A 111,677-nucleotide genomic window follows, 5' to 3' on the forward strand; every position below is an offset into this window, starting at 1 on the left:
ATCTCTCCTTTTGTGCGGGCCGAGACAAAAGCCATCGCCTTCACGCCGGGGCGCGGATATTCGATGATGCAGGCACGGTCGAACTTCTCCTCGCCCTGGCTGAAGACGGTCTCCGCGATCTGTTTGATGCCGGAATAGACCGAGCGCACCACCGGCATGCGATTGACGATCGCCTCGCCCAGACGCAACAGCGCACGGCCGAAGAAGCCCTTGGCAAACCAGCCGACGACCAGGGTGAACAGGAGGAAGATCAGAACCCCGATACCGCGCAGATTGACGCCGATATAATGTTCGGGGCGCAGCTCGTGGGGCACAAGCGGCAGCACCCAGCCATCGACCCAGCCCGCAACCGTCCAGATCAGCCATGCAGTCAGACCGATGGGCAGGATCACGACGAGCCCTGTCAGAAACGATGCCCGGATCGCGGCAAAGCGGCGGCGGGGCTTGGGTTTGGGCTCTGTGGGGGTCATGGAACGTCCTGCAAAATCACGAATCCCCCGAATGGTCCGGAGGACATCCACCCTAGATGGGAGAGCCCTCCGGTTTTAGCAATAAGGCCCTAGCGCAAGGCGGCCATTTCTTTCGCGATCTGCGAGGCAAGACGCGCATTGTTCAGCACCAGCTCGATATTGGCCTTGAGCGAGCGGCCCTCGGTCAGCTCGAAAATACGCTGCAGCAGGAAGGGCGTGACCGCCTTGGCGGTGATGCCCTGCGCCTGAGCCTCGGACAGTGCCTGCTCGACCACGGGCAGGATCACCTCGCGCGGGATCTCGGCGGCCTCGGGGATCGGATTGGCGACAAGCTGGCCGCCCTCGAGCCCGAGCGCCGCGCGCATGATCGCCGCCCTGGCGATCTCGGCAGCGCTATCGGCCCGCAGCGGTGCCGTCAGCCCGGAGCTGCGCGACCAGAAGGCCGGAAGCTCGTCCTGCCCATAGGCGAAGACCGGCACGCCATCGGTTTCCAGCACCTCGAAGGTCTTGGGCAGATCGAGGATCGCCTTGGCACCGGCGCAAACCACGGTCACGGCGGTCTGGCCCAGCTCCGCCAGATCGGCGGAAATGTCGAAGCTCTCCTCGGCCCCGCGATGCACGCCACCGATCCCGCCGGTGGCAAAGACCGAGATCCCCGCGCGTGCCGCGCAGATCATCGTGGCGGCCACCGTTGTGGCCCCATAGGCGCCGCGCGCAAGGCAGACGGCCATATCGGCGCGCGAGACCTTCATCACGCCCTCCGCCTTGGCCAGCTCGTCCAGCTCGGCATCGCTGAGCCCGATATGGATGCGTCCCTTCATCAGCGCGATCGTCGCGGGCACAGCCCCTTCGGCACGGATCGTATCCTCGACCTTGCGGGCAGTCTCCACATTCTGCGGGAAGGGCATGCCATGGGTAATGATGGTGGATTCGAGTGCCACTACGGGTTGGCCCGCATCGAGGGCAGCGCGCACTTCGGGGGTGAAGACAAGTAGATCGGTCATGTCGCAATATCTCCGGACACATAACGGGCCGCAGCCAAGAGCGCGCGCGACAAGGCGTCCTCGCGCGTCTGGCCGGCATATTCGGCCACCAGATGGGCGGCCATGAACGTATCACCCGCGCCTGTCACGCGGGTTACGAGAACTTCGGGCGGGCAGGCGGTCAGGATGCCTGCCTCCGACATATCGGCCGCATCCCTGCCACCATCGGTCACAAGTGCCCGCTTGGCGCCGCGTCTGGCCAGACCTTCAGCCGCCTCACGCGCCGAGCCGAACTCGGTCTGGCACAGGATGCCAGCTTCCTCGAGATTGACATAAAGCGTGGCTTTGGGGTGATTGAGAAGCGGCAGCAGACGCTCGGCCTTGCCCGGGCTGGCGGGCGCCACACGCAGATCGGCCTTGGCAAAGAGCGGCGAACGCGCGATCTGTGCCAGAAGATCTGTGGTCAGGTTGCCATCAAGCGCCACAGGCCCGCTCCATGGGGCCTCCGCGCTACCCAGACGGCCATCGGCCAGAGGTGCGAGGATCTTATCGCCCGCAGCCTCAAGCGAATGGGCATCCGCCAGCGCCGCGACCAGACCGGTCGCGCATTCGATGGCCATATAGCGGTCTGTCGGCAGATCTGCCGAGCGGTAGACATGGCGTGCGTCAATGCCAAGGCGCTCGGCCTGTGCCAGAAGTTCGACCCCCTGCGTGTCGCGGCCTACCGCCGAGAGAAGAACGGGTGTCATGCCAAAACGCGTCAGCGTCATGGCGATATTCATTGCAACCCCGCCCGGCAGGCGCGTAATGCGTCCGGGCTGGTCGGCCCCGAACCGCATCGGGGCAGGCGTTCGGCCAATGATGTCCCAAAGGACAGAGCCGATACAGAGGATCTGAGGCAAGTCGGTCATGCCTCCTATTGCCGCGGGTCTGGCGTCCGCGCAAGCAAAACCTGATCAGAAGGTCAAATCCAGCGATAGCCCGCAATCGAAACTTTCATAGTCATAGAGCGCGATATTGGATGCGCTGGTGGTATAGCCGCAACGGATCCGCGGAGAGCTGTCGCCGATACGGATATCGCGCAATGTGGCAAATACACTGATGCCCGCCACCTGATCCTTGCGCGGCTCTCCCATCAGCGGGAAATCGGCATCGTAAAAACGCCAGTCATAGCGCAACGACGCGCCGCCCGCGATCGACTGGCCAAGCGGGCGCGAGACCCCGAGCGTGAGGCCCGCACCGTCATAGCGGTGGTAATCGAGCCGGACATCGGACCGACTGATCCGCGCCCCATAGGACAGGCTGGCCCGACCCGCGCGATGCTGGAATGTGCTGCTCAGTTGATAGAACCGCCCATCATACCCGTCCTTGTCGAAATAATCGCGGTATTCGGCAAGGGCGGCACCGGTGACCATCGCGCGCTCGAGCGGCACGGCCTCGAGCATCCAGCGCTTATAGGCGCTGATCCCGTAGGCGCGATGGCCCGAGGTGTTCTCGTCGGCCCGCCCGTCATAGGCCCGATAGCGCGCAGAGGCGGTCAGCCCCCAGTCATCCCGTCCGGTCAGGTTTTCATAGGACAGCGCCAGCGAGGGCTGGAGAAACCGCAGCTGCCGCTGGCTATACCATTCTCCCGAGAGCGACGGGCGCAGATGCAGCCGGTGCCCAAGCGCGGGCTGGAGCACCCAATCACCTTCGAGCGAGGCTTCGGCCCCGATCCCTGATTCCTCCTCACCACCATTTGCAATCAGGAACGTCCCGAAATCGGTGATCAGATAGGTCTGCGAAGACGTGCGCGAGACGTTACTCGAGGGCAGAAGACCGCCCGAGAAGGAGAAGCGGAAAGGATGGGTGGCATCAAGCCGGCGCAGGGCCGCCAGATAGGGCGCACGATGCGTGCGCTCCCCCTGCAGGACATATTTCAGGATCGCCTCGCTGCGACGCGCTGATCCGATCTGCGCGAGAACGCGATCCAGCGCATGGGTTGCTGGCGTGTAATCGGGACGCTGTGCGGCAATATCACCGTAGATCCTCAGGGCCGAGAGGGGTTTTCCCTCGGCATCGAGACGGGTCGCCACGCCCATCCAGTCCGCGACGCTGCGTGTCTGCTCGGCGCGCAAGGGGCCAGCAGCAAGAAGAATGGCAAGAAGACATGCAGCGCCAAGCGCCGCACAGAGATAATGGAAAGAAGCACAAGAACGCATGGGGCCTCGAAATGCGAAAGATGCGCCGGTCTCCGGCGCATCCAGTCAGACAAAATCCAGATCCGCTCAATCCTCGCGCGCGTAGAATCCGCCGCTGCTCTCGAAGGTGCTCTCGTCATCGAAGGTGATGAGACCATCGACATCCCCGATCGCCATCAGCTCGTCATCCTGCTCGAAGACGCCACCCTCCATGACGAAATCGACCGTCCCGGAGCCCTCGCCATCGGACAGAGTGCCGGTCACCGAGGCATCGATCACCGCCGAGGAGATCGTGCCATCGACCGCAAGCATGCCATCTAGGTCGCTGTCCTTGCTGCTATATCCGTCATCGTCATTCGCCTCATAGAGCGCGAAATTCTGCGCGGTCCCCGATACGGTGCCGTTATCGAAATCGACATCCATCGACAGCTCGCCAAGGGCTTCGGTATAGCTGTCCTCGGTCTCGTCTACGCCAAAGCCCATATAGCCCGACATCGAGACCTCGCCCGTTGCATCGGTCGCCAGAGTGGCATCACCGCTCTCCAAGGCATCTTCGATAGCATTATATTGTGAAACAATATTATTAGCTTCGGCCAGAGACAGGCTCCCGCTGCCCCCGCCACTGCTGCCGCTGCTTCCACACGCAGCCAGCGTCGTGCAGGCCAGAAGGGCGATACCGGTCAATTGAATGCGCATTGTCATAATCCTTCAGAACATTCCCATGGCCATGCCATGCATTGAGTAACGCAATCTTGAGCCTTCGTGAGCAAGCTGTTCAACCTAGGAAAACTTATAGGTTGCCTTAAGGGTAGGCAGAATAATAACCTTCTTCAGCCAAGTGTTTTTATCGCCGTTCACGCGTTCTCCCGATCACACGCCAGTGTGTTCTGTTTTGATAAAAGAAAGCGGAGGCTTCTGGATGGATCTACCCAACCATCCCTCGTCTATTGTGCTGCAGCCACCATCCGGCGGACGCGAGTGCATTAGGCCGACCTCTCTGCGCCGCTTTCGGGGCGCTTATGTGAAGATCGACGCCGATGGCCAGATCCGCGCCTGTAGCGAGCCGGCCGCAGCATTGATCACCGCCGCATCGAGCCTTGGGGCCGATAAGGGCATCCTGACCTTCGCAGGCCCCATGCGGGAGACAATGCGCGCGGCATTACGCACGGAGAGCCCTGTTCCGGTCCGCATCGAGATCAGCGACCGAGCCCTCGGCACCATCGCCTGCCTCGTCTTCGCCCCGAAAGATGAGGCCCAAACACGGCTGATCCATTTCTGGGCGGCAAATCTCGCGCCCGAACCCAGTTACCGCCAGATCCTCAGCAAGCGCGAATTGCAGATCTTCCATCTGATCGCGGAAGGCCAACGCCGCGACCAGATCGCGCATCAGCTCGATATCTCGCTTGCGACCGTCGATCTGCATTCGAACGGGTTGCGCAAGAAACTCGGGGCGCGCACCTTGCCCGAGGCCGTTGCGCGCGGCTACGAGCTGGGCCTGCGCTAGCTCTCTGGACCGCCTGCCGGGAGCGTCGGCACCAAAAGCCCGAAGACTGCGCATATTTCACTTGTCATGGCAGCAGCCCCGATGTAAGAGGCCCGCACTTCACAGGCGAAGGCGGGCTTTTCGGGGGAGACATCCCTGAGGGTCCACCGGTTGGAGCCACCTAGCACGGTGGTTTTCAAAACCTTCGCCCAGGCGCAAACCGGAAAAGGAAAAGACCATGGCGCTTCCCGATTTCACCATGCGTCAGCTGCTCGAAGCTGGCGTTCACTTCGGTCACCAGACGCAACGCTGGAACCCGCAGATGCAACAATACATCTACGGCGACCGTAACGGCATCCACATCCTCGACCTGACCCAGACCGTCCCGATGCTGGACAAGGCTCTGCAAGTCGTGCGTGACACCGTTGCAAAAGGCGGCCGCGTTCTGTTCGTCGGCACCAAGCGTCAGGCTGCAAAGCCCGTTGCTGAAGCCGCTGAAAAATCGGCTCAATACTACATGAACCACCGCTGGCTCGGTGGCACGCTGACCAACTGGAAAACCGTTTCCCAGTCGATCTCGCGTATGAAAACCATCACCGAGAAGCTCGAAGCAGGCGCAGAAGGCCTGACCAAGAAAGAGCGCCTCGGCATGGAGCGTGACCACGAGAAGCTGACCGCTTCGCTCGGTGGTATCGCCGAAATGGGTGGCCTCCCGGACCTTCTGTTCGTCATCGACGTCAAGAAAGAAGATCTGGCCATCGCAGAAGCCAATAAACTGGGTATCCCGGTTGTGGCTGTTGTCGATACCAACTGCTCGCCCAAAGGCGTGGACTATGTGATCCCGGGCAACGACGACGCCGCACGCGCCATCTCGCTCTATTGCGATCTGGTCTCGCGCGCAGCGCTCGACGGCATGACCGCCCAAATGGGCGCAGCCGGCGTTGACCTCGGCGCTCTGGAAGACGCACCGGTTGAAGAAGCCGTCGAGGCTGAAGAAGCATAATCGCTTCACCGTCATCCCAATGACACGGGAGGGGACTAAGACCCCTCCCAATTACATTTGACAGGAGATCCGAGCATGGCGATCACCGCAGCAATGGTGAAAGAACTGCGCGAAAGCACCGGCGCAGGCATGATGGACGCGAAAAAAGCGCTGACCGAAACCGATGGCGATATGGAAGCAGCCGTAGACTGGCTGCGCACCAAAGGCCTCGCGAAAGCAGCGAAGAAATCCGGCCGTGTTGCAGCTGAAGGCCTCGTGGCCGTGGCTGTCGAAGGCGGCAAAGGTGTTGCTGTCGAAGTGAACTCGGAAACCGACTTCGTTGGTAAGAACGCCGAATTCCAAGGCATGGTCTCGAAGATCGCGACCGCTGCTCTGGGCGTGAACACCACCGAAGAGCTGAACAACGCACTCGTCGACGGCAAGCCGGTTTCGGAAGTCCTCACCGACGCGATCGCGAAAATCGGCGAGAACATGACCCTGCGCCGTATGGTTGCCGTGGAAGGCGAGACCGTTGTCTCCTATGTCCACAACGCCGCCGCAGAAGGCATGGGCAAGATCGGTGTTCTGGTTGCGCTGAAAGGTTCCAACGAGACCATCGGCAAGCAAATCGCGATGCATATCGCTGCGACCAACCCGGCCTCGCTGTCGGAAGCTGATCTCGATCCGGCAATCGTCGAGAAAGAGAAGCAGGTCCAGATCGATATCGCACGCGAGTCGGGCAAGCCCGAAGCCGTGATCGAGAAAATGATCGTTGGCCGGATGCAGAAGTTCCTGCAGGAAGTCACCCTTGTGAACCAAGCCTTCGTTATCAACCCCGATCTGACCGTTGGCCAGGCGGCCAAGGACGCAGGGGTCGAGATCGTTGCATTCGCCCGCGTTGAAGTCGGCGAAGGTATCGAGAAAGAAAAAGAAGATTTCGCTGCAGAAGTCGCCAAGACCGCTGCTGGCAACTGATCTTTCCGATCGGTATGTCTTTGAAGCGAGCGTCCGCAAGGGCGCTCGTTTTGCTTTGGAACGGGGGCAGGGCGGCCGGAGCCACATGGACTGCGGTTGGGACGCCGGCGGCGCTCTGAAGCTCCAACAGGTCGCGCAAATTAAAAAGGCCTGACATACGAAAATGCGTATGCCAGACCTAACCGGTAAACCGGACAGAACCTTGGATATAGCGGATAAATAATCGCCGACCCCCGATTCCATGTTCCTGGCCAAAGCCACCACTCACGGAACACGGATATTAAAACGTAAATTTACATAGTTTGAGAAGTAAGGAAATCCATACCTTGTGTGGCTTCCACAAATGTCGGAAGCTTGTGGTCAGGCTCTCGGACTGGAGTGATGCAACGGGTTTTCCAGAACAGGCTCCGGCGTAGGTTGGAAGATCTGGTTCATGACTGCAGCTTTGAGCACGGCTTGTGCAGTCGTCTCGACATTGAGAGCCTCGCGCGCCAGACGCAGGTGTTTCTCGATCGTGGTGCTGGTCAGCCCCATCAGCATCGCGACATCCATCACGGTCTTGCCATCAGCAATCCATTCCAGTGTTTCGCGTTGGCGCGGAGACAGGTGACGCTTCGGTGGAATATAGGGCAGGCCGGATAGCCGCATATGCATGAGCTGACAGGCCACCAGAAGGGTGCGCTGATGCTCGGCCCAGATTGCATCGACCTCGCACTGGGAAAGATCCCTGCGCGCGCATAGGCCGATACCGCCTCTGGCCCGCGAGGTCGATTGCTGGAAGCCGATCGAGATCCCTGCGGTGATACCGTAGCTGCGGTTCAGCTCGAGTACCTTGAGCGAGGCCGCATCGAGCATCCCCGATGCGAGCTTCTGACCGACAAGGCCCCAAGATTCCCAGCCCTCATTAGACCAGGCCCATTGCACCATCGGCGCGTTGATATAGAGCTTCCCGCCGATCAGAGCCTTGATATAGTCTTTATCATGGTTGGACAGGATCACCGTTTCATCGAGATCTAAAAGATTGGGGCGTGACTGGAACCGTGTATAGCCATAGAGCAGCCGATCGAAACCATACCCCTCCATGAACTGGCAATGATGCGCCCAGATCTCTTCAACCGATGTCAGGCTCAACAGTGTTTCGATATATTCAAGCATACGCCATTACCAAGAGTTCCATTAGGAAATACTCGGCAAGGGCGCTTAATATCAATACCTCAACAGCCGTTGACCTTTATCATAAATTGCGGAAGCAAAGCAAGCTTATGCTTTTTGTTCTGCATAGGCCGCCAAAAGGCCCGCCATAGGGCGGTGATCGTAACCTGCTTTTTCAGCAGCGGCGATGATCTCGGCCACATCCATCTTGCCAGCCTGCGCCATTGCCCAGAGATGCGAGCTGCGTGTGCCCGAACGGCAATAGGCAAAACAGGGCTTCTCCGCCACATCCAGACAGCCCTCGAACGCGCCAACCAGTTCGGGCGTCATATCGCCGGGATAGAAGGGAAGATAATGCGCCACCATCCCGTTTTCTTCCGCAGCTTTAGCAAAAACCTCATGCGAAAGCTCTGGCGGATTTTCCTCATCGGGACGGTTAATGATGAGGGTCTTGAACCCTTGCTCGGCCAGCAGAGCCACATCTTCAGGCATGATCTGCGGGGCCACGGCAAATTCGGGTGAAAGCGGACGGATATCCATTCTATACTCCTTTTCCGGCAAACCGGTTTTAGTCGGAGATCATAGAGCGCATAGGGCAGGGTGGCCGCAAGGGGCTAATGCTCAAGCCTGCGGCATTTCCTTCACGAAACATCCGACGAGGCCACCGAGCGCGCCAAAATCATCAAAGATTCGCCACGGAGCAAGCTCCTCGGCCGCGATCTTCCTGTATCCGCGGGTATAGAGCAGGAACGGAATTCCTGCCGCATGGGCGGCTTCTGCATCGACCTCCGAGTCGCCCACATAAAGACATGGCGCAGGGCCCATGCGGTCGCGTGCCGCCCAGAGCATCTCGGGGTCGGGTTTGCGCGTGGGCAGGCTGTCACCCGCTACAACCACGCTAAAAAACGCATCAATTCCAATATGTTGCAGAACTGTTCTAGCAGCATCCATCGGCTTGTTCGTGCAAAGCCCCAGCGCAACATTGCTTTCCTGCAGATCCTGCAGAGCCTCGATCACGCCGTCAAAGAGAAGATTTCCATGCTGCTGGCGCGCGTAACGCGCTGAAAAAGCGTTGGAAACCGAGATGAATTGCGCGGAAGACGTATCCATGCCGATCTGCCTGCCGACACAGTCCATGAGATGCGGGACACCACGGCCGATAAAGCCGCGCACCACATTCAGCGGCAATACGGGCAACCCGTGCAGGCTCAGTGCATGATTCAGCGCCAGCTGGATGGCCGCCGCGCTGTCAACGAGCGTCCCGTCGAGATCGAAGATCACGGAACATACCGATGTCATCGCGGCGGCCATAACCTTACTTCACACGCGCGGCTTCGGCGGCGGCGCGGATGGCAGCGATATTCGCTCCATAGGCCTCGGGCTGCTCGACCGAGCCACCTTTGAACACGGCCGAACCCGCGACCAGAACATCCGCGCCAGCCTCGGCCATCAGCGGTGCGGTCTCGGGTGTGATGCCGCCATCGATCTCGATATGGATCGGACGATCGCCGATCATCGCACGCAGCTTGCGGACCTTGTCGATCTGGCTATGGATGAATTTCTGTCCGCCGAAACCGGGGTTTACAGTCATCACGCAGATCAGATCGAGCTGGTCGAGAAGATAGTCGATCTGCTCGATACCGGTGCCGGGATTGAGCGCCAGACCGGCCTTGCAGCCAGCACCACGGATCGCTTGCAGCGTGCGGTGGATATGCGGACCGGCCTCGAGATGCGCCGTGATGACATCTGCGCCAGCATCGGCATAGGCGTCGATATACTGGTCGACCGGCGAGATCATCAGATGGACATCCATGACCGTCTTGATATGCGGACGGATCGCTTTGCACAGCGGCGGCCCGAAGGTCAGGTTGGGCACGAAATGACCGTCCATGACATCGACATGGACCCAATCGGCGCCCTGGGCCTCGATGGCCCGGATCTCGCGTCCGAAATCGGCGAAATCGGCAGAAAGAATAGAAGGCGCGATCTTAATGCTGCGATCAAAGCTCATTGCTTGGCGTCCTGCATGCTAAGGAGATTTGGCGTCCGTTTAGTCGCTCATCCGTGTCGGGTCCAGTCTACATTGCATAAAATAGGCACTGCTAATCGGATGAATGACACAATATTTTACATAATTCGCATTATTGGCACAAAATACGCATAGGAAGAATGCGAATTATGTATCGCATACTCCTATGTTTTTCAGTCACTTACGGCACTTAGTTCGCGTTTTTTTGACAGCTTACGCAGCCGCGCGATCAGTGCGGATGTGTCCCAGCGTCCGCCACCCATCGTCTGAACATCCTTGTAGAACTGGTCGACAAGCGCCGTCATCGGCAGCGGCGCCTTGATTTCCTCTGCCGTATTCAGACAGATATCGAGATCCTTGCGCATCCAGTCGACAGCGAAGCCGAACGCGTATTCGCCCTTGGCCATGGTCTCCGAACGGTTTGCCATCTGCCAGCTTCCGGCGGCACCCTGACTGATCACCTCGACCACATCGGTGATCGACAATCCCGCTTTCTCGGCAAAGAGCAGCGCCTCGGACAGCCCTTGGACCACGCCCGCAATCGCGATCTGGTTGGCGGATTTACACAGCTGACCTGCGCCGCTCTCGCCAAGTCTACGACAGATCTTGGCATAGGCATCAAGCACCGGCGCAACCTTATCGAACTGCTCTTGCGGCCCACCACACATGATCGACAGGACGCCGTTCTCCGCACCCGCCTGACCGCCCGAGATTGGCGCATCGACAAAGCCCAGACCTTTATCACTGGCGATCGCCGCAAGCTCGCGCGTGACCATCGCCGAAACGGTCGTGTGATCCACCAGGATCGCCCCCGAGGACATCCCCGAGAACGCGCCATCCCCACCGGCACAGACCATGCGCAGGTCATCGTCATTGCCGACACAGGTCATCACGATCTCGGCGTCTTTCACAGCCTCCGCGGGCGTTGTCCCGAAGGCCCCGCCATGTTCGGCAACCCAGGCCTCGGCCTTCGCGGTCGTGCGGTTATAAACAGTCACCTCATGGCCGGCATCCTTCAGATGCGCCGCCATCGGATAGCCCATCACCCCGAGCCCCAGAAAAGCGATTTTCGTCATCGGTAAACTCCCTCACAGTATTCGCACAGTATTGGCAATCTCGCGCAAACGCGCGTTGATCCTTTGTCATACCTGACTTACTAAGCCGCAACCCCCGCTGGTCAAATCCGGCGCAACTTTTGCAGACCCAACCGGAGCACTCATGTACTCACTTTTCCGCTGGATGGTGCGACTGACCAGTTTTGTCATTGTTTTAGTCGTTTTGGGCGCGGTCGGGATCTGGTATTTTGCCTCGCGCTCCCTGCCCGATTATAATGCAACCTATAAAGTCTCGGGGATCACCGCGCCGGTCGAAATCGTGCGCTCAACGGAAGATGTGCCGCATATCTTCGGCAAGACCGATCCTGATGTGTTCTTCGGTTTGGGCCTCGCCCATGCGCAGGATCGGCTATGGCAAATGGTGATGCTGCGCCGGACGGTTCAGGGGCGGCTTTCGGAGGTTTTCGGGCCGAGCACGGTAAAGACCGACGAGTTGATGCGGCGTCTGGGGCTCTATGATGCAGCTGTCGCCTCGGTCGATGCGCAGGATGCCCAGACCAGGGCCGCACTCGAGGCGTATGCAGCAGGCGTAAATCAATGGATCGCGCAGGTCAATAAGGGTGCCATGGGGCGTGGTGCGCCCGAATTCTTCCTCTTCGACAACTCGATCTCCTACTGGACGCCTGCGGACTCGCTGGCGATCCTAAAGCTGCTGGCCGTTGAGCAGAACAACCAGTTCACGCGTGAGGTGCTGCGCGCCCGTGTCTCGCTGCTCGATCCGTCCTGGGTTCGCGATCTGCTCCCCGATATGCCCGGAACACAAAGCAGCGCCCTGCCCGATTACCACACGCTCTTCCCCGATGTGCCCCGCGCCGTGCAACAGGAGGATGCGCCCGAGCCGCTCTCGCCATTTCCGGCAGCCGGTCTCGAGGCAGGCTCGAACGCCTGGGCCGCAGCGCCCGACCGTTCTGCCGCGGGCGGATCGCTTCTGGCCAATGACCCGCAGATGGGGCTGACGGCCCCCACGCTATGGTATCTGGCCCGGCTCCAGCTTGCCGGTGGCGGCGTGATCGGCGGCACCATTCCGGGCATTCCGCTCATCATCACAGGGCGTAACGAGCATATGGCATGGGGGGTCACTGGCGCCTATGTCGACGACATGGACCTTCATGTCGAGCAGGTAAACCCTGCCGATCGCGAAACCTACCGCACCCCCGATGGCTGGAAAAAATTCACTACCAAGCGCACGATCCTGAAGATCAAGGACAGCCAGCCCATCACCCTGACGCTCCGAGCGACCGATAATGGTCCGGTGCTGCCCGGCACCCATTTCGACCTCGGGACCGTGACGCCGAAGGGATCGGTGATGTCGGTCGACTGGACCGCCCTCGACCCGCATGACACCTCGATGAGTGCGGCGATGAAGCTGATGCGTGCGAGTGATGTCGAGAGCGCGATCAAGGCCGGTGAGGACTATATCACGCCCGCGCAGAACCTTGTGGTCGCCGACCAGAAAGAAGTCGGGCGGGTGCTGATCGGCGCGATCCCCAAGCGCGATCCGCAAAACCAGACCGAAGGCCGCATGCCCTCCGCGGGCTGGCTGCCGGAAAACCGCTGGTCGGGCCGCCTGCCCTATGCCGACAATCCGCGCGAGATCAATCCGGCCGATGGCGTCGTGATGAACACCAATAACAAGGTCACCGATGCTCAATTCCCCGCCAATGTCACCTTCGACTGGGGCGATAGCCAGCGTATCCAGCGTCTGACGAAACTGCTGAGCGACCGCGAAGTGCATTCGCGCGAGAGCTTCATGTCGGCCCAGCTCGACACCGTCAGCCCTGCGGCGCGCAACCTGCTGCCGCTGGTCGGGGCCGATCTGTGGTATACCGGCACACCTGCTCCCGATGGCACGCCCGAGCGCCTGCGCCAGCGCGCACTCGAGCTGCTGGCGGCATGGGATGGCGAGATGTCCGAGCATCTTCCCGAGCCACTGATCTATGCCGCGTGGATGCGCGAGCTGCAATCGCGGCTGATCCGCGACGAGCTGGGTCCACTGGCCGACAAGTTCACAGCCCTCGATCCGCTCTTTATCGAGCGCGTCTTCCGCAATAGTCAGGGCGCGGCGCACTGGTGCAATATCATCCAGTCGGGCACGCAGGAAACCTGTGCCCAGATCGCCAAAACCTCGCTTGATGCCGCCCTTCTTGACCTCAAGGAGAAATACGGCCCCAACATCGAAAGCTGGCGCTGGGGGGATGCGCATGAGGCGCATCAGGATCATCCGGTCCTGAAGAACATGCCCCTGATCGGCTGGTTCGCCAATATCCGGCAGTCCTCCTCGGGCGGTGATTTCACGCTGATGCGCGGCAAGACCATCGGCACGGGCCCCGAGCCCTATACCAATGTTCAGGCGGCAGGTTATCGCGGCGTCTATGATCTGGCCGATCCGGACAGCTCTGTCTTCATCACCGCAACCGGTCAGTCGGGCCATCCCTTCTCGCGCCACTATGACGACCTGTCGGAGTTGTGGCGGCGCGGGGAATATATCCCGATGTCGCTTGATCCGGCGCTTGCGCGAGCCGCTGCGGCAGGCATCACCAAATTGGTTCCCGCCAGCTGACATTGGATAAAAAAGGCGCGGCAAAATGCTTGCCGCGCCTTTTTGATGTTCTTGTATAACTGTGCGCTACAGGGCGTTGTAACGGCCCTTCTGCGAGCCTGTCCATTCGACCTGCAGCACCCAGCCTTCCTTGGTCTGGGCCTCTTCGCGGACAACATTTTCCGCATGCAGCCACGCATGACGGCGGCCTTCCGCGAATGGGAGAACGATTTCCTCGCTTATCCGCTCCTCGCCGAGCAGTTTCTCGATTAACAGAAGAAGTGCCTCAAACCCTTCGCCTGTCAGCGCCGAAATCGCGCAGACATCCTCACGGCGCTCGGCCTGCAGCGCCGTTGCGGCATGGGTCTCCTCGCTCAGAAGATCGAGTTTGTTCCAGACCTCGATGAACGGCACATCCTCGTCGACTTTGAGCTTCTCGAGAATGTCTTCCACATCCGCGGCTTGCGCGTCGCTCTGCGGATGCGAGATGTCACGCACATGCAAGATCAGATCTGCTTCGAGCACTTCTTCCAGCGTCGCACGGAAAGCGGCGACCAACTGGTGGGGCAACTCGGAAATAAATCCCACCGTATCCGACAGGATGACCTTGCGCCCGGAGGGCAGCGTCACCCCGCGCATCGTGGGATCGAGCGTGGCAAAGAGCATATCTTTTGCCAGCACATCCGCACCCGTTACCTTGTTGAAAAGGGTCGACTTTCCGGCGTTTGTATAGCCCACGAGCGCGATGATCGGAAATGGCACCTTGCGGCGTGAGGCCCGATGAAGCTCGCGGGTTTTGACAACCTTGGCCAACTGCCGGCGGATACGCACCATCTGCTCGTCAATCGCTCGACGGTCAGCTTCGATCTGTGTCTCGCCGGGACCACCGACGAACCCGAGCCCGCCACGCTGACGCTCGAGGTGGGTCCATGCCCGCACAAGCCGCGTCCGCTGATAGCTGAGCGCTGCGAGTTCAACCTGCAACACACCCTCACGGGTACGGGCGCGATCGGCAAAAATCTCGAGAATCAAACCGGTTCGGTCAAGAAGTTTAACCTTCCATTCCTTTTCGAGATTGCGCTGCTGGACCGGCGTCACCGGCCCATCTACCAGCACGAGATCGATCTCCAGATCGTGGAGCTTCTGCCCGAGCTCATCCATCTTGCCAGTGCCAAAAAGATGTCCGGCATGCGGCTTGGGCAAGCGGACGATTTCGGAACCGACCACATCGAGATCGGGCAAAGCGGCGGCCAGAGCCACCGCCTCTGCGAGCCCGTGCTCAGGCAAACGCATCCCGTCCCCGGTTTTGAGGTCAGGATGCAGCACATAGGCCCGCGTCAGGACCTTATCTTGGGAAATAGTATCGCTCAAATCGGACTCAGTCGTCGCCTTCATACAAGGAAATCGGCTGCCCCGGCATGATCGTCGAGATCGCATGCTTGTAGACAAGCTGGGATTGGCCGTCGCGGCGCAGAAGGACGCAGAAGTTATCGAACCAAGTAATAACCCCCTGCAGTTTCACACCATTGATCAAGAAGATCGTGACCGGGATTTTGGTCTTCCGGACATGGTTCAGAAACGCGTCCTGCAGGTTTTGTTTATCGGCAGCCATTTTATTTTGCCTTTTCTTTTAGCATTTCGGGGACGTTGGCTCGTCCCACTCTGGCCCGAGTATGCTCAAGTTAACGCGAGTTTCCACCCCAAATCGGCATCGACGCTGCATCGGTTGAAAAACGTGCCCATAAAGCACTCATTTTCGCCACAGCTCTGGATTGAACAGCGCGATAATCGCCAAAGTTTCAAGCCTTCCCAATACCATAGCCCCTGCAAGAATAGCTTTCGCGGCTGTGCTCAAATCCCCCCAAGCCAGCGGAAAATCCCCTGCGACTGCGGTCAGCGGGCCGGTATTGGACAATGCCGCGATCGTAAAGATCATGGCCGGATCGAAATCGAGGCCGGTATAGGAGATCGCGACCATGACCACGGCAATCGAGATCGCGAAGAGCATGAAGAAGATCCAGGCAACGAACGCGCCCTTGCGGCGCAATCTGCGCGCCGCCTGCCCGCCGCCGCCGACCGAGCTCGGATAAAGCAGCAGATCCAGTTCCCGCTCGCCATGGCGGATCAGGGCATAGACCCGCAGCAGACGCACTCCGCCCGCAGTTGTCGCGATGCCACCGCCAATGATGGCCAGCCCCGACAAAATGAGCCCGGGTGTGCCAAGTCCTGCCCAGGCGCGGGCATCTTCCCAACCGCTCGATTCAAATCCGGTCGTGGTCAGGAAGGAAAGCGTGGTAAACAGCCCCCCCCAAATGGTCCGGAGCACGACCAGAAGACCCGGATGGTTATCCGTATCCAGCGCGGCCATCCAGTGGCGGAAAAACAGCACCACGACGGTCAGAAAAACGATCATCGCCGCAAGTCGCAGTTCGGGATCGTCGCGCAACTGTTTGGTCGCACGCATTTCTCCATCCCCGGGCCAGAACCGGCGCGACAATGCGGGAAGGAAGAAGACGAAGATGATCACCTCGGTCAGCACCGAATTCTGCCCGGATGCCAAAGAACTGGTCGGGAGGATACCGGAGGTCGCCAACGTAGACATGGCGGCACAGAGCGCAATCAGATTATCTTCACCCGAGATACGAAGAAGAACCCATAACGCACCGGTAAGTCCGGCATAAACAGGAAGCAGCTGCAGTGCGAAATCCACTAGCCTGTCGCGCGAGACAACGCCGCGCTGGCTGCCGCGAAGGTTTACATCCTTCACCTCGCCACCAGGACCGCCAGCAAAGAAGATCTCGAAGCCGCCCACACGCAAGGGAGCGAGCACGGCGATGGTCATCACCAGCATGAAATAACCACCCGACCAGCCGACCATCGCGCGCCACAGATGTAGCGACGGAGGGAGCCTCGCCGGACTGTAGAGCGTGCCGCCCGTCGTCGTAAAGGCCGAGACCATTTCCCACCACGCGTTGAAGAGCGAGGTATCCCGCATCACCTCATGAAAGGGGATCGCGAGAATGAGCGGCATTACGGTAAACGCGCCAACCATGGTCAGAAGCGATGACCGCTCGCGAGGACCGCGTCGGTTTGCCACTGTTGCCAGAGACAACAGCATGAAAACAAAAAGAAGTAGCGTTCCGGTATAGAAGAACGGCCGCGCGACTTCGTGCTGGTGGAGCGTCAGCGCGTGCATTGCCGGCACATACATCATCAGGCCGGACACAGCGACCAGAATGACGAAAAGCGGCAGATTACGCAGATTGGACCGCATTGGCGGGTCCTCAGAAGTAATCGATGGAGACCTGCAACAGGCGCTCCACTTCGGCCACATCATCGGCCAACGCGAAGAGTACGATCACATCGCCTTCCTCAATCCGCGTATCGGCACGCGGGCGAACCACGACCTTTTCGCCCTTCTTCAGCCCCCCCATCAGCACGCCTTCGGGAAAATCGATATCTCTCAGCAGCTTCCCCGACAAAGGTGACGTGCCCAAAATCTGTGCTTCGATCACTTCCGCCTCGGCATCCCCGATCGAATAGATCTGGCGGACGCGGCCATGACGGATGTGGCGCAGGATGGACGATACGGTAGTGGCGCGCGGGTTGATCTGCGCATCAATCCCCAGCGGCTCCATCATCGGGATCAGTGTCGGGTCATTGACCAGCGTGATCGCCATCTTGCACCCGGCCTGCTTGGCACGCACCGCGACCAGAAGATTGGTTTTATCATCATCGGTTACGGCAAGAACTGCATCTGTCGAGGCAACATTGGCCTCCTCGAGCAGCTCCTGCGACATGCCATCACCATGCAGAACAATAGTGCGCTCGAGCGAATCCGCGGCTTTCTCGGCACGCTCGCGCGACATCTCGATAATCTTGGCGCGTGTCCGGTCGCTTCGCGCCTCCAGCTTCTTGGCCACTGCCAGACCGACATTCCCACCGCCAATGATCAGGATACGCTCCTGTTTATGGACGTTCTTGCCGAATATCTCGAGCGTGCGCGAAACATCGTCGCGATGCGAACAGATATAGATCTGATCGCCGGAAAACAGCTGGTCATTCGGTTCCGGCGCAAAAAGCCGACCTTCGCGGCGCACCCCCACAACGATGGCGCGCAACGTCGAGAAAAGATCGGTAAGCTGGCGCAGCGGCGTCGAAAGAACAGGGCAATCGTCATGCAATACGATCCCCATCAGCCGCAGCTCGTCCTCCATGAAACTCTCGGTATCAAAGGTCGCCGGTGCCAGAAGCCTGCGCAATGCCGCCTCGGCAACCTCGCGCTCGGGGCTGATGATCACATCGATCGGCAACTGGTCACGGCGGTAGATATCGCGATATTCGGGGTTGAGATAGCTCTGCGACCGCAGGCGGGCAATCTTGCGCGTGATCCCGAAGACCGATTGCGCCACCTGACAGGTCACCATATTGACCTCATCCGAATGGGTTGCGGCAATAATCAGGTCGCAATCGCGCGCACCAGCCGCCTCGAGAACGTCAGGATGCGAGGCAAACCCTACGGTGCCCTGCACATCCAGCATATCGGAGGCCCGCCGCACCAGTTCGGGATTGCTATCCACCACCGTCACGTCATTGCGCTCGCCCGACAGATGCCGCGCGATCTGCCAACCGACCTGACCGGCCCCACAAATAATCACCCTCATGCGACCCTCCGCAACTCGTTGGTCTCGGTTCTATGCGGCAGCGCGGCAAGGGTCAATCACCCCGACCTATCGCGCCCTATTCCGCATCTTCCTCGATCCGCGCCATCCGGCCACCGGACTTGATGCCGGTCACGACGCCGAGCGATTTCAGTTTACGGTGCAACGCCGAACGCTCCATGCCTACAAAATTCGCCGTGCGGGAAATATTGCCGCCAAACCGGTTGATCTGGGTCAGAAGATACTCGCGCTCGAACAGTTCGCGCGCCTCGCGCAACGGCAGTGTCGCCAGCTGGCCCGACAGCACGATGCGGCTCGATTCCGTCTCCACAGGCTGGTCACCCTGCAGCTCGCGCGCCTCGATCTCGCCCGTGCCATCGCCGAGGATCAGCAGTCGTTCGATCACATTGCGCAGCTGGCGGATATTACCCGGCCATTCCATCGTCTGCATCATCGCCAGCGCATCGCCCGACAATTTGCGCAGCGGCAGCCCCTGCGTCTCGTTGAACTGCACGAGGAAATACTCGGCCAGAAGCGCCAGATCCTCACGCCGGTCAGCGAGGCCGGGAACCGCGATCGGCACGACATTCAGGCGGTCATAGAGCTCCTGACGGAAGCGGCCCGAGGCGATCTCTACGGTGAGATCGCGTGTGGTGGAGCTGATCACGCGCAGATCCACCCGCACCTTATCGGCCCCGCCAACGCGCAGGAACTGCTGCTCGGTGAGGACACGCAGGATTTTCGACTGCGTGCCAAGCGGCATTTCCGCGACTTCGTCGAAATAGACAACGCCGCCATGCGCCTGTTCAAGCAGGCCTTTCTCGATCCCGCGCTCGGGCGTCTCGCGGCCAAACAAAACCTCTTCCATACGGTCAGGCTCGATGGAGGCCGAGTTGACGGTGATAAAAGGAGCGGTCGCACGGGTGGAGAGTTGATGGATATAGCGCGCAGCCGTCTCCTTGCCAGACCCCGGCTCCCCGGTCAGCATCACGCGACCATTGGATTTTGTAACCTTATCAAGCTGATCTCGGAGCTTCTTGAAAGCGGCACTCTCGCCCAGCATCTCGCCCGTCTGCATGTCGCGGCGCTTGAGCGTGGAATTCTCGCGGCGCAGCCTCGATGTTTCCATCGCGCGTGAAACAACTACCAACAACTGGTCGATATTGAAAGGTTTTTCGATGAAATCATAAGCACCCTGCTTGATCGCGGCCACAGCGATCTCGACATTGCCATGCCCCGAAATGATAATGATCGGAATATCGGGATTGTCCCGCTTCGTCGTCTTCAGAATATCGATCCCGTCCATCCGGCTATCCTTCAGCCAGATATCGAGGATCATGAGGGCCGGAGGCTCGGCATTGACGGCCTCCATACATTCATCGGAATTCGACGCCATCCGGGTCGAAAAGCCTTCGTCCTGAAGAATTTCGGAAATCAGTTCCCGAATATCCTTTTCGTCGTCGACAATCAGAATATCGCTCATGTCAGCTCACTATCCTTGATGGCGCGCACTGCCGCGTGGGCACGAGGCAGGCGGATTTCGGCAAGGGCGCCCGAATGGGCACCTGGGTGAAATGGCGGCGCATCCCGAAGCATCAAAGTGCCGCCATGCTCTTCGATGATTTTCTTTACAATAGAGAGCCCTAGCCCCGTTCCTTTGGAGCGGGTGGTTACATAGGGCTCGAACAGACGGGAGCGGTCTTCGGGCAAGCCCACCCCGTTATCCATGATCTGCAAGGTTATGAATTCCGGCTGAACACTCATGAGCACGCGAACCTCTGGTGCATAGCCCTCTTCCACGCCTTTTTCATAAAGCGTTTCAACCGCTTCTCCTGCATTCTTGATCAGGTTTGTCACCGCTTGCCCGATCATCGTCTGATCCAGCTCGACCAGAAGCGGACCATCGGGCAGCTCGGCACTCAGCTCTGCGCCGTGCAGCGCGCCTTCCTGAATGGTGATCGCATCCCGCAGAAGCGCCACCAAATCGACCTCACGGCGATCAGGCTCGGGCATCCGCGCGAATTTGGAAAACTCGTCAACAATACGACGCAAGTCATTGGTCTGACGGATGATCACACCAGTCAGCTGCTCCAGCGCGGGCTCGTCCTCACCCACATGCCTGCGGAACTTGCGCTTGATCCGTTCGGCCGATAGCTGGATCGGCGTCAGCGGATTCTTGATCTCGTGGGCGATCCGGCGGGCCACATCCCCCCATGCGGCCATACGCTGGGCCGAAACAAGCTCGGTGACATCCTCGAAGGCGATCACATAGCCCTCGCGCAGACCGTCCTCGCGTAGACGAAGTGCGACGCGGACCAGAAGACTCTCGAGTTTTCCGAAGCGAGATACCCGAACCTCCTCCTGCACCACATCCTGAACGGCACTATGCAAGCGTCTGAAAAGATCAGAGAATTCCGGAACAGCTTCGTCAATCATCCGCTGATGGTCGGCAAGGTTGTCCAGATCCAGAAGTTTCGCCGCAGAGCGGTTGATAAAATCGATCCGGCCCGCAGCATCAAGCCCGATTACCCCGGAGGTTACCGAGCCAAGAACGGAATCGAACAGGCGCCGCTGTTCCTCGGTCACCGAGTGACTGGCCATCAGCGCCACCCGCTGGTCTTTAAGCTGGCCCGTCATCTTGTTGAAACTACGCCCCAAAAGCGCGATCTCGTCATCGCCCTCGGCCTCGATTACCCGCGCATCAAGATCCCCGGCGCCGACCTTCTCGGCCGCGACCGCCATCCGACCGATGGGCAGCGAAAGCCGCTCGGCAAACCAGAGACCCAACCAGATCGCGGCCAGAATGAGGATGAGCGCAAATCCCATATAGACAAGCCCGAATTCGAACAGCACTCTGCCGCGCGTCGCCTCCAGCTGCTGATAGAGTGTCACTGTGGTGCGTGTGTCATCCAGAAGCGACAGGATCGATCCGTCCACCTTACGAGAGACATAAAGATATCTGTCAGCAAAGGCGTCCAACTGTTTGAGCGCGCGAAATTCATTATTGTCCCAGTCCTCGATCAGGACCGTCTGACCGGATTGCGCCTGCACGATCTTCTCCGGTGCGGGCTTTTCGAAATCAAAGAGATAACTACGGTCACCGCGCGCGATAATCTCGCCTGTCCCGTCGATCACATAGGCCTCTTTCAGACCTCTCTGGATACCGCTTTGACCCGCCACCAGCAGCTCGCGCAGCTCGCCATCCGACATGAAGGTCGCCGCTTGCCGCCGGATATTGAGGAACCCCGCCAGTGCGTCAGCATCTTCGGTGAGATCCCGTCGATGTTCGTTCTGATAGGCTTCGGCGGCCTGAAGCGAAGTGCCGACAACCTCCCGAACGCGGTCGGAGAACCATCCCTCCATCCCGATATTCACTGTCAAACCGGCAAACAGCGCCACAAGAACCGTAGGCACCAATGCGACAAAGGCGAAGATACCGGTCAGGCGCAGGGTCAGGCGTGATCCAACCGACCGCTTGCGCCTTGCGGCCACCATCTGTGCAAGTCGCGTAAGAATAAGGCCCGCCAAGCCCATGAAATAGATGAAATCAGCAAGAAGGATCAGCCGCAGCGAGCCGCTATCGCCCCCTTGCGCCAGAGGTCCCAGCACCACGAAAGTCGCAATCGCCAGAATGGGGCCGAGGATTACCAGCCCAAGCGTCATGGCATTTTGCACACGCCTCTGCCTGCGTAACCGGACAAACCGGTCCCACAATGCCCCGCGATGTCGATTGACCGTCTTCACTGCCGCCCCCGAGACTTCGGAAAAACCGGGCGGCCTACAATGGGCCTGCCTCTTGCTTTATGTTGCCATAATACATCAGCGCGGCAGGAGTGTCACGCTCATAAAGCCTCGGACATGCTAATTAAATCAATTCTTGGGCAAAAAGCCGCCCGAAACAGGTTCGGGCGGTGTCACTTTCAGGTCAGCTTACGGCGGCGCGTAACTTGGATGTCGAGATCGGTGATTTTCTTGCGCAGGGTATTGCGGTTGATCCCCAGCAGATCGGCGCAGCGGGCCTGATTGCCCCCTGTCGCATCGAGCGCAATCTCGATCAGCGGCGCTTCCATCTCCTTCAGGATCCGGTCATAGAGACCGGGCGCCGGAAGGTTGCCACCATGCAGATCAAAATAACGGCGCAGATGGCGCGCGATGGAGGCCGACAGCTTCTCGCCCTCTCCACCCGGGCGCAGCGGTTCGACCGCGGGTTGGTTGCCCAGAACGGCTTCGACCTCGTTGCGCGAAATCTCGTCCTCGGACGAAGTCACCACGAGACGGCGGATCGTGTTCTCGAGCTGGCGCACGTTACCCGGCCATGCATAGGCCCGCACGAGCGCCATGGCCTCGGTCGAGAAGAGGCGATGGCCGAGGCCTTCCGTCTCGGAACGCCCCAGAAAATGCTCGGCCAGAAGCGGAATATCCTCGACACGCTCTCGCAGCGGCGGCACCGCCAGCGTCACACCGCCCAAGCGGTAATAAAGATCCTGCCGGAACTTGTCGGCTTCCATCAGCGCGGCCAGATCGACCTGCGTCGTGGCCATGATACGCGGCGCCGGATCGGGAAGGCTATCGAGGAGGCGCACGATCTTCGCTTGGGTCTCATCGTCATAATCGCCCACCTCGTCAAAGACGAGGCTACCGCCTTTGGCGCGGCTGATCAGCGAGGACGCCCCTTCGGCCCCTTGCAGATCGGAGGCCTGAGCGACCACGAATGGCAGGGTGCGGCGATCGGAGAAATCATGAATAGCCCGCGCGATCAGCGATTTTCCGGTTCCGGATTCCCCAAGTATCAGCACCGGCAGATCGGCATTCATCACCCGTGCAACAAGCCGGTAAAGCGCCTGCATCGCCTGCGTGCGACCCACCAGCGGCAGATCGGATTGCGGTTCGCGGACCTCGATTTCGACCGGTTTGGGCGGCGAGACCTGCTGTTTTCGCTTCTGCTCCAAAGCCTTTTGGGCCCGCTTCATCAGATCGGGCAGATCGAAAGGCTTGGGCAGGTAGTCATAAGCATCCGCTTCGGCCGCCTGCACCGCCGTCATGATGGTGTTCTGCGCCGAGATCACGATCACCGGCATGCCCGGACGGTGCTCCGCGATCTTGGGGAGCTGTTGGAGACCATTGCCATCGGGCATCATCACATCGGAGATCACCAGATCGCCTTTGCCCTCTTCGACCCAGCGCATCAGCGTGGTCAGCGACGCGGTTGCGTGAACACGGCACCCCGCCCGCGTCAGGGCTTGGGTCAAAACAGTACGGATCGTGCGATCGTCATCAGCTACAAGGACTGTACCATCCATCGGGGCTACTCCTTTTATCGGGCGACTGGCAGAGAAATACGGAAAACGGTCCGACCGGGGACGGAATCGAGATTGATCCAGCCGTCATGGTCGGAAATAATTTTGGACACGAGCGCGAGGCCAAGCCCCGTGCCGTTCTCGCGCCCTGAAACGAAAGGCTCGAAAACATTAGCAGCGATATCGGCCGGAATGCCCGGACCGTCATCGATGATCTCGACCTGCAGGGGCAAAGCCTTCCCGCGGCCATCTGCCGTCCGGATGCGCAGCTTGTGCTCGTAAAAGGTCCGGATCGTGATTGTGCCTTCGGTTTTCGCGGCCTGGCTGGCATTTTTCAGAAGGTTCAGGAACACCTGCACCAACTGGTCGGCATCGCCCAGCGTCAACGGCAGCGACGGATCGTAATCGTCGCGGATCTCCATATGCCCGCCGAACCCGACCTCCGCCGATTTGCGTGCGCGGTCCAGCACATCATGGATGTTCACCGGCTTTTTCTCGGGCGGCCGGACATTGCCGAACTGCTCGACCTGCTCCAGAAGCTTTACCACACGCCGCGTCTCGTCGACGATGAGGTCGGTCAGTTCCAGATCCTCGCCGGTCAGTCCCATCGACAGCAGCTGGGCCGCCCCCGCGATACCGGCCAGCGGATTCTTGATCTCGTGGGCCAGCATCTCGGCCATACCGATCGCCGAGCGCGCGGCAGATTTGGCCATATTGGCACGGCCAAGACGGTCAGACAGCTCGCGCGGAGTAATCAGGAACAGGATCTGGTCGGGATCGGAGCCCAGCGTCGAGGTCTGCAGATTGCATTGCACCGGCGCTTTCTCTCCTGTCGTCACCTCGACATCATTGACGAAAACGGTGGTCTGACCAGCGCGGGTGCGGGCGAAGATCTCCTCGAGAGGCGCATTGATCGCCAGCCGCTCGGAGACCGATTTGCCCTGCATCGCGCGCGCCGAGAGGTTGAGAAACTGCTCGGCCGAAGGGTTCACCTCGCTCACACAATCGTCTCGGTCGATCAGAAGTGCCGGAATAGGCAGGGAATTCCAGATTACGCCGGGGGCAGGCAGTGTCACGCAGCCATCCTCTCACCAAAAGCGGCCAGAATCAGAGCGCGCGTGGCCTCCGGTGTCTGGGCCCGCACCATTTCGTCACGCAGCGGCGCACCGGCAGCCTCGGCATACCAGCCCAGATGCTTGCGTGCGAGCCGCAGGCCCAGCTCCGCGCCGTAAAACCTTAAAATCTCTTCGTAATGGCCAAGGATCATCTGGGCCAGATCCATCCCCTCCGGGATCGCAGGCGCAGGCGTGCCGTGGATCTCATGGGCAATCTGCGCCAAAAGCCATGGCCGCCCCTGAATACCGCGTCCGACCATCACCCCCGCAGCTCCGCTCTGTTCAAGCGCGGCGCGGGCGCTGGCTGCACTGGTGATATCGCCATTGGCAATCACCGGAATATCGACGGCCTCCACGACCTCGCGGATCGCGGCCCAATCGGCACTGCCCTTGTAGAACTGCATGCGTGTGCGGCCATGCACGACGATCATCTGGACGCCTGCAGCCTCGGCACGGCGCGCGATCTCGGCCGCATTGCGGCTGTCATCGCACCAGCCAAGGCGCATCTTCAGCGTGACCGGCACATCGACGGCGGCAACCACCGCCTCGATCAGCGTCAGCGCATGATCGGGGTTGCGCATCAGCGCCGAGCCCGACGCCCCGCCCGTCACCTTCTTCGCCGGACAGCCCATATTGATATCGATCACCCGCGCGCCCATTCCGGCGACCAGCTTGGCCGCCTCGCCCATAGGCTGCGCCTCGCGCCCCGCCAGCTGGACCGAGGAGGGCATATCGAGCGACATATCCGTGCGCGCCTTGGCCCGCACCGAGGGCTTGGCCGTCAGCATCTCGCCCGAGGCCACCATCTCGGACACAACGAGCCCCGCCCCAAAGCCCCCAACAAGGCTGCGGAACGGCTTATCCGTTATTCCGGCCATAGGTGCCAGTAGCACCGGCGGATCGATAGAGACATCTTGAAGCTGAATAGACACGGACCATCCCGAAATAACTCTGGTTTTCTGCTACCGCCTCATCGGCTGAATCACAAATCCTCTGAGGCGAATCTCCCGTTAAAAAGGCAGGAAAAATATGCACCTGCCTAATTATTATGCAAATATACGCGGAAATCGACCGCATTTCAATAAAAGCCTGTTGTGATTGCACAGAACTTCCGCATCGCCTAAGGCTTTGGCAAAGATTTCGACGTGCAAGAGGTTTCGATGTCGATCGCGATGATAATCGTCGCAGCTGGGCGTGGCACACGCGCCGGTGGCGAGGAGCCCAAACAGTGGCAGATGCTTGCCGGCCAACCCGTGCTGCGTCATACGATTGCAAGCTGCTATAAGGCGTTAGCCTCCGCCAATGCCGAATGTGCACGCGTCGTCGTGGTGCTGCATCCCGATGATATGGCGCGGGGGCTGGCACTAACCGGCGGAGCAGTTACGCTGGTTGCGGGCGGCAACACCCGTGATGCGTCTGTCCGAAACGCTTTGGAGGCCCTTGCCGACCAGAATATAAGCAAAGTGTTGATCCATGACGGAGCGCGCCCCTTGCTGCCCGCCGAGGTGCTGACAGGCGTTCTGCACGCACTCGACGGCCATCCTGCCGCAGCACCGGCCCTGCCCGTCACGGATGCACTCTGGACCGGCGCGGAGGATCTGGTCAGCGGCACCCGCGACCGCACGGGCCTCTACCGTGCGCAGACCCCGCAGGGGTTCCGCTTCGACGCCATCCTCGCCGCGCACCGCGCCCATGAGGGCCCTGCCGCCGATGATGTGGAGATTGCGCGCATGGCGGGGATGGACGTCGCGATCACGCTTGGGCATGAAGATAATCTCAAGATCACCTATCCCGCAGATTTCGCCCGCGCCGAGGCGATCCTGCGAGCAAGAAAGGATGCCGCAATGGATGTAAGACTGGGCAATGGCTATGATGTGCATGCTTTCACCGAGGGCGACCATGTGGTGCTGTGCGGCGTGAAGATTCCGCATTCCAAAGCGCTTTTAGGCCATTCGGATGCCGATGTGGGCATGCATGCGCTGACCGATGCGATCTATGGCGCTTTGGCGCAGGGCGATATCGGACGGCATTTCCCGCCCAGTGATCCGCAATGGAAGGGCGCGGCCAGCTGGATCTTCCTCGACCATGCCGCAAAACTCGCGCGCAAGATGGGCTACCGGATTGGTAATGCCGATGTCACCCTGATCTGCGAGCGCCCCAAGGTCGGGCCCCATGCGCCCGAGATGATGGCCGAGCTGGCGCGCATCATGGAGATCGAGCCGGACCGTGTATCGGTCAAGGCCACCACCTCCGAACGACTGGGCTTTACCGGCCGCGAGGAGGGCATCGCCTCCATCGCCACCGTCACCTTGATTGCCGAGTAAGCTCGCCGTCCTATCTGCGCCCCCAAGGAGACATCCATGCTGAATTTCATCAATACCTTCTTCTGGTCGGGCAAGCTGAAACCGGCCTCGGGCACTTGGGGGTCGCTTGCCGCGTTGATCGTCGGCTGGGCGATAGAGCATTGGCTGGGCTTCTGGCCGCTGGTTATTGCCTTTGTTCTGGCAACGGTAGTGGGGTTCATCACGGTCCCTGCCGAGCTGAAGGACCGCCCCTCCGATGATCCGTCCGAGATCGTGATCGACGAGGTCGCAGGGCTCTGGCTGGCCATGCTGTTCCCTGCAGTGGGCTTCTACATGCGCGATATGTCCATGGTCTGGCCGGGGCCTATCGCGGCCTTCCTGCTGTTCCGGCTCTTCGATATCTGGAAGCCGTCACTCGTGGGTTGGGCGGACCGTCTGCATACACCGCAGGGCGTGATGCTGGACGATCTGATCGCCGGCGTCTTTGCCGGCATCTGCACGATCATCCTCGCAGCCCTCTACCATATCCCCCTGATCCTGATGTCCTGAGCCGGAGGCCGCCATGTCCGATCTTGCCCCCCTCGTAATAGCCGCCGCCAAAGCCAGAGGCCTCATGATTGCCACAGCTGAAAGTTGCACAGGCGGCATGATCGCGGCGGCACTGACCGATATCGCAGGATCCTCTGCCGTGTTCGAGCGTGGCTTTGTCACCTATTCCAACGCGGCCAAGACCGAGATGCTGGGCGTGCCCGCAGAAACCATCGCCCAGTATGGTGCTGTCTCGGAAGAGGTCGCGTCGGCTATGGCCGCAGGCGCCCTCGCCCATAGCCGGGCAGCGATTGCCGTTTCGGTCACGGGCATCGCGGGTCCCGGAGGCTCCGAGCACAAACCCGAAGGCCGCGTCTGTTTCGGACTGGCCCGCACAGGGGCCCCGCCACAGACATGGACCTGCGAATACGGTGCAATCGGACGCGGACTTGTCCGCCACCACACCCGTGAACACGCCCTTTCTTTAATCCTGACGTCTGTTAAATAAGCATATTTATATTTTTATTTCGGCGCAAAATTGATCATGGAGCCGAAATTTATGCACAATATGTAATCTTTCTTCATAACGACTACATATTAACCGCCATTATTGGCGATTTGTCCCTTTACCGGTCTTCCATAGGATATATGCCGCCTCGGCGCGATCTTTCACGGAGGAAATCGGATGAGCGGAGCAGATACGGCATGGGTCATGGTTGCGACAGCCTTGGTCCTGTTCATGACATTACCAGGGCTTGCCCTGTTCTATGGCGGTCTTGTCAGGGCGCGAAACGTGCTCTCGGTATTCATGCAATGTTTTGCCGTTGCCTGTCTGATGAGCCTCCTTTGGCTGCTCTTCGGCTATTCGATGGCCTTCGGCAGCGGCGACGGTTTCTGGGGCGGTTTGGGCAAATTCGCCCTCATCGGCATCACCCCTGACGATCTCCGGGGGACAATTCCCGAAATCTGCTTCTTCGCTTTCCAGATGACCTTCGCGATCATCACTCCGGCACTGATCCTAGGCGCTTTTGTCGAGCGGATCAATTTTGCCTTTGTGCTGAGCTTTTGTGCCCTGTGGCTACTCGCCGTTTACGCGCCGGTTACACACTGGATCTGGGGCGGTGGCATGATGGCCGATGGAGGCATCTTCGGCGCGGTCGGCACCAAGGATTTCGCAGGCGGCATCGTCGTGCACGAAACCGCAGCCCTCGCAGCCCTTCTTCTGGCCGTCATGGTCGGACCGCGCGCGAAACGTCACACCCCGCCGCATGCGCCGGTGTTGGTGGCCATCGGTGCAGGCATGCTCTGGGTCGGTTGGTTCGGTTTCAATGGTGGCTCGCAGCTTGCCGCCGATGGTGGCGCGGCAATGGCGATCACCGTCACCCATATTTCCGCGGCCGCCGCCTCACTCTCCTGGGCGCTCTGGGAGCGGATCAAATTCGGCAAATCCAGCCTGATCGGTCTGGTGACCGGCACGATCGCGGGACTGGCCTCCATCACCCCCGCCTCCGGCTATGTTGGCCCTCTGGAGGCGCTCCTGATAGGCGCCATCGCCGGTATTCTGTGTCAGGAAGCCGTGATCCTGCTCCGCGACCGGCTGAAGATCGACGACTCGCTCGATGTATTTGCCGTGCACGGCGTGGGTGGAATTTTCGGCACTATCATGATCGCGGCTCTGGGCCATGGCGCATGGATCGCCCAACTGGGCGCACTCATCATGGTGGGCGTCTATACGATCGTCCTCAGCTGGATCATCGCCAAGCTCGTCGGTCTCGTCTTCCCGATGCGAGTCTCCTCGGAAGACGAGAATAGCGGGCTCGATCTCGCCGCCCATGGCGAACGCGCCTACGACCATACATCCTGAGACCGGAAAAGCCGCCCCTCGGGGCGGCTTTTTATCTGTCTGGCAACCGGTTGGCGTATTTACTTCACACCGTATAGATCGTGTGCGCGGTCCTCGAAGGCCTTCACGATCCGGCGCATTGCCTCATTGAAAACCGTGCCAATAACGCCTTGCAAGATCTTGTTCTTGAACTCGAAATCAACAAAGAAATCAACCTTGCAGCCGCCCTCGGGCAGATCCTCGAAATCCCAGGTGCTTTTGAGATATTTGAACGGCCCGTCAAGATATTCGGTGTCAATATGCCTTGTCTCGGGCCAGAGCGTCACGCGCGAGCCAAAGCGCTCGCGGAAGACTTTGAAAGAGATTACAAGATCCGCAAGCATCACCGTGGATCCATCGGGCTGCTCAGTCGTCGAGCGGATCCGCGCCGCGGAATTCCATGGCAGAAATTTGGGATAGCTCTGCACATCAGCCACCAAATCATACATTTGCTGTGCCGTATACGGCAGCACGCGGCTGTCAGATTGTTTAGGCATAGCCGACCTTCTTCCCGTTACCCTTGTTTCGCCGCCCCTTTACTTGCGATAAACGAAGGGAGATTCAAGAGCCGATCAACCGGACCGGCTCTGCAAAGGAGCGCAATACGATGACTGATCGTCCCTATGAGATCGAAACCTTTATCTCGGCCAAGCAGATCGCGGCACGGGTCGAAACTCTGGCCGCCGAGATTACCGAACATTTCCAAGGCACTGACAAACTGGTGGTGATAGGGCTTCTGCGTGGATCTTTTGTGTTCATAGCCGATCTGATCCGCGAGATCGACCTGCCCTGCGAGGTCGATTTCCTCGAGGCGTCAAGCTATGGAAACGAGACAACCTCCTCACGGGAAGTTCGTGTTCTGAAGGATTTACGCGGAAATATCGGCGGTCGGGATGTGCTTGTGGTCGAGGATATCGTCGATACCGGCCATACGATCTCGAAGATCATGGAGATGCTGCGGGCACGCGGTCCACGAAAGATCGCCTGCTGCGCGATGCTTGACAAGCCCTCGCGGCGCGAGGTCGATGTGAAGGCTGACTGGTGCGGCTTCGAGATCCCCGACGAGTTCGTAATCGGCTATGGTCTGGACTTCGCGCAGAGCCACCGGAACCTGCCCTATATCGGGACGGTTAGATTTCTGGATGACGTACAATGAACCTCATCTGGTTCTTCCGGATGGCGAAATGGGTTCGCCATCCTCCTTCCAAACGTCAGGTGCGGATCGTCCTGATCGTCGCGGCCTGTGCGCTGCTCATACTGGGGCTCGATTGGCTCGGGCTTTGGCCGGATTGGGCGCAGATGCAACCGGGTGGCCGGCATCGGATTAACTAATCCAAAGCGCTTTGAAGGCTAATCAAAGCGCTTTGGATGGCGATAATGGCAAAAACCTGAGGACCATGCGCGTGATAATCCCTACAGTCTCAATTAGGCCCATGGCATATCGAAAAATTACATGGTAAGGGTATTCCAAACCGGTTTGAAAAACCTCCAAACCGGTTTGGAATACTTAACAAGACGCGCGAAGCGCACCGACCAACGGCACACCGCTTCGTTCAGCCATCCGGTGGCGATAGGCATCGACTGCGGCGGGATAGCGGATCCCGTCCATCACAGAAAGCGACCGCAAAACCGGAAAGAGCAGGATATCGTTGATCGAGGCCCCCTCGGCATCCGGCAGTAGCGGCACCAGCGCCTCGAGCCCCAGCTCGAGAGATGCAATCAACTCCGGCGTTCTGGCCTTCAAACCGTCGAAATCACCAAAGGTGGCGGTTTTCTTGCGCGTGAAATAGGCGATCGCTTCGGGGGTCGCGAATTCCGGATAGACCGGGTCCGGGGTGCGTGGAATTACCAGATCATTGATCACATCGTTCCATTTCTCCAGCCACTCGACCAAAGCTGGATCGGGCGCGCCCCCAAAAACCGGAAGCCCGTCGATCGCATCAAGATAGTGAACAATATCAAGGCTCTCGCCCATATACTTCCCATCATCTTGCAAGATGGGAAGCATTTTGGCCCCGATCATACGGATCGGCGTCTCTTCATCATCATTCAACTGAAACCCAAGATCGAAGGGAATGTCTTTCAGACCGAAGGGGATACGCGCACGCACGCAGAACGGACAATGATCATAAACGAACAGCTTCATGAGAGCTCCTTTCGAAGGCATATCCCTAGACCCTAGCGATCCTGCCGCGGAAGAAAACCTCTGAAGCTTCGCTGTTTATTCGGATTGCCCCAGAAGCGGCTGAATTTTCTGGGAAATAACATCATCGGTCAGAGGGCCGGCATAGCGCATCAGCACCTTTCCATCCCCATCCACGACAAAGGTTTCCGGCACGCCATAGACGCCCCAGTTAAGCGCCATCTGGCCCTCGGGATCCTGCCCGGCACGCGCGAAAGGATTACCCAAACTATCCAAAAACGCCAGTGCCTTATCTGGGTTATCCTTATAGTTCACACCAAGTATCTGGACCCCCTGTCCGGCAAGCGATTCCAGATTGGGATGTTCCACCCGACAGGGCGCGCACCATGAGGCCCAGAAATTCACCAGCTTTACCTTGCCGTCTTTCAGATCGGCGCTGGAAAATTCGGGAAGCGTCCCCAAGGCGCTCAGCTGCACCTCGGGCGCCGGCTTGCCGGCAAAGGCCGTGGGCAGCTGGCTCGGGTCCTGCCGCGACATGCCCCAGATGAACATCCCCGCAAGGGCCGCAAAGACCAGCGGCGGCGCCAGCATAAGAGGCTTAACCATTGCGGATCTCCTCCATGCGCGCCTCTTGCCGCGCCAGAGCGGCCTTCACACGGCGGCTCTGCCAGAGCGTCACGCCGATCACCACGGCCAGCAATACCAGGCAGGCGCCCCAGCTCAGAAGGACCGTATATTCGTATTTTCCAAGATCGAGCATCAGACCATCCGCTCCCTTTGTTCGAGTGCGTGGAGCCTGCGGCGACGGATCTCGGTGCGGGTTCGCACCAGCACAAGGGTCAGGAACAATAGCCCAAAGCCCACCATACACAGCAACAGCGGGAACCAGTAGACATCCGCGATATGCTGCTCGCGATCCATCGACAGGGTCGCGCCCTGATGCAGCCCCTGATTCCAGAAATTCACCGCATAGCGCGACAGAAGCGCAAAGACCGAGCCCACAAGGCACAGCACACCCGTCAGGTCAGCCGCCGTATCGGGGTTATCGATCGCTGCCCAGAGCGCCATATAGCCGAGATAGAAGAGGAAGAGGATCAGGAAGGAGGTCAGGCGCGGATCCCATGCCCACCATGTGCCCCACATTGGTTCGCCCCAGATCGCACCGGTCACCAGCGCGATCAGCGTCATCACCATCCCCACAGGCGCCGCAGCCTTGGCCGCCAGTGCCGAGACATGGTGGCGGCGGATGATCCAGATCAGCGAGGCCACCAGCATCATGATCCATATATTGATCGCCATCATCGCCGAGGGCACATGGACATAGATGACTTTCACGCTGGAACCGAAATTATCGGCAGCGGGCGTGAAAAAAAAGCCCCAGACCAGCCCCGGGACGAGGGTCAGGATCGTGAGGGCTACCACGAATGGCAGCAGCTTATCGGTCGTTCGCATGAACTTGACCGGATTGGCGTATTCCCAGATCGACATCGGTGGCGGAACCTTTCAACGGACATGGGCTACCTTTCGCCCGCCACGGGCGCAGGTGGCCTTGATTTACCTCAGATTTACGCGGATTGCTGCGGCAGATGCAAACGGGACCAGCGCCGCCGACGCCAATGTGATCCCTGCCAGCACGAAGGCGGGGGCCTCGACACTCATACCCTGCGCTCCGCGCCGCACCAGCTCGGCACCAAAGATGAGCGTCGGCACATAGAGCGGCAGCACCAGAAGCGATAGCAGAAGCCCCCCGCGTTTGATCCCCACGGTGAGGGCGGCCCCGAACGTACCCAGAACCGAGAGCGCGGGTGTGCCCAGAAGAAGCGCCAGCACCAGCCAGACATAGCCTTGCGGATCGAGATGCAGAAGCAACCCGAACAAGGGCGAGGCGATCACCAGCGGCAGGCCCGTGGTCAGCCAATGCGCCAAGGCCTTCATGGACACAACGGCCTCCATCGGCATCGGCGCGGTGGCCAGAAGGTCGAGCGAGCCATCCTCGTAATCGAGCGCGAAGATCCGGTCGAGCGAGAGAAGACAGGCCAGAAGCGCGCCGACCCAGAGGATGCCGGGCGCAATACGGGCAAGCACCTCGGCCTGCGGACCAACCCCGAAGGGCACCAGCGTGACCACGATCAGGAAAAAGGCCAGACCGAGCCCGAAGCCGCCGCCCGCGCGGAAGGCCAGACGCAAGTCCCGAAGAAGGAGTGCTCTCATAGGAAGGCCTCGTCAAAGCCACCGGTCAGACCGGTAGGCGGTGCCAGCGGATCGGCACGGAAAGGCGCCAGCTCCAGCACGCGCGCCTCGGGCAGACCCAGATCGATATGGGTGGCCATGAGAGCGGCGCCGCCCGAGACAAGATGCGCGCGGATGGCCTCTGCAAAGAGCGCCACCGATGCCTGATCGAGCGAGACGGTCGGCTCGTCGAGCACCCAGATCGGGCGGCCGGTCACCAGAAGCCGCGCAAGGCCGAGGCGGCGCTTCTGCCCCGCCGACAGACTATGGGCGGCGCGATCCGCCAGCGCCTCGAGATTCATCAAAGACAGCGCATGATCGATCCTGCGCGTCGCATAGATATCGGCCCAAAATGTCAGGTTCTCGGTCACACTCAGCGTGGATTTGAGCCCGTCGGAATGCCCCGCATAAGCCATCGCCTCGGCAGCAAGCGACATCTGCCCGCCAAGCGGCGGCTGCAATCCGGCGATGGTGCGCAGAAGGGTCGTCTTGCCGATGCCGTTGGGGCCGCGCAGAACAAGCGCCTCACCGCGATCCATGGTGAAGGAAACGCCCGAGAGGATCGGCACCCCCGCACGGGCGACGCTGAGATCTTCGACACTGAGAAGAGCCATTATCTCAGCCCTGCAATTCGGGCGGAAGATCACCCGGCATGGGCAGAAGCGCTACAGCCACGCGGCGGCCTTCGGTCAGGAGAACATTATAGCTGCGCGCGGCAGAGGGGCTCGACATCGGTTCGGGCATCAGGCCCAGTTCCTCGATGGCGGCGGTAAACGCGGCGGGCGGAAAAGCGATATCGGCGCCCATGCCCACAAAGAGCACATCGATTTTGCCGACCAGCGCGCGAATGGGATCAAGGTCCTCGAACCCGCCCCAATCGGCAACCCCTGCCCCGTAAACCAGTTGCGCGCCGCGACGCACCTCGCCGCCGATCCGGAAGAACCCCGGCCCGTATCCATCGATGGGCAGGGCTCCGGAAAAGCTGGCTTCGGTCATCTGCATCGCGGCACCTATCGCTTACTTGGTCTCGGCTTTGGTGGTCTTGTCGAAGAATTCCTCGGCAGGATCCTTTTTCTCGGTCCGGTTCAGGCCGATCATCAGCACGATATTTTTGGCCACGAAGACCGAGGAATAGGTCCCGATCAGCACGCCAAAGGTCATCGCGAAGACGAAGCCACGGATCACATCACCGCCCAGCACAAGCATAGAGATCAGTGCCAGCAGCGTGGTGCCCGAGGTCATGACCGTGCGCGAGAGCGTCTCGTTGACCGAGATGTTCATCACCTCGCGCAGCGGCATCGTCTTGTATTTGATCAGGTTCTCGCGCAAGCGGTCGAAGACCACCACGGTGTCGTTGATCGAATAGCCCAGAATGGTCAGAAGCGCCGCGATGATCGTCAGGTCGAACTTGATCTCGAAGAGGGAGAAGACGCCTACGGTGATCAGCAAATCGTGCAGCAGCGCCAGCACGGCACCCACGGCAAACTGCCACTCGAAGCGCAACCAGATATAGATCAGGATCGCGGCGGCCGCGGCCAGGACCGACAGGATCGCGGTCTTGATCAGCTCGCCCGAAACCTTGGGGCCCACGGATTCGGTTGCGGTGAATTTCACATCGGGTGCAACGCCCTTGATCGCGGTATCGATAGCGGACACGGTTTGCGGGCTGACCGAGCCCTCGTCATCCTGCGCCTGGATACGGATTTCGGCCACATGCTGGTCGGCATCGAAGGACGGGTCATAGACCTGCGTGATCACCACATCGCCCAGATCGAGCGACTGCAGCGCGTTACGCCATGCGCCCACATCGACTTCCTCGCTGCTCTCGGCGCGGATGGTGGTGCCACCGCGGAAATCGATACCGAGATTGAGGCCCATGACGAAGGTGATGACCAGCGCCACCGCCATCAGCACCATGGAGCCCCAGAAGGTGATCAGCTGGTGTTTGAAAAAGTCGAACTTGGTCTCGTCTGGAACGAGCTTGAGACGGAATGCCATTGGTTTCGCTCCTTCAGAGATCTAGCGTTTTGGGACGGCGGCGGCCGAACCATGTGACGACAAACAGACGCGTCACCCAGATGGCGGTAAAGACCGAGGTCACGATCCCGATGATCAGCGTCACGGCGAAGCCGCGCACCGGACCTGCACCCAGAACGAAGAGGATGACGGCGGTCAGGAAGGTGGTGACATTGGCGTCGATGATGGCCGACATCGCCTTCTCGTAACCGATCTCGATGGCGCGGGCGGGGCCTTTGACCCGCTTCAGCTCCTCACGGATCCGCTCGTAGATCAGCACGTTGGCATCCACCGCCGTGCCCATAGTCAGCACGATCCCCGCGATACCGGGCAGCGTCAGCGTGCCGCCGATCATCGACATGATGCCGAAGAGCAGCCCGATATTGATCAGGAGCGCCACCGAGGCGAAGGTTCCGAAGAGACCGTAGCTTGCGATCATATAGGCCACGACGAGCGTGAGGCCCACCACGGCCGCAATCGCGCCCGCGCGGATCGAGTCGGCGCCGAGTTCCGGACCGATGGTGCGTTCCTCGAGGAAGTTCAGCTTGGCCGGCAGCGCGCCCGAACGCAGCAGGAGCGCCAGATCGGTTGATTGCTGGATGGTGAAATTACCGGTGATGATGCCCGAACCACCCGCGATATGGGTCTGGATTGTGGGCGCGGAGATCACCTCGTTATCGAGCACGATGGCGAAGGGCTCGCCGATATGGCTGGCGGTGAAATCGCCGAACTGGCGCGCACCGGTGGTGTTGAAGCGGAAGCTCACCGCCGGATAGCCGTTCTGGTCGGTGGCGGCTTTGGCGTCGGTCAGCGCGTCGCCCGAGACAACCGGCACGTCGCCAAGGATATAATAGAGGCCCTCACGCTCGGCATCGGGCACGAGGATATTGCCCTGACCGGCGCTGGCATCGGCATTCTGCGTTGTGCCATTGACCTGCATGAAGTTCAGCTGCGCGGTCGTGCCGATCAGATCCTTCAGCTCCTGTGCCGAGCCGATGCCGGGCACTTCGATGAGGATACGGTCGGAGCCCTGACGCGCGATGGTGGGTTCGCGGGTGCCCGCGGCATCGATCCGGCGACGCACGATTTCCAGCGATTGCTGCATCGTGCGGTCATCGGTGGCCTGCTTCTCGGCATCCGAGAGTTTGACGGTGATAATATCACCCTGACCCGAGATATCGAGGTCATCCTGCCCCACACCCGAAAGCGAGGTGATCGGGGACGCAAGGGTTTTTGCGGTAGCGACGGCGGTCTGGATCTGGTCGGCATTGCCGATCTGGATCTTCAGCTCGTCATCGGCGCTTTCGACACGGCGGATCGCGCCGATAGTCGAACGGTCCTTGGCCAAGGCCGTGCGCATCTCGGGCCAGAGCGATTTCATCCGCGCGGCATAGACATCCGAAAGCTGGACTTCGGCCAGAAGATGGGCCCCGCCACGAAGGTCGAGACCCAGATTGACAAGACCGCTGGGCAGCCAGCTGGGCCATGCATCCATGGCCGCCTGCTGGTCATCGCTCAGCGCATCGGTTTTTTCCAGGGTAGAGACCGCATCATTATGCCCCTCCACCTTGGAATAGAAGATATTTGGCGCGGCCATCGCAAGCCCTATGACACATAGGGCAATGATGAGAATACGCTTCCAAAGCGGGATATGCAGCATGGCCGGCGCCTTCGTTCTTATTTCGCTTCAGCAGCGGGTTCGGTCTTGGACACAACCTGACCGATGGTCGATTTCACAACGCGCACTTTCACGCCAGCCGCGATCTCGACCTCGACCGTGCCGTCTTCACGCACATTGGTAACCTTGCCCATGATCCCGCCTTGGGTCACGACCTCGTCGCCGCGACGCAGGGCTTCGACCATCTGGCGGTGTTGTTTCGCCTTTTTCTGCTGCGGACGGATCAGCAGGAAATACATGATGACGAAGATCAGGATCAGCGGCAAAAACTGACCGAGAGCGGCCATACCACCGGGGGCTGCGCCAGCTGCCTGAGCATATGCGGGAGTCGCGAACATTGACTTTGGGTCCTTTCCTTAGGGCCAGAGGGCGCGAGACGCGCCTTTGTATCCGGCGCGCACCCTATAGGGGCCTTGGAGGGTTGGCAAGTTTCTGCCGCCCTCGTAACGAACAAGGCGCCGGAATACATCATGTATCCGACGCTCACACGCAAATGTCAGGAAAGTTTCGGCTGGCCCGAGGCCCATGCGCCGTTCTGGCGCGCGCGGAGTTCCTGTCCGGGGTGGGTGGGGGTGAAACCCGGGGGAGAGCTGCCAACCCCGGGCGGGGTGATCCCGGACAGGATCCTCGGCGAAAGATGTGTCATCACCCGCAGTTGCGGAAGATCACGGCGATATGGGGTGGTCACAGGGGTGATCTGACCACCCGAGGCAGGGTCAGAGGGTCTGCTGGTTGATCAGGGTCTGCAGCTTGGCACGTTCTGCGCCGACCATATCCTGCGCGCTCATCTCGGCGATATCGGTACATTCCTCGATCATGAAGGCAAAGAAATCGCTTTCGAATTCGACGCCATCGACCACAAGGCGGGCGATGAAACGCAGTTTGGCGAGAGCTTCCTTAAGGTTGGAAGGTTCGGTTTCATAGATTACGCTTTCCAGCGTGTTGAGCTGGTAGCGATAGATGCGGACCTCGGTCTCGAGTTCTTCGATCTCTGCGGTCTCGCTGGTATGAACGGGAGGACGCTCCGGGATATCCATGGTGCCACGCAGGGCGGATTTGATGCGCTCTTCGCTGATCATCTGGTGATAGCGCGACATCTTGGCCTGCTGCTCGGTCAGAACGCGATCGCACAGACCCTCGATATAGTCATAGCGGCGGATCAGCTCGATCAGCGACTTGGTGTCCTTGCGCTCCGCCTGAGGAGCACCGGTGGTCTGGAAGTTGACTGCGTTCTGCATCGTATTCGTCCTTCTGTTCGCCTGTGGCAGCCAGCCCTGTCTTGCTGCCGATGACCCTATAATTGCGGGTCCGCTTGGCCAAATGAGGGAGGAAGAAAGGCATTGTTTCCCACTTGGTTACCAATTCATTAACGATGACCGGCAGGTGGTTAAATATCGTTAACATGATGGCGCATCCAATTTTCTTATAATTTTCAGTAAATTAGAATTTAAAATCGGATGGCAGAAATAAGGCGGCGATTTTCGGGCGAGATCCGGAGGTAAATCTTTACCCTTTATTTACTAATCAGGCAGGCCTTGCCCCATTTCGACACAGGCACGGCCAGAAATGAGATCAGTTCGGAACTGGAAACAAAGGCGAGATCAACCGTGATTCTGCGAGGAAGAGAATCGGATCAGGTGCTACAGACGGCTATAGGCGCCGCAAGCATGGAAAAAGGCGCCCCTGAGGGCGCCTGAAGCAGGGTCAATGAGGAAGGGCGCTGACACTATCGACACCGGCAAAGCCGGTCTCGGACAGCAGATCCGAGCATTCCTCCATCACATTGGCAAAGTAATCGGGCGAGAACTCGTATCCGTCCTGCATCTGCCCAGACAAAAAGCGCAGCTTAGAAAGTGCTTCGGCCGCATCGCGCGGAGGGGTCTCAAAGATTACATCCTCGATCAGTGCCATCTGATAGCCGATGATACGGATCTCCTGCTCCAGCTCGTCGATCTCGGCGAGTTTGATATCGGCATTACGTGCCGCCCCCCCCTCGCCCAGAGACGCATCCTCTCCGATGGCAACGATCTCGCGCTGCAGTTCGAGCGAATGGGCTTCCTGTTCGGAGAGCATCTTGTCGGACAGATCGCGCAGGTAGCTATGGCGCGCGACAAGCTCGGTCATCGGCAGTCGTTCCGACGGGCCCCCGAGGCGCCCGTTCTGGGGTTTCACATCTGCAAACATCACCAGTCATCCCTTCTTGGTGCACAATTGTTGCGGCTCTCGCCAGAAGACCCGAAATCACGGACCCCAAACAACCACGTCCCCGCTCCATCCCGTTCGAGGATGATGCGACCTTGTGCCAAGCGAAGAGATGACACTTCGTGTCACACGATATCCGGAGACTTCTGGCCCCCGACCTCGCCTGGCTGGCGCGGTCTTCATGGTTGACACTAGTAGGGTCCGCTTAACGCAAGGTGAATTTGTTCCCGTTTTGATCGCATTCTTCCGCCCGCTCTGGACTCTCCAAATGCAGGACCGGATAAAGACCACGACCCTGTATGAAAGAAAGGCTCCGCCATGGCCCGCCCCGATGATCCAATCATTACCGATGACACACAGCAGGCCGGCCACCAGTTCCAGCGACTCATGGCCATCATGGAGAACCTGCGCGATCCCCAGACCGGTTGCCCTTGGGATATCGAGCAGGATTTCGCCTCCATCGCGCCCTATACGCTCGAGGAGGCGCATGAGGTGGCCGATGCGATCGAGCGCGAGGCATGGGACGAGCTGCCTGCCGAGCTGGGTGATCTGGCGCTGCAGGTGGTCTTCCACGCGCAGATCGCCAAGGATCGCGGGCTCTTCGATGTGACGCAGGTGCTCAGTGCCATCAACAACAAGATGGTGCATCGCCATCCCCATGTCTTCGGCACCGAGAGCCGTGACAAATCCTCGGCCCAGCAGACGCTCGATTGGGAGAAAATCAAGGCCGCCGAGCGCGCGGCCAAAGGGATCGCGGAAAAGCCCACCGGTGTTCTGGATGATGTGGCGCTGGCCCTGCCCGCGCTGACCCGTGCGCTCAAGCTGCAAAAACGCGCCGCACGGGTAGGCTTTGACTGGTCCGATATCGGCGATGTTCTAGCCAAGATCGCGGAAGAGGCCGACGAACTGGCCGAGGCGCGCGACGAGCTGGGCCCTGAGGAGATGGCCGAGGAATATGGCGATCTGCTCTTCGTGATGGTCAATCTCGGGCGGCATCTGAAGCTCGACCCCGAGGCCTGCCTGCGCGCGGCCAATACCAAGTTCACCCGCCGCTTCGGCTATATCGAGGACAGCCTGCGCGCTTCAGGCAAGACGCCCGAGCAGAGTGATCTGGCCGAGATGGACGCGCTCTGGGACAAGGCAAAGGCTGCGGGGATCAAATGATCCCCGCAGGCCCGCTCAGAACAGCACCTTGCGCGCCATGTTCAGCGCGACCAGAGCAAGGAAGACGGCAAAGACACGCTTGAGTATCTTGGGGTCCAGCTTATGCGCAAGTGCGGCGCCCAAGGGGGCCGTCAGTGTGGTGGTGGCGATCACGATGAGGAAGGCGGGGATATTGACCGCACCGATCGTATAGGGCGGCGCATCGCTGACCGGGGTCAGCAGGAAACCGATGGCCGAGGGCACGGCGATGATCACCCCGAACCCCGAGGCCGTCGCCACCGCACGGTGGATCGGCACACCATGCAGCGTCATCAGCGGCGTGCCGATCGAGCCGCCGCCAATCCCGAGCAGCACCGAGACCAGACCCGTCAGCGGCGCATAGATCATCCGGCGCCCGAGACCCGGCATCTCCTCGGCCAGCCGCCAGGTCGATTTGCCAAAGAGCATATACATAGCGATCACAAAGACCATCACCGCAAAGATGACCTGCAGCGCGGAAGTGCTTAGCTGATGCACGACAAGAACGCCCACCAGCGCACCGATAGCAATCAGCCATGCCCATGCTTTCAGGATCGACCATTCCACCGCGCCGCGTTTGTTATGCGCCAGCACAGAGCGGCAGGACGTCACGATGATGGTGGCAAGCGAGGTTGCCACGCAGACCTGCATCAGGTCGTTCGAGCCATAGCCCAATGCCGAGAACAGGTAGAAGAAGGCAGGCACCAATACGATACCGCCCCCGACCCCCAGAAGCCCCGCCAGCACACCGGCAAAGGCACCTGTTGCGATCAGGATAAGAACGAGCGGGATGAGTGTAGCAGGGTCGGTCATAGGCGCGTGTGGCTCCGGAGTGTTACAAAAGGCCCGTGACGGACCGGTCAGTCTTGCTCGGACTGCGCGCGCATGGCCTGCGCCACCGCCCCTACCGCCTGAACGAAAAGCGCACTATCGGCACCCGTGCGGGTCGCCCCTTCGGACAGGATCTGGCGATACCGCCGCGCGCCGGGCTTGCCATGGAACAGGCCGAGCATATGGCGCGTAATCTGATGCAAGCGTCCACCGTGAGCAAGGTGATTATCGATGTAAGGCACCATGGTTTCCGCAATTTCAAAAGGATCACGCGGCGCGCCCTGCCCCCAGAGTCGCTGATCGGCCGCGCCAAGAATCTCCATCGGCTCGTGATAGGCCGCGCGCCCGACCATCGCGCCGTCGAGCCCGCGCGCCAGTGCCTCCTCAGCCGCAGCCAATGTGGCAAGGCCGCCATTCAGCGAAATATTGAGATGCGGATACTCGGCCTTCATCCGCTCGACGAGCGGATAGTCGAGCGGCGGGATCTCGCGGTTGTCCTTGGGCGACAATCCTTGGAGCCACGCCTTGCGGGCATGGATGGTAAAGCGCGTGACGCCCGCGGCCGACACCGTCTCGAGAAAACGCGGGAGCACCTCGTAAGGGGCCTGATCATCTACCCCGATGCGGCATTTCACGGTGACCTCGGCATGGGCCACGGCCCGCATCTCGGCCACGCATTCGGCCACCAGCTCGGGCGTCTTCATCAGCACGGCGCCAAAAGCCCCCGATTGCACGCGGTCCGACGGACAGCCGCAATTGAGATTGACCTCGTCATAGCCCCAGTCATTGGCGATCCACGTGGCCTCGCGCAATTCCGCAGGATCAGACCCGCCCAGCTGCAGGGCCACCGGATGTTCGGGCGTATTATAATCGAGAAGCTTGGAGCGGTCGCCATGCACGATCGCAGGCGCGGTGACCATTTCGGTATAAAGCAGAGCGTGATGCGAGATCTGGCGATGGAAGAAACGACAATGCCTGTCGGTCCAGTCCATCATAGGAGCCACGGAGAGCCTAAAGCTATTGTTTTCATTAATAAAATTGGCTTTTTTGTCGCTCTGTTCCGTCATAGTGGGCCGTTAGATTTCCGTTTGTTTACAGTGGTTCTTGTTGGTATCCGTTTTGCAGTTGCTAAATTTTAGCAAATTGTAGCACGGGGTTTTAGCAAATGGGCACCATCTCAGAAAGACGCCGCCAAGATGGCTCGGTGGTCTATACCGCACAAGTCCGCGTAATGCGAGATGGCAAGAGCGTGTCCACATCTTCAAGCTTTGATAGGCGCTCCGCAGCAGAGGCTTGGCTGCGCCGGAAGGAAGCAGAACTGCAACGCCCGAACGGCTTCGAGAAGCTAAGCCGCACTAAGCGCAACACAGCAACGCTGGCAGACGCAATCGATAAATACCTGGCACAGTCCGAGCAACAAATCGGTCGCACCAAGGCCCAAGTTCTCGATGCGATCAAACGTTACGCGATCGCTGACATGGTCTGCGAAGATATCCATTCAAAGGATATCGTTGAATTTGCCCAGGAGCTTCTCGCCGGAGGGCGGCAGCCGCAAACGGTGGCGAATTACCTGTCCCATCTGTCGGCAATCTTCCAGATCGCTGGCCCCGCTTGGAAGATGCCGCTTGATCCCAACGAAATGAAGGCCGCTATGATCGTGTCAAAGCGGCTCGGGATGACGCAAAAATCCGCAAAGCGAGATCGACGCCCGACAATCGCCGAAATGGATGCCCTGATGCAGCACTTCGCGGAGCGGTCGAAGCGCGCCAATGCAATGCCCATGCACCGCATCTGCGCCTTCGCGCTGTTCTCTACTCGCCGCCAGGACGAAATCACACGCATCAAATGGGAACATCTCGAACCAGGACGTATTCTGGTCGAGGACATGAAACACCCCGGTCAGAAGTGGGGCAATGACGTATGGGTCGATCTGCCGCCCGAGGCCGAGGCGATCATTCGCAGCATGCCGCAGACAGCCGCGCAGATCTTCCCGTACAAAGCCACCGCCATCACCGCAGCATTCACCCGTGCCTGCAAGTTTCTCGGGATCGAGGATCTCCATTTCCATGATCTGCGGCATGAAGGAGTATCGCGCCAGTTCGAGATGGGGAAAACCATACCTCAGGCCGCCAGCGTTTCCGGTCACCGGTCATGGTCGAGCCTGCAGCGGTACGCACACCTGAGACAAACGGGGGATCGCTGGGCGGGCTGGAAGTGGACGCCGAAAACTGCTGCTTCTTCCTAATGAAGAGGTTGCGGCATCAAATGCCTCCAGGCCTACCAGTTGTATTTTCGTGCATCGCAGTCTCAGAATGTTATGCGCAAAGTGCCCCTCGCAAAAAGATGGCATGGGGCACTTTTTCTAAATTTGCCCGAAACGGCCCTGAAGGGTCTTCATGAGGGTCGCCTCTGCCGCAGCGCAGCTTCCCCGAACCGGCTATCGGCGGCATTGTGCTGCATGATCTGGTAGGTCAAAGTTGAAAGTTCGGACAGACCTGTCACTCAACAATATTACGAAAACGGTGAATTATGATAATAGCTAGAGAGTTCCAAATCGCAGATGCACCTGCTTTAGCCGTAGTAATGCATGAAATGGTAGCGTTCTACACACGTCCGTTGGCTGTTAAAGGGGATCTTGCGGCAGACATAGTTCGCCAATCGGAAAATGTTCAGCTAGTCGTCGCGACCGAAGGTGAGGACATCATTGGCTTCGTAAGCTTCGGCATTCTCTATCCCGTCGCTGGCCTACAATCATTTGCATACCTTCAGCAGATTTACGTTGCTGAGGCGCATCGTCGGAAAGGGTGTGCCGAAATCCTTATGGCATTCGTTGCACAGTCGTGCATTTCACAAGGATATGACTGGATGGAATGGATGACTGGAAGCGATAATACTCCTGCACAACGCTTCTATAAAGGCTTGGGTGCGGTGCCAGCCAATAAGGTCGCGTTCGAACTCTCCGGAGATGCGCTCAAAGCATTAGCCGCTCGATCAAGTCCGACATCAGAGTGATCATCATGTCCTCAACGTGACAGGCTCCAAGCTGACTAGCGGCGGCGCGGCAACTCAATCCGGAGCCCGCGCCACCCTACCGGCGCTTTCGGCCCAAACCCGACATCTACCTCGTTGCCTAGGTGCCGCAGTTGCAGCCTACATTCCGGACTTTCGTTGCGCCTATCAGGTGCAAGGGCTTGCACCCTGCGCAGACATCCTCAAAGTGGTTGCAATTATTGATTGAACAAGTTTGAGGCCCCAAATGGCTCGAAGCATAACGGACGAAGAAATTGGCTTGATCAAAGCATTGTTGGCGCGCGGTGAACGGAACGTGGACATTCAATTTTATTTCAATCGCCAAGACCGCCCAGTTAATTCGGGTAGAATCAGCCAAATCCGAAACGGTACCTACGGTCCCCAAATTCCATCAGCGACGGACCAAGAGCTTGATGCGTTCCTGAACGACTTCAAAGCTGGCGGTGTCGGTGTTGCCGTCAACGAAAAAGACGCGAAACCACCCACAATCTCTGAAACTGCAGTTGCGCTATTTGAACAACATGCTGACGGAAGTTGGAGGCTTCGTGACGGAGAAACGACCCGGCAGGAGTGTAAAGAAACGTTCAACCCTAAGAAAATGACGCCCATCATCAAAGCCATTGCTGCTCTAGCAAACAACAAAGGGGGCTATGTTTTTATCGGCATTGAAGATGAGGGCTGTAAAGTTGTAGGTTTGGCGGACGAATCTTTTCAAAACACTGACATTGTGTACATTAGCCAAAAGGTGAAAACATTTCTAACTCCGACACCGGACTTTATTAAGCTCACAATTAAAATTGGCGGTATGAATGTTGGAGTAATTTATGTCGAAAAATATGCCGAACCCCCAATAATCGTCAGTCGAGACGGTGACGGCCTCGAAGGCGGCACAATCCTATTTCGTTCTTCAGGTCAATCCGCAAAAATCAGCGCCGGCGATCTGCTCATATTGCTGCGTGAACGTGACCAAGCTAGTCAGTCAAAACTTCTGAAGTCGGCACAGCGCGTCGCAGACATTGGACTTCAAAACTCACTGATAGTCGATACCCGCGAAGGCACCATTGAGGCCGATGACACCAAGGTGATGATTGATCGAAACCTAGCAGATCAATTAGAATTCATCCGCGAAGGGGAGTTTGAGGAAGTAGAAGGTGCTCCCGCCTTGCGCCTGATAGGAGATGTCAGAGCAATCGAACCCGATGGGCAAATTAGGGAACGGATCGAAAATCGCGTTCTCACTGCGGATACAGCTCTACGAGCATTCCTTGCACAGGAACATGTGCGTTCACCAATGGAGTTTGTTCGCGAGTCGGCTCTGGTGCAGCGGCAGTGGCTTCCCATATTTTATTTCATCGGCCATGCCAAAGTCTCGGTCGAAGCGGCAATTGAGGCGTTGTTACAGACAGACGCTGTTTACGCCAACTCAAAGGCGAAGGCACTTGAGCGACTTCGCGGCGAGCTGAGTGCATTTAAACAAGCGTCCGGCCAAGCAGCACCTATTTTGCAGGAAATCCAACAAGGAAATTTCGACGAATTAGAAGACACACACGAAGACCCTGCTATTGCTCGGGCGATTGCAGGTCTCCCTGCCAATTTCGAACACATGCAAGACGTCTTGGATTTGCTCCAGAGAATGTTTTTGAGAGCAGAAGGAAACTCCAGCTTGAAGGGCGCAGTCTTCAAAGCCGCCGCAAGAGTTGATGAGATTTTTTTCTTGCCACCTTTGCGGGATTAGAAGCAGCGTTCAATCAAGCATGCGAATTTTTCCGAACAATAGAAAGCGTTTACTGGTCGAAATTGAGGCGTTCTTGTTCGTCCTTAAGTAAGAGAATATTTTTTTCGCTGGACGTTACCCCTTCGGTGTAACCGCATAGTTTAAAGACTCGTACTCCTTCTTTAAAATATGAAATAGCCTGTTCCAGATCGTGTTTTGCAACATCGGAGCTTGCTCGCCGCGCATGATTCCCAAGAATGCTGCCAAGTCTACATTGTATGTGCGCCCACCGTTGGGGATCGGTTTGCTCCGTAAAGACTTCCGCTGCCTGCGTGAAAGAGTGGATGGCTCGCATAAAATAAAGCTCAAATAGGGCATCTTCGGCGTGCAACCCATGATCAAAGAGGGTTTCTGCCATCCAGAAATGAGCCTCTGCAAAGGGCTGAGGAAATTGAACTTCGGGATATGTTTCTATGGCTGCCAAGAAGCTGGAAATTGAACGAATCCTCAAAAACTGAGCTTCATTAGGTGCGAGATTATCCCCCTTTGCTTTGTTGGAATATAGGCGCGCAAGATTTAGCTGAGCCGTCCCCCAGACTTCTTGGTCTTTTGAGCGTCCTGCGGCGGCAAGCGCCTCCTCGTATTCAACTACGGCTTTTTCATATGTTTCCGCCTCTTGTGAAGGAGACGGATTTGCCGCGAAGGTTCGTAAAACAACCGCTGCCAACCCGCCACAAGCATGCCCCATGAGAGCGTCCAGATCACCGTCAGTAGAAATAGTCTTCTTCGCCTCCTCAAAAACACCTATTGCCTGAGCCCCAATTTTTGCGTCACCTTTCAATCGGACAGTATCAGACAAACAATTTCCGAGAGAAATTTGTGAGGATGCTAGATCAAACGACTGTTCCGCTTTAGACAAGGTGACGACGGCACTTCTTGCATGGTCAGTAGCTTTCTTAAGCGTATTTTCCTGATTTTCCTCTGGTTCTGAGACGTGCTGATTTCGAAGGATCAGACTTAAGCGATAGTGAATCCCCCCAATAGTCGCCGGATCATCGTCGGCGCTGGTCCGCAAAAGCGCCTCTTCGAGTAGCTTCGCCGCAATCCAATACGCTGGTTCTAGAGATCGTCTGCCTGACTCGTACACGCCTCGAGCTAGGTTCTGGAAACTCGCTAACATTGCATGAGAGTCGAAGGGCTCAAAAAACAATGCAGCACTTTTGTACATTTCAAAGCACTCATTTAGGCTTCCGGACATAAAGTGGGCGTCTCCACGCAGCACACGCAACGATGCTTGCTTGCCTACTTGTTCAAGTGTTTTTGACTTGAGCTGAACTTCTTCTGCTTCGCAGAGCAGGTTGTCCACGGAAGAAAAGTCGCCTTTCTCCAAAGCCGTCATTGCAGATTCTATTAGTGCTTCTGTCTCGCGATCTGGGCTTTCGAACGCGCTGATCTTCGCTTTGAGGTCGAAATATTCTTTGGCCTTTGCGTCCAGAAACTCACCGAGTTCAGTCAAACTAGCATCCGGGTTACTGTTGTCGAACTGCTCAGCCAACTTATCGAGCAACTCGTTAGCTTCAGAATAGGCTGCGTTTAGCTTTGGATCGGGTTCGCTCACCGCGGCTTTTGCGCATTCCCCCAGTTCTGCTTCACTGATGCCCAGAGTGACAATAATGGGGTCGATTGTCTTTGCATGAGGATTAGCAACCTGTCCGCTTTCAAGTTCGCTAATTCGGCGTGTTTTTCTCGCAGTCCCAAAGGCATCCTCAGCGAGCTGAAGTTGCGTTAAACCGAGAGTTTTTCGTTTGGCGTAAACCAACCGCCCCAAAAGGGCACCAAATGTGTTTTCGTTCATATCCGCATATTTTCCGCATGCCGGGCGCAAATGATCCGCATCCGAGCCATTTCAAGACCCTGTAAATATTGGTGGCGCAACAAATTTGTCGACCGGTCGACAGTCTCTCTTTGATGAAGGATTGTCAAAATGCAAAGTAGCAAGAAACTGTCTCTGTTAGCCGCATCGCTGTCGGTAGCAGCGACATTGGGAATGGATGTCTCAGGGGGAGCGGTAGTCATCGCTTTTGCCGCTGCTGTGATAGCGCTGTACGAGTGATATTTGCCGAGTAGGTTACCCGGCATGAGGTCGAAGCGGTCGGCATCATGGCCACCCGCTTCTCTGCTCTCCGATTTCTCGAAAACAAGGACCATGTTGATGGATTGAATAAAGTTAGCAAGATATCAGTAGCTTAACAAGTATCAGATGGACTGTAACAATCGACGAAAGTCCGGTTTGACCATTTCTATTTTCATCTTTGCATCCGCAGCGAGAGACCGCTTTCCGCCCATATTCTCGCATGGTGCCCGATCCGCAGTGAAGTTCGAAGAGGGCGGCGGGCTACTGGCACCGTGCTTTTTTCTCATGTTATCAATAAACCTATGTCCACTGAAACACACGGAGGCGCGGAAATGAAAACAATAGGTTAGAAAGCACTTGTCCCACGAAATGACGTCATGGATTCGGAAGAGAACCAAGTTGACCGGCACTAAAGATGACGGCAGGACCATCTACCGCGATAGGCTTGCAGTAGGCCGAGTCCGCTATGATTTTAGCTTCGACAAAGACGCATGCTGGCTTTGGGCAACATGGATGTATCCCGAGGCGCATGGCCGAGCTCGGAGCATTGAAGAAGGGCTAGTTAGTGCGCACAAACGCGACTGAACACTTCGGGGCTGTCGCACTTCGGCGCATATAGGCTACTGCCTTCGGAGGGCAGTACGTACGAATTTGTTCACAGCGCTTCGGATGGCTACTGGCTGCCACCGGATCGAGACGAACCAAATTACCCTGTTCGCATCATTCCAAATTCAAAAAATCACCACCAAGCTGAGCGACAACCTCGTTCAACTCGCGCTTCATGTACAGGTACTCCATGGTAAATGGCAGGCACCTGTTCAAAAGCATTTTTATTACCCAAGCCTCTTCAATTAGCGCCGGAGACTTTTTCCGATAATGATTAAGCCAGTGCCTGATTTTACCGACTTTAGAAAGTTCATATTCTACAAACTTAATATCATAGCCAACGCTTTGACGAAAGTCGGGGCCGAGTAGAACAATACTACCAAATAACAAATTAAAGTCTTGCGGCAGATCAACGCGATAAGAGTCATTGGCGAGTTGCTGACAGTCGATGATCCACGACATCAAATCATCTTGCAGATGAGCACGAACCGGCTCACACGCGCTGCAAGCGAACTCTAACGAAATGCATCTTTTGCCGTATGCAAAATTCATTTATGCCTCTCTATACAAAGGTCTCAGCTTACATAGAACTCGTATGTTAAACACACGCTCAATTACCAACGGCTTTTCAGTAATTACCGGCCCATCGCACTCGCATCGTCTTAGGCATGCGATCAGGACCGAACAAGTCCCAAATTTCAACTGCAGTGTAGCTGGCTTGGGCGGAATGCCAATATGGAATGAACGCCTGGGCCGATATCGAGATGGCTTTGGACGCGGCATCCATCTAGTCGGTGACTTTCGATTTGGGAATAAAGTCTTAGAGACGACCATTTCAAGAGATGAAATTTCATCTGGGAAAATGGATTCCCTTGGGATTGATAAAGCTCTGATAAGCGAGCAAAATGACAAACTCTTGTATGAAGCAGCCATTCAAACAGTCAAACGTTTAATAGCCTCTCATCCAGAAGACCAATTTATATTTTGGGATCTTTCGATAAGAGAAATGCTGGCGCGTCAGCAAGGTCGATATTGTGAGAGTGGCCAGTATCAGCACCCAACATGGAACCTAGCGACGGTCCTGGCTGAGTTTGATGGATCGGCTATAGATACCTCAGATATACTAACTCACGGCCAAGGCTTTCATGTAGATGGTAGCGCTCATCCGTCCTTCTTAGGATTTATGTATCTCCTATCCAAAACCCAGAACGCCAACGTATCGGCCAGACAATTGAATGCGATCGTTAAGCGTGAGATGTTGAGAGTGTATCTCAGCGCTTCCGATCACGGCCAACAAAAGGAAGTACATTTCTTCGGAACGTCGCGCTTCATCAAGCACGCTATAAGCCTCGTCAAATCGGGCGCAATCAGTTTGCCGACTGAAATCTCGCTCTCGGTAGAAATGCCTACGCAAATATCTGACCAGGTACGGTATGTCTTTTGCCCGCCATACTTTAATGGCCCCACTGCGGATGTAATCGCGAAAAAAATTACGCGCTCTGCTGATTATCTTTGGCTCACTAAAAATACCAAACATTATTCGCTCTGTATGTTTGATCAATGGGCTACCAATCAGATAAAGATGCGGCGCCGCAGTAACGAGGACGAAAAATCTAAAATTATCCAGATATCCGAATTAGAAAGTCTGATCGGAGACAATTCTCACGAAGCGGCTCTATCAGAAATTAGAAGATCTGGCGCAATGGTTGAGCTTGGTGAAACGGTAACACCATCAACTTATGGAATAATCGCGACTATTCTGCGCTTTGGCTACGACGCGAATGAAGACTTTGCGTGGTCGCTATATTCAAGAATGCGCGACAATGTCTACAGCGCTGTCATGGGTATTCCCGTACATACCTACGACAGAAAATAGACACGTGCCTATCTCGAGGGATACCGAAGCTTCCGTTGCTGTCGGTCATCTCAATATAGATCCTGTGCCCTCGAGATTATCATAGCGCAACTCATGGCACTTACTGCGGAAGAGCCTCCCATCGTATTTTTTGTCGAAGAACAATGAGGCCACTGGTCTAGCCACTCCGTCATCTGCCAGCGCCCTTTCTCCCGTAAGCAACGCTGGTAGACAAAAGTGCATCACCTCGGCAAGCCAGCGGGCGCCGAAAACTTTGCCTCGAGCAGATCCGCCACCACAGCATCTGACGGCTTGAGCTCGGTGATCGCATCGGTCATTCGGCCTCACGATTAAACACCTCAACCGCCACGCGCCGCCGCCCGTCACAGACCATAAGCTCGTCGCCGAGCCGCGTGATGCTCACCGCGTCATCTGCCAGCGTCCCGCCTGCCGAAAGAAGGGACGCCGGAGACGCGCAGGGGATGCGGGCAGCCGCAGGCAGGACCACCTGCGGGCGCGGCGCTTCATCAGCGACTACTGGCCCAGTGGTCTCGGATTGACTGCAGGCGGCCAGCAGGAATGCCGGGGCCAGACAGATCGGGATCAGTTTTAATTTCATCGATAAGCCTCCTTCGGGCTGTGTCGCGTTCGCCCTGCGCAATGGTCAGGGCCCGCTCGGCCTCTGCCAGTGCCGCATTGGCGGCGTTGGTCTTCTGGATTGCTTCGGCGGTGCGCTGGCGCTCTGCAAGCAGGGCTGCAGCTTTCTCCGCGTCCCATGCCGCCTGCTTGGCCGCGAGCTGCGCACCGAGCCTCCAGCCCTGCACGGACCACCCTGCCCCGAAGCTCGCCGCCATCATCAACAGGAGGACGGCGCCCGCGATCACAGACCGGACAGGCATAGGTCACGCTCCGCCTTACGCCGGTTGGTCAGTCCGCGCACGACGCGGCCGCCGGCCTTGTTCCACATCAGAAGCGCATCGCAGGCCCCGCGCAGATCGCCCGCCAGAGCGCGGCGCGACATGCTTGAGCGGCAGAAGCCATGCGAGCCGATATTATAGGCCGCGCTGATGAAGGCCGCGCGGGTCCGCTCCGGAAGGCGTGCCGGCAGACAGGGCCGGATCGCGGCCTCGAACTGCGCCACGCGCTTGGCAAGCTGCGTCCGGCACTCGGCCTCGATCGCCACATCGCCCATCTTCACGCCTGCGGTCTCGCCAAAACAGATCGTGGGGATCCCCACGATATCGCGATAGGCGCGCAGCTCCCTGCCCTCCCAGGGCGCGATCGTGGTAATGGCGAGCGCGATGGCGGCCGCCACACCGGCCACGCCCGCCGCATGGCGCTTGCGCAGCCCCCCGCTCTCGTCTCGGCCGAGATCCTCGGACCAGATGCCGGACTGCTGGACCAGCCGTGCGATGGTGGCGGCGATCGAGATGAGTCCCGCCAGCGCGGCAAACGCCCCGGGCGGCATGCCGAGAATGTCGGCATTGAGGAGCGAGACCACGACCTCAAGGCCGGAAAGCACCGCCGTCAATAGGATCAGTCGGATCGACCACGCGCGCAAAAGCACCTCGCGCCAGTCGGGCAAGAGTTTGAACATTCCATTTCTCCATGAAAAAACCCCGCTCGATGGCGGGGCGAAGTTAGTATCTAGTCAAAGATCGAGTAGGAGCTTCATCTCAATCATGTATTATCCCATCTGAAATTAGGCTTTTTGATACCTCCCGCTCTAGCAATCACGCCCGCAATATTCTTGCCTAAATCAGAAATCATCAGAACGTTTCGTCCTTGACGAGTCACAAGCCTTTCGGAAGCCATGACTTCAATGTCTGCCATCAACGATTGTTTCTCAGTTGATGGCCCCAGACTCTCATGTCGACCTTCAGTTTGCAGGACTATAGCTTTGTCTCCGTAAACAACTGTCGCAGGCGCACCATCGAGTTCGGCCAATTGGATTAACAGATACTTTGCCAGATCACTTAACCTGTTTGAGAGAAAAAAGACATCAGACATCGACACGCGTTTGTCGATGTCTTCACGAAACTTGGCCATTCTTTCATGGGCACTTTCGCGTAAGGTTACGTCCTCAATCTTGGATATATCCTGATCAATTTCCACACCTTGTAGTACAGCTTTTGACTTAATTTTTTCCAGAGCAAGTTTCTTGTTCTCGATTTCTTCTTTGTTGTCCAAGCCCATCAAGTTCATCTTGTGCTCGAAACGTACGCGGGCCTCCTCACCTTCGCGAAAAACATTGAGGACATTCGCGCGACCTTTTCGTTCTGCCTCTGAATTCTGTTCTGCGAACCAATTTCGCAATCTAGGCGTAAGCCAATAGAAGAATGCCGTTAACATTGCAGGCAGTACAAAACAGCGCACGACACTTGGAAGTGCCCAGCCATAAATGACGTGTATCTCGGTGGCTTTTTCAAAATAGAAAATTCGATATTCAAGGGGCTGATCCCCGAAAATCAGAAACACGATCGGCTTCCAATTCAGCGCCAACGCTAGAAATATGAAGTTGCCATATATCGGAGAAAGGAGGCGCGATTTTGCGACGCGCAAAAGCTCTTCTTGAAAGTTCACAGTGGTGGGTCTCTGAATGGAAGGGAAGTTTCAGGTTAGATGAAACACGAAGCTGATGTCCATTCGCTTATTAGCTTCGTGTTCGCATCAACCTGCTAACTCAATCCCGTTTTGCCTATTGCTTCAACGTAAGATCCGGAAGGGCACCTCCGGAGATGTCATCGGCGGCACGTTTGGACACTTCTCAGGCCAATCCACAATATTGAACGCGAAGGCCATCCCTTCACCGGTTGGCTCGACCCCGTCATCGGATGGAATACGGGCCGAGAAACGCGAAACCTGCCAGCCGTCCTCGACGGGCATAGGAACGGTCCAGCCATTATCATCTGAGTTCGACTTATTCTCGAACAGATGGACGCGACCGCCACCATTCCGAAAGTAGGACCGGCTGCGCGGCGTCCCGCAATCATGGAGCTTCTGGAAACGCCATTCGTGAAAGACCAGCCCACCGATCCTTCCCGCTGTAACGCTGTTGCCAGAAGTCGCAAAGCGAATCGGGGGAGTGCTATCCCGCTCTTTGGCCTTCTCTAAAGACGCTATCCGCTCGACCACCTTATTGACCGTGTCAGCCACCTGTGCCTGAGTACTGGAGATTGTAGCAATGGTAGATTGCTGCTGCTCGATTGACGCCCGCACATCGCGCATATCCGCCGCCGTCACGCCAATCTCTGCCGTGATGAAGCTGGATAGCCATCCCTCCACATGTGGGCGAAGCAGCCAGACGCCCGCCCCCCAGATCACCCCAGCGGAGGCGATCGTTGCAGCCATGTTACGTGCAAAAGCGGAGATGCTTTCCCGTGTCGTATCCTTCATATCTCGCCTCATGCTCATAAAAAAGCCCGCCTCGAGAGGCGGGTTCGCATATAACAAAACTGCTTCGCGTCAGTTGCAGTTATTGAAGATCCCTTGGCGCCAGGCGTCCGAAAGCTTGCCTGACGTGGTCCCAGAAACGATCACGATCTTGCCAGCATCAAAGGGAACCAAACCAACGCTACCATCCGGTAGGCTGAATGCCCCAGCAAACTGGGCCGTACCTCCCGATATGCCGATATCGATGCTCTCCACTGTGTCCGCTACAGGGTCATAGACCGGAACGGCACCATAGTTATACGGCGGGAATACAATACGACCATCGGGGAGGAGCTTTCCATTGCCGCGGCATTTCCCGGTGCCAAGGAAATCATCACGTTCACGCTCATAGAACGATCCATCTTGCGGCCGATAGATCCGTAATCCATTCCCCGAGTACGGGGTAATCACCACATCCCCTGTCTTTGTGAGACAAGCGCCAGCCCACGGACCAGCGCCGATGTAAGGCCCCGTCTCCATCGTGTCGGTATTGGGATCATAGATGTAGACTGGTTGATCTGACGAAAGCCAGCTAACCATAATAACACGCCCATCGGGGAGCAGGCACCCGGCCGATAACGCATTCGGATTAGCTACTGATGACAACGAAAACGTTTTATTGACCGGATCAAAGATGCCGAGATATGCGGCTGTACGCGGCACGAGGAGAACCTTGCCGTTCTTCAGCGCCACAGCACCGTCATAGCCTCCAACCGCAGTCACCTCACCGAAGGAATTGGTGCGCCAGTCGAAATACTTCACCGTGCTGGCCAAGCGTGGCGCAAAGACTGCCAGCCCATTGAGCGCCAGACAGCCGAAATTATAGCGCGATGACCCGCTTTGAGTGGCAATGTTTGTCAGTGAATTTTCTGTTGGGTCATAGATTGCCCACTGGCGGCCAGAGTAGGCCGATAACAAAACCCGCCCGTCAGGAAGCTCTACAGCCCCCACGAAGGCTTCATCATAGTCCAGACCGTGAGCAGGACCATCGGTATAAACAAGGTCTGAAGATACAGCTTCATCAACTGTCTTTCGGACACTTGAAAGGTGCGCGAGGGCCGAAGTCGAGAAGCGAGAATAGGAAGAAATACGCATAGTTTGTCCTTACGAAAGAGGCTGGCTGACGATGTGAATTGAAGGATTGGAACTGCCCGCAATGATGTCTGCTTCGGACATCATCGAAACGCGCAATTGCCCCGCATTACTGCGACCGACGTCATAAATGACGGCAATCCGATCTCCGTCAATCACAGCAACAGGATAGCTGGTGCCGCTGTTTGTCCCTGCGACTTCGTCCGGATCGACTTGAGCTGTATACTCAATAGTCGCGTCGTCTTCTGCAAACAGGATCACGCGCAGGTCAGTGCGAGAGGTCGTGTTCCAGTGCGTGAGAAGAATCATCCGGCCAGATGCAGTTCTACCTAGCCAACAGCGGCTGGATGCGTCCGGCCCCGACAAGCCAGGAAAGTCGGACCAATCAGTCCATGTTTTTCCTGCATCATCCGAATAGGTGACACCGGTTTTTGAACTTGATCCGGTCCGCAGAGTGGCCATGAAGCGACCGTCCAACGCTTCGATCATTTCTGTCTCAAAGAAGCCGGACCACTCTGTTCCGTTTTTATAGTTCGCAGGCAAGACTGACACCGGTTCACAGCGCAGTTCATTCGGGAGATATTTGTAAAGCGTGCAGCCGGGTTGATAACGATTGGCCGTATCGAGACTGGAGCGCCACAGATCCACTGGCAAATACCATTCACCAGCCAAGCGAACGACACGGCGCGGATCGCCGTAACGCGTCAACTTTTTAGGCTTGGACCAGACACAGAAGCGCGGATCTTCGACTTTCGGGTTACGGCACACGGAAACCCAAGCCCCCATGACTCCATCCGATAGTCCGGTCCCATCACCAGAGAAGCGGTTCGACACCCCCCAAAAGAGATGTAGCTCGCCATTCTCGGGGTTAGTCCAGAGCATAGGGTCAGTAAGCTTATGGGTATCATCATCGGGATATGTAAAGGCAGCGACTTCGGTCCAGGTCATGGTCTCGTCGTCAGCACGATAAAGCATGATGTAATTGCCGGATGCCTCGCCGGTGTATTTGTTGTTTCGCCAGTCCGCGGCCCACCACTTGGCGCCAGTTTTCGCCAGTGTTGCGACACCGGTATGATTGGTATTGGCGCGATCATAGTCGGTGCTCGTACCAATATTCCGCACGAGGGTCGCGGGATGGTCAGCGGGTGTTGGTTCGCTCTCCAAAGGGGGTAGTTCTTGGCGGATGGGCAACGTGGCCACGATCTCGCCATTCTGAATATCAATCCACAACCCGCGCCCATCGTATGAGCCAAAGAACTTGCGCCCCTCGATAGGCTCGACCTCAATTTCATCGGCTTCAAAGATAGCGCCGCTCAACTCGACAGCGGATAAGGCCATCGAATTTCTGTCCGTATCGATACGCATAACCGTCTTATAGGGTGTCCCCACCTGCAGCGCGTTAGCATCGCGATCGGGCACTTCGATGACCGCACCTTCGGAAGAGCTATCGACTGTGAGGCCGCCTTCGCCACGCGTTGGCTCAGCCTCTTGATCAAGGGTTAGAAGCCCTGTCCTCTCGGATGAAGTCATAACAACATTCGTTTCGCCATCCGTAATCGTGTCGGCCGACTGCGTCCCGGTGTGGTTCGCGCGGTCCTTGGCTTCCGCGAGTTGTTCGTTCACTGCCGCCTCATTCTCCGAGACGGACACGACTTTCTGGCCGTCCAGATTCTGAACGGGTGTTTCATATGCCATCATGGCCTCCGATTTGAATTAGATTTCCGGCTCAGGTTCCGGCGCGGTGATGGCCAGCGTGTGCGGCCCATCCGCCTGCCCCTCGGTATAGGTGCGCGAGATCGGCACCATCCAGTAATCGTGATCACCGGCTATCAGGCCGGAGACCGTCACGTTGATCAGCGCGCCGGGCTCGATACCGGTCAGCGCGGTCACCATCTCGGCGAGAGAACGATCCTCGCCCACATCGGCCTCATAGATCCGGACACCATAGAAGACGGCATTGCTCGGCGCGGTAGCGCTGAAGAGCGCCTGCTCCTCGCCGCCTGTGGCCACCACATCGGCCAGCTCGAAATCACGGGCAAGCCCTGTGATCTCGACCCATGCCGAGGCCCCGCGACTGCCGCGCGCCCTGATCCGGAAATCCTGCAGCGCGGTCTGCGAGAGGATGCCACCGAACATCGAAAAGCTTTCCAGCGGTTTGCTCACGACACCCCAACCAGAACCGGTAGCCTCACGCATCGGCTTCGAAAAGGAATAGCTCTCCGATGGCCAATCCTCATCGGTCGAGAGCTTGATCTGCCATTCATAAGCGGTCACCGAGTCCGATGTGCTGCGATCCATGCTGGCCGAGAAGCGCGGCACAACGACGCCCGCGTCGGTCTGATCATTCGCCGCGCTCATATCCACCACGACATTGCGCGGAGGCTGTACCCCGCTGCGGGTCGCGTCGAACTCGTAAGGCGTCACATAGACCTCTTCGGTCGCATAATCCCAAGCATAGATCTCGCTGGAATATTCGCGCAGGCTCATCTGGCAGCGCAGCGCTACCCCCTCGTCATTCGCCTCGATCAGCATCGGCTGGCTGCTTTCCACCGTCCAATCGCCCGACCAGCGGGTGAAGGGCGCGGCCAGATCGGTTTCCACCCGCGCGCCTGCGACCGCGTCGAAAGCTTCAGGCGGAAACTCGGCGCTGACCACACGCTGCATCCGCTTGCGCATGAGCAGGATCTTCTGCACCCGCTGGCCCTGCCGGTGATCGGTAACCATCGACAGATCGGGCTGATAGAGCTGATCGAGACCGCCATCGGCATCCTGCGCGCCCGCCAGCTCATAGGTCGGTAGAGAAGCCTCCTCCATATTGCGATCTGGTGCGAGATAGGTGCCCGAGACCGAGGTGGCGAGATCATCTCGCTCGGAATAACGCACGAAGGTGGCCGACTGCCCGTCGAGGATATCGGTCAGGGTGACAGAAACCTCCTGCTCTGTGCCTGGCACAATCCCCAGCTGCCCCCGCGCCCGCACGAAATTGGCAGCACCCGCGATCATCAGGGGCGACAGCTGATCCTCCAGCTCTGCCCCGTCGCTATAGGCAAGCGTCCCGTTCACCTCGTACCGCGCAATCGTGACGCCGGTCGCGGCCACCAGAGCCTCGGTCTCAGTCTCATTGCCCTCCGGATAGGCATAGCGCACCCCTGCCCGCTCATCGGCCACATCCGCGCCCCAGATCCATGTCTCGAGCCAGAGATGCACATCGGCATAGGGGCGGATCGGATTGCGCCGGAGCGCATCAAGCGCGCAGAGCGCCTGATTGGCCGACCAGACCCATGTCGCCTCATCCTGCGGATCTTGCGCCGCATCGCGCGGGTCCCACACGCGGGTGAACTTGCCCGCCATATGCAGCGCGGGCGGCGTGGCCGGCCAACGCTCGGAGCGATCATCATTCGAGCCGATATTGAGCCGCGCCCAGACCACAGTCCGGCCCTGCCAGGCATCGGTGGCCCTGAAGAACTCCGACGCGCCCGAGGCAATCGCATCGGGACAGGCGGTCTGATCGCCCAATCCGATCCAGATCTGCGTGTGACCCGCGAAAGGATAGAGCGTCCCTTCTGCCCCATCGCCCGAGAAATCATAGGGATCGCCCGAAAGCTCGACCTCGCGCTCATCGAGGAAGATGACGAACGGCCCGACACTCGGACGCGAGCTGACCAGCCAGCAGATATAGAGCGTGTCGCCATCGACATGCCAACCGGCAGGCGTCCCGACAGCGCGACAATCACCATAGGGCACGCGGTAGACGGGCAGCGAGGTCGGGTTGGCCAGATCGCGTAGGAGATCCTGCCCCGAGCTGGCTTTCTTCGAGAGCAGCGCCGTGGCCGCGACATTAAGCAGGATCGAGCCAAGTACCTGTACGGCAGCTTGGCCGAAGGCGCTCAGCCCCGCGAACCATGTCGCGGCGGCCTGCACCAGTCCAATTACGGGAGCCATGAAACCTCGGCCTGTGAAATGATGGTGAAACCGGCAGCCGCCTTGGCTGCCCAGAGCCCTGCCCCCAGCTGGATTGCCAGAGACAGGCCGCGTCGTGTCCGGATCAAGCCGATTGCGCCCAACCCCGAGGCCTGCCGCAATCCGGCGCGATCGGCGAGGAGATGCGAGAAGCCCCACATCCCGCCATGGCGCAGGATGAGCCGCTTGGCCCCACGCGCCCCCGCATAGGTCAGCCCCTGCATCGGTTGGATCGCCCAAAGATCGGCGAAGACGGCACAGGGTGCGCTACAGCAATCGGCGGGGCCCCATTCAAAGACCCCGCCCATATGCTGCTCCACCGATGCCATCACCCGATCGGGCGTCAGCTCTCCGGCCATGTCAGCACCTGCGCACGGCTCATCGCGAGCGCGGTCATGCGCCCTGCCGTATCACCCGGATAGGCCCGCGCCTGATCCTGTTCGCTGTGATAGACGGTCGCGGCAGACCGCGCGCCCGGACCCGTGGCCAGCGTGATCGACATCGAGGACTGGACACCCGCCTCGGTCGGCTCGATGGTCATACTCATCGCATCCATGGTGCCAAAGAAGATCGCGACCGGATCAGCGAGCAAGACCGCCCCGCCCACCGTCCCCGGACGATCTGCAACGCAGCCGATATGGATCTCGCCTTCGCGGTTACGGATCGCCGCATCCACGAAATCATCGAACTTATCCGCCCCCGCGACCAGCGTCACGGTGGCCTCGGTCGCGACCATGCTCCCGCCGACTTCGGCAGGGACAGAGAGAGTGCCCCACTTGCCCACGCCCTGCCATTCCTCTCCGCCCCAAGTCAGCACCCCCACGCCGGAATGGGCGCGCACAGGCGCATTCGGCCAGTCGAGATAGACGAAGACCACCGGATAGAAGACCGGCCCCGAGATCGCCTCGAGCATGGCCGCAGGGCAGCCGCGTGTCAGTTCCATGGATCAACCTCCTCGAACCCGTCCACCTCATCCTCGAAGACCTGCGCGAATTGCCACGAATAGCTCCAGTCCACGTTGAGCGGCTGGACCGCGCGCGGGATCGTAGTCGCCTCGAACACCGCACTTTCGCTGACCCCGATATTGACGATGCCCGAGCCGGTCAGCGCCTCGAAGATCCGAAGCACCGCCACGCCTTGGGCATTGGCAAAGGCCTCCGTGACCACCTGTCCAGTTTGGACAGTCCCGCCCGATTTAAGCGTGACGAACTCGCCCGGTCGCGCCGCCCGCCGGTTGGGCGTCAGGCCGGAGACCGTCAGCGTCGGAAACGTACCGTCGCTGCCTGCTGTCCCGCTGAGCAATGTGCCGTCAATCCAGATGACATCTGAGCCATCCTGATCCCAGCTCACATCCTCGGAGCCGCTGCGCCATTGCACCTCACGCGACTGGCGGCCCGAGGCTTCGATCTGCGCATCGGCCCACCAGTTCACCGGACGACTTTCAAGCCGGATCAGGTTCACGCCGCCATCGATGAAGCGCTTGAGCATCTCCATATAGCCCGCGCCGTTCGCTCCGCGCGCAAGCGAGGAGACCTCGAGCGAGACCATGCGCCGCCTGCGCTGCGTGGCCGAGACGCGCCGCGCGCCCGTGATGAGCGAGCGCGAGACATTGACCGGTGCATCGATGGTCCATTCCGAGGCCACGACCCCGACAGGAGGCCATGCATACACAAGCGTCATTTCTACTTCCTCGAACCGAAGGATTTGGATTTGGTCATCGCCCGCCCCGTGGCCTGCACGGAATCGGAGACGATACCGGCGCGGGCCTGCGATACCGATTGATCGGCGACGCTTTTGACGCGGAGATCAAAGAGATCCGTAGGCACGGCCTCGACCATGACTCGCTCCGCCCCGCCAGACGACCGCCCAGCGGCATCTGCCAGCCGGTTCGACACATCGTGCGGGATGATCCGGGTGCCACTCGGCAGATCCACGATCTCGCCACCGATCTCGTTGATCGCGGTCAGACCGCCCCGCCAGCCGCCGGTGCCCGTGGCGTTTGCCCCGATCCCGAGGGCGCCAAGGATGCCACCAAGGATACCGGTTCCACCCACACTGCTGAACAGGCTCTGAAAACCTTGGTTCATCAGCATCTCACCGAGCTTACCGATGATCGTCCCGAGCATATCCTTGAAGGACGACGCTCCTGTCAGGAATGAGGAGAAAGCTAACTGGATGCTGGACTGCCATTCGGACGTCGCATCCTTCAGTCTCTTCATTCCGTCGAGTTGGGTGGTGTAATCGATGATCTGTTGACCATCCCTGGAGTCTGCCGAAACACCGGCTTCCTTCAGGTTGTCATAGATCGACCCATCCAGCTCACTGCCGAACATCGTAGCCTTCATCTTGGCCAGTTCATCCTTCAGCTTCGTGGTCACCTTCTGAAGAGCCGTGACCTTTTCCTTGGCCTTATCGGCGCCAGCCGCCACGCCATCGCCCGCCAAAATGCCGGAGTTACCGAGATCGCCGAATTTGCTTTCGCTATCCGAAACCGTCTTCTTCAGCTTCGACAGGCTTTCGAGAGGTGCCGTAAAGGCAGTGGCCGCCTCACCAGCAGCCTTCCGCGCTGAAGCCGCACTATCTTCCGCCGCGATCTGCGCCAAAGCAAGCTCTTGCGTGATAGTCGCACTAGCACCCTTGAGATTGGTGCCAAACATGCTGTTCATTCCGTCAGCGACAGTCTCTGTGAACGCGGCCCACTTGCCAGCCATATCGCGCAAAGCTGCGATGAAATATGCGTTCGCGCTCGAGGACATCGCTTTAATGCTTTGAGCGACATACTCGACCCCATCACCGATCCTCTGCCACACATCGAGCGCCAGATCCTTCAGCACCCCCAGCGCCTCGCCGAAGCTACCGGTCGCGCTGACCAGCCGCGTGAACTGGTAGACAAGTTCACCAGCAGCCACCACGAGCGCCCCGACGCCGGTTGCAATCAAAGAGTTCTTCAGCAGGACCGTCGCTACGCGGGCCGCGATTGCCGCCGCCCGCCACGCGACCAGAGCACCGACAGCCACCCCCGCATAAGCGATGAACCGCGGCAGCGCATCGACCATCGTGCGGATGGCATTGCCAAGGGGCTTGCCCTCCTCTGCCGCCGAGCTGAAGGCCTTGGCCAGCCCTTCGAGACCGGGCACCAGCTCCTGCGCCACCATGTTGCGGATGCCCACGAAGACGAGATTGACCTCGGAGACGGCCTGTTTCGCGCGCCGGAAGGCCGCGATCGTGTCCTTGTCCATAATGGCGCCGAGGGCCGTGGCCTTGCGGCCCATCTCATCGAGCCCCGCGCCACCGTCACGCAGAAGCGGAACAAGGCCCGTCGCCTCATCCGCCATAGACTCCATGTAATAGGTCATCTGCTGCTGGTTCACGCCGGCCTTTTCCAGCGACCGGGCATAGAGCTGCAGCGCCTCGGGCCCCGAGAGCTTCTGGAAGTCCTTGATCGTCACCCCGACCTTAGGGGCAATGTTCTTGAAGAAATCCGACATCTCGCCGCCACCGGTCGAAGCAAACTCCCCGATCCGGTCGTTGGTATCCTTGAAGATATCGGAGAGCTTGTCCTGTTCCACCCCGACCGACCGCGCCGCGATCGCCATTTTTTGAAATGCCTCGGGCGTGGTATTCGCGAGGGTCGAAAGGCGCTGGGTCTCTGCCGCCGCTTCCATCGCCTCGGAAGACATCAACGTCAGAGATCCGACACCCGCCGCGCCCATTGCCGCCCCGATCAGGCCGGCGTAACCGCGCATCTGCGTGGCAAAGGCCGAGATCTCGGCCCGCGCCCCCTGGAGGCCGGTTGTGAACCCGCGACGGTCCATACCGAGGACGGCACGCATCCGCCCGACTACTGCTTCAGCCATTCGCTCCACCTTTTCTTGGGCAAGTGTTTTGCTGTCGTATTGGCATGCGCGCGCATCTCGGCGCGCAGCATGGCCGCGCTCTCGGCACTCGGAGCGGGTTTCGGGAACAGCTTTTCAAGCGGTGGCAGTTTACTTGCGCGCGAGAGCGCGGCAGTCACCCATGCCACCTCGATCGAGGCACGGTGACGCGCCTCGACCCCTTTCATGATCGTCAAGTAGAGGCGCGGGGTCAGGCCCCAGAAGCTTGCCTCATCATAGCCCGCCGCGACATAGGCCTGCAGCAGCGCAAGGTAATCTATCCTTGCGCTGCCGGAGGGTTTCCCGCAGATGCGCCCCCCGCCAACTCTTGAACCGTTTTCGGAAGCTCGGCGGCGGGCGGGAATGCTGCCTCGATCGCCTTGATGCAACCATCCATAACCCCGTCCATGTCTTCACCGATAAGGGTGCCGACATCGCGCAAACGCAGCTTGGGCTGACGTTCGTGCAGCATGGCGAAGGCCATCGCGCGCAGATCTTTGGACAGGATGCGTCTCTGCTCGAAGTCGGTCAGGACTTCTTCCATCGTCCGGCCCGTTGCCTCCTCCATGTCGCACATGGCGTTGAAGTCCATCACCATGACCATCTGGAGACCGTTGATCGTCGCCAGCGCTTCACCGCGGAATTTGTTGCCCATTATGCGCCCTCCGCCTCGACGAGGCCATTCACACGCAGGTTCAGCGTGGCGGCGGCCTTGCCGTTGACCGGCAGGCTGCGCTGATAGGACTTCACCCAGCAGGCGTAGATTTCCTCACTACCGCCGGGCGGCGTGATACCGACTTGGATCAGTTCGGCAGTATTGCGCAGCTCGAGCAGCATTACGTCCTGATCGCTGTCAGGGATATAATCCAGAGGCAGGGCCAGCGTCCCGTTATCTTGGAGACCAGGGATGAATTCCTTGGTCCGGTTAGGGGAGCTATGGCTCGAGGCATCGATTTCATCCGCCTCGCCCGAGGGCATTTCGAGGTCACCGACCCCGACGAGGGTTGTCCAGGTCGGGGTCGCGCCACGCCCGATGCGCACCACCACCCCATAGCCGATTGCAACACCGGTCACGCTCATGGAATATCCTTTCAGGAAAGAGCCGGATCCGGCATCCACGCCGTGATCCTGAAGGTTAAGGTCAGGGTGCCGACGCGCTGCTCGGCGCCGCCATCCGTTTTGATATCGATCACGGTAAGCTCGCAGTCGCGCTCCCGCGTCCGCAGCGCCCCGATGACAAGCCGCTCGATCACCACAGCATCCGCATCAAGCGCGTCCTCGATCGCATCGCCACCCAATCGCTTGAGCCCGACAATCAGGTCGGTGACCCGTTGGGATTGCCCATGCGCAGAGCGCGAAGGCTGTTCGCGCGGCGTGGCCACAAACCACGCGGGCAGAACCTCGGCATTGACCGCATTCGCCCATGCCGAAATCTGCGTGTAGCTGGCGAAGGTCGCATCCGCCCCCAGCACCGTTTTGATCGTTTCGCGGTATTCAGGCCGGTGGCTCATGGCACCAGCTCCAACTCGCATAGGATCAGAGCATCGGTAGCGGGCGAGCCGGTCAGCATATGGTTTACGACCTTATAGGTCTTGCCATTGGCTGGAGCGATGAAATCGCCCTGCGCAAGCTCCGGCACCAGATCGCGCCGTACCCGCCAGCTCGGGGCGAGGATCATGACGTCCCGCCCATCATCGCCCGTGATCTCGACAGGCTGTTCACGGAAGACCGATTGAATGGATCGCGCCACGCCGCCCTTCGGGATGTAGGTGACCTCGGCCCCGAGCGCATTGCTCAGAACCGAAGCCATCCCATCAAATACGCCCATCAGCGGATGACACCGTCGAGGAGCACCTCGCCAGAACTGGAAGGGTTGGCCGCCGCAGCCGTTGCCACCCCGATCAGGGTGTTATCCGTGTCGACCACCGTCACACTCCCTGCCGCCTCATCGAGGTACACCTTGGCGCCCACAGTCCAGGCTTCTGCCGAGGTCTTGGTGACCTCGAACACACCGCGCCGCACCAGCGTCAGGCTGTCACCGATCGCGGCATTATTCTGGGCGACACCGACGATCGCACCCACCTTTACGAGCTGTCCAGCCGTTGCAGCAGCGGTCGCGGTCAGGGTGAGGTGCTCACCCGGTTGAACGTAAGTCTTCATTGCGATCTCCTTGTCGCTGAGGTCAAAACGACGACGGGCGCCACAAAGGGCGCCCGTTCGTCAGATCAGTCTCACTGCATCACGCCCGATCAGACGCCCGCGTTTTTATAGGCCCCGCGATACTCGACCGCCGCCGCGCCGAAGATGTGGCGCGCATTCATCGTCACCACATCGGGGTTCATGCCATCAAGCGTCTCCACGGTCGGGGCCTCGTAGCCTTCGAGATAGGCGTGCTGGATCGGCGGCAACTCGGAGGACACCAGATACCACGAGGTATCCGAACCGCCAGCAGCCGCACCCAGATTGCCAACCGTCGAGGGCGTCAGCGAGTTCGAGAACGGGTTGGCATCCGCATTCTTGGCCGGCGTGATCGCCGCCGCGAACTGCATCGCCGCCAGCTCCAGCGCTGGTGGGACGATCAGGCGATCGGGCTCGATCGAGAGGAAGTCGTCGCCAACTTTCGAACCGAAGGCCCGCTGCTCCCACATCGCCTTGCGGGCGGCGGCAATCGAGGTGACCGAGATCGCGGCCGCGGTGCCCGCGAGATTGCCGTGATCGGCATGGAAGAGCGCCTTGCCATCGGATTTGAGCTTGGCGTTATTGCGGAAGAGCGTCCAGACCATGGAGCTTTCCATCAGCCGCGCGGCGGTGGCGAACTCGGTCGGGATGCGCTGGAAGGCGCCCATATCGTCATTGATCACCGCTTCAAAGGTGAGGTTGATCGTGCGCCCACGGCGCTCGACCTTCAGCCCCTCGGCCTCATCGACGAGACGCGCCTGTTTATACTCGCCATTCTCGCCCACGGGCTTCAATTGGAAGTCGCCGCCGAAGCGCACCGCATGCAACTCGCGGAAATCGGCGGCCGAGATCGGCGCGCCGGTCACCAGCTGCCAGCTCGCCGCGCGGCGCTGATAGGCGGCCAGAAGCGTGCGCTTCATCACCTCGGTGGTGATATAGGCAAAATCGCTGACGCCCAACGCCCCGCCGGTCATGGTGGTGGCCATCATGCCGCGCTTGACCTGCGCTGCCTCATCATAGCCGCGCGTGGCCCCGCCCAGATCCATCGCCATGCGCTTGATCCGCAGCCCGCGATAGTCGGCGGCCGGCCCGTCGGTCTTCTTCATCAATGCCCCGATCATCCCCTCCATGCGGGTGTCGGTCTCGTCGCGCGTGATGCGGGCGGGATCATGGGCGGGGCTATGGCTGCGGCTTGGCGCTTCGGCGGCAGCCATCTGCGCCATGAAGCGGGTGCCGGCATCGGCGAGCGCCGTGCCATCATCGATCAGCGCATCGATATCGGCCTGCATCAGCCGGCCCGAGGTCAGGAAGGGGGCCGCCATCTCGCGGATGCCCTTCACCCGCGCCCGCTCGGCCGCCAACGGATCGGGCTGCGGCGCGGTCATCACCGGCGCCGGTTGCGGGGCCGGTGCGGGCGGCGTCTGGGTCGTCGTGATCGTGGGCGTGGTCATCAAAATCTCCTTGGGTTTGGGGGTGGCGCGGCGGGCCGCGTCCGGAACACGGGACAGGAGCTGCTCGTAGCTTGCTCCTGCGCTCATGAAGGCCGCTCGCGCGGCCTCCATCGTGGCAAATTGCATAAGGGGAGAAGCGGCAGCATCCTCGCCTGCCACCCCATCGGCGAAGCCATGGGCCACAGCATCTTCGGGGCCATACCAGGTCTCTGCCTTCATGATCTCGCGGACCTCTTCGGGCGTCTTGCCCGAGGCGCTCGCGTAGACGGCGGCATAGGTATTGGCCGAGGCCCCGATCACATCCGCCTCGCGGCGCATCTCGGCCTCGGTCCCGAAGACAAAGCCCGAAGGGTCATGGATCATGATCTGCGATCCCGCCGACATCAGGCGCTTGGTCCCAGCCATGAACATCAGCGAGGCAGCGGAGGCGGCAAGCCCCTCGACCACGATGGTGGTGCCGCCCGGATGGGCCGCGAGGATCGCGCGGATCTGCTCGCCCGCCCAGACATGGCCACCGCCCGAATTGACCCGCACGGTCACCGGCCCCTCGCCCATGATCTGCAGAGCTTCACGGACCATGCGCGGCGCGAAGAAGATATCCTCTTCGTACATGTAACCCACATAGTCATCGAGCAGCACTGTCCCGCTCAGGATCAGCTCACCGCCCACAATCAGGTCAGTCGCCTTCATCATCGTCATCCTTATTGCTATCGACGGCCAACCCGCCTTGAGAGGCCACCGGCTCGAGACCGGCAGCTTTATCCGCTTGCGCATCCTGCGCCCGCTCGGCGCGGATCGTATCGGGATCACGCCCCAACTCACGCTGGGTGCGCTGGCGCGAGTTCAGCCCCGCCTCGACCTCTTTGACCATCGCGGGGATTTCCTTGGTCGGATCCACGAGGATCCGCCGTGGCGGCGTCCAGTCCATGGTGAAGGCGGGAAGCGTCTCACCCGTCATCGCCAGCCCCTCACGGAACCAGCGTTCCATGCCGCGACAGAACTGCCCGATCATCAGGTTGCGCTGCCACATGCGGATGAGGCGATCCATCTCCATCCGCCCCATCCGGCCCGAGGAGAAGTTGACGCCCTTCAAATCGCCCGCGAGCGACTCGTAGCTGATGCCCAAGCCCATCGCGACCATGCCAAGGCCCCGACGCATGAACTCGTCATAACCATCGATCTTCGGTGGATCCGTGAAGTTGGGCTTGGCCCCTGCAGGCAAGCTCACCACCGCACCAGGGGCCAGCTCATCAAGCCCTGCCCCGGCATTGGCTGGACGTTTCGCGCCATCATCCCATTCAAGGATCACCGCCATTAGCGCCGCCATGCGCTGTTTAAGGATCTGCGCCTCCTGATAATCGCCCAGCTCGCCCAGTGTCATCATGACAGGCGCCAACCAAGGCACACCGCGTAGCTGGCCTGCACGGTCAAAACGGCGGATATGCAGAATGTCGGACCAATGTACCCGCGTGGAGGTAAGCGCCTTACGGTTCTGCACCGCACCCGGATGCTCGTTATAAAGGTGATAGGCCTCGATCGCACCGGTGGGCCCGTATTCGATCCCCTCGATCACAAGGTTCTCGCCATGCGACTGGACAGTCGGGTCGAGGTAATCGGCTTCGATCAGCTCGACCTGATAGGGCAAGCGAAGATGTGGATCGAGCCGAGGGTTGCGCATCCGCCGCCGAGCCAGAACCTCGCCATCGGCAAAGACCGTCGACATCACGATCCCCTGCATCTCGAAGAGATCATACTCGCCAAGTGCATCCGCATCCTGCGTCAAAAGATGCTGGAGGTAGTGCTGTAGCCGCGCCTTGCCCGGTTCATCCGTGGTATCCCCTTCCATCCGGATCGAGGGGGCGATCCCCTCGCCCACCACATTGGCCACCACCACATCGCGACCACGCGCCGCATAGGGGCGGTTGCGGATCATATCGCGCGAGAGGTTGCGCAACCGCCCACGATGGCCATAGGCCGCCGCATCCGCCGAGGAGCCCGGAGCTTTCCAGCCATAGGTGCGCCGCCCGCGCGAGGCGGCGTCGAAGTTCATCAGCTGCGCCGCTCCCGCACGGGCGCGCAGCCGTTTATAGCCCGCTTCAGGACTGAAGAAGGACACCACTCGATCGATAGGGTTCATAGGTCAGAGGCCTCGCAGCGTCTTCGGGTAGGAAACCTGGAACGCGCCGGCCGCAGCCCCGCGCAATTCCTCCTTCATCATCACCAGAATGGAGCGCATCTCCTCGAGCGATCGGTATTCCACCCGCTCGCCATTGATCTGCACGACCCGCGCCCCTGTCGCGATGGCCCGCTCCATCTGGGTAATATCGGACTGTGTCCAAGCCATGTTCTAACGTCTCCGAAGATAACGAATGCCCGAGAACGGGCGAGAGGCCGATTGCGAGGCAGCGGCGGTGAAATCATCGACCCCGTCCGGCTCGGGCGAGGCCTCGTCGTCAGAAGGATCATGCTGTGCCAAAGACACCGCAAAGGCATTGGCCATGCCCAAAACGGCCCAGTCAGGCGGCGCTTCCCAGTTCACACGGTTCACACCCATATGCTCGGCGAGCGCCAAGGCCTGCACCGAGAGATCAAGACCCTCGTTGCGCTTGATGCCGGCCTTCAGCTCATAGCCTTTCAGCCCCTTACGCTCGGCGACCAGCTCATTGCGGTGATCCTCCTCGAGCCAGTCGGGCGTATGCTGGGCGCCAGAGCCGCGCTCGAACCGCCCCATCGCCGCCATGACCGAGTCCTTCAACCGGTCGGTGGCCATGTTCAGCAGCTTGATCGACCGCGCTTTCTTACCTTTCGATCCGCGCTCGGGCGAGGCGTACCAGACCCGATCCGACTGGTGGAAGCCACCGCGCCCGACCGAGAGAAACCACAGATCTCCATCATTGGCCGAACGGCGCTTGCGCCAGAACTTCTCGGCATTATCCGACCAGCCAGCAGGCCCGTTGAAGTCGATGGCAATGGCACAGGACGTCAGCCCCCAAGGCTGGCCTTCCACGGGATAGACGCGGCCCGCCAGCGCCACGAGCGATTCCGCATCCTCGGCATAACGACCGGGATCAACGGCGCGATACTGGCCGTCCTCGTTGCGCGCCTTGGGCGCGTGATCCGGCGGCTGCGAGATCGCAAAACGGTCTATGATGATCCGCTCGCCCTGCGCCCCCCATGCCATCACCAGCACCTCGAACCGGTTGCCCTGCACATCGACCGAGGTGGTGATGAAGCGGGTCCAGCCCGGTGCAACGCGCTTATCTAGACGCACGGCATTTTCCGAAAGCATCGTTGCCGTCAGCTCGCCCTCGATCTGGGTGCCCTTCGGCAGATAAGGTTCACCGCGCTCGGTGAAGTAGACGCGGCGCAGTTCGGTATAATCGCCGAATTGTTCAACCTGCCGAAGTGCCAGCTCGTAAGAGGTCACCAGCCCTTCCCAGCTCGCGAAAGCTGCAGCCGCCCCGTTGAGCGAATAGCTCGCCAAATCGGTGGCGCGCAGATCCGGATCATCGATCGTCACCAGCGCCCGCTTGCCATCCTCGCCAACGGTCGCGCCCTCATGCAGCCAACCGCCACGGCCCTTGAGGATCTGGCGGTTCATCTCGTTCTTGTGGCGGTGGCTATAGAGACTACCGCAATGCGGGCAACACATCTCGGCCTTGGCGCCGGCCACAGCCGGTTCGAGCGTCTCGTCATATTTGAGGAGCTTGAAGTGCGGCTCGAAGAGATCGCCGCATTCACGGCACTCCCAATAGAACCGCCCCCGCGTGCCCTCGTTATAGATCCGCACGATCCCGCCCGAGACGGGCGGAAACTCGTGCGGGTTCTGCGGCCCCGCCTTCCAGGTCTCGTCCGTCACCGGAAAGGCCGGTGTGCTTTCCAGAAGCACGCAGCCGCGCGACATAAAGGTCCGGATCCGCTGGCGGGCCATCCCGTAGGGACTAGCTTCTGGCGCGTCCTTGGGCCCCAGCACCTGCGGCATGTGATCGTAATCGGTCAGCAGCACCAGCCGCTGCGAGCGCGAAGACAGCTGACGCGCCACCGGATAGCCGATGGTGAGCCGCATGCCCTTGAAGCGCTTGCGCGAGAAGGTGCTGTCATCGCGGGCACGGCCCAGACGATCCCGAACGTCCCGGCTGTTATCGATCATCGGATCGAGCTTCTCCTCGACCCAGGCATCGGCATCGGGCTTCGACATATGGATGATCTGCACCGGTGCCGGTGCGCACATTACCGAATGCACTGCCACTGTGATCAGCATCGTGGTCTTGGCCGATTGCGACGGCCCCACGAAGCAGACCGATTTGAACTTGCGCGACTGGGTGATGTCGGCAGGCTCGACCATATAGGGCGCAACCGAACGGTCAAAGCGCGACCAGTCGGTGCCGATCGGCACCTGCATGAACTTCTCCGCCGCATCGGTCACCGAGATCCGCGAGGGCGGATCCAGAAGCGGCAGCGCATCGGCCAATAGCTCGCGCGGCTGCGTCCATGCGGGCAGCGGCGGGATGTTCAGCACCGACGCCCCGCGATCCATCATCTCGACCATGCTTAAAGCCCCATGTCCTGCTGTTCGCTGTAATCGGCAAAGCTTGTCACCTGCCCCGTGCCCATGATCGACAAATCAATCATGTTGCGCATCTTCATCACCACCTGATCGCAGCGGACCTCGACTTTCGAGACCTCCTCGACCCCGAGGCCCAGATCACGCTCGAGATGGTCGGGCATCGTGCCCAAGGCCGTGGCCACCACGCCGATCAGATCTTCCAAGAGCTCGGAGACCTTGGCCGCCCGCACCAGCTCGCCGCGCTGTTCGGCCACGCGGTTGCGGTGATACTCGGCCTCGGACCATTCACGCAGCTGCTTGGCAGTCAGCCCGCCCTCTTCCTCTTCCTGCTCGCTGTCGAGATTGCGGAAGGCCAAGGACGCCTGCATCGCATGCGCATCGCGCGTGGCCTTGGTCGCGCGGCTCTGTTCGTCCCGCGCCATCCGCCAGGCATAGCAATGCGAGAGCTGGAACTCGTAGGACACCCCGTTCTGGCCGGCGGTCAGCACCGGCATGCCTTGGCCGACCCATTTGGTGACTGAGTTCTCGGAGACGTTGAAAGCAATGGCGAGCTGTGCGCGGTTCATCACCCCATCGGCCAACCCGTCGGGCAGCGGATAGAGCGCAGTATCGAGCACGCTCCCATCCGTCAGCGTGACAAGCGTATCCATGGGATCAACCCCCTGTAAAGAATAACAACAACAACCCCAACCCCACCTCGCCGAAACCCAGAAACAGGTGGATGTAACGGGGCGCGAATTACCCGCATGCGTAAAAATCGCCGGAAGGACCCATGCCATGGGTCATTTTTGTCGGGGCCGACTATTGCCACCCGACCCTTTTGCTCGGCCCGAGTTTGCCACCCGACCCGATGGTCAGGTCGGAGTTTCACCTGCGCGTGGCCATCGCCTTCGCGAATGCAACGCGGAAGTTCTCGGCAAAGCGGGCGTCAAACACTTCCTGCGCCCCGTCATAGAACCCGAGACGCTTGTCATAGTGCGGCATCGCATCGACGAAGGTCAGGACTGGCGCGATCTCGCCCGAGCGATCGCGGCGCCAAACGCCAGGACTGAGCCCGCCATTCTTCGGCACGAAATAGCTGGCCCGTTTGGAGCCCTTGCGTTTGCGCGACCGATCCGTCTGGTTCGACCGGCTATCGCGCTGCGCCATCAGCTGAGACAGAACTTGGTTCCGCTCGCCCCGTGACCAGTTGCCATAGCTATCGAGCTTGGCCCCCGAGGCTGGCAGTACCGCCGCGATCAACCCGTCATAAGCCAGCCGCCCAGCGAGCAGCTTCTCGACACCGGTCTGGCCACGCGCCCCGCCTGTCTCCTGCCGCTTCAGATAATGCCGGGAGCCGACCGAAGGCCGCTCCTGCACGGCGGCGCTCAGATTGCTCTTCGTCGCCCGCCAGACCTGAAACGCATTCTTCGTGAACTTGGTCGGGCGGTCGAAGACCACGTCCATCCGATCCTGCACATGCTTGAGCACATCGCTCGCGGTCTCGTTAAGCGCCAGCATCGTGGCGTAAGGCACCTGTTCCTTTTCGACCGAGAGCAGCCCCCGCTCAAGATCCTTCTGATCATAGGACATGTTGAACACTTGCGCGCCCTCACTTCCTGTCAGCGATGTCTGGAAACAGAAACGCCCGCTCGGTCGTGGGTGACCTGCGGGCGCAATTCTCGATTATGCTTATATATGAGCGATTGGCGGGGATAAGGTCAATACCCTATTTCAACGCATACGCTCCAAGGCCTCAGAAAGAGCCATACGCATGGCTCGCCTGTTCTTTCCATCGGAACACCACCCAAACTGCACCAGCACCTGAGAGAGCGTCATATCGCTTAGGCAGACGGCATCAACCAGAGCGCGGTCGGTGATCGTGCGGGCCGCGACACCGCGCGCCGACGGGCGCACCCGACGCACGGCCATTGCCACGCCCGTGCCGATCCGGCTGCGCATCCGCTCGATCGCGCGACCCTCGGCCACAAAGTCATCCATGAAGCAATTGCCCGAGCCAGCCGCGCCGCCTTGCGTGGCCTCGAGGCTGGTGCAGCGCATCCCGCCCGCGTCATGCCGCTCGACCAGATCGCGGTAATAGCGGCCGACGAGGATCTGCCCCTTGCTCAGCGGCGCGGCCTTCTTGCGCTTGGCGGCGTCCGCGCCCATGCGGTCGAAGACATCCACCGACCGCATGGCCTTGCGCCCCTGATAGCCACTTTCCTGCGCCGCCCATTTGCCATCAGCGCCCAGATGCATCTCGCGGGGCGTGAAGACCGCAAAGGCACCACGCGCCGGAGCCGCGATGATTTCGGAGCCGCATTCGCCGGGCACTATCGCGGCGCTGCGCATAGCATCAAGCCGCCCCGCCTCCTGCGCCAATACCGCAGCCCCTGCGCTACCCACATACACAACCCGCGTCATACGTCGTCTCCTGCCCCTGCCAGCTTCGCGATTTTCTCGCATTGGTTCATCGCCACCTGCCGCCGGTGGCGGAAGGCCATGTCGTCATCCGAGACCTGCCGGCCGGCGGCCATGTTCTCCTCGATCAGCATCAGGCGGCGCAGGTTCTCCCGCGCCTTCTCGCGCAGCTGACTGGCGGCGAACGCATTGGGCCAGCGGCGGGTATCCTTGACCGTGCGGCGCAGCTCGGGCGCCCAGCCATCGCGCAGCGCCTCGCGCCCCATGCCGCTGGCAAAGACCGCGCGCATCAACGGGCTACCGGTCTCTTCGGGCGGATCGATCTCGGCGGCCTTCTTCAGGATCTGCGGCCCTGCCCAGATCCGGTCCTCACGGGTGCCGCCCGGATGCGCGACGATCTCTTCCTTGAGCGCGTCGAGATTGATCTCGGACATATAGGCGAGCTTGCCGCTTACCTCCTCGATCATCTCTTCGAAGCCCGCCTTAGTCACGGTCGAGGGGCGCCCAAGCCCCAACCGCAAGAGCGGCTCGAAGAGCACCGTCCGCACACGCTTCTCACCGGCTGCCTGTTCTGCACTGTCCATGTCGCCTCTCCTTTCTCTCAGCAATCCCCGCTCGGGCACGCTCGACTGTCACGGGGGTAAGGGGGTTCTGATCTGATCTTCTCTATTCAGGCCGGAAAAAAGCGTGACAGTTTTCGGGCAAAAAAAAGCGAACCAGAACAGGTTCAATCAATATCTTGTGGAATTCACCGTATCGGACACAAACGGACTGTCCGAACTCTGTCCACGGACTGTCCCGTGACTGTCCCGTGACTGTCCGGAAAGTGTCACGCGTGACAGTTTGTGACTGTCCACGGACTGTCCGTTTGTGTCCGCGGACAGTTTCCGGACAGGGCCAATGATCCCCGCGCGCGAGGCCGCATCATGGACAAGCCGCAGCTCGAGGCGGTCATCGCCAAGCTCGGCCAGAACCATGTCCTGTACATCGCGATTGGCGGCACCGTCCTGCGACAGGCCGCATTTGATAAGCTGCTCGCCCAGCCGCTGCCGCCGCTTGCGCAGGGCGTCCTTCGAGGCCTTGCCTTTACGCCGCCCCCATGCTGCTTCGATCAGGGGAACGCAGCGCGCCCAGTAGCGGCGGCCATCGCTATGCACCGGCCAAAGCGCCAGCGCCTCTGCGATATCATCGCCCCGATCAAGACCCGCTACCAAGCGGCAGATCTGATCAGGACAGCCGGGCAACGAGCCCGCAGGAGATTGCCGGATCGAAGCGCTATAGAGCCGGAACATGATGCCAAGGGCGGCATGTGACAGCCCGAGCGCCCATTCTTCCGAGAGCCAGTCGATCGGCATCTCGATCTGCTCGAAGGTATTCAACGACACATGCGCCTCGATCGGCGGCTCGGGCAAATAACCCTCTTCGTTCCAAAGGTCAGTCATCACATCACCCCTTTCGCTTCGACCATGACCGGCACCCCATGCGAGGCAGCCCATTGCACATCGGCCCAGATTTGCGGGCAGCTTGCCCAGCCAGGGCAGGCAGGCACCCAGATCGCGCCGGCCGCATTGCGGAGACCTGCGACCTGTTTGGCCCAACCGACCGGCTCATTGATTTTCAGATGCATATCGACCTCGAGCATCGCCGCCCCGAGGATCACTGGCGAGATCGGTAAGACGCCCATGCGCGAAAGCTCGGCACAGGCCCGCGCAGCGAAAAGCGTGACCGCTTCCGGCACCCCGCACAGCCTGAGACGTACGGGAGAGCTGACAAAGACCAGCTTTCCGCCCGCATGCCCCACCACATCCGCAGGCTCGACCCCGAAGACAATCGGACCGGACCAGTCCAGCGCCGTGGCCGAACGCGACAGCGCGGCCCAGTTATCAAATGTAGAGATCAAGGCATCACCCCCGCGCACCATTGCAAGCGAAAAGAGATGCGGGACGGTTTGCGCCAACAAACCGCCCCATAGCGCTGCCCGACCCCGCTGAGTAGCCGGGAAACACTTGCACGACACCCACCACTCAACCGAGGTGCCGCGCGCTTTGCCACGAGGAACGAGAACACATGACAAAACTTAAGGAGACGCATTTCTGAGACCATCGTCCCCATCACTCGTCCCCCACAAACTCAAGAATATTACGGGCAATCAAACGCGCTTGCGGAACGCTCAGCGCAGCAAAGGCTTCTGGCTTTCCATCAACCTCGATCACCCGCACCACAAACCCGCGCTGCGACATCGACACTTCGACCTCGGCGCCAGTGGTGTGATCGAAGACTTTGGCGGAAACCGAGGTGCGCGCTTCCTGCGGGCGGCGCGGCGCGGCGACTGTTCTCTCGACCATCACGCCACCTCAAGATCTGCGCGATATTGCAGCGCCTCGATCAGGGCCTCGGTTGCCATCTTACCCGTCCCGATAGCCGATCCGCAGATCAGCCGAAAACGCTTCATCATGGCCTTACCATCAATGCCCAGATCGGCGGCAACCATGTTCTGCTTCTGGCCGTCCAGCAGCGCCTTGCACATCGCCAGTTCGGTCACCGCGTCAAAGGCAGGATCGGCCTTGAGCCCTTTCAGCTTGCCCAGATAAGACAACGCCTCAGGCGAGAGGACCGGCTCGGGCTCGGCCACGACGGGCGCTGGAGCCGGTGCGGCCTCGCGATTTGCCAGCTGGCCATTCGAGAGCATGTATTTGATCTTCGAACCAACCGACTGATTGCGACGACCCAGCACCTTGGCAATCTCCGGTACCGTCTTGCCCGCACCATAGAGCTGGATCAGCTTTTCCAGATCGCCATCCATGTAGGGGCCAGTCCGGTAATCCTCGGCATCGACTGGAATCGGTTCGACCGCAGGCACGGGCGCAGCCACCTCCGCCAAAACCTTCGTATCATCATCGGCAGGCACTTCGGTAGGAAGACTGACAATCTCCGGCCCGCGCTGGCCAATGACATCCGGCCCGCCCGGAACGTGCTCGCCTCCCCCATGCAGCTCAGCGATCTTAGCAATTGTTGAAAACAGAAACGCCTTGCTGAAGTTGTTCGCCGCGTCTTCCGGTGACGGCTGCACCGCCTCTGGCGCATCCTCGCGCGGCCCGTCAAACGCCACATGGATCGAGGCCCCCGTAACACTCGAAAGCTGGAACGCCACGTCCCAACCCTCTTTCAGCATCGTCTCGCCAATGCTGATCAGCGAGGTCATATTGCCCAAGCTCTTGCGCTGCGCCTCAACGCTGCGGGTAAGCTCTTCCAGCGTCATCATTCCGTCGCCCATCACTTGGCCCCTTTCATAACGGCAGCTTGTTTGAGAATTGGCGCGGGGGCTTTCCGGCCACCACTGGCCCCCGCAACAGTGTTCACAACCGCTTCCAGCGGTTCCACGCGCTGAAACAGCGTGGCCGGATTTTGCGCGATCATCGCCGCGCATCCGCGCCGCAGAGAGGTATCTGTGAATATGGCGCGGCTCATGTTCATTACTCCGCAGCCATCAGCCGGGCGAAGTCTTCGGGCCACGCCAGCGCCGCCAGCGCCACATGATCACCATAAGGACGGTTCAGACCGTCCCACCAGTTGCACGCCGTGCCAAAGGTCACGCCGAACGCCGCCGCCACATCCTCGCGCGACTGGAACATCTCGCGCAGGAAGACCGACCACCGCATGGCAAATGCCGCGCGATAAGGCACGGGGTCGAAATGCCAGCAATGCGCGCGGCGCAATGCGGCACGGCCCCGCCCTCGCCCGCCTGATGACGGCAAAACTTTGGAATGGGACTTTGCAGCGGGCACCGGCCCAGACTGCGACGAGATCAATTGAATGGAAGAAGACATGTCAGGCGACATCCTTACGTTGCGGTTGCGAAAGATCAGACACCGGATTGGCGCGCATATAGGCAAGCACACGCTCAGCGCGCTCGAAGCCCGGATAGGAACGACTGGCACACCAATCTTCCCAAGTCCCCCATGTGGCCCTGATCGCTTTGCGCAAGACGTTTTGAGGAGTCTGCCCGATGCCATCAGCGTAAACGCGCACCTCCGCAATGAATGCGGCAGTAAGCTCTACAGGCAGCGGGTGATTGTCTGGGGTCTGATCCATAAATCTCAATATGATCATTTTTGCTCACATCAGCAAGATCATTTTTGCTCATCGCAGTAATCTACGTTTTCGCGGAGAATGCATGCATGCATGAAGATCCATTCGCGGCAGGGCTCCGCGCATACTTTGATCAGCACCCGGACGTGTATCCGGCCACGGTCAGCGCCGCAGCTGGACTGAATAAGTCCGCCATTCGAAAAATCATCAGCGGAGAGGTAAAGTCCCCTCGACGCGCGAATGCGGAAAGCATTGCTTTACAGCTTGGCCTCTCCGTCGAGCGCATCATCGCCCAGGATTTCTCCGATAGCGCCAAGAGCATCAGTATTGTGGGTGAGGTCGGTGCAGGGGCGCACGTCGACCTTTTTGACGAGGTTGAAAACGGTAGCCATAGAGAAGAGATCGGCGTACCCGAAAACCTCAAAGATGAAGAGATCGCCGCTGTGCGCGTCGTCGGGGACAGCATGGAGCCGGTCTATTCGGAGGGCGACATTCTGTTCTTCACGCGGCAGACGCATGAAGGCGTGCCAGTCGAGGCCATCAACCGCAAATGCATCGTCGCCACGCCCGATGGCAAGGCGTGGGTAAAGCACCTAAAATACGGCTCTGAGGAAGGCAAGTTCCACCTCACCTCGATCAACCCCACCGGCGAGAACCGGCATAATACCGACGTGCTCTGGGCAACGCCTGTTCGGCTCCACCTACCCGCAGAGTTCGTGAAAAGACAACGCTGATCCCGTTGCGCCTATCTTTCCCGCACGCTCAAACCTGAGCTTGAGAACGTTACGCAATACATCCTAAAGCTCTTCGTCCTTGCATTTGGCCTCCATGAGGCGCCACGCCCCAGCAGAAACAATATCGGCCAAGAGCGGGTTATGGAGCTTCACCTTACCCCCACTCAATTAACGTCGCGCCTTCCAGCCCCGCCCCATGCGGGGCTTTTTCGTCTGCCTTCGCATGATCTCCGCGGTCAAATATGCTCCCCAGCAGCGCTGATCAATGCGGCCACCATGCCGATTCGCAAACGGCGCGTCAAAATAAATGATCATAAATGCTCACTGATGCTTGACGTGATCATTTTTGCCCATCATATTCAACTCATCACAACCGATGGAGTTGACCATGAAATCCCTATCCTCCCGCTGGGCCGTGGCCCTTATCACCGATCCCGTTCGCGCCAGCCGCGCCACGCCCCTTGCCCGCCGCCGTGCTTGGGCCCTGATGAAAGCTGATCGCGGCCAGAGCTGCGCCTTCAGCCTTAACACGATGCCTGCCCCCACACAGCAAGGCCCGCAAGACGCCGCCTGACACCGGTGCTTCCTGCCGCACACCGCGGCGTTCCACAGGAAGCCCTGCCCTCATTCGGTTGCCTGATCACTGCTCGCAACCCACCTGCCGGGCGGCGCGCTGCTCGCCACCGCCCGGCCTTTCTTTCACCCCATCGGCAGCGACACATGATCCTGCCGCCCCACAGGATGGAGCCGCGCTATGCAGACGTTTTACCAAGCCAAACACTCACGGAAGCCCCTCGCGGGCATCGTCTGCGCCTGCGCGGCTCTCCTGATCCTGCTGACCTACCTCGACCCCATCGCGCAGACCACCTGCGCCCGATGGTAGGCCGAGAACTCCGCTTTCTGAGATCGGTTGCCTGTTTCACTGCTCGCAACCCAACTGCCGGGCGGTGCACTGCTCGCCACCGCCCGGCCTTTTTCATCCGGAGCCCCCGCCGTGAACGCCATGACGCCAATCCCCCAAGACACAGAGACTCCCGCGTTTCTCGCCCGCGCGGCCCATAACATCAGCCGCGCGAACGCAGGCAAGCCACCCATGAAAGCCGATGCCGATTTTAAAACAGCCGAAGACAAGGCCTATCAGGTGACCGACGACGAGCTGCGCCAGTTCATCGAGCAGTTCGAAAGCCTCGAGGCCGAGAAGAAGGACATCGCCGAGCAGCAGAAGGACGTGATGGCCGAGGCAAAAGCCCGCGGCTACGACACCAAGGTCATCAAGAAGATCATCGCTCTGCGCAAGCGCGACAAGAACGACATCGCCGAGGAAGAGGCGATCATGGACATCTACAAGCAGGCGCTCGGGATGGACTGACAGCATCCGGCCCCACCCCCTTTCCTCCCGGGGCCAGATACGGGGCGGCGCTTAATACCCACCAGCGCCGCCCTAAGATCCCGAGCTTCGGCCAGCGCCCTCGAGGCCCTGCACCAAACTCAGGAATTCGGCGTGTCCCACGCGCGCCGGACAGGCGGACGCGGCAACCAGTTCGGAGGCCTGCCGCGTCCGCCGACCATCATGAAAGGAAACGCGATGACCGCATCCACCAGACGCAAGCTCGCGGCGGCGGCAGACGACTATCACGAGCAGATCAGCAAGAACCGGCCTTTCTTCATCATGGGCTACCCGAGCGAGGCCGATCGCATCGGAGCGCTCCGCGCAGCAGCCCGCGCCCATAGCCTGACGATGGAAGAGCTTTGTCCGCAGGTCGGGCTCTGTGATGGCCCCTGCAAAGGTCACACCGCAGCCGGTCGCGCGGCCCTCAGCCAGAGAGGAGCCGCATGATGCGCAGTACCGAGAAGCGGACCGTCACTATCCCCGATGGGCTTAGCCAGTCCAACATTTGCGCCCGTGTCGTCACCATGCCTCGCGCCCCTTGGGACGCGACCAACAGCAAGCTCGAAGCCCGGCCCGAGACGGCCCCACGCCAGAGCATCATCCTCGCCAAAGAAACCCGTTGTCGCGGCATCAAGGGCCGCGCCCTGGGCAACCTTATACGCAGCATGATCGCCGAAGAGCTACGCCACCTGCGCGAAGAGAACCACCCCACCGAAGTTTTCATCTGAAAGGAAAGTCAAATGCCTGACACCGTAGACAGCACATCCGACGATCGCACCGTGAATAACGTGGTGGGCCATACCTATCGCAAGCTTTCCGATATCGAGAAGGCCCAGATGAAGCGCCTCAAGGATATGGGCGCCGACTTCATCGCCATGCTGCACCAGGTGGGCGGCACCGAGATCGGCGGCGACCGCTTTGCCTCGCGCGACCTATCCCTTGCCAACACCCATGTCGAAGACGCCGTGATGCGCGCCGTGCGCCACATCACCGCCTGATCTTCCGGTGATCCGCCCCGTGTGGGCGGTGATCCCGAAGAACAGGAATTCGTGCGGCGGTCGCGCGGATGATCTGCGGGGGAAACGCTGTCCGATGCGCCCCCGCAGATCCGGCAAATCAGGAGGCCCGCCCTTGGCCATCGCACTTATCGCAGGCGCGGCCATCGCTGCCGCCCTTGCTATCGCAGCTATTCGAGGGATCGATTAATGGACGGATCGAACATGCATATCGGGGAAGAACTTTCCCCGATGATCATCGATAACTTCGCGGGCGGTGGCGGTGCCTCTACGGGCATCGAGCTTGCCCTCGGACGCTCGCCCAGTGTGGCGATCAACCACAACGCAGATGCGATCGCGCTACACACGGCGAACCATCCCGAGACGCTGCACATGATCACCGACATCAGGGCCGTGAAACGCGATTGATCGAGGGAGAGGCGGTGACCACTGAAGGTGCGTTTGTTCTGGCCGAGATCCGCGATCGACGGACGGACACCAATCCCGAGAGCGTCGGGAAGCTAATTGAGGATCTACAACGCAACGCAAGGGACCCCGACAAGCGGCGCGCGATTGACGTGATCCGAGCCCTGTCAGGCAAGATCGAGGCATTGAGCCGGAAGCGGCTGGAGCGGAAAGAAGATTATCGGGAACTGGAGGAATAGATGGGAAAGCAAGGCCTAAGCACCGTATGGCTTTTGATGGCTCAATACGAAGGCAAAGCGATGATCTCGGCAGAAACGGTGTGCAAGGATTTCTTTGCGCCACTCACTCTACCAGCATTCATCCGCAAGATTGGGAACGGCGAGATCGAGCTTCCGCTGGTTCGGATGGAGAACAGCCAAAAAGGTGCTAAGATGGTGCACCTAAGCGATCTTGCAGCTTACATTGATGATAAAGCTGAAGCCGCGAGGAGGGAAGCAAGGGCCCTGGCACGGTGATTTCATTTGCTAAATTTTGCTAAAATAAGAAAGCCAGATCGCAAGTGTCTGATCTGGCTTCTTAATTCGGATACGCCGTCCAATCCATCATGGGCGCCACAGAAAGCCTAAAGCTACTGTTTTTATAAATAAAATCAGATTTATTCAGGTCTTGATCCGTCATGTCATCCCGCAAGATTTTTGTTTGTTCACAGTGAGTCAACTTCCTGTCCCTGGTGCAACCGCTGCAATCTGGCAGAGACAGGAACGGGCCTTGGCAGATCGGGCCGCTGGCCGACAGAAGCCCCGGACCGGGTCGCCGGTCTATAACGCAGATCTCAGGACAATGCGAGACGGCAGTTGATCGGCCTCCAATAGCGCGGCTCGGCCCTCTTACCAACCGCCCGGCCATCCCCGCGCCGCGCCTATCTAGGCACGACAGGCCTTGCATCGCAGTTTGCGCGCATCCCCAAAAATCGAGCCCCTCCCCATACCACGCTCACGCAAGCGCTCGGTGTTTTCTCCGTCTTCGGGATGGTTCCTGACGATTTGTCAGCCCGTCACAACAGGTCTGCGCCGGAACATGTTGCCTGATCGCGCCCCCGCGCTACCGGCTGCCAACGGGTAGCTTTCCAATTGTCAGAAGCTCCCGCTCACGGGCCGGAGTTTACTGATGCACAGCCCCTGCGCGACGGAACCCTGATAAATCCTTTCCGAGCCCTTCACATCCGAGCTGAAGGTAGATAATTCGCCCCCTTCATGACAGAATTGTGTCGCCGAATGGTTGGCGGCCGGGAGGACGAGCCGTGAATGCAATAAGGTGGATCGGAGTGGTGCTGCTGGTTGCGAGTGTACCGCTGGCGCTGTGGTTGCCACTCTGGACGAGCTTCGAGAACGGGCCCGTCGAAACGTCGCAGGCGCTCCTTCTACTGGTCGGCGCGGGCCTCTCTCTCCGCTATGCGCGGGTCCCGACACAGGATGCGCGAGGGGGCTGGTTCTGGCTGGCGGCGGTGCCGTTCTGGATCGGTCTCGCGCTACGCGAACTGAGCTGGGGGGCGGTGTTCCTTGCTCCGCAATCCATCGGCGAACACGGGCCGCAATTCTCGTCCCATGTGCTGTGGTACAAGCCCTTCGTGGCCCCCGTGATGATGGCGCTTCTGGTGCTGGCGGTTGTGAGTTTCCTTTACGGGCGCGGGATCCGCCGTATCGGCCAGCTGATCGCACATAAGGCCTTCCCCTTTGGCGATTTCGGCCTGTTCATTCTGGCGATGCTGGTCTCCTCTGCCGCAGAGGGCCATGTGGGAAGCAGCCTCTATGGCCTACCCAACGGGCAGGTCACCGAGGAGATTGCCGAATTTGCGGCCTATATGTTCCTCTTCTCCGCCCAGTGCCGGATCTTCGCAGCGCTCGGAAGGCTCTCCCCGCGCCAGTAACTGGAGCGGACATCGGGCGTGCGAACCGGCCACCCCACCGTAGGCGGGGCCCCGGACCACAAGGCATCGTCTCTGCCGCCCCTATCTTGGAGTATGACGGCGTAACCCGTTAAACAGACGGTCCGCCGAAAACCATCCGCCTCCCGAGACTGCAAGCCCCCCCAGAAGCCAGATCCACAGAAGCCGCTGGTCCAGCAGGCTATCCGCGGCGCGATCAAAGAGCTTTCCCGCAGTCTCCGGTCCGACACCATGGCCCACGAGATCCGTCACCGTCATGACTATGATGAAGCCGATCATCATGACCGAAGCCGCCCGTGTCGCCAGTCCGGCAAGGATCAGCGCGGGCAGAATGATTTCCGCCGCAGTGCCAGCGGCCACGACCAGTTTCACGAGAGGCGCAAGGCCGTCCGGATCATATCCCAAGGCCTCCATCCTGCGCGGAAAAATCTGCACATAGGCCGAAGCCGACAGGCCGAAACCATCGAGCTTGGTCAGGGCCGAGGTCCAGAAGAAGCGCAGCAACACCGCAGCAAACACAAGCCGTGTGACACAGCCGAGGGCCAGCATCTCCCGCGTGGGTGCCTGCGGCCCGAACATGACCCGTTTCATGCTATCGGCCTCCCGTGGTCAATGCGCCTGCCCGAACGAGGCAGGAAAGAATGGCCACCGGATCGGACCGCCCCTCGAGCGCGACTTCCAGATCACGTCCCTGCGACAGGGCCGAAAATGTGGCCTTGGTCCCACGTGGAGCCTCGGCAATCAAAACATCCGCATGGGGACGCGTGATCAACACCTCTCCGGGCGCGGCGGATTTCAGATCCGGCCTGCCGGAATTTCGGGCCCATGCCGAGAGTGCCGCGCTGCGCAGGGACAGACAATGCGCAGCCGGATGCGGCACGATCCCCGCGCCAACGCTTTCGCCGAGCGTCTCCTGCGTCACGACCGCGCAATCACGCGCATGGCAGGCAAGGCGCAATGTCATCTCGATACAGGCGACCTCGGGCAGATAGGGCAGACCGACCACGGGCGCAAAGCCCTCCAGCCAGCCGGCAAAGGGGCCTCCGTAACACGCCATGACCGGATCACGGGGCGGATGGTCGCGTATGAACTCGCGCGCCATAGCCGTAAAAAACTCGTGCCCGACCAGTGCCTCGACTGCGGGAAACCCCGCCCGAAGCGCCGCGGTCAGAGCCACCGCGACATTGTTGCGATAGACCGAAAACCTGCGTGCGGCTTCGGCGGGCGGATGGTCGATGGCGAGATCCGGCATCTTGGCCTGCCCGCGCAGCCCCGCAATGAATTGTGTCTCGTGGCTCATGCCGGCACCTCATCGAGCAGCGCCTGCGCCCGCGCCGCCTCGGCCTCGAGGATGGCAAACTCCGGCACATCCTCGTCCCATTCGATCAGGACCGGCCTCGGCCCGATCCGCCCGATGACCTCGGCACAAAGCGCCCAGACCGGATCGGCGACAGCGGTGGAATGGCTATCGATCAGCAATTCCCCCCCCCCGCCCGGATCCGGCACATGCCCTGCAAGATGGATCTCTCCCGTGCGTTCGAGCGGATAGGCCGCCAGATAGGCCTCGACACCGATACCCACATTGACCGAGGACAGGAAGAGATTGTTCAGATCCAGAAGCATACCGCAGCCGGTCTTCTCGGCAACGCGCGCAAGGAACTCGGGCTCGGGGATGGTGCTATCGGCAAGGCGCAGATAGCTGGTCGGATTTTCCAGAAGCATCTGCAGACCGAGCCGGTCCTGCACCTCTGACACATGATCGGCCACATGCCGTAGCGTGGCCTCGGTATAGGGCAAGGGAAGCAGGTCGCTGTAATAGGCACCCTGATGGGTGGACCATGCAAGATGTTCGGAAAACTGCGCGGGTCTGATGCGGTCAAGCAACTGCTGCAACCGGCGCAGATGCAGTCGATCGAGCGGCCCCTCGCCCCCGATCGACAATCCCACGCCATGCACCGAAATCGGAAACCGCTCCGCCAGATCCATCAGCATCGCAAGGCGGGGGCCGCCCTCGATCATGTAATTCTCGGCATGGATCTCAAGCCAGGACACAGCGCCGGGACGGGCGAGATCCTGCAGATGCTTCGGCTTGAAACCGATTCCGGCGCGAGCGGGCAAGGCTGTGGTCATGGCGCTCTCCTCGGGCTATGCGGCGCGCGGTGGATCCGCGCGCCGGACCTCTCACATTTTCGGAAGATCGCGTTCAAGCGGCGTCAGCGCGCCCATGCGCGCATGCCCATTCGCCATGGCCGGAAGCTCCATATCGGCACAGGTGCCAGCAGGCACCAGCGTCCACGCATTGCCCTGATAATCCATCTTCGACGTTCCCGCGCAGGTGGTGCCGGGGCCTGCGGCACAGCCGTTCTGGCCTGCAAGCGCAACGCCGTAGCATTTTTCCTGTCCTGCGGCATGGGCGGGCAATGAAAGACCGGTGACGGTTGCGGCGATGATCGTGGCGAGGCCGAGAGTTGTGTTGGACATGTCTAGCTCCTGATGGGTTGACGCAGATCCTTCGTGTCTGCCTCAGGGTCTTCGGCTCCGGCCTTGCAGATGTTACAGCGATCACCGTTCTGTGATGTGAAAAGCCCGCATGAAAATTTCGCGTCAGTGCTGTAACATCCACGCATTGCCGCCCGTAGACATTCATAGAGTGGCACAAACATGGCAGGCCCCGCATGGCTCAGGCCGATTTCGAGATAGAGACATGGATGCGTGCCGGACTGGCCGGAGACCGCAGGGCCTATTCGGCCTGCCTCTCGGCGCTTGCGCCACGCATGAGGGCGATGGCGCGCACGGACCTTCCGGGTTCGCTGGCGCATCTCGTCGAGGATGTGGTGCAGGAGGCGCTTCTGGCGATCCATCTCAAACGTGGCAGTTGGGACCCCACCCGCCCGCTCCTGCCTTGGGTGCGGGTCATCGTGCGCCGCAAGGCGATCGATGTGATGCGGGCCCGCCCGAAAGGCGGGCATGAGCCGATCGAGGACCACCACGATCTGCATGGCGTGGCGGTCGATCCGCTCGAAGGACTTCTGCTGGAGCAGGCTCTGGCGCGACTGCCCGACAGGGATGCCTCGCTGGTGCGCGATCACGCATTGGGCGGGGCCGAGCCCGAGGCTCTGGCTCGCAAATTCGGGCTCAGTCCGGGGGCGCTGCGCGTGGCGTTGCACCGTGCATTGAGCCGACTGGCCGAGGCGGCAAGAAAGGACGAGGAATGGAAACCGAAAACCTGATCGCGGCGCTCAGCGCCGATACAACACCGCCCCGCTATCCGCATCTGCGGCTCCGGCTACTGGCGGGAGGCGCGGTCTCGATCGCTCTCATGGTCCTCCTATGGGGCCCGCGTCCGGATTGGAGCGAGGCCATACGCACCCTGCCCGTATTGCTCAAACAGACGCTGCCGCTGGCCTTCGCATTGCTCCTGGCGCGTCCGCTCGCGCGCCCTGTCGAGGACCGTCCCGCCTCGCTCAGAGCCCCTCTTGCCCTCATGATCCTGTGCGGACTTGTCTGGGGGGGCGCGATGATCGGGGGCGGTAATCTCTGGGGCCGGACATGGTGGATCTGCCTGCTGTCCATTCCGGCCTTGGGCCTGCCTATCGGCGGGTTTCTTTTTGTGGGCCTTCGACGCCGGATCGTCGTGGATGGCGGCAGGACGGGCTGGATTGCCGGCCTTTTCGCCGGTGCGTTGGCGGCAATGATCTATGCCATCCATTGCGATGATGACGGCCCGGCCTTCTATCTGCTTTGGTATGGTGCGGCGATCCTGCTCTGCGGTCTGGCCGGACGGATCGCCGGGCGGCAGCTCTTGCGCCTCTGAGGGTCTCGCTCCTGCAGGCAATCAAGAGGGAACGACCGAAACGCCCGGCAGTCTCCTGCCGGGCGTAACCTTGTGCGATGTATCAGGCGGTCTGCCGACCGATTGCATCGAGCCGTTGCAGCGCCTCCCGTGGCAATTCCAGATCGGCTGCCGCGATATTTTCATGCAGATGCGACAATGTCTTGGTGCCCGGAATGACGAGGATATTCGGCGATCTCTGCAACAGCCATGCCAGCGCGACCTGTTGCGGCGAGGCCCCGAGGCCGGCGGCAACCGCGTCCAGCTCCCGCGATTGCAGCGGCGTGAAACCACCCAGCGGGAAGAACGGCACATAGGCAATACCCTCGGCGGCCAGCGTCTCGATCAGCGCATCATCGCTCCGGTTGGCGATGTTGTAGAGGTTCTGCACGCAGACGATCTCGGTGATCTTGCGCCCTTCTGCGACCTGTGCGGCGGTGGCGTTGCTGAGCCCGATATGCCGGATCAGACCCTGCGCCTGTAGCTCGGCCAGCACCGTGAGCGGCTCCTCGATCGAGCCTTCGGCAGGCCCCTCCGCAAACATCAGCCGCAGGTTGACGACCTCCATCGCCTCGAGACCGAGATTGTCGAGATTGTCGCGCACAGCCGCCACAAGATCATCGGGGGAGGCTGCGAGGTTCCACGAGGCATCCGCCCCGCGTCGCGCGCCCACCTTGGTCACGATGCTCAGATCCTGCGGATAGGGGTGGAGCGCCTCGCGGATAAGCTGGTTGGTGACATGCGGACCATAAAAATCCGAGGTATCGATATGGTCGATCCCTGCCTCGATCGCGGCACGCAGAACCGCGAGCGCCCCCTCGTGATCCGCGGGTGGGCCGAAGACATGCGGACCGGCCAGCTGCATGGCGCCATAGCCGAGGCGGTGGACCGTCCGCCCGCCCTTGAAGGTGAAGGTCCCGCCGAGTGTCGATGTCGTGATCATGGTACCGCCCTTTCGTAACCGGATTTCGATGTCCCTGTATATGGACGTTGGCTATTGTAAGGGAATACCCTGCTTTCCGTTCAGGCTGTCCGGATAAAGAGAACAATGCGCGATCAAAGAGATCTACGGTATTTCATAGCTGCGGCACGGCATGGCGGGTTTCGCGGCGCGGCGCGGGCGACATCGACCTCTGCCTCGAGCATCAGCGAGGCGGTCATCCGGCTTGAGGAACGGCTCGGAGTGCGGCTATTCAACCGCACCACACGAAGCGTCGCACTGACGCAGGCCGGTGAGACACTGCTGGCGCGGCTCGTCCCCGCGCTCGAGGAAGTCGATGCGGCACTCGAGGCAACCTCGGCCCTTGGTAAGGGGCCGCGCGGACTTCTACGGCTGAACGTGCCGGGGGCTGTGACCCGCACCATCCTGCCGCCCATTCTCGAGCGCTTTCTGGCGGCACATCCCGACATCACCCTCGAGTTGATCGCCAATGACGGCTTTGTCGACGTGCTGGCAAGCGGCGCGGATGCCGGTATCCGCTACGAGGAAGCCCTCTCGCAGGATATGATCGCTGTGCCCATCGGCCCGCGCAGCCAGCGCTTTGCGGCCGCGGCCGCCCCGAACTATCTCGAGCGGCGGGGGCATCCGCGGCACCCACACGATCTGCTGTCGCATGACTGTATCCGCACCCGCTTTCCCGGCGGCGCACTCGGGATCTGGGAGTTCGAAAAGGCCGGTGGCGTCGTGAAGATCGATCCCCCGGCAAGGATGACGGTCAGCACACAGGCCGTGGATATGGCGATCTCGGCTACCGTTGCCGGTCTCGGCATCCTTATGACTTTCGACGGATGGCTGGAGCCGTTACTGGAGGATGGCCGCCTCCTGCCGGTCCTGGAAGACTGGTGGTCCACATTCTCGGGGCCGTTCCTCTACTATCCGGGCCGCCGCCACATGCCCCCGCCACTGCGCGCCTTCGTGGATTTCGTAAAGGCGGAACAGGCTGACGAGCGGGCCGAAGGTCGATCCCGGTCCCAAGGGATTGGCCCCCTATGAGCAACATACGTTGACTTCGCGCGTCGTTTATATTAAATAAACTTAAGCGATTGATCAGTAAAACTGGTCTTTATGGGGTGCCTGACTGGCGCGCCCCTTTTGTTCTTACTGGCAGACAGGCTGGCGATGCTGCCGCCCGCGAAGTCTTTTCGATGATTTTGATGGTGTACACTCATGGTCTCCCCGAGCAAGCCTGCCGCGATGGCAATGGCCATGGCGCAAACGTTTCTGGACGAGAATGTAGAGGCACTGCTCTCGAATGATTTCGAGGCTATAAGAAGGATGTGCAGCCTGCCGTTCCGTCTTGAAACGATGGACAAGAAGCGCATCCTGAGGACGACCGAGGGGCTAAAAGCCGCAAGCACCGCCTGTTACGAGAGCCTGCGTTCCCGAAATATCAGCCATATCATCCGCAGGTGCCTTGAAGCTGCGTGGTGTGATCCCGAAACGATCTGTGTTCTCTATGAAACCCGGTATGTGAGCGGTGGCCGGTTTCTTACCTATGAACCCTACCTCTCCCTCGCCACCCTGCGGCTCGAGGAAGGCCGCTGGAAGCTCAGCTCCATGCAATTTGCGAGCGATGAGGCCGAGCCGATCATCCGGCTCGTAAATCACGAGCTGTAAGCAAACCGGGCATCGCACCCGACCGGACATGCCACCTCGATGCGCGACAGGAATTACGCGGCATCCGGTCTATTTCCGTGCGCCTCAGAGAGCGGATTACCCTTCACAGATTGGCTGAAACGAGCTGATTCGCTCCCCGTTTTGATAGAAAATATCGCAGCAGAACCGCTATCGAAAAAATTAACTAAAACAATTGCCTAATTTTTAATCGTATTCTGGATGGTTGTAGTTAAGCCCTCAGAAGCTACCCAAGGTCACCTGTCAGCGGGAGAGGTTTACATTTGATTAATCAACACCCGATGACAATCTTACAGATGTAACCACCTACACTCACTCATCTTAGGATTGCATAGGCTCTTTTCCATTCCGGCTTCCGGAGCGAGAATGTCTGGCCGTGCACCCTAGCGTTTCCCTTGCGAGGCATGCCGCTTCGCGAGCTTGGTCAACTGTATCTATTGCCATTGGTAACAAGTAGTTAACCCTTGGAGTAGGCCCATGCCGACACGCACGCGTGATCTGACAAACATGCAAACCTATGAAGGCTCGCTTCTGGGTTTGAGCGACACTTTACTGGTCAGCAACCTGCAGGACAGTTCGGACGGAACGCTGACGTTCGACGATAATGATGGCGATGGGAACATCGACTGGGATGCGGGAGAAAGCGCGACCTGGGACGATGACGGCACCGCTGATGAGGCGACCTATATCGGTTCGGGCACCGTCACCTCGGCGGTTTCTCTTAACGTTCTGGGACTGAGTCTCGATATCGAACTCGGCAGTTCTGTCAATGTCACCGCATGGGAGGCGGACGGGAATACCTATCTCTATTATCCCGATGGGGATCAGGCAGAGCTGCTCGACGGGCTTGTCACCCAGCTTACCGACGCCATTTCCCCCCTTCTCCTCTCGAGCGTTCTGGACGCGCTCGGGGTCTCCAGCCTTCTTGAATATGTCGAACAGAATGCCGTTCTCACCTTCGACCTCTCGGCGGGAACCTCCGTCCAGTTTCCGGTCTGCTTTGCCGCCGGCACGCAGATCGAGACCGAAGACGGGCCTGTCGATGTCGAAACGCTCACTCCGGGCTGCCGGATCCGCACGATGGATCACGGCTACCAACCTCTTAAATGGATCGGCACACGGCATCTTTCCCGCCGGAGCCTCGAGCGGAATCCCAAATTGCGCCCAATCAGGATCGAGAAGAACGCGCTGGGGCGCGGGCTGCCGGAGCAGGATCTGGTCGTCTCGCCGCAGCACCGGATTCTTGTCCGGTCGAAAATCTCGCAACGGATGTTTGGACAGCTCGAAGTCCTTGTTCCCGCGAACAAACTTACCTCACTCGAGGGAGTTTCGCCTCTCGAAGATGTCGAGAGCGTCGATTATTACCACCTGCTCTTCGATCAGCATGAAATCGTCTTTTCGAACGGAGCGGCATCAGAGAGCCTCTATACCGGCCCGCAAGCCCTCAAATCCCTGTCGCCCGAGGCATTCGAGGAGGTGCAGACCCTGTTTCCAGAGCTATGCGCCGAGGATCACAGACCGATGCCCGCACGGTTCCTGCCCGAAAAGGGCAAGGTGATGAAAAAGCTGGTGGCGCGCCATCAAAGCAACCACAAGCCACTCTACGCCTGAACGTCGGGAGAGAGCTCCAACGACATTCCGCATTATGGAAATGGCCGGAGGCGCGTATGGCTCCGGCCAGATAGTGTGGCGTGCAAACACACGGTCGGGCGCCTTCGGGATCAGGCCCAGTCCCCGTTGCGGAAAATCGCGACCCGGCTGCCATCGGCGCGGATGCCATCGATATCGGTCTCCGGCCCGCCAATCATCCAGTCGACATGGATCAGCGAACTGTTCCCGCCCTTATCGGCAATCTCCTCCGGTTTCAGATCGGCACCGTTGAGGAAGCATTTCGAGTAGCATTGTCCCAAAGCGATGTGACAGGCCGCATTCTCGTCATAAAGGGTGTTGTAGAAGAGAATACCGGATTCCGAGATCGGCGAATGGAAGGGCACGAGCGCAACCTCGCCCAGAGAACAGGCGCCCTCATCGGTAGCGATCAACTCTTTTAGGACGGCCTCGCCCTTGGTCGCGCGGGCCTCGACGGCGCGGCCATCCTTGAACACCATCTCGATATTCTCGATCAGGCTGCCTTGATGCGAAAGCGGTTTGGTTGCCCGCACCGTGCCGTTGATGCGCGATTTATGCGGGGTGGTGAAGACTTCCTCGGTCGGGATGTTCGGATTGCAGATAATACCGTTTTGCGCGGGCGAGGCACCGCCATGCCATTCATGGTCATCGGCAAGACCCACCTCAAGATCGGTGCCCGGGCCGGTGAAATGCAGCGCAGCGAAGCGCTCCTCGTTGAGCCATTTGGATTTCTTGGCCAGAGTTGCGTTATGCTCGGCCCATGCCGTGACCGGGTCGGCACGGTCAACGCGCGAGGCGGCGAAGATCGCCTCGGCCAGCTTGGCCTGTGCCTCGTTGTCCGAGAGATCGGGGAAAATGCGCTTGGCCCATGCTACCGTCGGATAGCTGACGATGGACCAGTTGATCTCGAAATTGGAGATCTTCTCCAGTGCCGGTTTATAGGCTTTGGCATTGGCCTTGCCCGCCCGCGAAACCTTAGCCGGATCACATTCGGACAGCAGCATCGGGTCTTCGCCCACGATCGCCAGACGCGCCGCGCCGCTGGTATAGGCTTTGGCCATCCCCTCATAGAGCCAGCCCGCAGCACTATCGAAGCTTTCATCAGACGCGAAATCGTAGCGCGCCTTCGCAATCTCGCCATCCGACAGGATGGGTGTCACGATCCCCGCACCCGCCTTATAGGCCTCGGCCACGATACGGCGCAGGAGCGGCAGCGCCTCCACAGGGGCCGTCACCACGAGATCCTGCCCTTTGCGCAGGTTCAAACCGGTTTGGACGGCCACTTTCGCCAGACGGTCAAGCGCTTCGAGATCAAAGGGTAAATCAGCCATAAGGCCCTCCTGGTCATTTCTTGGCCCCACGTTCTGCCCATCTGCAAGCAAGGTCAAGTGCATGAGAAAGGGGCGGAAGACCCGCCCCTCTCGAAACATCACTGACCAAAGTCAGGTAATTACATCGGGCTGCTGTTTGCCGGTTGTGGCAGCGATCCCGACAATCTCTTCGGTCGCTTTGATGATCGGGGCCAGCGCCTCTTGCGGATCCTCGCCCAGACCTTCGGGGCCTGCGACATAGCGCTCGAGATAGACACGAAGTGTCGCCCCTTCGGTGCCGGTGCCGGACAGACGCAGCACGACCCGCGAGCCTCCCGCAAACAGGATACGGAAGCCTTGCCCCTCGGAGACGGATTGATCGACCGGATCGGTATAGGCGAATTCATCGGCATTACCGACGACAAGCCCCTGATACTCCTTGCCCGGAAGTTCGGCGAGCCTGGAACGCAGATCCTCGAGCATCGCCTCGGCCTGCTCTTTCGGCAGCGCCTCGTAATCGTGGCGCGAATAATAGTTACGCCCGAAGCGTTTGAAGTGATCTTCCATGATCTCGCCCACCGACTGGCCGCGCGCCGCGATGATGTTGAGCCACATCAGGACCGCCCAGAGGCCGTCCTTCTCGCGCACATGGTCGGAGCCGGTGCCGAAGCTTTCCTCGCCGCAGAGCGACACGCGCCCCGCATCCATCAGGTTCCCGAAGAATTTCCAGCCCGTCGGTGTTTCGAAACAGGCAAGCCCCAGCGCCTCTGCCACACGGTCGACCGCCGCCGAGGTCGGCATGGAGCGCGCCACGCCCTTCAGCCCCTTGGCATAGCCGGGCACCAGTTTCGCATTGGCCGCGATAACGGCGAGGCTGTCGGAGGGAGAGACATAGGTGCCTGCACCGAGGATCATGTTGCGGTCGCCATCGCCATCGGAGGCCGCGCCGAAATCGGGGGCATTCTCGCCCATCATTTCGGCCATCAACTCATGCGCCCATGTAGGATTGGGGTCGGGATGCATTCCGCCGAAATCCTCGAGCGGCGTTTCGTGGGTGACGGTGCCCTTGGGCGCGCCCAGACGGTTCTCGAAGATCTCGACCGCATAGGGGCCGGTGATCGCGCACATCGAATCCATGCGCATCCGGAAGCCCTTGGCAAAGAGCGCCTTGAGGGCAGCGAAATCGAAAATCCCTTCCATCATATCGGCATAGGCCGCAACCGGATCGAGAACCTCGACTTCCATCTCGCCCAACATTTGCGTGCCAACGTTGCCCAGATCGATATCCTCGGCCTCGAGCTTCAGATAGGAGGTGATGTTCTTGGTGCGCTCGAAGATCGCATCGGTGATCTTCTCGGGCGCAGGACCGCCATTGGCCGCGTTATACTTGACGCCGAAATCCTCGTCGGGACCACCCGGATTATGGCTGGCCGAGAGGATCAGCCCGCCATCGGTATCAAGTGTTCGGATCAGGTTCGAGGCCGCAGGCGTCGAGAGCCATGCCCCCATGCCCACATAGACCTTGGAGGCCCCATTGGCCGCCGCCATCTTCAGGATCGTCTGTGCGGCTTCCTTGCCGAAATAGCGCCCGTCGCCGCCCAGCACCAGAACCTTGCCGTCCACACCACCAATCGCATCAAAGGTCGACTGGATGAAATTCTCCAGAAAATGGTTCTGCATGAAAACCTTGGTTTTCTTGCGCAACCCCGACGTTCCGGGCTTCTGGCCCTCGAACGGGGTGGTCTGAATCGTGGTCATGATATCTCCTCACGGACGGTCGCTTGGCGTAATGATTTGAACAGTTTGAGGGATCTTGCAAGCCTCTGTTAAGAAATCGAGGCTCGAGTTGCCGGCCCGTCCCGTGCGTCCGTCCCGGCGCGCATCCTTTCGCACTGTTACCCGGCCCAGAAGTAACCCAACCGCGCCAGAGGTCCAGCCCGCGCGACTTTATGCAGCGAGATCATGCCCGTGATGCCGACGCATCCAGAATGTTACACCAAGGGAAGATAGACGATAAAGCGCGAGCCCACGCCTTTCTCGCTCTCGACCCTGAACCGGCCACGATGGCGCGAAACGATATGTTTGACGATGGCCAGTCCCAGTCCCGTGCCTCCCTGTTCGCGCGAGCGGTGGGTATCGACGCGGTAGAACCGCTCGGTCAGGCGGGGCAGATGGATGGCGTCGATCCCCTCTCCTTGATCCTGCACCACGACCTTCAGTGCCGCGCCGCGCAGGGCCGGTTCATGGGCCACCGTGCTCAAGGTGATGCGGACCTGTGCGTCGGGGGCCCCGTATTTGATGGCGTTCTCGATGAGATTTGAGAAAACCTGCGTCAACTGGTCAGGATCGCCCGAGACCCGTTTCGGTCCGGCCTCACCCTCGCGCAGCAAACTCACGTTGCGCGCCTCGGCCACGGGGGCAAGCGCCTGCATCGCGCCGTTGAGAACGGCCGACAGATCGACCGTCTGTGTCGGACGGCGGCGCTCCTCCGATTCTACACGGCTGAGCGAGAGAAGATCCCCCACCAGCCGGTTCATCCGCGCGGCCTCGCGCTCCATGATCGATAAAAACCGCGCCCGCGCTACAGGATCATCCTTGGCCGCATGCAGGAGCGTCTCGATAAAGCCCGACAGCGCGGTGAGCGGGGTGCGCAACTCGTGGCTGACATTGGCCACGAAATCACGCCGCTGGGCCTCGGCCTCCTCGAGCGCAGTGACATCCTCGAACACGATCAGCGCGCCCCCCTGCGGCAGCTCGCTGAGCGGATCGGCAGGCATGGGAGAGACAGTGCACATTACCGACATCTCGCGACCGCCCAGCGAAAGCCTGTCGCGCGCGCGCTCCTCGCGCCCATGCTTGAGCGCCTCGTCCAGCGCGAAATTGATGGCAGGCTTGCGGATAACGGTGACGAATGTCCGCCCCTCCAGACCATCCCCCAGCAGACTGATGGCCGAAGGGTTGGCATAGGCGATCTTCTCGTTCTGCCCGATCAGCAGGATCGGAAAGGGAATGGCGCCGAGCGCCGTTATCGTCGAAGATTTTCTCATCACCACCCCCGTTTTTCTTTTGGTAGAGTTGACCTAAATCAGAATAGCGTAAACAGTTGATGACAGTATTTTTCTGCGTTTACCATTTAGTAACCACAAGAGGTTTTAGGGGTGTGACATTCCACCCCGTGGCGAGTTAACCTGATCTCAACGAAAAGGATTGACGCAATATGATCTCTCGGAACGGATCACATATTTCTCCATCAGAGCTTGGTGCCAAATCCGCCGAACTGGCGGATCGGCGCATCCTTGTGATCGAACCGTCGATGGAACTGCCGCATGCGTTGCGCGGGGTGACCGGTGCGGCCTTTACCATCGCCCGACTGGCCACCATCGACCATGCACTGATCGAAAGGACCGCACCCGATCTCGTGCTCTCGCCACTTCTGTCGGAGGCGTTCGATATTCTGGATCTCGCCCATGTGCTGCTCAAACATGGATATACCGGACCGTTGCGGGCCTATTGCCTGCCGCTGCCCAATGCCGATCTGATCAAACAGGAAGTGCGCCAGATCTGGCCCGAGCGCGATTTCGATATTTTCGAGATACCGGGGCTGGCCCCGTCGCCAAACATGCCCCGCCGCTGAGCGTCGGGGCCAAAGCGGCGTTCAGATACGCTTAAGACCGGTGCGATATCTCTCGGCATTCGCGCGGTAGCGTGCAGCCCCCTTGGCCAGCATGGCGTGATCCGCCTCGTTCAGCTCCCGCATGATTTTTGCGGGCGCGCCAAGCACCAGAGAATTATCGGGGATGACCTTCCCTTCGGTCACAAGAGCGCCTGCGCCGATCAGACATCCCCGCCCAATCTTGGCACCGTTCATCACCATCGCGCCCATACCAATCAATGTGCCTGCGCCAATCTCACAGCCATGCAGCAGCGCCCGATGGCCAATGGTGCAATCGGGGCCAACGACCAGCGGGAAGCCCATATCGGTATGCATCACTACGCTTTCCTGCACATTCGATCCGGCACCGATGAAGATCTCTTCATTATCGCCGCGCAGGGTCGCGCCAAACCAGACCGACGCCCCCTCCTCGAGCACCACGCGTCCGATCAGATTGGCATCCTCGGCCACCCATACGTTGTCCGCGATGCGCGGACGGAATCCATCAAGCTCGTAGATCATCGTGCCTCGAACTCCTCATCAAGTCCGCGGATGAACGCACTGAGCCCGGGTTGGCGGTCGCGGCGTGCGCGCTCGGCCATCAGGATGGTCTTCAGCTCTGCCTCCGCCACATCCAGATCGCGATTCACAAGAACATAGTCATATTCCGCCCAATGGCTGATCTCGGACATGGATTTCTCCATGCGGCCCGCAATCACCTCGTCACTATCTTGCGCGCGCGAACGTAAGCGGCTCTCAAGCTCGGCAATCGAGGGCGGCAGGATGAAGATGGATACGACATCCTTGCCGAGCGCAGAATTGCGGATCTGCTGTCCGCCCTGCCAGTCGATATCGAACAGCGTATCGCGGCCCGCACTCATGGCCGCCTCGACCGGCGCTTTCGGCGTGCCGTAGGAGTTGCCGAAGACTTTCGCATGTTCGAGCATTTCGTCGGCCTCGACCATCCGGTCGAATTCCTCATGGGTCTTGAAGAAATACTCGACTCCTTCGGTCTCGCCGGGACGCGGCGCACGGGTGGTGGCCGAGACGCTGAAACTGAGCGTCGGGTCCCAAGTCATCAACCGCCGCGCAAGCGTCGATTTTCCGGCCCCCGAGGGCGACGAAAGAATAATCAAGATACCACGCCGATCGGCCATAGGCTCCCCACTCCATATATCAGGTCTTGTCTCGTTGCCTCGATAGCGCCCCGAGGGCCGCAATCACAGGCTTTAGCGCCCGCGAGCTGGCCTGCGCCTAACATTTTTATGACCGGAAAGTCGAGAGAACGCGATTCTGGCCGCAGGAGAGCCCTCAGGCGCTGCAAGATCACGCCTGATCGGCGCGCATGCCCAAATGGAAATCAGAAAAACTTCGGGCAAAGTCCTCCGATTCTCCGACCGAATTTATTAAATCTTTCACTTCTACCGCCGGAAGCCGGTCATTTTTCGCTACCTTGAATCGGGACAATGACCAAATGTCTTAACAAAACATTACGACGCCCTCGAAATATAGCTCGTTTTCTCCCGAAGGATTAACCATAACTCCTTGGCCTGTTTACCAAAATTCCACCCTTCCCGAACGGGGCATCCGATGCCTGAAAAGTTAACCTAAAACTGGTCAGGTATTTTGTTCAAATCCTCCTAAAGCTGTAACGATAGATCTCGCGCACATCTATAGAGAGACCATCATAATCTATATATTACAACATGTTAGAATAGTATTCTCCCTAGGGGTGAACGGACCGGCACGCCCCTCTCAGACGGGAAATCGGGCGCATCTTCCCAGCTATCCTGTCGAAATCGCTGCCGTTTCATGGAGAAATCGGGCGCCTGCATTAAGCACTTAACCAGCCCTGAAACCTGGTGTAGCTTTCCTTTGGTAAGGCGCGGTTCTGACAGGTGGCATTTTAACCATTTTATCAGTTCATGCTCCATTTTCCGGTGAAATCGCGTATTAAGAGTTCAGTAAGCAATTCGATCCCGTGGCCTGCGAAACGGCCCATTCCGCAAAATGCGAGGGGATAAACTCAAACTGGCAGGCAGGCGCCGCGCGCCGCCGCAGATCGCAGGAACGATGACGATGGAAAACGATACGAAGGTAGTGCACATGGATCTCTCGGCTGGCAAAGGGCGTCAGGTCGCCTCCGAGCTTCGCGCCTATTGGGAAGCGCTGCGTATGGGGCGCACCGTTCCGGCGCGTTCCGATATCGATCCGCGCGGCATCGAACGTGCGCTCGAATATGCCTTCATCATCGAACGGGTCGCACCGGGCATGGGCCGCTTCCGTCTGGCCGGTATGCATCTTAATGATCTGATGGGAATGGAAGTGCGCGGTATGCCGATGACCGCCATGTTCGAACCTGCTGGCCGCAAGAAGATCGCCGAAGCCACCGAAGCCTGCTTTACCGGCCCCGCGATTGCCGAACTTGATCTCATTGCGGATGACGGCATCGGCCGCCCTGCCCTGAAGGCCAAGCTTCTGCTGCTACCCCTGAAATCCGATCTTGGGGATATCAACCGCGCGCTTGGCTGCCTTGTGGCAGAAGGCGACAGCATCGGCCGCACCCCGCGCCGCTTCACTGTGGTCGATGCGCGCATTACCCAGATCGAACAGGGCAAACCGACCCCCGCCGAGCTGCCGCAACCCGCGCGCCCCGAGCTGGCAGGCTTCGCCGAACATGCGCCCCGCTTCGGTCACGCGCCGCGCAAGCCCGGCGTGCCGAACTCGGTGATCCCGCAGGCCCCGCGCGCCGATGCTCCGGCAGCGCCGACCACCCCCGAGGCGCGTCGCGCCATGTTCCGTGTGGTTACGAATAACGACTGATACCCGGGGTGGCGCCCCTTGCGGTCTCGCTAAAGCGCCTGGTCACTCAGATATCTTCAGAATGAAGCGAAGCCCTGACGCAGAATGCGGAGGGGCTTCGACCATTTGGGGCCAGCGGTTTTGCACGGCGCATGGAAAAGGGGGCCAGAGCCCCCCTTCCCGGTCTCGATATACGGCGCAAACAACAATCAGAGATTGCTGACGGCGCGTTGCTGGCTGCGGCGGTTCTGCAGCTCTTCCGCCACAAGGAAGGCCAGCTCCAGCGCTTGGTTCGCGTTGAGACGCGGATCGCAGGCGGTATGGTAGCGGCTCGACAGATCCTCGTCCGACACCGCGCGCAAACCGCCGGTGCATTCGGTCACATCCTTGCCGGTCATCTCGAAATGCACACCGCCCGGGATCGTGCCCTCCGCATTATGAACGGCGAAGAACTCGCGCACCTCCTGCAGCACCGATTCAAACGGACGTGTCTTGTAGCCACTCGCCGATTTGATGGTATTGCCGTGCATCGGGTCACAGGACCAGAGCACATTGGCGCCCTCTTCTTGCACCGCACGCACGAGACGCGGCAGATGCTCGCCCACCTTGCCCGCGCCAAAACGCGCGATCAGCGTGAGACGACCGGCCTCGTTATGCGGGTTAAGTTTGGCCATCAGCACCTTGAGATCTTCGACCGTGGTCGAGGGACCGCATTTCAGCCCGATCGGGTTCTGGACCCCCTGACAGAAGGCAACATGTGCGCCATCCGGCTGACGGGTGCGGTCGCCGATCCAGATCATATGACCCGAGCCCGCAACCGGCAGACCGGTCGTGGTGTCGGTCCGGCACAAGGCTTCTTCATATTCCAGCAGCAGCGCCTCGTGCGAGGTGTAGAAATCGACCGCTTTCAGCTCGGGCGCGGTTTCGGAGGTCACGCCAGCGGCGGCCATGAAATCCATCGCCTCGGTAATCCGGTCAGCCAGAACGCGGTATTTCGCGGCTTTTTCCTCATCGGTGAAGCTGGTGATCCAGCCATGCACACGATGGATATCGGCATAACCACCGGTCGAGAAAGCCCGCAAAAGGTTGAGCGAGGCGGCCGCTTGCGTATAGGCCTGAAGCATCCGGTTCGGATCGGGCACGCGCGCGGCCTCGGTGAAGTCGAACCCGTTGATGATATCGCCGCGATAGCTCGGCAGTTCGACCCCGTCGAGCGTCTCGGTCGGGGCAGAACGCGGCTTGGCAAACTGGCCAGCCATACGCCCGACCTTGACCACCGGAACTTTCGCCCCCCAAGTCAGGACGATGGCCATCTGCAACATGACCTTGAATGTGTCACGGATATTGTCTGCGCCGAATTCGGCAAAACTTTCCGCGCAATCCCCGCCCTGCAGCAGGAAGGCCTCGCCACGCGAGGCCCGTGCCAACTCGTCACGCAGACGACGTGCCTCGCCCGCAAAAACCAGAGGAGGCATCCGCGACAGCGACTGTTCGACAGCGTTTAACGCCGCGGCGTCGGGATAGTCGGGCATCTGCACCCGCGGTTTCGCGCGCCAGTCCGACTTTTTCCAACTCTGAGCCATCAGTTCCTCCATTCAGGCGTCGTAATTCAGGGCCGCTTTATAGGCCGGACAGCGCTAACAACAAACATATTTTATCCTGCTGCACAAAGTTTAGGCTGTGATGACAAAAACGGCACCTTGCTGCCGATTTGCTACGCGCTAACACCGAGCTTTCTCTTGCGGCCTCCGGCTATCGGTGATTGGGTCGGAGGCCATCAAAGATTGATGTGTGTGAGATGCGCAAAACCACCCCGAAAAGACTTACGGCCCGGCCCGCCCCCTCCTATGGCTCCCAGCGCCTTCCTGTACAAATCCGCGCGAAGCGGGTGGTTTTTCTGTTGCTTGACCGTTTTACGCTCATGGCATTCACCAGCGCGCTCGAGCCGCTGCGTCTGGCAAACCAGATCTCCGGCCAGCCGCTCTATGAATGGGTGCTTGCCTCCGAGAGCGGCACGACGGTGCAAAGCTCGAGCCGCGTCGAGATCAATGTCCATATGGGACTGACCGAATTGCAGCGCGAGGATACCATCATCGTCTGTGGCGGGATCGATGTGATCGAGGCCACTACGAAACCGGTGATCAGCTGGCTCCGGCGCGAGGCACGCAAGGGCGGCGTCGTCGGCGGGCTCTGCACCGGCGCGTGGGCGCTGGCCGAAGCGGGCCTCCTTGATGAACGCCGCGCCACCATCCACTGGGAAAACCACGACGCCTTCATCGAGGAATTCGACGAGGTAGACCTGGCCAAGTCCGTTTATGTGATCGATGGCAACCGGATGAGTTCGGCCGGCGGGACTGCGGCGCTCGATCTCATGCTGCGGATCGTGGCGCGCGATCATGGCGAGGCACTTGCCAACACGGTTGCAGATCAGCTGATATATACTTCTATCCGAACGGAAAAAGACAGTCAGCGGCTCTCCATTCCAACGCGCATCGGGGTCCGTCATCCCAAGCTTGCGCAGGTGATCGGGCGGATGGAAGCGAATATCGAGGAGCCGATCTCGCCTGCCAAACTGGCCACTGAAGTCGGCATGTCCACGCGGCAGCTGGAACGCCTGTTCCGCCGGTATCTCGACCGGAGCCCGAAGCGTTACTATATGGAGTTGCGGCTACAGAAGGCCCGTGCGCTCCTGATGCAGACCGAAATGTCTGTGATCAATGTGGCGCTGGCCTGCGGGTTCGCCTCGCCCTCGCATTTCTCGAAATGCTACCGTGCCCATTACCAGACTACGCCGTACCGCGAACGCGGTGCCTCCGGTGGCGCCCCGCTGGAGGCGATGCCCGACGAAGAAATGGCAATGGTCGAGGAACTGCCCATCGATATGGACTGGGAATTCGATGCCGAACCGGAAGATGAGAAATAAGATAAATATCGACCTTTAGAGCACTAATATTTAAAGTCTTTTTCTGTTTAATAAATGTCAGCCCGATGTCATTTGCCCGTTTTTAATGCAACCATTTAAAGATGTGAATATTCACCCATAAAGGCCAAAACTCTCGCTTCCCTTCGGCAGACTTCCCTTTTAACCTGATGATCAAATTAGAACACGTTCAGGGGAGAACTCTAATGCGCAACCTTCTTCTGGTATCGACGGCAATCGCCATGACCGGCACCGCCGCGCTTGCCGATGACGTCAAAATCGGCGTCCTTCTCGGCTTCACCGGCCCGCTTGAATCGCTCGCGCCCGGCATGGCCTCGGGGGCCGAGCTGGCGATGAAGGAAGTCAGCGATAGCGGAAAATTCATGGATGGTTCGACCGTTACACCGGTGCGCGGCGATTCGACCTGTATCGATGCCGGCGCGGCCACCTCTGCCGCCGAACGCCTGATCACCGCCGAGGGCGTGAAGGGGATCTTCGGGGCGATGTGCTCGGGCGCTACCACCGCCGTGCTGCAAAACGTCGCGATGGCCAACGGTATCGTCATGATCTCGCCCTCGGCCACCTCGCCTGCGCTCTCCACCATGGATGATGACGGGCTGTTCTTCCGCACCGCGCCGTCCGATGCACGGCAGGGCGATGTCATGGCCGACATCATTCTCGAGCATGACATCAAATCCGTCGCGCTGACCTATACCAACAATGACTATGGCAAAGGTCTGGCCGATAGCTTCCAGAAGGCCTTCGAGGAAAAAGGCGGCACCGTCACCATTTCGGCAGCACATGAGGATGGCAAAGGCGATTATTCTGCCGAAGTCGGCGCGCTTGCCTCGGCTGGTGGCGACGCACTTGTCGTGGCCGGCTATGTCGATCAGGGCGGATCGGGTATCCTTCGCGGCGCACTGGATGCAGGTGCCTTCGACACATTCGTGCTCCCCGATGGGATGGTGGCCTCCGCACTCGAACAGAATTTCGGCGACGAGCTTGATGGCTCCTTCGGCCAGATCCCGTCCTCGGAAGGCGAAGGCAAGGACAAGTTCCTCGAGATGGCCACGGCTGCGGGCTTTGACGGCAATCAGGTCTATTCCGGCGAATCCTACGATGCGGCAGCTCTGATCATGCTGGCTATGGCAGAAGCGAAATCGACCGATCCGAGCATCTATAAAGAAAAGATCATGGGCATCGCCAATGGTCCGGGCGAGAAGATCCTTCCCGGCCAGCTGGGTCACGCGCTTGATCTGATCGCCGAAGGCAAGGCCATCGATTATGATGGTGCCTCCTCGGTGAACTTCATCAACGGCGGCGAATCTGCGGGCACCTTCCGCGAGGTCGAAATCAAGGACGGCAAAATCGAGACGGTCAAATACCGCTAAGCCTGCCGACATCCAACGAACAGCCCGGAGCAGGATTCCGGGCTGTTTTCCGTCGCACCCGGATCAGGGGAAATAGGTCCGGTGCGAGCAACAAACGGGATAAAAAATGATAAGGGTTGAAAACCTGAAGAAAAGCTTCGGCGGTTTCCATGCTGTCGATGGCGTGTCGCTCGAGATTGCGAAAGGGTCGATCACCGGCCTGATCGGGCCTAATGGTGCCGGAAAATCCACACTGTTCAATGTGATCGCCGGTGTTCATAAGCCAACATCCGGGAAGGTCTTCCTGGACGGGCAAGAGATTACTGGTCTCTCGCCCGATGCATTGTTCCACAAGGGCTTGCTGCGGACATTTCAGATTGCACATGAATTCCCGTCGCTCACCGTGCGCGAGAACCTCATGATGGTGCCCGCGGACCAGAGCGGCGAGACCCTTCTCTCGGCACTGTTCCAGCGCAAGCGCATCCGCGAGGAAGAGGCCGAGCTGCGCCGCCGCGCCGATGAGGTGCTGGAGTTCCTGACGATCAGCCATGTCGCCGACGAGAAGGCCGGGAACCTTTCGGGCGGCCAGAAGAAATTGCTCGAACTCGGGCGCACCATGATGGTGGATGCCAAGATCGTCTTCCTCGACGAGGTGGGTGCCGGTGTGAACCGCACCCTTCTCAATACAATCGGCGATGCCATTGTGCGCCTCAATAAGGAACGCGGCTACACCTTCTGCGTCATCGAACATGATATGGATTTCATCGGACGGCTCTGCGATCCGGTGATCGTGATGGCCGAGGGCAAGATGCTGGCGACCGGCGCCCCCGATACGATCATGCAGAACGAGGCTGTGATCGAGGCCTATCTGGGCACCGGCCTGAAGAACAAAGCGGCTGCGGCCACGGAGGCACAATGAGCTTTCTCTCTGCATCCCAGATGACCGGCGGTTATGGCAAGGCGGATATCCTGCATGGCTGCACGCTGAACGTCGAAAAAGGCCAGATTGCAGTGATCGTCGGCCCCAATGGTGCCGGAAAATCGACCGCTATGAAGGCTGTTTTCGGCATGCTGCCCCTGCGCAGCGGTTCGGTCACGCTTGATGGCGACGAGATCACCAGCCTCAGCCCGCAAGACCGCGTTGGCCGTGGCATGGGGTTTGTGCCGCAGGTCAACAACGTCTTCCCGACAATGAGCGTCGAGGAAAATCTCGAGATGGGCGCCTTTACCCGCCGCGATAATTTCCGCGAAACCATCGAGCAGATCTATGACCTCTTCCCGATCCTGCGCGAGAAACGCCGCCAGAATGCGGGCGAGTTGTCGGGCGGACAACGGCAACAGGTGGCCGTAGGTCGTGCGCTGATGACAAAGCCCAAGCTCCTGATGCTCGACGAGCCCACCGCAGGCGTCAGCCCGATCGTCATGGACGAGCTGTTCGACCGCATCATCGATGTGGCCCGCACGGGTATCTCGATCCTGTTGGTCGAGCAGAATGCCCGCCAAGCTCTTGAAATTGCAGATGTCGGTTATGTTCTGGTGCAAGGTGCCAATGCCTATACCGATACCGGCCCCGCGCTTCTGGCAGATCCGGAAGTCCGCCGCACTTTCTTGGGGGGCTGAGAGATGAAACCACTTCTTGGTCTTGTTCTGGGGCTCGCCGCGAGTAGTGCACATGCCGAGGGACGCCACGATACGGTGCTGAGCTGCACATTCGACGACCTCAAGATCACCATCCGTCAAGACGGCGGTGAAGGGTTCGAATGGCTCGATACCCAGCGCTTCCCGCAGCCGGTCACGGCCCGCATTTCGCGCAGCGAGGACCGGATCACCGTCGCGCCCATCGGCGTCATGGATCTCGAGGTCACCATCACAATCGAGGCGCGCGACAAGGTCGCCCCCGATACGGCGGCCACCTATCACGTGTCCGGCATGGGCCTGCCCGCCGAGACATTGCACGGAACTTGTGAGGAACCGGTTTAATGGAAGCCCTCAACGCATTTATCGCGCTTGCGAATTACGTCATCATACCTGCGCTGTCCTATGGCTCGCAACTGGCGCTCGGCGCGCTCGGGGTGACGCTTGTCTACTCGATCCTACGCTTCTCGAATTTCGCCCATGGTGACATGATGGCCTTCGGGACCGGTGTCACCATTCTCGTCACATGGTTGTTGCAGGATGGCGGAATCGGTCTCGGGCCGCTGCCGACCGCCCTTCTGGCCCTGCCGATCGGGATCATCGTGACCGCAGCTCTGGCGCTGGCCACGGACCGCGTCGTCTATGCCCATTACCGCAAGATCCGTGCGACGCCGGTCGTGATGGTGATGGTCTCCGTCGGTGTGATGTTCGTCATGAACGCGCTGACGCGGATCATGATCTCGGTCCTGTCGGTGCCCGTGCTCGGGGCCAAGGACGCCGTCTCCGGTGTGGACGAGATCCGCTTTGCCGACGGCGAGAGGTTCCTGATCTCGGCCCGCCAGTTCAAGGATCTCACGGGGCTTGCCGAGCCTCTGGCCGTCCGCGCAAGCTCGGTGATCACCTTCGTGACGGCTCTCATCGTCATGGTGGCACTGTTCTGGTTCCTCAACCGCACCCGCGCCGGTAAATCCATGCGGGCCTTCTCCGATAACGAGGATCTGGCGCTTCTGTCGGGCATTGACCCCAAGCGCGTCGTCATGATCACATGGATCATCACCGCAGCGCTGGCCACGATTGCGGGCACGCTCTACGGGCTTGATAAATCCTTCAAGGCGTTCAACTACTTCCAGCTCCTTCTCCCTATTTTCGCGGCCACCATTCTTGGCGGCATCGGTAATCCGATGGGGGCGATCGTCGGCGGCTATATCATCGCCTTCTCCGAGATCGGCGTGACCTATGCGTGGAAGAAGGTCGCCACATACCTGATCCCCGGCTGGGAACCGAGCGGCCTGCTGCAACTCCTCTCGACGGATTATAAATTCGCCGTCAGTTTCACCATCCTGATCGCGGTGCTGATCTTCCGCCCGACCGGCCTATTCAAGGGGAAATCGATATGAGTTCTCGTCAAGCAGAGAGCGCAGCCGGCGGCGCGCTCCGCACACCCCTCCTGTTTGTGGCGCTTCTCGTCCTGTTCGGCATCGAAGCCGCCACCTCGGGCTGGAACGCGGCACTCGTCATCCTGAATATGGGGGTGATCAGCGCGATCATGGCGCTCGGGCTGAACCTGCAATGGGGCTATGCGGGGCTGTTCAATGCCGGAACCATGGGCTTCATCGCCTTGGGCGGGCTTGCACCTGTGCTGATCTCGATGCCCGCCACCCAAGGCGCGATGGGCGCAGGCGGCTGGCGAGTGCTGCTGGCGCTGGCTATCGCCGTGGCGGTGCTGGCTCTTTCGGTCCAGACTTGGAAGCAGCTTCGCAAAGGCGTGCGGGGGCTTGCGACAATCATCGTTCTAATCGTAGGCTTCTTCGTGTTCCGCGCCATATTCGATCCCGCCGTCAGCGCGGTCGAGGCGATCAACCCTTCGGCACAGGGCTATCTGGGCGGGCTCGGACTGCCGGTGCTTATGGCATGGCCTGTAGGCGCGCTTCTGGCCGCCATCGCCGCCTGGGCCATCGGAAAGGCTGCGCTGGGGCTGCGCTCGGACTATTTGGCCATCGCGACCCTTGGGATCGCCGAGATCATCGTCGCTGTCCTGAAAAACGAAAACTGGCTCGACCGAGGCGTGATGAATGTGAACGGTATCCCGCGTCCCTTCTTCATCCCGCGGGAGATCGACTTGCAGGCCTCGGCTGATTTCGTTGCACGGGCGGCAGATTTCGGGATGGATCCGGTTTTGGCCTCGACGATTTTCGTCAAGCTCCTCTATCTCGCACTCTTCGCAGTGGTGCTGATCATCTTTGTCGCTGGCACACAGCTCGCGCTCCATTCCCCTTGGGGGCGCATGATGCGCGCCATCCGCGAGAACGAGGTCGCCGCCAGCGCGATGGGCAAGAACGTAACCAAACGCCATCTGCAGATTTTCATCATCGGCTCGGCGATCTGCGGCTTTGCCGGTGCGATGATGGTGACGCTCGATGGCCAGCTGACGCCCGCCACCTACAACCCGCTGCGCTTCACCTTCCTCATCATGGTGATGGTGATCCTCGGCGGCTCCGGGAACAACTGGGGCGCCGTGCTGGGGGGGATCCTAGTCTGGTATCTCTGGATCAAGGCGGAAGCCTGGGGGCCGGAGCTGCTTCAACTCCTGACCTCGGGAATGGAGCCTGGCGCATTGAAGGACCATCTTCTCGAGTCAGCGGCGCAGATGCGGTATCTGGCTATGGGGCTTGTCCTGCTTGTGGTCTTACGCTTCGCCCCGAGAGGCCTTCTGCCGGAGCGCTAAACGCACAAAACCCCACCTATCCCAAATGGATAGGTGGGGTTTTCCGTATGTCCGCCCATCGAATACGCCGGATCAGGTCCGGATGACATCATACTCGCGGGCAATATTCCTGGTCTTTTCGCCCCAGATCGAATGGAGCAACCGTGCTTGATGCGCTTCGAGCGCCTTCTGGTCCATGAAACTCTCGCTCACGCGCCAGATCAGAGGGTCATCGGTTTCCTCGACCTCGAAAAGAAGACAACCGGGTTCTGCCTGTGTCAAAGCCCGATGCTGGGGAAGATAAAGTCTGACGAGCTCGGCCTCGTTATTATTCTTGCAAATCAGATGGCCACTGACATGGACCGGCATAGCGTTTCTCCTGGACGGCTGCTTCTCAATACCAGATGCGGGATAAGGTGGGCCTGTTCCAGAAGCTTGTCATCAAAAGCCGGCGCGACCAAGACGCCTTTTTGTGGTCGTGTCAGGCGCGAGGCATCGGCGAGATTACGATGCACATGGAAGAGATCCGCATGCACGGCCTGAATGGCTTTATAAAAGAGAAAGATCACCTTGCCATCAGGGGCCGTGACCTGCATCCGTATCCCCTGAAAATCGGTCATCACGAGGATCGGCGCCGCTTTCACCAGAAGCGGATCCAGAAATTCGGCCGCCTCACTTCCAGGCATATAGCGCGGGAGCCGGTCGATACTCACACGCCCCTGCACATAGCGCCCATAATAGTCCAGACAGCTCCGCAATTCACTCAGGCAATCGATCAAGCTGCGGTCAGCCTCCGCACGGTTATTGCGCGCCAGCCGCGCGCCATGCGTGAGCGCTTGGGTTATTGCGGCCCCGTCATCGCGCAGCATATGCTGCTCGAGGCTGCCATAAGCTTCTTCCAATGCACGAAGCCCCAACAGCATCCCGGACAGATGCATAGGCTTGCGGTTCAGTTCGACGAGTTTACTCAGATCACCATCCATCACATCCTCCTAGGGTTGCAAAGGTCCTAGGAAAACATGAAGGACAAATGGTTAACGGAAGCTAAAGCACAACCGTGAATTTATAAGCATCGTCATATTTATGGAGGCAATTCGCACAGAATGCTGCTTTAACCGGCACAGAATGCCACAGCTGCACATTACGCGCCGGGCTGTTTGTCCAGAAGATGGTCCATCGAGACCGAGGGCTGGCTGCAGCCCGCATCTCCCACGATGCGCGCCGGCACACCTGCCACGGTCTTGCAGGGCGGAACCTCGTCGAGCACCACCGACCCTGCGGCAATGCGAGAATTGTCCCCGACGCGGATATTGCCGAGCACTTTCGCGCCCGCACCGATCAGGACACCATTGCCGATCTTGGGATGGCGGTCTTCCTCTTCCTTACCGGTCCCGCCCAGCGTGACCGAATGCAGCATCGAGACATTGTCGCCCACGACGGCGGTCTCGCCGATCACGATGGAATGCGCGTGGTCGATCATCACGCCCTGCCCGATCCGCGCCGCCGGATGAATATCCACGCCGAACATCTCGGAGGTGCGCATCTGGACATAATAGGCCATATCCGGACGCCCCTGCGACCAGAGCCAATGCGCGATCCGGTAGGATTGCAATGCCTGATAGCCCTTGAAGAACAGCAGGGGTTGCATCAGCCGGTGGCAGGCCGCATCTCGCTCGTAGACGGCCACAAGATCGGCGCGCGCCGCCGCAATCAGATACGGAGCCTGAGCATAGGCCTCGTCGGCGATCTCGCGCAGGATCTGCTCGCTCATCTCGTTGGAGGCAAGCTTCAGCGAGAACCGGAAAGACAGCGCCCGCTCGAAGGTCGGATGATGCAAAAGCCCGGCATGGATGAGCGATCCGAGCAGGGGCTCGTTCTGCACCGCAGCCCGTGCTTCGGTGCAGATCCGTTCCCAGACAGGGTCGACAGCGGTGATTCTGGCTTGAAGCTCGGCCATGGGATCTCCTTTGCATAGCGAATGCGCCCGCGCCTCCACCCGCGTGCGTCCGGCATATTACCAGATGGAGGCGCCTCACGCATAAACCAAGTGCAAAACAGAAAAAAGTCCATAACGCCTTTTTCAGCCCCGTTATCAGCCCGCGAGCTGCAAGCGTGCGGCAAGCCCCGCTCCGTAAAGATCACTCAGCTGCGCCACCTCCAGCACCAGCTTCGGTGAGACCGCAAGATCCGCCGCACACTGTGCCTCCGTATAGCTCCAAGTCGCTCCAGCTGTCTCCGCCTCGCGCAGAACAGCGTCATTCTCCCCCAAAATCCTCACCCGATAGCGCTCCTGTGTCTCGCCGAGCGGCACCTCCTGTTCAAGCCACGCATCCCCATCGATCCGCGTCCGCCGGATCCAGCTGGCCATCCAGCCACCCCCCTGCGCCTCGATACGCAAATGGGCGGGCGCATAGGGGCGCAATCCGTTGCCCCTGAAGCTTTCGATCAGATGCAGATAGCTTGGATCGTCGTAGCTGCGCCGTGCGGAGCCCATACGGTAGTGGCGCGCGATATTACGCTGGCTCTGGGCGAGGGTAATCTGGTCCACCTGCCCGTCCAGCGCCACGACCACCGAGCCTTCCGGCCAGAGATCAGGCATGAGCGCGTCGCTGCCAAGCTGTCCACGCAACCGAAGGCTCAGATCATAGGTGTTCTCGGCAACGAGATTGGCGGTGGCGAACTGGAAAATCTCCCAATTACCGCTGCTGCCATCCCCGATGGCCATCACATTGGCGCCGGCCAGCACCTGCGCCTCGCTCACAGATTGCAACTCTCCCGATACGAGCTTGATCCTGAGGCTCGGTCCGCGATCCCATAGCCCTGCGCGCGCCGATGTCAGACCTCCCAACGTCTGGCCAATGCTCGCACGATTGCTGAGCGTGGAATTAAGTTGGTAATCGGAATCGCTTGATCCGTCATAAACGGCCACCGTTCCGGGCCATGGGCTGGCGGTGACAGCCAGATGGGGAGCGTAGGGCACCTCCTCACCGGTCAGTAATGGCAGATCCATGAACTGGGCGGTCACCGGAACGGGCGCATAGAACCGCGTCACAGAAACGGAGGCTTCGGCGGCATCGGACGGCTCATAAAGCCCCTCCTCGATACGAACTGCTTCCATTGTTGCCGCTCCTGCCAGATCCACACGGTCAATACGGTAACGGGCGCCCTCGATTGCCACGACATCTCCCGCTCCGATCCCCGTCAGGGAGGGCGGCAACGTGAAGCGGATTACATCGCGCGCCATCTGCGCCTCTGCCAGCCAGCGCTCCACAATCGCCACCGCTTGCGGTCGGTGGAGGGCGACATCCACCTCACTCGAACTATTGGTGCCATGGTCCTG

123 protein-coding genes (2 of these 123 running past the window's edge) are annotated in these 111,677 nt (G+C 59.6%); 40 read left to right on the top strand and 83 right to left on the bottom strand.

Going from position 1 to position 111,677, the window contains the following annotated elements:
• The 5 genes from ABEB22_RS12275 to ABEB22_RS12295 form a co-directional block, all read right to left on the bottom strand.
• Positions 1–470: the 5' portion of a DUF502 domain-containing protein gene (locus tag ABEB22_RS12275; RefSeq protein ID WP_406870415.1), read on the bottom strand. The gene continues 202 nt to the left of window position 1, outside the view; the window shows 470 of its 672 coding nt (coding positions 1–470); the start codon lies at positions 468–470; its stop codon lies beyond the left edge, outside the window.
• A gap of 89 nt (positions 471–559) precedes the next feature.
• Positions 560–1,474 (bottom strand): pseudouridine-5'-phosphate glycosidase, encoded by a 915-nt coding sequence (locus tag ABEB22_RS12280; RefSeq protein ID WP_350933942.1) that lies wholly within the window; start codon positions 1,472–1,474, stop codon positions 560–562.
• A complete protein-coding gene (locus ABEB22_RS12285) occupies positions 1,471–2,364 on the bottom strand; it encodes a PfkB family carbohydrate kinase (protein ID WP_406870416.1) in 894 nt (297 codons plus the stop codon). Before ABEB22_RS12285 ends, ABEB22_RS12280 begins: the two co-directional genes overlap by 4 nt.
• A gap of 45 nt (positions 2,365–2,409) precedes the next feature.
• On the bottom strand, positions 2,410–3,654 hold the full coding sequence (locus ABEB22_RS12290) for a surface lipoprotein assembly modifier (RefSeq protein ID WP_406870417.1): 1,245 nt from the start codon (positions 3,652–3,654) through the stop codon (positions 2,410–2,412).
• A gap of 66 nt (positions 3,655–3,720) precedes the next feature.
• Complete coding sequence (locus tag ABEB22_RS12295; RefSeq protein WP_339112545.1) at positions 3,721–4,329, bottom strand: hypothetical protein; 609 nt, start codon at positions 4,327–4,329, stop codon at positions 3,721–3,723.
• 325 nt (positions 4,330–4,654) lie between these two features.
• On the opposite strand from ABEB22_RS12295, the gene ABEB22_RS12300 reads away from it, so the two are divergent.
• The 3 genes from ABEB22_RS12300 to tsf all read left to right on the top strand — a co-directional run bounded on the left by ABEB22_RS12300 (position 4,655) and on the right by tsf (position 7,073).
• A complete protein-coding gene (locus ABEB22_RS12300; RefSeq protein ID WP_339112544.1) occupies positions 4,655–5,137 on the top strand; it encodes a LuxR C-terminal-related transcriptional regulator in 483 nt (160 codons plus the stop codon).
• Positions 5,138–5,354: 217 nt separating this feature from the next.
• Positions 5,355–6,119, top strand: coding sequence for a 30S ribosomal protein S2 (gene rpsB, locus ABEB22_RS12305; RefSeq protein WP_339112543.1), 765 nt, complete (start codon positions 5,355–5,357; stop codon positions 6,117–6,119).
• A 75-nt stretch (positions 6,120–6,194) separates the two neighbouring features.
• On the top strand, positions 6,195–7,073 hold the full coding sequence (gene tsf, locus ABEB22_RS12310; protein ID WP_406870418.1) for a translation elongation factor Ts: 879 nt from the start codon (positions 6,195–6,197) through the stop codon (positions 7,071–7,073).
• A 360-nt stretch (positions 7,074–7,433) separates the two neighbouring features.
• On the opposite strand, the gene ABEB22_RS12315 is transcribed toward tsf, so the two are convergent.
• The 5 genes from ABEB22_RS12315 to ABEB22_RS12335 form a co-directional block, all read right to left on the bottom strand.
• Positions 7,434–8,228 carry a LuxR family transcriptional regulator gene (locus tag ABEB22_RS12315; RefSeq protein ID WP_339112541.1) on the bottom strand — a complete coding sequence of 265 codons (795 nt, stop codon included), beginning with the start codon at positions 8,226–8,228 and terminating at the stop codon, positions 7,434–7,436.
• Positions 8,229–8,333: 105 nt separating this feature from the next.
• Positions 8,334–8,765 carry a TIGR01244 family sulfur transferase gene (locus ABEB22_RS12320; RefSeq protein WP_339112540.1) on the bottom strand — a complete coding sequence of 144 codons (432 nt, stop codon included), beginning with the start codon at positions 8,763–8,765 and terminating at the stop codon, positions 8,334–8,336.
• Positions 8,766–8,846: 81 nt separating this feature from the next.
• Positions 8,847–9,536, bottom strand: coding sequence for a phosphoglycolate phosphatase (gph, locus tag ABEB22_RS12325; RefSeq protein WP_406870419.1), 690 nt, complete (start codon positions 9,534–9,536; stop codon positions 8,847–8,849).
• Between the two features lie 4 nt (positions 9,537–9,540).
• Complete coding sequence (gene rpe / locus ABEB22_RS12330; RefSeq protein WP_350933952.1) at positions 9,541–10,236, bottom strand: ribulose-phosphate 3-epimerase; 696 nt, start codon at positions 10,234–10,236, stop codon at positions 9,541–9,543.
• A gap of 191 nt (positions 10,237–10,427) precedes the next feature.
• Positions 10,428–11,330: an NAD(P)-dependent oxidoreductase gene (locus tag ABEB22_RS12335; protein ID WP_406870420.1), complete on the bottom strand. Its 903-nt coding sequence runs from the start codon at positions 11,328–11,330 to the stop codon at positions 10,428–10,430.
• A 142-nt stretch (positions 11,331–11,472) separates the two neighbouring features.
• Here ABEB22_RS12335 and ABEB22_RS12340 point away from each other — a divergent pair, with 142 nt between their 5' ends.
• The gene (locus ABEB22_RS12340; protein ID WP_406870421.1) at positions 11,473–13,929 is read left to right on the top strand and encodes a penicillin acylase family protein; all 2,457 of its coding nucleotides are present in this window, start codon (positions 11,473–11,475) and stop codon (positions 13,927–13,929) included.
• Positions 13,930–13,995: 66 nt separating this feature from the next.
• Here ABEB22_RS12340 and hflX read toward each other — a convergent pair whose 3' ends face one another.
• The 9 genes from hflX to dusB form a co-directional block, all read right to left on the bottom strand.
• Positions 13,996–15,303 carry a GTPase HflX gene (gene hflX, locus ABEB22_RS12345; RefSeq protein ID WP_406870422.1) on the bottom strand — a complete coding sequence of 436 codons (1,308 nt, stop codon included), beginning with the start codon at positions 15,301–15,303 and terminating at the stop codon, positions 13,996–13,998.
• Entirely contained in the window at positions 15,287–15,520 is a 234-nt protein-coding gene (hfq, locus tag ABEB22_RS12350) for an RNA chaperone Hfq (protein WP_339107276.1), read from the bottom strand. Before hfq ends, hflX begins: the two co-directional genes overlap by 17 nt.
• A 138-nt stretch (positions 15,521–15,658) precedes the next feature.
• Positions 15,659–17,182, bottom strand: a complete 1,524-nt coding sequence (locus ABEB22_RS12355; RefSeq protein ID WP_339112535.1) for a potassium transporter TrkG — start codon at positions 17,180–17,182, stop codon at positions 15,659–15,661.
• A 10-nt stretch (positions 17,183–17,192) separates the two neighbouring features.
• Positions 17,193–18,572 (bottom strand): Trk system potassium transporter TrkA, encoded by a 1,380-nt coding sequence (trkA, locus tag ABEB22_RS12360; protein ID WP_406870423.1) that lies wholly within the window; start codon positions 18,570–18,572, stop codon positions 17,193–17,195.
• 76 nt (positions 18,573–18,648) lie between these two features.
• The gene (locus tag ABEB22_RS12365; RefSeq protein WP_406870424.1) at positions 18,649–20,052 is read right to left on the bottom strand and encodes a sigma-54-dependent transcriptional regulator; all 1,404 of its coding nucleotides are present in this window, start codon (positions 20,050–20,052) and stop codon (positions 18,649–18,651) included.
• The gene (locus ABEB22_RS12370; protein ID WP_406870425.1) at positions 20,049–22,232 is read right to left on the bottom strand and encodes an ATP-binding protein; all 2,184 of its coding nucleotides are present in this window, start codon (positions 22,230–22,232) and stop codon (positions 20,049–20,051) included. The genes ABEB22_RS12365 and ABEB22_RS12370 overlap by 4 nt, the downstream gene beginning before the upstream one ends.
• A 257-nt stretch (positions 22,233–22,489) precedes the next feature.
• Positions 22,490–23,869: a sigma-54 dependent transcriptional regulator gene (locus ABEB22_RS12375; RefSeq protein WP_339112531.1), complete on the bottom strand. Its 1,380-nt coding sequence runs from the start codon at positions 23,867–23,869 to the stop codon at positions 22,490–22,492.
• A 14-nt stretch (positions 23,870–23,883) separates the two neighbouring features.
• Entirely contained in the window at positions 23,884–24,942 is a 1,059-nt protein-coding gene (locus ABEB22_RS12380; RefSeq protein WP_339112530.1) for an ATP-binding protein, read from the bottom strand.
• Positions 24,939–25,913, bottom strand: a complete 975-nt coding sequence (gene dusB, locus ABEB22_RS12385) for a tRNA dihydrouridine synthase DusB (protein WP_350933966.1) — start codon at positions 25,911–25,913, stop codon at positions 24,939–24,941. Before dusB ends, ABEB22_RS12380 begins: the two co-directional genes overlap by 4 nt.
• 228 nt (positions 25,914–26,141) lie before the next feature.
• On the opposite strand from dusB, the gene ABEB22_RS12390 reads away from it, so the two are divergent.
• The 4 genes from ABEB22_RS12390 to ABEB22_RS12405 all read left to right on the top strand — a co-directional run bounded on the left by ABEB22_RS12390 (position 26,142) and on the right by ABEB22_RS12405 (position 29,676).
• On the top strand, positions 26,142–27,305 hold the full coding sequence (locus ABEB22_RS12390; protein WP_406870426.1) for a bifunctional 2-C-methyl-D-erythritol 4-phosphate cytidylyltransferase/2-C-methyl-D-erythritol 2,4-cyclodiphosphate synthase: 1,164 nt from the start codon (positions 26,142–26,144) through the stop codon (positions 27,303–27,305).
• A 36-nt stretch (positions 27,306–27,341) separates the two neighbouring features.
• On the top strand, positions 27,342–27,833 hold the full coding sequence (locus tag ABEB22_RS12395) for a phosphatidylglycerophosphatase A (protein ID WP_339112527.1): 492 nt from the start codon (positions 27,342–27,344) through the stop codon (positions 27,831–27,833).
• 13 nt (positions 27,834–27,846) lie between these two features.
• Entirely contained in the window at positions 27,847–28,320 is a 474-nt protein-coding gene (locus ABEB22_RS12400) for a CinA family protein (protein ID WP_350933970.1), read from the top strand.
• A 177-nt stretch (positions 28,321–28,497) separates the two neighbouring features.
• The gene (locus ABEB22_RS12405) at positions 28,498–29,676 is read left to right on the top strand and encodes an ammonium transporter (protein WP_350933972.1); all 1,179 of its coding nucleotides are present in this window, start codon (positions 28,498–28,500) and stop codon (positions 29,674–29,676) included.
• Positions 29,677–29,735: 59 nt separating this feature from the next.
• Here the strand turns inward: ABEB22_RS12405 and ABEB22_RS12410 are convergent, their stop codons facing one another.
• On the bottom strand, positions 29,736–30,191 hold the full coding sequence (locus ABEB22_RS12410; protein WP_406870427.1) for a type II toxin-antitoxin system RatA family toxin: 456 nt from the start codon (positions 30,189–30,191) through the stop codon (positions 29,736–29,738).
• 110 nt (positions 30,192–30,301) lie between these two features.
• On the opposite strand from ABEB22_RS12410, the gene hpt reads away from it, so the two are divergent.
• Both hpt and ABEB22_RS12420 read left to right on the top strand, forming a co-directional pair.
• Positions 30,302–30,850: a hypoxanthine phosphoribosyltransferase gene (gene hpt / locus ABEB22_RS12415; RefSeq protein ID WP_339112523.1), complete on the top strand. Its 549-nt coding sequence runs from the start codon at positions 30,302–30,304 to the stop codon at positions 30,848–30,850.
• Positions 30,847–31,026 (top strand): hypothetical protein, encoded by a 180-nt coding sequence (locus tag ABEB22_RS12420; protein ID WP_339112522.1) that lies wholly within the window; start codon positions 30,847–30,849, stop codon positions 31,024–31,026. Before hpt ends, ABEB22_RS12420 begins: the two co-directional genes overlap by 4 nt.
• A 175-nt stretch (positions 31,027–31,201) precedes the next feature.
• Here the strand turns inward: ABEB22_RS12420 and grxB are convergent, their stop codons facing one another.
• The 12 genes from grxB to ABEB22_RS12480 all read right to left on the bottom strand — a co-directional run bounded on the left by grxB (position 31,202) and on the right by ABEB22_RS12480 (position 39,944).
• On the bottom strand, positions 31,202–31,840 hold the full coding sequence (gene grxB / locus ABEB22_RS12425) for a glutaredoxin 2 (protein WP_406870428.1): 639 nt from the start codon (positions 31,838–31,840) through the stop codon (positions 31,202–31,204).
• 75 nt (positions 31,841–31,915) lie between these two features.
• Complete coding sequence (locus ABEB22_RS12430) at positions 31,916–32,443, bottom strand: DsbE family thiol:disulfide interchange protein (RefSeq protein ID WP_339112520.1); 528 nt, start codon at positions 32,441–32,443, stop codon at positions 31,916–31,918.
• Entirely contained in the window at positions 32,436–32,597 is a 162-nt protein-coding gene (ccmD, locus tag ABEB22_RS12435; protein WP_339112519.1) for a heme exporter protein CcmD, read from the bottom strand. The genes ABEB22_RS12430 and ccmD overlap by 8 nt, the downstream gene beginning before the upstream one ends.
• Positions 32,597–33,325, bottom strand: a complete 729-nt coding sequence (locus ABEB22_RS12440; RefSeq protein ID WP_339112518.1) for a heme ABC transporter permease — start codon at positions 33,323–33,325, stop codon at positions 32,597–32,599. Before ABEB22_RS12440 ends, ccmD begins: the two co-directional genes overlap by 1 nt.
• A gap of 66 nt (positions 33,326–33,391) precedes the next feature.
• Positions 33,392–34,048 (bottom strand): heme exporter protein CcmB, encoded by a 657-nt coding sequence (gene ccmB / locus ABEB22_RS12445; RefSeq protein ID WP_339112517.1) that lies wholly within the window; start codon positions 34,046–34,048, stop codon positions 33,392–33,394.
• Entirely contained in the window at positions 34,045–34,680 is a 636-nt protein-coding gene (gene ccmA / locus ABEB22_RS12450; RefSeq protein WP_339112516.1) for a heme ABC exporter ATP-binding protein CcmA, read from the bottom strand. Before ccmA ends, ccmB begins: the two co-directional genes overlap by 4 nt.
• Positions 34,681–34,684: 4 nt before the next feature.
• Positions 34,685–35,068 (bottom strand): Mth938-like domain-containing protein, encoded by a 384-nt coding sequence (locus tag ABEB22_RS12455; protein WP_339112515.1) that lies wholly within the window; start codon positions 35,066–35,068, stop codon positions 34,685–34,687.
• Between the two features lie 15 nt (positions 35,069–35,083).
• Complete coding sequence (gene secF, locus ABEB22_RS12460; RefSeq protein WP_406870429.1) at positions 35,084–36,064, bottom strand: protein translocase subunit SecF; 981 nt, start codon at positions 36,062–36,064, stop codon at positions 35,084–35,086.
• A 13-nt stretch (positions 36,065–36,077) separates the two neighbouring features.
• Positions 36,078–37,742 (bottom strand): protein translocase subunit SecD, encoded by a 1,665-nt coding sequence (secD, locus tag ABEB22_RS12465; RefSeq protein WP_339112513.1) that lies wholly within the window; start codon positions 37,740–37,742, stop codon positions 36,078–36,080.
• A 17-nt stretch (positions 37,743–37,759) separates the two neighbouring features.
• Positions 37,760–38,098 (bottom strand): preprotein translocase subunit YajC, encoded by a 339-nt coding sequence (gene yajC, locus ABEB22_RS12470; RefSeq protein WP_339112512.1) that lies wholly within the window; start codon positions 38,096–38,098, stop codon positions 37,760–37,762.
• Positions 38,099–38,476: 378 nt separating this feature from the next.
• A complete protein-coding gene (locus ABEB22_RS12475; RefSeq protein WP_406870430.1) occupies positions 38,477–38,998 on the bottom strand; it encodes a hypothetical protein in 522 nt (173 codons plus the stop codon).
• A 466-nt stretch (positions 38,999–39,464) separates the two neighbouring features.
• Positions 39,465–39,944 carry a hypothetical protein gene (locus ABEB22_RS12480; protein WP_339112510.1) on the bottom strand — a complete coding sequence of 160 codons (480 nt, stop codon included), beginning with the start codon at positions 39,942–39,944 and terminating at the stop codon, positions 39,465–39,467.
• 336 nt (positions 39,945–40,280) lie between these two features.
• Here ABEB22_RS12480 and mazG point away from each other — a divergent pair, with 336 nt between their 5' ends.
• Positions 40,281–41,126 carry a nucleoside triphosphate pyrophosphohydrolase gene (gene mazG / locus ABEB22_RS12485; protein WP_406870431.1) on the top strand — a complete coding sequence of 282 codons (846 nt, stop codon included), beginning with the start codon at positions 40,281–40,283 and terminating at the stop codon, positions 41,124–41,126.
• Positions 41,127–41,141: 15 nt separating this feature from the next.
• On the opposite strand, the gene ABEB22_RS12490 is transcribed toward mazG, so the two are convergent.
• Positions 41,142–41,957, bottom strand: coding sequence for a sulfite exporter TauE/SafE family protein (locus ABEB22_RS12490; RefSeq protein ID WP_406870432.1), 816 nt, complete (start codon positions 41,955–41,957; stop codon positions 41,142–41,144).
• Positions 41,958–42,004: 47 nt separating this feature from the next.
• A complete protein-coding gene (gene dusA / locus ABEB22_RS12495; protein ID WP_406870433.1) occupies positions 42,005–43,042 on the bottom strand; it encodes a tRNA dihydrouridine(20/20a) synthase DusA in 1,038 nt (345 codons plus the stop codon).
• Positions 43,043–43,140: 98 nt separating this feature from the next.
• Here dusA and ABEB22_RS12500 point away from each other — a divergent pair, with 98 nt between their 5' ends.
• From ABEB22_RS12500 to ABEB22_RS12510, 3 genes are all read left to right on the top strand, one after another.
• A complete protein-coding gene (locus ABEB22_RS12500) occupies positions 43,141–44,220 on the top strand; it encodes a tyrosine-type recombinase/integrase (protein WP_406870434.1) in 1,080 nt (359 codons plus the stop codon).
• A gap of 338 nt (positions 44,221–44,558) precedes the next feature.
• Positions 44,559–44,987 (top strand): N-acetyltransferase family protein, encoded by a 429-nt coding sequence (locus ABEB22_RS12505; RefSeq protein ID WP_406870435.1) that lies wholly within the window; start codon positions 44,559–44,561, stop codon positions 44,985–44,987.
• Between the two features lie 277 nt (positions 44,988–45,264).
• Complete coding sequence (locus tag ABEB22_RS12510; protein WP_406870436.1) at positions 45,265–46,740, top strand: helix-turn-helix domain-containing protein; 1,476 nt, start codon at positions 45,265–45,267, stop codon at positions 46,738–46,740.
• Positions 46,741–46,789: 49 nt separating this feature from the next.
• Here the strand turns inward: ABEB22_RS12510 and ABEB22_RS12515 are convergent, their stop codons facing one another.
• A complete protein-coding gene (locus ABEB22_RS12515; protein WP_406870437.1) occupies positions 46,790–48,574 on the bottom strand; it encodes a helix-turn-helix domain-containing protein in 1,785 nt (594 codons plus the stop codon).
• A gap of 999 nt (positions 48,575–49,573) precedes the next feature.
• Positions 49,574–50,011, bottom strand: a complete 438-nt coding sequence (locus ABEB22_RS12520; protein WP_406870438.1) for a hypothetical protein — start codon at positions 50,009–50,011, stop codon at positions 49,574–49,576.
• 43 nt (positions 50,012–50,054) lie between these two features.
• Between ABEB22_RS12520 and ABEB22_RS12525 the strand changes: the two genes are divergently transcribed.
• Complete coding sequence (locus ABEB22_RS12525; RefSeq protein ID WP_406870439.1) at positions 50,055–51,335, top strand: hypothetical protein; 1,281 nt, start codon at positions 50,055–50,057, stop codon at positions 51,333–51,335.
• Positions 51,336–51,841: 506 nt separating this feature from the next.
• On the opposite strand, the gene ABEB22_RS12530 is transcribed toward ABEB22_RS12525, so the two are convergent.
• From ABEB22_RS12530 to ABEB22_RS12685, 32 genes are all read right to left on the bottom strand, one after another.
• Positions 51,842–52,213: a hypothetical protein gene (locus tag ABEB22_RS12530; RefSeq protein WP_406870440.1), complete on the bottom strand. Its 372-nt coding sequence runs from the start codon at positions 52,211–52,213 to the stop codon at positions 51,842–51,844.
• On the bottom strand, positions 52,195–52,911 hold the full coding sequence (locus ABEB22_RS12535; RefSeq protein WP_406870441.1) for a lysozyme: 717 nt from the start codon (positions 52,909–52,911) through the stop codon (positions 52,195–52,197). Before ABEB22_RS12535 ends, ABEB22_RS12530 begins: the two co-directional genes overlap by 19 nt.
• A gap of 83 nt (positions 52,912–52,994) precedes the next feature.
• Positions 52,995–53,897, bottom strand: a complete 903-nt coding sequence (locus tag ABEB22_RS12540; protein WP_406870442.1) for a hypothetical protein — start codon at positions 53,895–53,897, stop codon at positions 52,995–52,997.
• A gap of 123 nt (positions 53,898–54,020) precedes the next feature.
• Positions 54,021–54,710 (bottom strand): hypothetical protein, encoded by a 690-nt coding sequence (locus ABEB22_RS12545; RefSeq protein ID WP_406870443.1) that lies wholly within the window; start codon positions 54,708–54,710, stop codon positions 54,021–54,023.
• 69 nt (positions 54,711–54,779) lie between these two features.
• The gene (locus ABEB22_RS12550) at positions 54,780–55,841 is read right to left on the bottom strand and encodes a hypothetical protein (RefSeq protein ID WP_406870444.1); all 1,062 of its coding nucleotides are present in this window, start codon (positions 55,839–55,841) and stop codon (positions 54,780–54,782) included.
• Between the two features lie 9 nt (positions 55,842–55,850).
• Positions 55,851–57,533 (bottom strand): sialidase family protein, encoded by a 1,683-nt coding sequence (locus tag ABEB22_RS12555; protein ID WP_406870445.1) that lies wholly within the window; start codon positions 57,531–57,533, stop codon positions 55,851–55,853.
• An 18-nt stretch (positions 57,534–57,551) separates the two neighbouring features.
• Entirely contained in the window at positions 57,552–59,780 is a 2,229-nt protein-coding gene (locus tag ABEB22_RS12560) for a phage tail protein (protein ID WP_406870446.1), read from the bottom strand.
• A complete protein-coding gene (locus ABEB22_RS12565; RefSeq protein ID WP_406870447.1) occupies positions 59,768–60,157 on the bottom strand; it encodes a DUF6950 family protein in 390 nt (129 codons plus the stop codon). The genes ABEB22_RS12560 and ABEB22_RS12565 overlap by 13 nt, the downstream gene beginning before the upstream one ends.
• Positions 60,142–60,741 (bottom strand): hypothetical protein, encoded by a 600-nt coding sequence (locus ABEB22_RS12570; protein ID WP_406870448.1) that lies wholly within the window; start codon positions 60,739–60,741, stop codon positions 60,142–60,144. The genes ABEB22_RS12565 and ABEB22_RS12570 overlap by 16 nt, the downstream gene beginning before the upstream one ends.
• A complete protein-coding gene (locus ABEB22_RS12575) occupies positions 60,732–61,478 on the bottom strand; it encodes a hypothetical protein (protein WP_406870449.1) in 747 nt (248 codons plus the stop codon). The genes ABEB22_RS12570 and ABEB22_RS12575 overlap by 10 nt, the downstream gene beginning before the upstream one ends.
• 2 nt (positions 61,479–61,480) lie before the next feature.
• Complete coding sequence (locus tag ABEB22_RS12580; protein WP_406870450.1) at positions 61,481–63,655, bottom strand: hypothetical protein; 2,175 nt, start codon at positions 63,653–63,655, stop codon at positions 61,481–61,483.
• A complete protein-coding gene (locus ABEB22_RS12585) occupies positions 63,640–63,870 on the bottom strand; it encodes a hypothetical protein (RefSeq protein WP_406870451.1) in 231 nt (76 codons plus the stop codon). The genes ABEB22_RS12580 and ABEB22_RS12585 overlap by 16 nt, the downstream gene beginning before the upstream one ends.
• A gap of 80 nt (positions 63,871–63,950) precedes the next feature.
• Positions 63,951–64,328, bottom strand: coding sequence for a hypothetical protein (locus ABEB22_RS12590; protein ID WP_406870452.1), 378 nt, complete (start codon positions 64,326–64,328; stop codon positions 63,951–63,953).
• The gene (locus ABEB22_RS12595; RefSeq protein ID WP_406870453.1) at positions 64,328–64,753 is read right to left on the bottom strand and encodes a phage tail tube protein; all 426 of its coding nucleotides are present in this window, start codon (positions 64,751–64,753) and stop codon (positions 64,328–64,330) included. Before ABEB22_RS12595 ends, ABEB22_RS12590 begins: the two co-directional genes overlap by 1 nt.
• 11 nt (positions 64,754–64,764) lie before the next feature.
• Positions 64,765–65,184 carry a hypothetical protein gene (locus ABEB22_RS12600; protein WP_406870454.1) on the bottom strand — a complete coding sequence of 140 codons (420 nt, stop codon included), beginning with the start codon at positions 65,182–65,184 and terminating at the stop codon, positions 64,765–64,767.
• The gene (locus ABEB22_RS12605) at positions 65,181–65,501 is read right to left on the bottom strand and encodes a hypothetical protein (protein ID WP_406870455.1); all 321 of its coding nucleotides are present in this window, start codon (positions 65,499–65,501) and stop codon (positions 65,181–65,183) included. Before ABEB22_RS12605 ends, ABEB22_RS12600 begins: the two co-directional genes overlap by 4 nt.
• Positions 65,501–65,833: a DUF2190 family protein gene (locus ABEB22_RS12610; protein ID WP_406870456.1), complete on the bottom strand. Its 333-nt coding sequence runs from the start codon at positions 65,831–65,833 to the stop codon at positions 65,501–65,503. Before ABEB22_RS12610 ends, ABEB22_RS12605 begins: the two co-directional genes overlap by 1 nt.
• Positions 65,834–65,922: 89 nt before the next feature.
• Positions 65,923–67,995, bottom strand: coding sequence for a head maturation protease, ClpP-related (locus tag ABEB22_RS12615; protein ID WP_406870457.1), 2,073 nt, complete (start codon positions 67,993–67,995; stop codon positions 65,923–65,925).
• Positions 67,979–69,439 (bottom strand): phage portal protein, encoded by a 1,461-nt coding sequence (locus ABEB22_RS12620; protein WP_406870458.1) that lies wholly within the window; start codon positions 69,437–69,439, stop codon positions 67,979–67,981. Before ABEB22_RS12620 ends, ABEB22_RS12615 begins: the two co-directional genes overlap by 17 nt.
• A gap of 3 nt (positions 69,440–69,442) precedes the next feature.
• Positions 69,443–69,646, bottom strand: coding sequence for a phage head-tail joining protein (locus ABEB22_RS12625; RefSeq protein ID WP_350937614.1), 204 nt, complete (start codon positions 69,644–69,646; stop codon positions 69,443–69,445).
• A gap of 3 nt (positions 69,647–69,649) precedes the next feature.
• A complete protein-coding gene (locus ABEB22_RS12630) occupies positions 69,650–71,851 on the bottom strand; it encodes a terminase gpA endonuclease subunit (protein ID WP_406870459.1) in 2,202 nt (733 codons plus the stop codon).
• A gap of 2 nt (positions 71,852–71,853) precedes the next feature.
• A complete protein-coding gene (locus ABEB22_RS12635; RefSeq protein ID WP_406870460.1) occupies positions 71,854–72,519 on the bottom strand; it encodes a DUF1441 family protein in 666 nt (221 codons plus the stop codon).
• A gap of 217 nt (positions 72,520–72,736) precedes the next feature.
• A complete protein-coding gene (locus tag ABEB22_RS12640) occupies positions 72,737–73,441 on the bottom strand; it encodes a hypothetical protein (protein ID WP_406870461.1) in 705 nt (234 codons plus the stop codon).
• Between the two features lie 141 nt (positions 73,442–73,582).
• Entirely contained in the window at positions 73,583–74,272 is a 690-nt protein-coding gene (locus ABEB22_RS12645) for a hypothetical protein (protein WP_406870462.1), read from the bottom strand.
• A complete protein-coding gene (locus ABEB22_RS12650; protein WP_406870463.1) occupies positions 74,269–74,853 on the bottom strand; it encodes a hypothetical protein in 585 nt (194 codons plus the stop codon). Before ABEB22_RS12650 ends, ABEB22_RS12645 begins: the two co-directional genes overlap by 4 nt.
• 147 nt (positions 74,854–75,000) lie before the next feature.
• A complete protein-coding gene (locus ABEB22_RS12655; protein WP_406870464.1) occupies positions 75,001–75,711 on the bottom strand; it encodes a hypothetical protein in 711 nt (236 codons plus the stop codon).
• Entirely contained in the window at positions 75,711–76,169 is a 459-nt protein-coding gene (locus tag ABEB22_RS12660; protein ID WP_406870465.1) for a DUF1937 family protein, read from the bottom strand. The genes ABEB22_RS12655 and ABEB22_RS12660 overlap by 1 nt, the downstream gene beginning before the upstream one ends.
• A gap of 211 nt (positions 76,170–76,380) precedes the next feature.
• Positions 76,381–76,614, bottom strand: coding sequence for a hypothetical protein (locus ABEB22_RS12665; protein ID WP_406870466.1), 234 nt, complete (start codon positions 76,612–76,614; stop codon positions 76,381–76,383).
• Entirely contained in the window at positions 76,614–77,543 is a 930-nt protein-coding gene (locus tag ABEB22_RS12670; RefSeq protein ID WP_406870467.1) for a hypothetical protein, read from the bottom strand. Before ABEB22_RS12670 ends, ABEB22_RS12665 begins: the two co-directional genes overlap by 1 nt.
• Positions 77,543–77,743 carry a hypothetical protein gene (locus ABEB22_RS12675; protein WP_406870468.1) on the bottom strand — a complete coding sequence of 67 codons (201 nt, stop codon included), beginning with the start codon at positions 77,741–77,743 and terminating at the stop codon, positions 77,543–77,545. Before ABEB22_RS12675 ends, ABEB22_RS12670 begins: the two co-directional genes overlap by 1 nt.
• Entirely contained in the window at positions 77,743–78,096 is a 354-nt protein-coding gene (locus tag ABEB22_RS12680; protein WP_406870469.1) for a hypothetical protein, read from the bottom strand. The genes ABEB22_RS12675 and ABEB22_RS12680 overlap by 1 nt, the downstream gene beginning before the upstream one ends.
• Position 78,097: 1 nt before the next feature.
• On the bottom strand, positions 78,098–78,379 hold the full coding sequence (locus tag ABEB22_RS12685) for a hypothetical protein (protein ID WP_406870470.1): 282 nt from the start codon (positions 78,377–78,379) through the stop codon (positions 78,098–78,100).
• 68 nt (positions 78,380–78,447) lie between these two features.
• Here ABEB22_RS12685 and ABEB22_RS12690 point away from each other — a divergent pair, with 68 nt between their 5' ends.
• The 11 genes from ABEB22_RS12690 to ABEB22_RS12740 all read left to right on the top strand — a co-directional run bounded on the left by ABEB22_RS12690 (position 78,448) and on the right by ABEB22_RS12740 (position 83,830).
• Positions 78,448–79,092, top strand: a complete 645-nt coding sequence (locus ABEB22_RS12690) for a S24 family peptidase (protein ID WP_339112921.1) — start codon at positions 78,448–78,450, stop codon at positions 79,090–79,092.
• A 388-nt stretch (positions 79,093–79,480) separates the two neighbouring features.
• Entirely contained in the window at positions 79,481–79,666 is a 186-nt protein-coding gene (locus ABEB22_RS12695) for a hypothetical protein (RefSeq protein WP_406870471.1), read from the top strand.
• Between the two features lie 180 nt (positions 79,667–79,846).
• A complete protein-coding gene (locus tag ABEB22_RS12700) occupies positions 79,847–79,975 on the top strand; it encodes a hypothetical protein (RefSeq protein WP_406870472.1) in 129 nt (42 codons plus the stop codon).
• A gap of 210 nt (positions 79,976–80,185) precedes the next feature.
• Entirely contained in the window at positions 80,186–80,461 is a 276-nt protein-coding gene (locus ABEB22_RS12705) for a DUF2312 domain-containing protein (protein WP_406871152.1), read from the top strand.
• A 216-nt stretch (positions 80,462–80,677) separates the two neighbouring features.
• Positions 80,678–80,929: a hypothetical protein gene (locus ABEB22_RS12710; protein WP_406870473.1), complete on the top strand. Its 252-nt coding sequence runs from the start codon at positions 80,678–80,680 to the stop codon at positions 80,927–80,929.
• Complete coding sequence (locus ABEB22_RS12715; protein ID WP_406870474.1) at positions 80,926–81,210, top strand: hypothetical protein; 285 nt, start codon at positions 80,926–80,928, stop codon at positions 81,208–81,210. The genes ABEB22_RS12710 and ABEB22_RS12715 overlap by 4 nt, the downstream gene beginning before the upstream one ends.
• A gap of 12 nt (positions 81,211–81,222) precedes the next feature.
• Positions 81,223–81,480: a hypothetical protein gene (locus tag ABEB22_RS12720; RefSeq protein WP_406870475.1), complete on the top strand. Its 258-nt coding sequence runs from the start codon at positions 81,223–81,225 to the stop codon at positions 81,478–81,480.
• Between the two features lie 207 nt (positions 81,481–81,687).
• Positions 81,688–81,906, top strand: a complete 219-nt coding sequence (locus ABEB22_RS12725; protein ID WP_406870476.1) for a hypothetical protein — start codon at positions 81,688–81,690, stop codon at positions 81,904–81,906.
• 14 nt (positions 81,907–81,920) lie between these two features.
• Positions 81,921–82,142 (top strand): hypothetical protein, encoded by a 222-nt coding sequence (locus tag ABEB22_RS12730; protein WP_406870477.1) that lies wholly within the window; start codon positions 81,921–81,923, stop codon positions 82,140–82,142.
• Positions 82,143–82,418: a pyocin activator PrtN family protein gene (locus ABEB22_RS12735; RefSeq protein ID WP_406870478.1), complete on the top strand. Its 276-nt coding sequence runs from the start codon at positions 82,143–82,145 to the stop codon at positions 82,416–82,418.
• Positions 82,419–83,203: 785 nt separating this feature from the next.
• On the top strand, positions 83,204–83,830 hold the full coding sequence (locus ABEB22_RS12740) for a hypothetical protein (RefSeq protein WP_339112507.1): 627 nt from the start codon (positions 83,204–83,206) through the stop codon (positions 83,828–83,830).
• Positions 83,831–83,911: 81 nt separating this feature from the next.
• On the opposite strand, the gene ABEB22_RS12745 is transcribed toward ABEB22_RS12740, so the two are convergent.
• From ABEB22_RS12745 to ABEB22_RS12760, 4 genes are read right to left on the bottom strand one after another with little or no spacing between them, the layout of a single operon-like run.
• Positions 83,912–84,439, bottom strand: a complete 528-nt coding sequence (locus ABEB22_RS12745; RefSeq protein ID WP_406870479.1) for a DoxX family membrane protein — start codon at positions 84,437–84,439, stop codon at positions 83,912–83,914.
• 1 nt (position 84,440) lies between these two features.
• Positions 84,441–85,148, bottom strand: a complete 708-nt coding sequence (locus ABEB22_RS12750; RefSeq protein ID WP_406870480.1) for a putative DNA-binding domain-containing protein — start codon at positions 85,146–85,148, stop codon at positions 84,441–84,443.
• Positions 85,145–85,978, bottom strand: coding sequence for a DUF692 domain-containing protein (locus tag ABEB22_RS12755; RefSeq protein WP_350933997.1), 834 nt, complete (start codon positions 85,976–85,978; stop codon positions 85,145–85,147). The genes ABEB22_RS12750 and ABEB22_RS12755 overlap by 4 nt, the downstream gene beginning before the upstream one ends.
• A gap of 51 nt (positions 85,979–86,029) precedes the next feature.
• Entirely contained in the window at positions 86,030–86,329 is a 300-nt protein-coding gene (locus ABEB22_RS12760) for a DUF2282 domain-containing protein (protein WP_339112503.1), read from the bottom strand.
• Positions 86,330–86,523: 194 nt separating this feature from the next.
• On the opposite strand from ABEB22_RS12760, the gene ABEB22_RS12765 reads away from it, so the two are divergent.
• The gene (locus tag ABEB22_RS12765) at positions 86,524–87,078 is read left to right on the top strand and encodes a sigma-70 family RNA polymerase sigma factor (protein ID WP_339112502.1); all 555 of its coding nucleotides are present in this window, start codon (positions 86,524–86,526) and stop codon (positions 87,076–87,078) included.
• Positions 87,060–87,662 (top strand): DUF1109 domain-containing protein, encoded by a 603-nt coding sequence (locus ABEB22_RS12770; RefSeq protein ID WP_339112501.1) that lies wholly within the window; start codon positions 87,060–87,062, stop codon positions 87,660–87,662. Before ABEB22_RS12765 ends, ABEB22_RS12770 begins: the two co-directional genes overlap by 19 nt.
• A gap of 82 nt (positions 87,663–87,744) precedes the next feature.
• Here ABEB22_RS12770 and ABEB22_RS12775 read toward each other — a convergent pair whose 3' ends face one another.
• On the bottom strand, positions 87,745–88,623 hold the full coding sequence (locus tag ABEB22_RS12775; protein ID WP_339112500.1) for an aldo/keto reductase family oxidoreductase: 879 nt from the start codon (positions 88,621–88,623) through the stop codon (positions 87,745–87,747).
• A 105-nt stretch (positions 88,624–88,728) separates the two neighbouring features.
• Here ABEB22_RS12775 and ABEB22_RS12780 point away from each other — a divergent pair, with 105 nt between their 5' ends.
• The 3 genes from ABEB22_RS12780 to ABEB22_RS12790 all read left to right on the top strand — a co-directional run bounded on the left by ABEB22_RS12780 (position 88,729) and on the right by ABEB22_RS12790 (position 91,926).
• A complete protein-coding gene (locus ABEB22_RS12780) occupies positions 88,729–89,673 on the top strand; it encodes a LysR substrate-binding domain-containing protein (RefSeq protein ID WP_406870481.1) in 945 nt (314 codons plus the stop codon).
• Positions 89,674–89,847: 174 nt separating this feature from the next.
• Positions 89,848–90,297: a hypothetical protein gene (locus ABEB22_RS12785; protein WP_406870482.1), complete on the top strand. Its 450-nt coding sequence runs from the start codon at positions 89,848–89,850 to the stop codon at positions 90,295–90,297.
• A 495-nt stretch (positions 90,298–90,792) separates the two neighbouring features.
• Positions 90,793–91,926 carry a Hint domain-containing protein gene (locus ABEB22_RS12790; protein WP_406870483.1) on the top strand — a complete coding sequence of 378 codons (1,134 nt, stop codon included), beginning with the start codon at positions 90,793–90,795 and terminating at the stop codon, positions 91,924–91,926.
• A gap of 110 nt (positions 91,927–92,036) precedes the next feature.
• Here the strand turns inward: ABEB22_RS12790 and ABEB22_RS12795 are convergent, their stop codons facing one another.
• From ABEB22_RS12795 to ABEB22_RS12805, 3 genes are all read right to left on the bottom strand, one after another.
• Positions 92,037–93,275 (bottom strand): aminopeptidase, encoded by a 1,239-nt coding sequence (locus ABEB22_RS12795; protein ID WP_406870484.1) that lies wholly within the window; start codon positions 93,273–93,275, stop codon positions 92,037–92,039.
• Positions 93,276–93,386: 111 nt separating this feature from the next.
• Positions 93,387–95,012 (bottom strand): alpha-D-glucose phosphate-specific phosphoglucomutase, encoded by a 1,626-nt coding sequence (locus tag ABEB22_RS12800; RefSeq protein ID WP_406870485.1) that lies wholly within the window; start codon positions 95,010–95,012, stop codon positions 93,387–93,389.
• Between the two features lie 233 nt (positions 95,013–95,245).
• The gene (locus tag ABEB22_RS12805) at positions 95,246–96,301 is read right to left on the bottom strand and encodes an ATP-binding protein (RefSeq protein WP_339112494.1); all 1,056 of its coding nucleotides are present in this window, start codon (positions 96,299–96,301) and stop codon (positions 95,246–95,248) included.
• A 170-nt stretch (positions 96,302–96,471) separates the two neighbouring features.
• Between ABEB22_RS12805 and ABEB22_RS12810 the strand changes: the two genes are divergently transcribed.
• On the top strand, positions 96,472–96,888 hold the full coding sequence (locus ABEB22_RS12810) for a hypothetical protein (RefSeq protein WP_406870486.1): 417 nt from the start codon (positions 96,472–96,474) through the stop codon (positions 96,886–96,888).
• A 21-nt stretch (positions 96,889–96,909) separates the two neighbouring features.
• Here the strand turns inward: ABEB22_RS12810 and ABEB22_RS12815 are convergent, their stop codons facing one another.
• Positions 96,910–97,428: a gamma carbonic anhydrase family protein gene (locus ABEB22_RS12815; protein WP_339112492.1), complete on the bottom strand. Its 519-nt coding sequence runs from the start codon at positions 97,426–97,428 to the stop codon at positions 96,910–96,912.
• Positions 97,425–98,063 (bottom strand): guanylate kinase, encoded by a 639-nt coding sequence (gene gmk / locus ABEB22_RS12820; protein ID WP_339112491.1) that lies wholly within the window; start codon positions 98,061–98,063, stop codon positions 97,425–97,427. Before gmk ends, ABEB22_RS12815 begins: the two co-directional genes overlap by 4 nt.
• A gap of 922 nt (positions 98,064–98,985) precedes the next feature.
• On the opposite strand from gmk, the gene ABEB22_RS12825 reads away from it, so the two are divergent.
• Positions 98,986–99,729: a PAS domain-containing protein gene (locus ABEB22_RS12825; protein WP_339112490.1), complete on the top strand. Its 744-nt coding sequence runs from the start codon at positions 98,986–98,988 to the stop codon at positions 99,727–99,729.
• A 188-nt stretch (positions 99,730–99,917) separates the two neighbouring features.
• On the opposite strand, the gene ABEB22_RS12830 is transcribed toward ABEB22_RS12825, so the two are convergent.
• Positions 99,918–101,291, bottom strand: a complete 1,374-nt coding sequence (locus ABEB22_RS12830) for a class II 3-deoxy-7-phosphoheptulonate synthase (protein ID WP_339112489.1) — start codon at positions 101,289–101,291, stop codon at positions 99,918–99,920.
• 215 nt (positions 101,292–101,506) lie between these two features.
• Here ABEB22_RS12830 and ABEB22_RS12835 point away from each other — a divergent pair, with 215 nt between their 5' ends.
• The 7 genes from ABEB22_RS12835 (at position 101,507) to ABEB22_RS12865 (ending at position 108,358) form a co-directional block, all read left to right on the top strand.
• On the top strand, positions 101,507–102,631 hold the full coding sequence (locus ABEB22_RS12835) for a GlxA family transcriptional regulator (protein WP_350934020.1): 1,125 nt from the start codon (positions 101,507–101,509) through the stop codon (positions 102,629–102,631).
• Positions 102,632–102,834: 203 nt separating this feature from the next.
• The gene (locus ABEB22_RS12840; RefSeq protein ID WP_406870487.1) at positions 102,835–104,019 is read left to right on the top strand and encodes an ABC transporter substrate-binding protein; all 1,185 of its coding nucleotides are present in this window, start codon (positions 102,835–102,837) and stop codon (positions 104,017–104,019) included.
• A gap of 106 nt (positions 104,020–104,125) precedes the next feature.
• A complete protein-coding gene (locus ABEB22_RS12845) occupies positions 104,126–104,917 on the top strand; it encodes an ABC transporter ATP-binding protein (RefSeq protein WP_406870488.1) in 792 nt (263 codons plus the stop codon).
• Complete coding sequence (locus ABEB22_RS12850; RefSeq protein WP_406870489.1) at positions 104,914–105,618, top strand: ABC transporter ATP-binding protein; 705 nt, start codon at positions 104,914–104,916, stop codon at positions 105,616–105,618. The genes ABEB22_RS12845 and ABEB22_RS12850 overlap by 4 nt, the downstream gene beginning before the upstream one ends.
• A gap of 3 nt (positions 105,619–105,621) precedes the next feature.
• Positions 105,622–105,978 carry a hypothetical protein gene (locus ABEB22_RS12855; protein WP_406870490.1) on the top strand — a complete coding sequence of 119 codons (357 nt, stop codon included), beginning with the start codon at positions 105,622–105,624 and terminating at the stop codon, positions 105,976–105,978.
• Positions 105,978–107,030: a branched-chain amino acid ABC transporter permease gene (locus ABEB22_RS12860; RefSeq protein ID WP_339112483.1), complete on the top strand. Its 1,053-nt coding sequence runs from the start codon at positions 105,978–105,980 to the stop codon at positions 107,028–107,030. Before ABEB22_RS12855 ends, ABEB22_RS12860 begins: the two co-directional genes overlap by 1 nt.
• The gene (locus ABEB22_RS12865; protein ID WP_406870491.1) at positions 107,027–108,358 is read left to right on the top strand and encodes a branched-chain amino acid ABC transporter permease; all 1,332 of its coding nucleotides are present in this window, start codon (positions 107,027–107,029) and stop codon (positions 108,356–108,358) included. The genes ABEB22_RS12860 and ABEB22_RS12865 overlap by 4 nt, the downstream gene beginning before the upstream one ends.
• 72 nt (positions 108,359–108,430) lie before the next feature.
• Here ABEB22_RS12865 and ABEB22_RS12870 read toward each other — a convergent pair whose 3' ends face one another.
• From ABEB22_RS12870 to ABEB22_RS12885, 4 genes are all read right to left on the bottom strand, one after another.
• Positions 108,431–108,706 carry an antibiotic biosynthesis monooxygenase gene (locus ABEB22_RS12870; RefSeq protein ID WP_339112481.1) on the bottom strand — a complete coding sequence of 92 codons (276 nt, stop codon included), beginning with the start codon at positions 108,704–108,706 and terminating at the stop codon, positions 108,431–108,433.
• Complete coding sequence (locus ABEB22_RS12875) at positions 108,679–109,320, bottom strand: hypothetical protein (RefSeq protein WP_339112480.1); 642 nt, start codon at positions 109,318–109,320, stop codon at positions 108,679–108,681. Before ABEB22_RS12875 ends, ABEB22_RS12870 begins: the two co-directional genes overlap by 28 nt.
• 158 nt (positions 109,321–109,478) lie before the next feature.
• Positions 109,479–110,294: a serine O-acetyltransferase gene (gene cysE, locus ABEB22_RS12880; RefSeq protein ID WP_339112479.1), complete on the bottom strand. Its 816-nt coding sequence runs from the start codon at positions 110,292–110,294 to the stop codon at positions 109,479–109,481.
• 135 nt (positions 110,295–110,429) lie between these two features.
• Positions 110,430–111,677, bottom strand: the 3' end of a protein-coding gene (locus ABEB22_RS12885) for a glycoside hydrolase TIM-barrel-like domain-containing protein (protein ID WP_406870492.1). 2,658 nt of this gene lie beyond the right edge of the window; 1,248 of the gene's 3,906 nt are visible here — the last part of the coding sequence; its start codon lies off the right edge, out of view — the gene reads right to left on this strand; it ends in the stop codon at positions 110,430–110,432.

This window comes from Thioclava sp. 'Guangxiensis' (assembly GCF_045348365.1).
Taxonomy (GTDB): Bacteria; Pseudomonadota; Alphaproteobacteria; order Rhodobacterales; family Rhodobacteraceae; genus Thioclava; species Thioclava kandeliae.

Bases quoted from the DNA above. Each gene is read 5' to 3' on its own strand.
- ABEB22_RS12280 (WP_350933942.1), bottom strand. From the start codon at position 1,474: ATGACCGATCTACTTGTCTTCACCCCCGAAGTGCGCGCTGCCCTCGAT.
- ABEB22_RS12285 (WP_406870416.1), bottom strand. From the start codon at position 2,364: ATGACCGACTTGCCTCAGATCCTCTGTATCGGCTCTGTCCTTTGGGAC.
- ABEB22_RS12290 (WP_406870417.1), bottom strand. From the start codon at position 3,654: ATGCGTTCTTGTGCTTCTTTCCATTATCTCTGTGCGGCGCTTGGCGCT.
- ABEB22_RS12295 (WP_339112545.1), bottom strand. From the start codon at position 4,329: ATGCGCATTCAATTGACCGGTATCGCCCTTCTGGCCTGCACGACGCTG.
- rpsB (WP_339112543.1), top strand. From the start codon at position 5,355: ATGGCGCTTCCCGATTTCACCATGCGTCAGCTGCTCGAAGCTGGCGTT.
- tsf (WP_406870418.1), top strand. From the start codon at position 6,195: ATGGCGATCACCGCAGCAATGGTGAAAGAACTGCGCGAAAGCACCGGC.
- ABEB22_RS12315 (WP_339112541.1), bottom strand. From the start codon at position 8,228: ATGCTTGAATATATCGAAACACTGTTGAGCCTGACATCGGTTGAAGAG.
- ABEB22_RS12320 (WP_339112540.1), bottom strand. From the start codon at position 8,765: ATGGATATCCGTCCGCTTTCACCCGAATTTGCCGTGGCCCCGCAGATC.
- gph (WP_406870419.1), bottom strand. From the start codon at position 9,536: ATGGCCGCCGCGATGACATCGGTATGTTCCGTGATCTTCGATCTCGAC.
- rpe (WP_350933952.1), bottom strand. From the start codon at position 10,236: ATGAGCTTTGATCGCAGCATTAAGATCGCGCCTTCTATTCTTTCTGCC.
- ABEB22_RS12335 (WP_406870420.1), bottom strand. From the start codon at position 11,330: ATGACGAAAATCGCTTTTCTGGGGCTCGGGGTGATGGGCTATCCGATG.
- ABEB22_RS12340 (WP_406870421.1), top strand. From the start codon at position 11,473: ATGTACTCACTTTTCCGCTGGATGGTGCGACTGACCAGTTTTGTCATT.
- hflX (WP_406870422.1), bottom strand. From the start codon at position 15,303: ATGAAGGCGACGACTGAGTCCGATTTGAGCGATACTATTTCCCAAGAT.
- hfq (WP_339107276.1), bottom strand. From the start codon at position 15,520: ATGGCTGCCGATAAACAAAACCTGCAGGACGCGTTTCTGAACCATGTC.
- ABEB22_RS12355 (WP_339112535.1), bottom strand. From the start codon at position 17,182: ATGCGGTCCAATCTGCGTAATCTGCCGCTTTTCGTCATTCTGGTCGCT.
- trkA (WP_406870423.1), bottom strand. From the start codon at position 18,572: ATGAGGGTGATTATTTGTGGGGCCGGTCAGGTCGGTTGGCAGATCGCG.
- ABEB22_RS12365 (WP_406870424.1), bottom strand. From the start codon at position 20,052: ATGAGCGATATTCTGATTGTCGACGACGAAAAGGATATTCGGGAACTG.
- ABEB22_RS12370 (WP_406870425.1), bottom strand. From the start codon at position 22,232: ATGACGCTTGGGCTGGTAATCCTCGGCCCCATTCTGGCGATTGCGACT.
- ABEB22_RS12375 (WP_339112531.1), bottom strand. From the start codon at position 23,869: ATGGATGGTACAGTCCTTGTAGCTGATGACGATCGCACGATCCGTACT.
- ABEB22_RS12390 (WP_406870426.1), top strand. From the start codon at position 26,142: ATGTCGATCGCGATGATAATCGTCGCAGCTGGGCGTGGCACACGCGCC.
- ABEB22_RS12395 (WP_339112527.1), top strand. From the start codon at position 27,342: ATGCTGAATTTCATCAATACCTTCTTCTGGTCGGGCAAGCTGAAACCG.
- ABEB22_RS12400 (WP_350933970.1), top strand. From the start codon at position 27,847: ATGTCCGATCTTGCCCCCCTCGTAATAGCCGCCGCCAAAGCCAGAGGC.
- ABEB22_RS12405 (WP_350933972.1), top strand. From the start codon at position 28,498: ATGAGCGGAGCAGATACGGCATGGGTCATGGTTGCGACAGCCTTGGTC.
- ABEB22_RS12410 (WP_406870427.1), bottom strand. From the start codon at position 30,191: ATGCCTAAACAATCTGACAGCCGCGTGCTGCCGTATACGGCACAGCAA.
- hpt (WP_339112523.1), top strand. From the start codon at position 30,302: ATGACTGATCGTCCCTATGAGATCGAAACCTTTATCTCGGCCAAGCAG.
- ABEB22_RS12420 (WP_339112522.1), top strand. From the start codon at position 30,847: ATGAACCTCATCTGGTTCTTCCGGATGGCGAAATGGGTTCGCCATCCT.
- grxB (WP_406870428.1), bottom strand. From the start codon at position 31,840: ATGAAGCTGTTCGTTTATGATCATTGTCCGTTCTGCGTGCGTGCGCGT.
- ABEB22_RS12430 (WP_339112520.1), bottom strand. From the start codon at position 32,443: ATGGTTAAGCCTCTTATGCTGGCGCCGCCGCTGGTCTTTGCGGCCCTT.
- ccmD (WP_339112519.1), bottom strand. From the start codon at position 32,597: ATGCTCGATCTTGGAAAATACGAATATACGGTCCTTCTGAGCTGGGGC.
- ABEB22_RS12440 (WP_339112518.1), bottom strand. From the start codon at position 33,325: ATGTCGATCTGGGAATACGCCAATCCGGTCAAGTTCATGCGAACGACC.
- ccmB (WP_339112517.1), bottom strand. From the start codon at position 34,048: ATGAGAGCACTCCTTCTTCGGGACTTGCGTCTGGCCTTCCGCGCGGGC.
- ccmA (WP_339112516.1), bottom strand. From the start codon at position 34,680: ATGGCTCTTCTCAGTGTCGAAGATCTCAGCGTCGCCCGTGCGGGGGTG.
- ABEB22_RS12455 (WP_339112515.1), bottom strand. From the start codon at position 35,068: ATGCAGATGACCGAAGCCAGCTTTTCCGGAGCCCTGCCCATCGATGGA.
- secF (WP_406870429.1), bottom strand. From the start codon at position 36,064: ATGGCATTCCGTCTCAAGCTCGTTCCAGACGAGACCAAGTTCGACTTT.
- secD (WP_339112513.1), bottom strand. From the start codon at position 37,742: ATGCTGCATATCCCGCTTTGGAAGCGTATTCTCATCATTGCCCTATGT.
- yajC (WP_339112512.1), bottom strand. From the start codon at position 38,098: ATGTTCGCGACTCCCGCATATGCTCAGGCAGCTGGCGCAGCCCCCGGT.
- ABEB22_RS12475 (WP_406870430.1), bottom strand. From the start codon at position 38,998: ATGCAGAACGCAGTCAACTTCCAGACCACCGGTGCTCCTCAGGCGGAG.
- ABEB22_RS12480 (WP_339112510.1), bottom strand. From the start codon at position 39,944: ATGTTTGCAGATGTGAAACCCCAGAACGGGCGCCTCGGGGGCCCGTCG.
- mazG (WP_406870431.1), top strand. From the start codon at position 40,281: ATGGCCCGCCCCGATGATCCAATCATTACCGATGACACACAGCAGGCC.
- ABEB22_RS12490 (WP_406870432.1), bottom strand. From the start codon at position 41,957: ATGACCGACCCTGCTACACTCATCCCGCTCGTTCTTATCCTGATCGCA.
- dusA (WP_406870433.1), bottom strand. From the start codon at position 43,042: ATGACGGAACAGAGCGACAAAAAAGCCAATTTTATTAATGAAAACAAT.
- ABEB22_RS12500 (WP_406870434.1), top strand. From the start codon at position 43,141: ATGGGCACCATCTCAGAAAGACGCCGCCAAGATGGCTCGGTGGTCTAT.
- ABEB22_RS12505 (WP_406870435.1), top strand. From the start codon at position 44,559: ATGCATGAAATGGTAGCGTTCTACACACGTCCGTTGGCTGTTAAAGGG.
- ABEB22_RS12515 (WP_406870437.1), bottom strand. From the start codon at position 48,574: ATGAACGAAAACACATTTGGTGCCCTTTTGGGGCGGTTGGTTTACGCC.
- ABEB22_RS12520 (WP_406870438.1), bottom strand. From the start codon at position 50,011: ATGAATTTTGCATACGGCAAAAGATGCATTTCGTTAGAGTTCGCTTGC.
- ABEB22_RS12525 (WP_406870439.1), top strand. From the start codon at position 50,055: ATGTTAAACACACGCTCAATTACCAACGGCTTTTCAGTAATTACCGGC.
- ABEB22_RS12530 (WP_406870440.1), bottom strand. From the start codon at position 52,213: ATGCCTGTCCGGTCTGTGATCGCGGGCGCCGTCCTCCTGTTGATGATG.
- ABEB22_RS12535 (WP_406870441.1), bottom strand. From the start codon at position 52,911: ATGTTCAAACTCTTGCCCGACTGGCGCGAGGTGCTTTTGCGCGCGTGG.
- ABEB22_RS12545 (WP_406870443.1), bottom strand. From the start codon at position 54,710: ATGAAGGATACGACACGGGAAAGCATCTCCGCTTTTGCACGTAACATG.
- ABEB22_RS12550 (WP_406870444.1), bottom strand. From the start codon at position 55,841: ATGCGTATTTCTTCCTATTCTCGCTTCTCGACTTCGGCCCTCGCGCAC.
- ABEB22_RS12555 (WP_406870445.1), bottom strand. From the start codon at position 57,533: ATGGCATATGAAACACCCGTTCAGAATCTGGACGGCCAGAAAGTCGTG.
- ABEB22_RS12560 (WP_406870446.1), bottom strand. From the start codon at position 59,780: ATGGCTCCCGTAATTGGACTGGTGCAGGCCGCCGCGACATGGTTCGCG.
- ABEB22_RS12565 (WP_406870447.1), bottom strand. From the start codon at position 60,157: ATGGCCGGAGAGCTGACGCCCGATCGGGTGATGGCATCGGTGGAGCAG.
- ABEB22_RS12570 (WP_406870448.1), bottom strand. From the start codon at position 60,741: ATGGAACTGACACGCGGCTGCCCTGCGGCCATGCTCGAGGCGATCTCG.
- ABEB22_RS12575 (WP_406870449.1), bottom strand. From the start codon at position 61,478: ATGACGCTTGTGTATGCATGGCCTCCTGTCGGGGTCGTGGCCTCGGAA.
- ABEB22_RS12580 (WP_406870450.1), bottom strand. From the start codon at position 63,655: ATGGCTGAAGCAGTAGTCGGGCGGATGCGTGCCGTCCTCGGTATGGAC.
- ABEB22_RS12590 (WP_406870452.1), bottom strand. From the start codon at position 64,328: ATGGGCAACAAATTCCGCGGTGAAGCGCTGGCGACGATCAACGGTCTC.
- ABEB22_RS12595 (WP_406870453.1), bottom strand. From the start codon at position 64,753: ATGAGCGTGACCGGTGTTGCAATCGGCTATGGGGTGGTGGTGCGCATC.
- ABEB22_RS12600 (WP_406870454.1), bottom strand. From the start codon at position 65,184: ATGAGCCACCGGCCTGAATACCGCGAAACGATCAAAACGGTGCTGGGG.
- ABEB22_RS12605 (WP_406870455.1), bottom strand. From the start codon at position 65,501: ATGGGCGTATTTGATGGGATGGCTTCGGTTCTGAGCAATGCGCTCGGG.
- ABEB22_RS12610 (WP_406870456.1), bottom strand. From the start codon at position 65,833: ATGAAGACTTACGTTCAACCGGGTGAGCACCTCACCCTGACCGCGACC.
- ABEB22_RS12615 (WP_406870457.1), bottom strand. From the start codon at position 67,995: ATGATGAAGGCGACTGACCTGATTGTGGGCGGTGAGCTGATCCTGAGC.
- ABEB22_RS12620 (WP_406870458.1), bottom strand. From the start codon at position 69,439: ATGAACCCTATCGATCGAGTGGTGTCCTTCTTCAGTCCTGAAGCGGGC.
- ABEB22_RS12625 (WP_350937614.1), bottom strand. From the start codon at position 69,646: ATGGCTTGGACACAGTCCGATATTACCCAGATGGAGCGGGCCATCGCG.
- ABEB22_RS12630 (WP_406870459.1), bottom strand. From the start codon at position 71,851: ATGGTCGAGATGATGGATCGCGGGGCGTCGGTGCTGAACATCCCGCCG.
- ABEB22_RS12635 (WP_406870460.1), bottom strand. From the start codon at position 72,519: ATGGATACGCTTGTCACGCTGACGGATGGGAGCGTGCTCGATACTGCG.
- ABEB22_RS12640 (WP_406870461.1), bottom strand. From the start codon at position 73,441: ATGTCCTATGATCAGAAGGATCTTGAGCGGGGGCTGCTCTCGGTCGAA.
- ABEB22_RS12645 (WP_406870462.1), bottom strand. From the start codon at position 74,272: ATGACGCGGGTTGTGTATGTGGGTAGCGCAGGGGCTGCGGTATTGGCG.
- ABEB22_RS12650 (WP_406870463.1), bottom strand. From the start codon at position 74,853: ATGGACAGTGCAGAACAGGCAGCCGGTGAGAAGCGTGTGCGGACGGTG.
- ABEB22_RS12655 (WP_406870464.1), bottom strand. From the start codon at position 75,711: ATGACTGACCTTTGGAACGAAGAGGGTTATTTGCCCGAGCCGCCGATC.
- ABEB22_RS12665 (WP_406870466.1), bottom strand. From the start codon at position 76,614: ATGGTCGAGAGAACAGTCGCCGCGCCGCGCCGCCCGCAGGAAGCGCGC.
- ABEB22_RS12670 (WP_406870467.1), bottom strand. From the start codon at position 77,543: ATGGGCGACGGAATGATGACGCTGGAAGAGCTTACCCGCAGCGTTGAG.
- ABEB22_RS12675 (WP_406870468.1), bottom strand. From the start codon at position 77,743: ATGAACATGAGCCGCGCCATATTCACAGATACCTCTCTGCGGCGCGGA.
- ABEB22_RS12680 (WP_406870469.1), bottom strand. From the start codon at position 78,096: ATGTCTTCTTCCATTCAATTGATCTCGTCGCAGTCTGGGCCGGTGCCC.
- ABEB22_RS12685 (WP_406870470.1), bottom strand. From the start codon at position 78,379: ATGATCATATTGAGATTTATGGATCAGACCCCAGACAATCACCCGCTG.
- ABEB22_RS12690 (WP_339112921.1), top strand. From the start codon at position 78,448: ATGCATGAAGATCCATTCGCGGCAGGGCTCCGCGCATACTTTGATCAG.
- ABEB22_RS12695 (WP_406870471.1), top strand. From the start codon at position 79,481: ATGAAATCCCTATCCTCCCGCTGGGCCGTGGCCCTTATCACCGATCCC.
- ABEB22_RS12700 (WP_406870472.1), top strand. From the start codon at position 79,847: ATGCAGACGTTTTACCAAGCCAAACACTCACGGAAGCCCCTCGCGGGC.
- ABEB22_RS12705 (WP_406871152.1), top strand. From the start codon at position 80,186: ATGAAAGCCGATGCCGATTTTAAAACAGCCGAAGACAAGGCCTATCAG.
- ABEB22_RS12710 (WP_406870473.1), top strand. From the start codon at position 80,678: ATGACCGCATCCACCAGACGCAAGCTCGCGGCGGCGGCAGACGACTAT.
- ABEB22_RS12715 (WP_406870474.1), top strand. From the start codon at position 80,926: ATGATGCGCAGTACCGAGAAGCGGACCGTCACTATCCCCGATGGGCTT.
- ABEB22_RS12720 (WP_406870475.1), top strand. From the start codon at position 81,223: ATGCCTGACACCGTAGACAGCACATCCGACGATCGCACCGTGAATAAC.
- ABEB22_RS12725 (WP_406870476.1), top strand. From the start codon at position 81,688: ATGGACGGATCGAACATGCATATCGGGGAAGAACTTTCCCCGATGATC.
- ABEB22_RS12735 (WP_406870478.1), top strand. From the start codon at position 82,143: ATGGGAAAGCAAGGCCTAAGCACCGTATGGCTTTTGATGGCTCAATAC.
- ABEB22_RS12745 (WP_406870479.1), bottom strand. From the start codon at position 84,439: ATGAAACGGGTCATGTTCGGGCCGCAGGCACCCACGCGGGAGATGCTG.
- ABEB22_RS12750 (WP_406870480.1), bottom strand. From the start codon at position 85,148: ATGAGCCACGAGACACAATTCATTGCGGGGCTGCGCGGGCAGGCCAAG.
- ABEB22_RS12755 (WP_350933997.1), bottom strand. From the start codon at position 85,978: ATGACCACAGCCTTGCCCGCTCGCGCCGGAATCGGTTTCAAGCCGAAG.
- ABEB22_RS12760 (WP_339112503.1), bottom strand. From the start codon at position 86,329: ATGTCCAACACAACTCTCGGCCTCGCCACGATCATCGCCGCAACCGTC.
- ABEB22_RS12765 (WP_339112502.1), top strand. From the start codon at position 86,524: ATGGCTCAGGCCGATTTCGAGATAGAGACATGGATGCGTGCCGGACTG.
- ABEB22_RS12770 (WP_339112501.1), top strand. From the start codon at position 87,060: ATGGAAACCGAAAACCTGATCGCGGCGCTCAGCGCCGATACAACACCG.
- ABEB22_RS12775 (WP_339112500.1), bottom strand. From the start codon at position 88,623: ATGATCACGACATCGACACTCGGCGGGACCTTCACCTTCAAGGGCGGG.
- ABEB22_RS12780 (WP_406870481.1), top strand. From the start codon at position 88,729: ATGCGCGATCAAAGAGATCTACGGTATTTCATAGCTGCGGCACGGCAT.
- ABEB22_RS12785 (WP_406870482.1), top strand. From the start codon at position 89,848: ATGGTCTCCCCGAGCAAGCCTGCCGCGATGGCAATGGCCATGGCGCAA.
- ABEB22_RS12790 (WP_406870483.1), top strand. From the start codon at position 90,793: ATGCCGACACGCACGCGTGATCTGACAAACATGCAAACCTATGAAGGC.
- ABEB22_RS12795 (WP_406870484.1), bottom strand. From the start codon at position 93,275: ATGGCTGATTTACCCTTTGATCTCGAAGCGCTTGACCGTCTGGCGAAA.
- ABEB22_RS12800 (WP_406870485.1), bottom strand. From the start codon at position 95,012: ATGACCACGATTCAGACCACCCCGTTCGAGGGCCAGAAGCCCGGAACG.
- ABEB22_RS12805 (WP_339112494.1), bottom strand. From the start codon at position 96,301: ATGAGAAAATCTTCGACGATAACGGCGCTCGGCGCCATTCCCTTTCCG.
- ABEB22_RS12810 (WP_406870486.1), top strand. From the start codon at position 96,472: ATGATCTCTCGGAACGGATCACATATTTCTCCATCAGAGCTTGGTGCC.
- ABEB22_RS12815 (WP_339112492.1), bottom strand. From the start codon at position 97,428: ATGATCTACGAGCTTGATGGATTCCGTCCGCGCATCGCGGACAACGTA.
- gmk (WP_339112491.1), bottom strand. From the start codon at position 98,063: ATGGCCGATCGGCGTGGTATCTTGATTATTCTTTCGTCGCCCTCGGGG.
- ABEB22_RS12825 (WP_339112490.1), top strand. From the start codon at position 98,986: ATGGAAAACGATACGAAGGTAGTGCACATGGATCTCTCGGCTGGCAAA.
- ABEB22_RS12830 (WP_339112489.1), bottom strand. From the start codon at position 101,291: ATGGCTCAGAGTTGGAAAAAGTCGGACTGGCGCGCGAAACCGCGGGTG.
- ABEB22_RS12835 (WP_350934020.1), top strand. From the start codon at position 101,507: ATGCGCAAAACCACCCCGAAAAGACTTACGGCCCGGCCCGCCCCCTCC.
- ABEB22_RS12840 (WP_406870487.1), top strand. From the start codon at position 102,835: ATGCGCAACCTTCTTCTGGTATCGACGGCAATCGCCATGACCGGCACC.
- ABEB22_RS12845 (WP_406870488.1), top strand. From the start codon at position 104,126: ATGATAAGGGTTGAAAACCTGAAGAAAAGCTTCGGCGGTTTCCATGCT.
- ABEB22_RS12850 (WP_406870489.1), top strand. From the start codon at position 104,914: ATGAGCTTTCTCTCTGCATCCCAGATGACCGGCGGTTATGGCAAGGCG.
- ABEB22_RS12855 (WP_406870490.1), top strand. From the start codon at position 105,622: ATGAAACCACTTCTTGGTCTTGTTCTGGGGCTCGCCGCGAGTAGTGCA.
- ABEB22_RS12860 (WP_339112483.1), top strand. From the start codon at position 105,978: ATGGAAGCCCTCAACGCATTTATCGCGCTTGCGAATTACGTCATCATA.
- ABEB22_RS12865 (WP_406870491.1), top strand. From the start codon at position 107,027: ATGAGTTCTCGTCAAGCAGAGAGCGCAGCCGGCGGCGCGCTCCGCACA.
- ABEB22_RS12870 (WP_339112481.1), bottom strand. From the start codon at position 108,706: ATGCCGGTCCATGTCAGTGGCCATCTGATTTGCAAGAATAATAACGAG.
- ABEB22_RS12875 (WP_339112480.1), bottom strand. From the start codon at position 109,320: ATGGATGGTGATCTGAGTAAACTCGTCGAACTGAACCGCAAGCCTATG.
- cysE (WP_339112479.1), bottom strand. From the start codon at position 110,294: ATGGCCGAGCTTCAAGCCAGAATCACCGCTGTCGACCCTGTCTGGGAA.